Origin of the sequence: Marihabitans asiaticum (genome assembly GCF_007828725.1) — a bacterium.
Classification (GTDB): domain Bacteria; phylum Actinomycetota; class Actinomycetes; order Actinomycetales; family Dermatophilaceae; genus Marihabitans; species Marihabitans asiaticum.
This window is the reverse complement of sequence record NZ_VIUW01000002.1, coordinates 567,849-679,412: the sequence shown is the minus strand read 5'-3', so window position 1 is coordinate 679,412 and position 111,564 is coordinate 567,849. Positions and strand designations below refer to the sequence as shown.

Annotated in this window: 109 protein-coding genes, 1 pseudogene and 2 riboswitches (2 of these 112 running past the window's edge); of the genes and pseudogenes, 64 read left to right on the top strand and 46 right to left on the bottom strand. The window is 71.7% G+C overall.

From position 1 onward, the window contains the following. A protein-coding gene (locus tag FB557_RS07765) for a trans-sulfuration enzyme family protein (RefSeq protein ID WP_144857017.1) crosses the window boundary here: on the top strand, positions 1–329 show its 3' end. It extends 871 nt beyond the left edge of the window; the window shows 329 of its 1,200 coding nt (coding positions 872–1,200); the start codon falls outside the window, past its left edge; the stop codon is at positions 327–329. Positions 330–344: 15 nt separating this feature from the next. Here FB557_RS07765 and FB557_RS07760 read toward each other — a convergent pair whose 3' ends face one another. Then, positions 345–1,130, bottom strand: a complete 786-nt coding sequence (locus tag FB557_RS07760; RefSeq protein ID WP_246074562.1) for a PIG-L deacetylase family protein — start codon at positions 1,128–1,130, stop codon at positions 345–347. 410 nt (positions 1,131–1,540) lie between these two features. Next, complete coding sequence (locus tag FB557_RS07755; RefSeq protein ID WP_144857016.1) at positions 1,541–2,710, bottom strand: sterol desaturase family protein; 1,170 nt, start codon at positions 2,708–2,710, stop codon at positions 1,541–1,543. Between the two features lie 127 nt (positions 2,711–2,837). Here FB557_RS07755 and FB557_RS14560 point away from each other — a divergent pair, with 127 nt between their 5' ends. From FB557_RS14560 to FB557_RS07740, 3 genes are read left to right on the top strand one after another with little or no spacing between them, the layout of a single operon-like run. Continuing rightward, entirely contained in the window at positions 2,838–3,437 is a 600-nt protein-coding gene (locus FB557_RS14560; protein ID WP_246074560.1) for a TetR/AcrR family transcriptional regulator, read from the top strand. 25 nt (positions 3,438–3,462) lie between these two features. Next, entirely contained in the window at positions 3,463–4,056 is a 594-nt protein-coding gene (locus FB557_RS07745; RefSeq protein WP_246074558.1) for an LOG family protein, read from the top strand. Between the two features lie 20 nt (positions 4,057–4,076). Beyond that, positions 4,077–4,718 carry a DUF5701 family protein gene (locus FB557_RS07740; RefSeq protein ID WP_144857013.1) on the top strand — a complete coding sequence of 214 codons (642 nt, stop codon included), beginning with the start codon at positions 4,077–4,079 and terminating at the stop codon, positions 4,716–4,718. A gap of 549 nt (positions 4,719–5,267) precedes the next feature. Here the strand turns inward: FB557_RS07740 and FB557_RS07735 are convergent. Next, entirely contained in the window at positions 5,268–5,771 is a 504-nt protein-coding gene (locus tag FB557_RS07735) for a metallophosphoesterase family protein (protein WP_144857012.1), read from the bottom strand. Between the two features lie 411 nt (positions 5,772–6,182). On the opposite strand from FB557_RS07735, the gene fumC reads away from it, so the two are divergent. Next, the gene (fumC, locus tag FB557_RS07730) at positions 6,183–7,586 is read left to right on the top strand and encodes a class II fumarate hydratase (RefSeq protein WP_144857011.1); all 1,404 of its coding nucleotides are present in this window, start codon (positions 6,183–6,185) and stop codon (positions 7,584–7,586) included. A 48-nt stretch (positions 7,587–7,634) separates the two neighbouring features. Here fumC and FB557_RS14555 read toward each other — a convergent pair whose 3' ends face one another. From FB557_RS14555 to FB557_RS07715, 3 genes are all read right to left on the bottom strand, one after another. Continuing rightward, a complete protein-coding gene (locus FB557_RS14555) occupies positions 7,635–7,958 on the bottom strand; it encodes a hypothetical protein (protein WP_144857010.1) in 324 nt (107 codons plus the stop codon). Continuing rightward, positions 7,955–8,242, bottom strand: a complete 288-nt coding sequence (locus FB557_RS07720) for an ArsR/SmtB family transcription factor (RefSeq protein ID WP_211356510.1) — start codon at positions 8,240–8,242, stop codon at positions 7,955–7,957. Before FB557_RS07720 ends, FB557_RS14555 begins: the two co-directional genes overlap by 4 nt. Before the next feature lie 86 nt (positions 8,243–8,328). Beyond that, positions 8,329–8,703 carry a tetratricopeptide repeat protein gene (locus FB557_RS07715; RefSeq protein WP_144857008.1) on the bottom strand — a complete coding sequence of 125 codons (375 nt, stop codon included), beginning with the start codon at positions 8,701–8,703 and terminating at the stop codon, positions 8,329–8,331. Positions 8,704–8,894: 191 nt separating this feature from the next. On the opposite strand from FB557_RS07715, the gene FB557_RS07710 reads away from it, so the two are divergent. From FB557_RS07710 to FB557_RS07680, 7 genes are all read left to right on the top strand, one after another. Beyond that, positions 8,895–10,421, top strand: a complete 1,527-nt coding sequence (locus FB557_RS07710; protein WP_144857007.1) for an amidohydrolase — start codon at positions 8,895–8,897, stop codon at positions 10,419–10,421. A gap of 185 nt (positions 10,422–10,606) precedes the next feature. Further along, positions 10,607–11,170, top strand: coding sequence for an alkyl hydroperoxide reductase subunit C (gene ahpC, locus FB557_RS07705; protein ID WP_144857006.1), 564 nt, complete (start codon positions 10,607–10,609; stop codon positions 11,168–11,170). 244 nt (positions 11,171–11,414) lie between these two features. After that, positions 11,415–13,094 carry an alkyl hydroperoxide reductase subunit F gene (gene ahpF, locus FB557_RS07700; protein WP_144857005.1) on the top strand — a complete coding sequence of 560 codons (1,680 nt, stop codon included), beginning with the start codon at positions 11,415–11,417 and terminating at the stop codon, positions 13,092–13,094. Between the two features lie 84 nt (positions 13,095–13,178). Next, complete coding sequence (locus FB557_RS07695) at positions 13,179–13,607, top strand: cupin domain-containing protein (RefSeq protein ID WP_144857004.1); 429 nt, start codon at positions 13,179–13,181, stop codon at positions 13,605–13,607. A gap of 49 nt (positions 13,608–13,656) precedes the next feature. After that, the gene (locus FB557_RS07690; RefSeq protein ID WP_144857003.1) at positions 13,657–14,721 is read left to right on the top strand and encodes an alpha/beta hydrolase; all 1,065 of its coding nucleotides are present in this window, start codon (positions 13,657–13,659) and stop codon (positions 14,719–14,721) included. A 49-nt stretch (positions 14,722–14,770) separates the two neighbouring features. Then, complete coding sequence (locus FB557_RS07685; RefSeq protein WP_144857002.1) at positions 14,771–16,381, top strand: flavin-containing monooxygenase; 1,611 nt, start codon at positions 14,771–14,773, stop codon at positions 16,379–16,381. After that, positions 16,381–17,259: an SDR family NAD(P)-dependent oxidoreductase gene (locus FB557_RS07680; RefSeq protein WP_144857001.1), complete on the top strand. Its 879-nt coding sequence runs from the start codon at positions 16,381–16,383 to the stop codon at positions 17,257–17,259. The genes FB557_RS07685 and FB557_RS07680 overlap by 1 nt, the downstream gene beginning before the upstream one ends. Positions 17,260–17,325: 66 nt before the next feature. Here the strand turns inward: FB557_RS07680 and ehuA are convergent, their stop codons facing one another. The 4 genes from ehuA to ehuB are packed head-to-tail and all read right to left on the bottom strand — an operon-like array spanning position 17,326 to position 20,470. Beyond that, positions 17,326–18,138 (bottom strand): ectoine/hydroxyectoine ABC transporter ATP-binding protein EhuA, encoded by an 813-nt coding sequence (gene ehuA, locus FB557_RS07675; RefSeq protein ID WP_144857000.1) that lies wholly within the window; start codon positions 18,136–18,138, stop codon positions 17,326–17,328. After that, positions 18,128–18,766 (bottom strand): amino acid ABC transporter permease, encoded by a 639-nt coding sequence (locus tag FB557_RS07670; RefSeq protein WP_144856999.1) that lies wholly within the window; start codon positions 18,764–18,766, stop codon positions 18,128–18,130. Before FB557_RS07670 ends, ehuA begins: the two co-directional genes overlap by 11 nt. 14 nt (positions 18,767–18,780) lie before the next feature. Then, positions 18,781–19,524, bottom strand: coding sequence for an amino acid ABC transporter permease (locus FB557_RS07665; RefSeq protein WP_144856998.1), 744 nt, complete (start codon positions 19,522–19,524; stop codon positions 18,781–18,783). Between the two features lie 10 nt (positions 19,525–19,534). Beyond that, positions 19,535–20,470, bottom strand: coding sequence for an ectoine/hydroxyectoine ABC transporter substrate-binding protein EhuB (gene ehuB / locus FB557_RS07660; protein ID WP_246074556.1), 936 nt, complete (start codon positions 20,468–20,470; stop codon positions 19,535–19,537). 239 nt (positions 20,471–20,709) lie between these two features. On the opposite strand from ehuB, the gene FB557_RS07655 reads away from it, so the two are divergent. Together FB557_RS07655 and FB557_RS07650 are read left to right on the top strand one after the other, a co-directional pair. Further along, positions 20,710–21,549: an aldo/keto reductase gene (locus tag FB557_RS07655; protein ID WP_144856996.1), complete on the top strand. Its 840-nt coding sequence runs from the start codon at positions 20,710–20,712 to the stop codon at positions 21,547–21,549. A 13-nt stretch (positions 21,550–21,562) separates the two neighbouring features. Further along, a complete protein-coding gene (locus tag FB557_RS07650; protein WP_144856995.1) occupies positions 21,563–22,915 on the top strand; it encodes an aspartate aminotransferase family protein in 1,353 nt (450 codons plus the stop codon). On the opposite strand, the gene FB557_RS07645 is transcribed toward FB557_RS07650, so the two are convergent. Beyond that, entirely contained in the window at positions 22,903–24,201 is a 1,299-nt protein-coding gene (locus tag FB557_RS07645) for an MFS transporter (protein WP_144856994.1), read from the bottom strand. The two genes, FB557_RS07650 and FB557_RS07645, sit on opposite strands and share 13 nt — an antisense overlap. Before the next feature lie 73 nt (positions 24,202–24,274). On the opposite strand from FB557_RS07645, the gene FB557_RS07640 reads away from it, so the two are divergent. Beyond that, complete coding sequence (locus FB557_RS07640) at positions 24,275–24,568, top strand: HGxxPAAW family protein (protein ID WP_144856993.1); 294 nt, start codon at positions 24,275–24,277, stop codon at positions 24,566–24,568. Positions 24,569–24,583: 15 nt separating this feature from the next. On the opposite strand, the gene FB557_RS07635 is transcribed toward FB557_RS07640, so the two are convergent. Together FB557_RS07635 and FB557_RS07630 are read right to left on the bottom strand one after the other, a co-directional pair. Beyond that, positions 24,584–26,734, bottom strand: a complete 2,151-nt coding sequence (locus tag FB557_RS07635) for an NAD(+) synthase (RefSeq protein WP_144856992.1) — start codon at positions 26,732–26,734, stop codon at positions 24,584–24,586. A 68-nt stretch (positions 26,735–26,802) separates the two neighbouring features. Next, entirely contained in the window at positions 26,803–27,693 is an 891-nt protein-coding gene (locus tag FB557_RS07630) for a LysR family transcriptional regulator (protein WP_144856991.1), read from the bottom strand. 82 nt (positions 27,694–27,775) lie between these two features. Here FB557_RS07630 and FB557_RS07625 point away from each other — a divergent pair, with 82 nt between their 5' ends. Then, positions 27,776–28,024: a hypothetical protein gene (locus FB557_RS07625; RefSeq protein WP_144856990.1), complete on the top strand. Its 249-nt coding sequence runs from the start codon at positions 27,776–27,778 to the stop codon at positions 28,022–28,024. Positions 28,025–28,114: 90 nt separating this feature from the next. On the opposite strand, the gene ppdK is transcribed toward FB557_RS07625, so the two are convergent. The 3 genes from ppdK to FB557_RS07610 form a co-directional block, all read right to left on the bottom strand. Next, entirely contained in the window at positions 28,115–30,832 is a 2,718-nt protein-coding gene (gene ppdK / locus FB557_RS07620; RefSeq protein WP_144856989.1) for a pyruvate, phosphate dikinase, read from the bottom strand. A gap of 95 nt (positions 30,833–30,927) precedes the next feature. Further along, entirely contained in the window at positions 30,928–31,434 is a 507-nt protein-coding gene (locus FB557_RS07615; protein WP_144856988.1) for a GNAT family N-acetyltransferase, read from the bottom strand. A gap of 4 nt (positions 31,435–31,438) precedes the next feature. Continuing rightward, positions 31,439–32,626 (bottom strand): MFS transporter, encoded by a 1,188-nt coding sequence (locus tag FB557_RS07610; RefSeq protein ID WP_246074552.1) that lies wholly within the window; start codon positions 32,624–32,626, stop codon positions 31,439–31,441. Between the two features lie 75 nt (positions 32,627–32,701). On the opposite strand from FB557_RS07610, the gene FB557_RS14165 reads away from it, so the two are divergent. Further along, positions 32,702–33,481, top strand: coding sequence for a hypothetical protein (locus FB557_RS14165; protein ID WP_170236189.1), 780 nt, complete (start codon positions 32,702–32,704; stop codon positions 33,479–33,481). A gap of 13 nt (positions 33,482–33,494) precedes the next feature. On the opposite strand, the gene FB557_RS07600 is transcribed toward FB557_RS14165, so the two are convergent. Then, entirely contained in the window at positions 33,495–34,502 is a 1,008-nt protein-coding gene (locus tag FB557_RS07600; RefSeq protein WP_144856987.1) for a lactonase family protein, read from the bottom strand. 33 nt (positions 34,503–34,535) lie between these two features. Between FB557_RS07600 and FB557_RS07595 the strand changes: the two genes are divergently transcribed. Both FB557_RS07595 and FB557_RS07590 read left to right on the top strand, forming a co-directional pair. Next, complete coding sequence (locus FB557_RS07595) at positions 34,536–35,354, top strand: crotonase/enoyl-CoA hydratase family protein (RefSeq protein ID WP_144856986.1); 819 nt, start codon at positions 34,536–34,538, stop codon at positions 35,352–35,354. A gap of 155 nt (positions 35,355–35,509) precedes the next feature. Then, positions 35,510–36,592 (top strand): GNAT family N-acetyltransferase, encoded by a 1,083-nt coding sequence (locus FB557_RS07590; protein ID WP_246074550.1) that lies wholly within the window; start codon positions 35,510–35,512, stop codon positions 36,590–36,592. A 39-nt stretch (positions 36,593–36,631) separates the two neighbouring features. Here the strand turns inward: FB557_RS07590 and FB557_RS07585 are convergent, their stop codons facing one another. Next, entirely contained in the window at positions 36,632–37,918 is a 1,287-nt protein-coding gene (locus FB557_RS07585) for a saccharopine dehydrogenase family protein (RefSeq protein ID WP_144856985.1), read from the bottom strand. 208 nt (positions 37,919–38,126) lie between these two features. Here FB557_RS07585 and FB557_RS07580 point away from each other — a divergent pair, with 208 nt between their 5' ends. From FB557_RS07580 to FB557_RS07570, 3 genes are read left to right on the top strand one after another with little or no spacing between them, the layout of a single operon-like run. After that, positions 38,127–38,411 (top strand): hypothetical protein, encoded by a 285-nt coding sequence (locus FB557_RS07580; protein ID WP_170236231.1) that lies wholly within the window; start codon positions 38,127–38,129, stop codon positions 38,409–38,411. Beyond that, positions 38,408–39,652, top strand: a complete 1,245-nt coding sequence (locus FB557_RS07575; RefSeq protein ID WP_144856983.1) for a cupin domain-containing protein — start codon at positions 38,408–38,410, stop codon at positions 39,650–39,652. The genes FB557_RS07580 and FB557_RS07575 overlap by 4 nt, the downstream gene beginning before the upstream one ends. A gap of 54 nt (positions 39,653–39,706) precedes the next feature. Next, positions 39,707–40,603, top strand: coding sequence for a ferredoxin family protein (locus FB557_RS07570; protein WP_170236230.1), 897 nt, complete (start codon positions 39,707–39,709; stop codon positions 40,601–40,603). A 28-nt stretch (positions 40,604–40,631) separates the two neighbouring features. Here FB557_RS07570 and FB557_RS07565 read toward each other — a convergent pair whose 3' ends face one another. After that, the gene (locus FB557_RS07565) at positions 40,632–42,239 is read right to left on the bottom strand and encodes a metallophosphoesterase family protein (protein ID WP_170236229.1); all 1,608 of its coding nucleotides are present in this window, start codon (positions 42,237–42,239) and stop codon (positions 40,632–40,634) included. A gap of 87 nt (positions 42,240–42,326) precedes the next feature. Between FB557_RS07565 and FB557_RS07560 the strand changes: the two genes are divergently transcribed. After that, on the top strand, positions 42,327–43,988 hold the full coding sequence (locus tag FB557_RS07560; protein WP_144856980.1) for an FAD-binding dehydrogenase: 1,662 nt from the start codon (positions 42,327–42,329) through the stop codon (positions 43,986–43,988). A gap of 393 nt (positions 43,989–44,381) precedes the next feature. On the opposite strand, the gene FB557_RS07555 is transcribed toward FB557_RS07560, so the two are convergent. After that, positions 44,382–45,359 (bottom strand): NAD(P)H-quinone oxidoreductase, encoded by a 978-nt coding sequence (locus FB557_RS07555; protein WP_144856979.1) that lies wholly within the window; start codon positions 45,357–45,359, stop codon positions 44,382–44,384. Between the two features lie 7 nt (positions 45,360–45,366). After that, positions 45,367–45,651, bottom strand: a complete 285-nt coding sequence (locus FB557_RS07550) for a DUF4235 domain-containing protein (RefSeq protein ID WP_144856978.1) — start codon at positions 45,649–45,651, stop codon at positions 45,367–45,369. 73 nt (positions 45,652–45,724) lie between these two features. After that, a riboswitch (TPP riboswitch) is annotated at positions 45,725–45,828 on the top strand. On the opposite strand from FB557_RS07550, the gene FB557_RS07545 reads away from it, so the two are divergent. From FB557_RS07545 to FB557_RS07535, 3 genes are all read left to right on the top strand, one after another. Continuing rightward, positions 45,819–46,922, top strand: coding sequence for a thiamine ABC transporter substrate-binding protein (locus FB557_RS07545; protein ID WP_144856977.1), 1,104 nt, complete (start codon positions 45,819–45,821; stop codon positions 46,920–46,922). It overlaps the preceding riboswitch by 10 nt. Beyond that, positions 46,901–48,583: an ABC transporter permease gene (locus FB557_RS07540; protein ID WP_246074548.1), complete on the top strand. Its 1,683-nt coding sequence runs from the start codon at positions 46,901–46,903 to the stop codon at positions 48,581–48,583. Before FB557_RS07545 ends, FB557_RS07540 begins: the two co-directional genes overlap by 22 nt. A 101-nt stretch (positions 48,584–48,684) precedes the next feature. Beyond that, positions 48,685–49,284 carry an ABC transporter ATP-binding protein gene (locus FB557_RS07535; RefSeq protein WP_246074547.1) on the top strand — a complete coding sequence of 200 codons (600 nt, stop codon included), beginning with the start codon at positions 48,685–48,687 and terminating at the stop codon, positions 49,282–49,284. A gap of 3 nt (positions 49,285–49,287) precedes the next feature. Here the strand turns inward: FB557_RS07535 and FB557_RS14160 are convergent, their stop codons facing one another. Continuing rightward, positions 49,288–49,758, bottom strand: coding sequence for an MOSC domain-containing protein (locus tag FB557_RS14160; RefSeq protein ID WP_170236228.1), 471 nt, complete (start codon positions 49,756–49,758; stop codon positions 49,288–49,290). A 2-nt stretch (positions 49,759–49,760) separates the two neighbouring features. Then, the gene (locus FB557_RS07525; protein ID WP_170236227.1) at positions 49,761–50,180 is read right to left on the bottom strand and encodes an MOSC N-terminal beta barrel domain-containing protein; all 420 of its coding nucleotides are present in this window, start codon (positions 50,178–50,180) and stop codon (positions 49,761–49,763) included. An 82-nt stretch (positions 50,181–50,262) separates the two neighbouring features. On the opposite strand from FB557_RS07525, the gene FB557_RS07520 reads away from it, so the two are divergent. Beyond that, positions 50,263–50,751: a flavodoxin family protein gene (locus FB557_RS07520; RefSeq protein ID WP_144856973.1), complete on the top strand. Its 489-nt coding sequence runs from the start codon at positions 50,263–50,265 to the stop codon at positions 50,749–50,751. A 107-nt stretch (positions 50,752–50,858) separates the two neighbouring features. Here the strand turns inward: FB557_RS07520 and FB557_RS14330 are convergent, their stop codons facing one another. Genes FB557_RS14330 through FB557_RS07505 form a run of 3 tightly spaced genes read right to left on the bottom strand, consistent with a single transcriptional unit; the run spans position 50,859 to position 52,898 of the window. Then, complete coding sequence (locus FB557_RS14330; protein ID WP_211356509.1) at positions 50,859–51,431, bottom strand: hypothetical protein; 573 nt, start codon at positions 51,429–51,431, stop codon at positions 50,859–50,861. An 8-nt stretch (positions 51,432–51,439) separates the two neighbouring features. Continuing rightward, a complete protein-coding gene (locus FB557_RS07510; RefSeq protein WP_144856972.1) occupies positions 51,440–52,282 on the bottom strand; it encodes a hypothetical protein in 843 nt (280 codons plus the stop codon). A gap of 34 nt (positions 52,283–52,316) precedes the next feature. Beyond that, on the bottom strand, positions 52,317–52,898 hold the full coding sequence (locus FB557_RS07505; protein ID WP_144856971.1) for a DinB family protein: 582 nt from the start codon (positions 52,896–52,898) through the stop codon (positions 52,317–52,319). Between the two features lie 42 nt (positions 52,899–52,940). Here FB557_RS07505 and FB557_RS07500 point away from each other — a divergent pair, with 42 nt between their 5' ends. The 3 genes from FB557_RS07500 to FB557_RS07490 all read left to right on the top strand — a co-directional run bounded on the left by FB557_RS07500 (position 52,941) and on the right by FB557_RS07490 (position 56,852). After that, entirely contained in the window at positions 52,941–53,684 is a 744-nt protein-coding gene (locus FB557_RS07500) for a PIG-L deacetylase family protein (RefSeq protein ID WP_144856970.1), read from the top strand. Then, positions 53,681–56,374 carry a phosphoenolpyruvate carboxylase gene (ppc, locus tag FB557_RS07495; RefSeq protein ID WP_144856969.1) on the top strand — a complete coding sequence of 898 codons (2,694 nt, stop codon included), beginning with the start codon at positions 53,681–53,683 and terminating at the stop codon, positions 56,372–56,374. Before FB557_RS07500 ends, ppc begins: the two co-directional genes overlap by 4 nt. A gap of 136 nt (positions 56,375–56,510) precedes the next feature. Continuing rightward, on the top strand, positions 56,511–56,852 hold the full coding sequence (locus FB557_RS07490; RefSeq protein ID WP_246074545.1) for an SRPBCC family protein: 342 nt from the start codon (positions 56,511–56,513) through the stop codon (positions 56,850–56,852). On the opposite strand, the gene FB557_RS07485 is transcribed toward FB557_RS07490, so the two are convergent. Continuing rightward, positions 56,800–57,744: an esterase/lipase family protein gene (locus tag FB557_RS07485; protein WP_144856967.1), complete on the bottom strand. Its 945-nt coding sequence runs from the start codon at positions 57,742–57,744 to the stop codon at positions 56,800–56,802. The two genes, FB557_RS07490 and FB557_RS07485, sit on opposite strands and share 53 nt — an antisense overlap. Before the next feature lie 157 nt (positions 57,745–57,901). Beyond that, positions 57,902–58,168: a hypothetical protein gene (locus tag FB557_RS07480; RefSeq protein ID WP_144856966.1), complete on the bottom strand. Its 267-nt coding sequence runs from the start codon at positions 58,166–58,168 to the stop codon at positions 57,902–57,904. A gap of 29 nt (positions 58,169–58,197) precedes the next feature. Between FB557_RS07480 and FB557_RS07475 the strand changes: the two genes are divergently transcribed. The 7 genes from FB557_RS07475 to FB557_RS07440 all read left to right on the top strand — a co-directional run bounded on the left by FB557_RS07475 (position 58,198) and on the right by FB557_RS07440 (position 68,600). Beyond that, positions 58,198–59,739: an APC family permease gene (locus FB557_RS07475; protein ID WP_144856965.1), complete on the top strand. Its 1,542-nt coding sequence runs from the start codon at positions 58,198–58,200 to the stop codon at positions 59,737–59,739. 68 nt (positions 59,740–59,807) lie between these two features. Further along, the gene (locus FB557_RS07470; protein ID WP_246074544.1) at positions 59,808–61,037 is read left to right on the top strand and encodes an MFS transporter; all 1,230 of its coding nucleotides are present in this window, start codon (positions 59,808–59,810) and stop codon (positions 61,035–61,037) included. Between the two features lie 124 nt (positions 61,038–61,161). Then, complete coding sequence (locus FB557_RS07460) at positions 61,162–64,548, top strand: molybdopterin-dependent oxidoreductase (RefSeq protein WP_246074542.1); 3,387 nt, start codon at positions 61,162–61,164, stop codon at positions 64,546–64,548. Continuing rightward, positions 64,545–65,612 carry a 4Fe-4S dicluster domain-containing protein gene (locus tag FB557_RS07455; RefSeq protein ID WP_144856962.1) on the top strand — a complete coding sequence of 356 codons (1,068 nt, stop codon included), beginning with the start codon at positions 64,545–64,547 and terminating at the stop codon, positions 65,610–65,612. Before FB557_RS07460 ends, FB557_RS07455 begins: the two co-directional genes overlap by 4 nt. Further along, positions 65,609–66,781: an NrfD/PsrC family molybdoenzyme membrane anchor subunit gene (nrfD, locus tag FB557_RS07450; RefSeq protein ID WP_144856961.1), complete on the top strand. Its 1,173-nt coding sequence runs from the start codon at positions 65,609–65,611 to the stop codon at positions 66,779–66,781. The genes FB557_RS07455 and nrfD overlap by 4 nt, the downstream gene beginning before the upstream one ends. 174 nt (positions 66,782–66,955) lie before the next feature. Continuing rightward, on the top strand, positions 66,956–68,116 hold the full coding sequence (locus tag FB557_RS07445; RefSeq protein ID WP_144856960.1) for an NAD(P)/FAD-dependent oxidoreductase: 1,161 nt from the start codon (positions 66,956–66,958) through the stop codon (positions 68,114–68,116). Between the two features lie 16 nt (positions 68,117–68,132). Next, a complete protein-coding gene (locus FB557_RS07440; RefSeq protein ID WP_144856959.1) occupies positions 68,133–68,600 on the top strand; it encodes a hypothetical protein in 468 nt (155 codons plus the stop codon). Here FB557_RS07440 and FB557_RS07435 read toward each other — a convergent pair. Then, positions 68,578–69,186 (bottom strand): helix-turn-helix domain-containing protein, encoded by a 609-nt coding sequence (locus FB557_RS07435; protein ID WP_144856958.1) that lies wholly within the window; start codon positions 69,184–69,186, stop codon positions 68,578–68,580. The genes FB557_RS07440 and FB557_RS07435 overlap by 23 nt on opposite strands. 17 nt (positions 69,187–69,203) lie before the next feature. Between FB557_RS07435 and FB557_RS07430 the strand changes: the two genes are divergently transcribed. Together FB557_RS07430 and FB557_RS07425 are read left to right on the top strand one after the other, a co-directional pair. Next, entirely contained in the window at positions 69,204–70,001 is a 798-nt protein-coding gene (locus tag FB557_RS07430; protein ID WP_144856957.1) for an AzlC family ABC transporter permease, read from the top strand. Then, positions 69,998–70,309, top strand: a complete 312-nt coding sequence (locus FB557_RS07425) for an AzlD domain-containing protein (RefSeq protein WP_144856956.1) — start codon at positions 69,998–70,000, stop codon at positions 70,307–70,309. Before FB557_RS07430 ends, FB557_RS07425 begins: the two co-directional genes overlap by 4 nt. Positions 70,310–70,468: 159 nt before the next feature. Here the strand turns inward: FB557_RS07425 and FB557_RS07420 are convergent, their stop codons facing one another. Continuing rightward, positions 70,469–70,939, bottom strand: a complete 471-nt coding sequence (locus FB557_RS07420; RefSeq protein WP_144856955.1) for a hypothetical protein — start codon at positions 70,937–70,939, stop codon at positions 70,469–70,471. Between the two features lie 442 nt (positions 70,940–71,381). On the opposite strand from FB557_RS07420, the gene FB557_RS07415 reads away from it, so the two are divergent. The 4 genes from FB557_RS07415 to FB557_RS07400 all read left to right on the top strand — a co-directional run bounded on the left by FB557_RS07415 (position 71,382) and on the right by FB557_RS07400 (position 75,966). Then, positions 71,382–72,950, top strand: coding sequence for an HNH endonuclease signature motif containing protein (locus tag FB557_RS07415; protein ID WP_144856954.1), 1,569 nt, complete (start codon positions 71,382–71,384; stop codon positions 72,948–72,950). A gap of 137 nt (positions 72,951–73,087) precedes the next feature. Then, positions 73,088–73,702 carry a GNAT family N-acetyltransferase gene (locus FB557_RS07410; RefSeq protein ID WP_246074539.1) on the top strand — a complete coding sequence of 205 codons (615 nt, stop codon included), beginning with the start codon at positions 73,088–73,090 and terminating at the stop codon, positions 73,700–73,702. A 150-nt stretch (positions 73,703–73,852) separates the two neighbouring features. After that, entirely contained in the window at positions 73,853–74,626 is a 774-nt protein-coding gene (locus FB557_RS07405) for an SDR family NAD(P)-dependent oxidoreductase (RefSeq protein ID WP_144856953.1), read from the top strand. Between the two features lie 275 nt (positions 74,627–74,901). Next, on the top strand, positions 74,902–75,966 hold the full coding sequence (locus tag FB557_RS07400; RefSeq protein WP_342778926.1) for a TerC/Alx family metal homeostasis membrane protein: 1,065 nt from the start codon (positions 74,902–74,904) through the stop codon (positions 75,964–75,966). 424 nt (positions 75,967–76,390) lie between these two features. Here the strand turns inward: FB557_RS07400 and FB557_RS07395 are convergent, their stop codons facing one another. After that, on the bottom strand, positions 76,391–76,741 hold the full coding sequence (locus tag FB557_RS07395; RefSeq protein WP_144856952.1) for a VOC family protein: 351 nt from the start codon (positions 76,739–76,741) through the stop codon (positions 76,391–76,393). Between the two features lie 317 nt (positions 76,742–77,058). Between FB557_RS07395 and dnaK the strand changes: the two genes are divergently transcribed. The 4 genes from dnaK to FB557_RS07375 are packed head-to-tail and all read left to right on the top strand — an operon-like array spanning position 77,059 to position 81,238. Further along, on the top strand, positions 77,059–78,957 hold the full coding sequence (dnaK, locus tag FB557_RS07390) for a molecular chaperone DnaK (protein ID WP_144856951.1): 1,899 nt from the start codon (positions 77,059–77,061) through the stop codon (positions 78,955–78,957). Next, positions 78,954–79,682: a nucleotide exchange factor GrpE gene (locus FB557_RS07385; RefSeq protein WP_246074538.1), complete on the top strand. Its 729-nt coding sequence runs from the start codon at positions 78,954–78,956 to the stop codon at positions 79,680–79,682. Before dnaK ends, FB557_RS07385 begins: the two co-directional genes overlap by 4 nt. Positions 79,683–79,712: 30 nt before the next feature. After that, positions 79,713–80,783 (top strand): DnaJ C-terminal domain-containing protein, encoded by a 1,071-nt coding sequence (locus tag FB557_RS07380; RefSeq protein WP_144856950.1) that lies wholly within the window; start codon positions 79,713–79,715, stop codon positions 80,781–80,783. Between the two features lie 5 nt (positions 80,784–80,788). Beyond that, entirely contained in the window at positions 80,789–81,238 is a 450-nt protein-coding gene (locus FB557_RS07375; RefSeq protein ID WP_144856949.1) for a heat shock protein transcriptional repressor HspR, read from the top strand. A gap of 45 nt (positions 81,239–81,283) precedes the next feature. Here FB557_RS07375 and FB557_RS07370 read toward each other — a convergent pair whose 3' ends face one another. Further along, a complete protein-coding gene (locus FB557_RS07370; RefSeq protein WP_144856948.1) occupies positions 81,284–82,093 on the bottom strand; it encodes an SGNH/GDSL hydrolase family protein in 810 nt (269 codons plus the stop codon). 113 nt (positions 82,094–82,206) lie between these two features. Here FB557_RS07370 and FB557_RS07365 point away from each other — a divergent pair, with 113 nt between their 5' ends. Next, positions 82,207–82,770 (top strand): TIGR03086 family metal-binding protein, encoded by a 564-nt coding sequence (locus tag FB557_RS07365; RefSeq protein ID WP_246074535.1) that lies wholly within the window; start codon positions 82,207–82,209, stop codon positions 82,768–82,770. 3 nt (positions 82,771–82,773) lie between these two features. Here FB557_RS07365 and FB557_RS07360 read toward each other — a convergent pair whose 3' ends face one another. Continuing rightward, positions 82,774–83,235, bottom strand: coding sequence for an SRPBCC family protein (locus FB557_RS07360; protein ID WP_144856946.1), 462 nt, complete (start codon positions 83,233–83,235; stop codon positions 82,774–82,776). A gap of 91 nt (positions 83,236–83,326) precedes the next feature. On the opposite strand from FB557_RS07360, the gene FB557_RS07355 reads away from it, so the two are divergent. Continuing rightward, on the top strand, positions 83,327–83,611 hold the full coding sequence (locus FB557_RS07355; RefSeq protein WP_144856945.1) for a ribonuclease E inhibitor RraB: 285 nt from the start codon (positions 83,327–83,329) through the stop codon (positions 83,609–83,611). After that, positions 83,608–85,074, top strand: a complete 1,467-nt coding sequence (locus tag FB557_RS07350) for an LCP family protein (protein WP_144856944.1) — start codon at positions 83,608–83,610, stop codon at positions 85,072–85,074. The genes FB557_RS07355 and FB557_RS07350 overlap by 4 nt, the downstream gene beginning before the upstream one ends. A 35-nt stretch (positions 85,075–85,109) precedes the next feature. On the opposite strand, the gene FB557_RS07345 is transcribed toward FB557_RS07350, so the two are convergent. From FB557_RS07345 to FB557_RS07320, 6 genes are all read right to left on the bottom strand, one after another. Continuing rightward, positions 85,110–85,820 (bottom strand): class I SAM-dependent methyltransferase, encoded by a 711-nt coding sequence (locus FB557_RS07345; protein ID WP_211356508.1) that lies wholly within the window; start codon positions 85,818–85,820, stop codon positions 85,110–85,112. Beyond that, complete coding sequence (locus FB557_RS07340) at positions 85,817–86,614, bottom strand: ABC transporter ATP-binding protein (RefSeq protein WP_144856943.1); 798 nt, start codon at positions 86,612–86,614, stop codon at positions 85,817–85,819. Before FB557_RS07340 ends, FB557_RS07345 begins: the two co-directional genes overlap by 4 nt. A 3-nt stretch (positions 86,615–86,617) precedes the next feature. Then, positions 86,618–87,634 carry an ABC transporter substrate-binding protein gene (locus tag FB557_RS07335; RefSeq protein WP_144856942.1) on the bottom strand — a complete coding sequence of 339 codons (1,017 nt, stop codon included), beginning with the start codon at positions 87,632–87,634 and terminating at the stop codon, positions 86,618–86,620. 65 nt (positions 87,635–87,699) lie between these two features. Further along, a complete protein-coding gene (locus FB557_RS07330) occupies positions 87,700–88,803 on the bottom strand; it encodes a FecCD family ABC transporter permease (RefSeq protein ID WP_144856941.1) in 1,104 nt (367 codons plus the stop codon). 79 nt (positions 88,804–88,882) lie between these two features. After that, positions 88,883–89,971 carry an acyl-CoA dehydrogenase family protein gene (locus FB557_RS07325; RefSeq protein WP_144856940.1) on the bottom strand — a complete coding sequence of 363 codons (1,089 nt, stop codon included), beginning with the start codon at positions 89,969–89,971 and terminating at the stop codon, positions 88,883–88,885. 6 nt (positions 89,972–89,977) lie between these two features. Next, the gene (locus FB557_RS07320; protein ID WP_144856939.1) at positions 89,978–91,150 is read right to left on the bottom strand and encodes an acyl-CoA dehydrogenase family protein; all 1,173 of its coding nucleotides are present in this window, start codon (positions 91,148–91,150) and stop codon (positions 89,978–89,980) included. A gap of 178 nt (positions 91,151–91,328) precedes the next feature. Here FB557_RS07320 and clpB point away from each other — a divergent pair, with 178 nt between their 5' ends. The 3 genes from clpB to FB557_RS07305 are packed head-to-tail and all read left to right on the top strand — an operon-like array spanning position 91,329 to position 96,507. Continuing rightward, positions 91,329–93,902 carry an ATP-dependent chaperone ClpB gene (clpB, locus tag FB557_RS07315; protein ID WP_144856938.1) on the top strand — a complete coding sequence of 858 codons (2,574 nt, stop codon included), beginning with the start codon at positions 91,329–91,331 and terminating at the stop codon, positions 93,900–93,902. A 32-nt stretch (positions 93,903–93,934) separates the two neighbouring features. Further along, positions 93,935–94,636, top strand: a complete 702-nt coding sequence (locus FB557_RS07310; protein WP_144856937.1) for an LppX_LprAFG lipoprotein — start codon at positions 93,935–93,937, stop codon at positions 94,634–94,636. Beyond that, on the top strand, positions 94,633–96,507 hold the full coding sequence (locus tag FB557_RS07305) for an MFS transporter (RefSeq protein WP_246074532.1): 1,875 nt from the start codon (positions 94,633–94,635) through the stop codon (positions 96,505–96,507). Before FB557_RS07310 ends, FB557_RS07305 begins: the two co-directional genes overlap by 4 nt. Positions 96,508–96,614: 107 nt before the next feature. On the opposite strand, the gene FB557_RS07300 is transcribed toward FB557_RS07305, so the two are convergent. Both FB557_RS07300 and FB557_RS07295 read right to left on the bottom strand, forming a co-directional pair. Beyond that, on the bottom strand, positions 96,615–97,502 hold the full coding sequence (locus FB557_RS07300) for an alpha/beta fold hydrolase (protein ID WP_144856936.1): 888 nt from the start codon (positions 97,500–97,502) through the stop codon (positions 96,615–96,617). Positions 97,503–97,526: 24 nt separating this feature from the next. Then, positions 97,527–98,318 (bottom strand): exodeoxyribonuclease III, encoded by a 792-nt coding sequence (locus tag FB557_RS07295; RefSeq protein WP_144856935.1) that lies wholly within the window; start codon positions 98,316–98,318, stop codon positions 97,527–97,529. 46 nt (positions 98,319–98,364) lie between these two features. Here FB557_RS07295 and FB557_RS07290 point away from each other — a divergent pair, with 46 nt between their 5' ends. Both FB557_RS07290 and pyrE read left to right on the top strand, forming a co-directional pair. Next, on the top strand, positions 98,365–99,108 hold the full coding sequence (locus FB557_RS07290) for a dienelactone hydrolase family protein (protein WP_144856934.1): 744 nt from the start codon (positions 98,365–98,367) through the stop codon (positions 99,106–99,108). A gap of 15 nt (positions 99,109–99,123) precedes the next feature. Beyond that, on the top strand, positions 99,124–99,690 hold the full coding sequence (gene pyrE / locus FB557_RS07285; protein ID WP_211356507.1) for an orotate phosphoribosyltransferase: 567 nt from the start codon (positions 99,124–99,126) through the stop codon (positions 99,688–99,690). A gap of 23 nt (positions 99,691–99,713) precedes the next feature. Here pyrE and ribH read toward each other — a convergent pair whose 3' ends face one another. From ribH to ribD, 4 genes are read right to left on the bottom strand one after another with little or no spacing between them, the layout of a single operon-like run. Next, on the bottom strand, positions 99,714–100,181 hold the full coding sequence (gene ribH, locus FB557_RS07280; RefSeq protein WP_144856932.1) for a 6,7-dimethyl-8-ribityllumazine synthase: 468 nt from the start codon (positions 100,179–100,181) through the stop codon (positions 99,714–99,716). Beyond that, positions 100,178–101,407 carry a 3,4-dihydroxy-2-butanone-4-phosphate synthase gene (gene ribB, locus FB557_RS07275; RefSeq protein WP_144856931.1) on the bottom strand — a complete coding sequence of 410 codons (1,230 nt, stop codon included), beginning with the start codon at positions 101,405–101,407 and terminating at the stop codon, positions 100,178–100,180. The genes ribH and ribB overlap by 4 nt, the downstream gene beginning before the upstream one ends. Continuing rightward, positions 101,404–102,000 carry a riboflavin synthase gene (locus tag FB557_RS07270; RefSeq protein ID WP_144856930.1) on the bottom strand — a complete coding sequence of 199 codons (597 nt, stop codon included), beginning with the start codon at positions 101,998–102,000 and terminating at the stop codon, positions 101,404–101,406. Before FB557_RS07270 ends, ribB begins: the two co-directional genes overlap by 4 nt. Further along, positions 102,000–103,142: a bifunctional diaminohydroxyphosphoribosylaminopyrimidine deaminase/5-amino-6-(5-phosphoribosylamino)uracil reductase RibD gene (gene ribD, locus FB557_RS07265; protein WP_246074531.1), complete on the bottom strand. Its 1,143-nt coding sequence runs from the start codon at positions 103,140–103,142 to the stop codon at positions 102,000–102,002. The genes FB557_RS07270 and ribD overlap by 1 nt, the downstream gene beginning before the upstream one ends. Before the next feature lie 120 nt (positions 103,143–103,262). After that, a riboswitch (FMN riboswitch) is annotated at positions 103,263–103,393 on the bottom strand. Positions 103,394–103,460: 67 nt separating this feature from the next. Here ribD and FB557_RS14715 point away from each other — a divergent pair. From FB557_RS14715 to FB557_RS07250, 3 genes and pseudogenes are all read left to right on the top strand, one after another. After that, positions 103,461–103,562 (top strand): annotated as a pseudogene (locus FB557_RS14715) (siderophore-interacting protein); the annotation flags it as partial. 29 nt (positions 103,563–103,591) lie between these two features. Continuing rightward, positions 103,592–104,395 carry an HAD family hydrolase gene (locus tag FB557_RS07255; RefSeq protein ID WP_144856929.1) on the top strand — a complete coding sequence of 268 codons (804 nt, stop codon included), beginning with the start codon at positions 103,592–103,594 and terminating at the stop codon, positions 104,393–104,395. A 67-nt stretch (positions 104,396–104,462) separates the two neighbouring features. Beyond that, positions 104,463–105,293, top strand: a complete 831-nt coding sequence (locus tag FB557_RS07250; RefSeq protein ID WP_144856928.1) for a DUF1206 domain-containing protein — start codon at positions 104,463–104,465, stop codon at positions 105,291–105,293. Here the strand turns inward: FB557_RS07250 and FB557_RS07245 are convergent. Next, on the bottom strand, positions 105,238–105,987 hold the full coding sequence (locus tag FB557_RS07245; protein WP_170236226.1) for a phosphatase PAP2 family protein: 750 nt from the start codon (positions 105,985–105,987) through the stop codon (positions 105,238–105,240). The genes FB557_RS07250 and FB557_RS07245 overlap by 56 nt on opposite strands. A gap of 43 nt (positions 105,988–106,030) precedes the next feature. On the opposite strand from FB557_RS07245, the gene FB557_RS07240 reads away from it, so the two are divergent. From FB557_RS07240 to FB557_RS07215, 6 genes are all read left to right on the top strand, one after another. Next, positions 106,031–106,837: an RNA methyltransferase gene (locus FB557_RS07240; protein WP_144856926.1), complete on the top strand. Its 807-nt coding sequence runs from the start codon at positions 106,031–106,033 to the stop codon at positions 106,835–106,837. A 106-nt stretch (positions 106,838–106,943) separates the two neighbouring features. Beyond that, positions 106,944–107,579, top strand: coding sequence for a VOC family protein (locus tag FB557_RS07235; protein ID WP_144856925.1), 636 nt, complete (start codon positions 106,944–106,946; stop codon positions 107,577–107,579). 15 nt (positions 107,580–107,594) lie between these two features. Further along, positions 107,595–108,893, top strand: a complete 1,299-nt coding sequence (locus FB557_RS07230) for a sensor histidine kinase (RefSeq protein ID WP_144856924.1) — start codon at positions 107,595–107,597, stop codon at positions 108,891–108,893. After that, the gene (locus tag FB557_RS07225; RefSeq protein ID WP_144856923.1) at positions 108,886–109,617 is read left to right on the top strand and encodes a response regulator; all 732 of its coding nucleotides are present in this window, start codon (positions 108,886–108,888) and stop codon (positions 109,615–109,617) included. Before FB557_RS07230 ends, FB557_RS07225 begins: the two co-directional genes overlap by 8 nt. A gap of 129 nt (positions 109,618–109,746) precedes the next feature. After that, positions 109,747–110,685 (top strand): ABC transporter ATP-binding protein, encoded by a 939-nt coding sequence (locus FB557_RS07220; RefSeq protein ID WP_144856922.1) that lies wholly within the window; start codon positions 109,747–109,749, stop codon positions 110,683–110,685. Further along, positions 110,682–111,564 carry the 5' portion of an ABC transporter permease gene (locus tag FB557_RS07215; protein WP_144856921.1) on the top strand. Its footprint extends 344 nt past the window's final position, so 883 of the gene's 1,227 nt are visible here — the first part of the coding sequence; it begins with the start codon at positions 110,682–110,684; its stop codon lies beyond the right edge, outside the window. The genes FB557_RS07220 and FB557_RS07215 overlap by 4 nt, the downstream gene beginning before the upstream one ends.

Sequence of the window (111,564 nt, the reverse complement as noted above, 5' to 3'; positions counted from 1 at the left end):
TGCACTACCCGGGGCTGGAGGGCTCCGGCGACGGGGTCCATCCCCAGATGCAGGGTCCCGGAGCAATGATCGCCTTCATGCCGCGGGGCGGTCGTGCGGTCGCCGCGCAGGTCGCGCAGCGGTGCCGCCTGATCACTCACGCGGTCTCTCTCGGCGGGGTGGACACCCTCATCCAGCACCCCGCGTCGCTTACCCACCGCCCGGTCGCCGACGACGCCAAGCCGTCTGATCGTCTGCTGCGTCTCTCGGTCGGTCTCGAGGCGGCCGAGGACCTCGTCGCCGACCTCGACCAGGCGCTCAGGGGCGCGGCAGACGCCGGGGGCGACTGAGCCCCCCTTCGCCGGTCAGACGAACGGGTTGGCCGAGATCATCCCCGGCTCGGCTCCCGGCTCGGCGTAGTATTCGGCGCCGAAGGCGGCGGCATAGACCTCCGGGTCCATCACGAGCATGCCCTGCACGTCCTCCTGGCTGGAGTGGCACTCCAGGGTGGCGCGCTTGCGGTCGAGCACCGAGGAGACGTCGACGTGCCACCGGATGTAGGCCTCGGGCATCCCGATCGGCTCGCCGTCCTCCATCGGCTTGTCGACCTCCCAGCCAGGGTCGATGCCCGCCTCGCGGGCCTCGGCGAAGCGGCGCCGCATCTCGTCGCGGTTCATCGTCACCTCGAGGATCCGCGGCCTCGTGGCCGCCATCTGCGCGGCGCGATGAGCGACCCGGTTGACCTGCACGTGGTCGGGGTGACCGTAGCCGCCGTGCCAGTCGTAGCAGACGAGGATCGCGGCGTCCTCCTCGTCGAGGATCGCGGCCAGCCGGCGAGCGGCCTCATCCCGGTCGGCGCCGTGGAAGGACCCCTCGGCGGCGTTCTCCTCCCAGCCGTGCATGCCCGAGTCGGTGTAACCGAGCCACTCCACCCGCGCGGTCCCGGTGACCTTCGCCGACGCGAGGGCCTCGCCCCGGCGGTGCTCGGCGACCGTTCTCCCTTCGCCCAGGTCCGCAGGCCGGGTGCCGTGCTCGCCGCCGGTCGCATAGACCAGGACCACTCGCTGGCCGGCATCGCTGGCGAGGATCATCGACCCGGCCGTCTGGGTGGACTCGTCGTCGGGGTGGGCGTGGAAGAAGACTGTGGTCACCGGCCCATTGTCACCATCGGGCAGCCCGTCCGGTGCTCGGCGGTGCAGCAGTTCCCCGCCCGTGCCGCACCAGCACCTGCTACCGCCCGCAAGGGCTTGGCCAGCGCCTGACCCCCTTCGCCCCCTCGGTGCGCCTGGCCTCCCGCCCGCCGCGGGCCCGATCTCCCGCCCCTTTTCGTCCGCCGCCGGCCCGGCTCTCCCTTCGCCCGCCGTTGCTACCCGCGGGTACGACGATACAAGTCCGCGCGCCACCCTGGCGACCCCACGAGACCTCAGGGTCGCCGCGCCGAGGGGACCTACTCGTGTCGTCCGACCCGCGAGTCACCGGCTGAACACCCCGACGGGCCGGCCTGCTGCACCGCCAACGAAGTGCTGCATGCAGCAGTTTGGTCAGGCGACGACAGTGTGGGTCAGCCGGCGACCGGGGCCGAGGCTGGGGCGGGGGAGGCGAGCTCCTCCCTTCGCTCGTAGGCCCAACCCGGCCCGCGGAGGAGGAAGCCGGCCCGGTCGGCCCAGGTCGGCGCGCTCGCGACGTCGCTCGCGATGTCGCGCCACTCGTGCGTGGCGATGGTGCGCGGGTCGAAGCTGTCGATGTTGCGGGTCAGCCCGTAGCGCACCCGCTCGTCCTCGGGCTCGAAGGTGCCGAAGAGCTTGTCCCAGATGATGAGGATCGAGCCGTGGTTGATGTCGAGGTACTGCCGCTGGCTGCCGTGGTGGGCGCGGTGGTGCGACGGAGTGTTGAGCACCTTCTCCAGCCAGCCGATCGAGCGGATCACCTCGGTGTGGATCCAGAACTGATAGATGAGGTTGATCGCGCGGGCGTCCTCGATCGCGCGCGGGCTGATCCCGAGCAGCGCGAGCAGCCCGTACGGGACCGCCATGGTCAGGCCCTCGGCGACGGGCTGGCGCAGCGCGGTGGAGAGGTTGTACCGCTGGCTCGAGTGGTGCACGACGTGCACGGCCCACAGCCAGCGCGACTCGTGGCTGAGCCGGTGGTTCCAGTAGTAGATGACGTCCCAGCCGAGGACGGCGACGATCGCGGCGAGCGGGCCGGTGCGAGGGGCGAAGGGGGAGTGCCGCGCCAGCCGGGTCGCGGAGGTCTGGGTGGTCCAGAGCGTCGCGGCGGACAGGGCGGCGGCTCCGACGGCGGCGACCGCCGAGCCGGCGGTGAGCCGGCCGAGGGCGTCCACCCGGGAGCGGACGAGCTCCGGCTCGGGAGCATCCGACGGGAGCGTTCCGGCTTCCGGGAGGTAGCCGAGCTCGCGTCGGCGGCGCAGGACGTCGCCCACGGTGGTGGCCGCAGCGGCGGCGACGCCGGTGGCGATCAGGGCGGTGCCCCAGCGCCCGGTCCCTGGGGCGAGCCGGCGCAGCGCGGGGGCGGTCGCGAGCGGCACGACGAGGCTGCCCACCCCCATCGCCAGGCTCGCGAGGGTGTCCTGCAGCTCGTAGTCGCCGGGCCGGTCCACGGGGGTGCCGTCGGGCCCGAGGGGAGCCGGGTGCCTGCGCTGCCAGGCGTACTCGGCGGCCATCGCGGCGACGAAGCCGGGGATCGCGAGGACGGTGAGGTCGGGACGGGCCATGGGGGTCCTCCGAGGTCGGGGGGGGGTACGGCGTGGTGACGCTTCGGTAACTGACCATAGGGTCAGTTCGCGTCGGTGACAAGATGTGCACGCCAGGCGGTCGGCACGAGGCAGCGAGGAGACGCGGGTGGGCACGACAGGGACGAAGGGCGTGGCCCGCGCCGATCGGCGGCGCCAGCTCATCGCGGTCGCGGTCGCCGAGATCGGCCGACGCGGGTACGCCACGACCTCGATGGCCGAGATCGCGCATCGCGCCGGCGTGTCCAAGGCCATGGTGCACAACATCTTCGGCAACAAGGTCGAGCTCGCCCGGGCCTGCCTCGAGGAGGTTGGGCCCCCTCTCGTCGCCTCGGTCGCGGCGGCGCAGACGTCGACCGAGGCCGGCCGCAGGGCGCAGGAGACCTTCACCGCGATCTTCGCCGCGCTCGTCGAGCACCGGCATGCATGGGCCCTGGTCCACGACGCGACCCTGCCGCAGGGCAGCTCGGCCGAGCAGGCCGCGACCGGCTACCTCGACCAGCTGCACGCGATGGGCACCGCCGGCACCCGCGACGTCCTCGAGGCAGCGGGCCTTGAGGACCCCCTCGATCACGACCTCCTCGACCACATCTGGGAGGCGGTCGTCGCCACCAGCGTCTACTGGTGGCAGGAGCACGAGGAGCTCTCCGCCGACGCGATGGCGCAGCGGCTCACCCGGCTCCTGGCCGCCGTCACGGTCCGCGGCTGACCCCCTTCGCCCGTACTCTGTCGCGGTGAGCCTGACGAGCATCTGTGTCTTCTGCGCCTCCTCATCGGGCGAGAGCCCGACCCTGCTCGAGGCGGCGAAGGGGGTCGGCGCCGGCCTGGCCGAGCGGGGGCTGCGCGTCGTCTACGGCGGGGGCGGCAGCGGCCTGATGGGGGCCGTCGCCGAGGGCGTCATGGGCGCCGGGGGCGAGGCTATCGGGGTGATACCGGACTTCATGGTCCAGCGCGAGTGGGGGCGCGAGGACCTCACCGAGCTGCACGTCGTGCGCAGCATGCACGAGCGCAAGGCGATGATGGCCGACCTGTCCGACGCCTTCCTGGTGCTGCCGGGCGGCATCGGGACCCTCGAGGAGTTCTTCGAGGTGTGGACCTGGCGCCAGATCGGGCTCCACGGCAAGCCGGTCGGGCTGCTCGACCTGCCGACCGCGGAGGGGGGCGGGTTCTGGCAGCCGCTGATCTCCGCTCTGACCGGACTCGTCGACGCCGGCTTCGTCAGCCGGGCGAGCCTGGACGACCTCGTCATCGAGGACGACCTCGACGCGATGCTCACCGGGCTGGCCGCTCGCGGCAGCGACCCCCAGCTGCTTCGACCTGGGACCTGATCGAGGCGCACAATCGAGGCATGTTCGTCGCACAGCAGCTCGACCGGTTGCTCGAGCTCGGTCTCGAGGAGATGTCCGGCCGCTCCGAGGATGAGCTCCTCGACCTGGTCGGTGGCGAGCTCCTCTGCGGGCCGGGTCTTCTCGTCGTCCACCCCAGCGTCGTGCCCGCCGCCCGGCTCGCGCCGTTGCTCTCGCGAGCCGGCAAGCCGGGCTTCGTCGTCAGCGACATGACCGACCTGGCTGCCTTCTCCCCCATCCCCGAGGTCGAGGTGCCCGACAGCCCGCTCTACGTCGTCACCGGTGTCGAGCGCGGGGACGAGCTGGGCGACGTCAGCCCCGACGACGCGCTGCCCCGGATCGTCGCGGCGGGCCGCACCCCGCTGACCATCAGCGAGGGCATCTGCTGGCTGATTCAGCAACCACAGATGCTCGAGCCCGGGCGCTGCTTCATGACCATCGGCTCGCGCAAGGTCAAGAAGGGGCGCCTGGACAAGCGCACGCCCGCGATCTGGATCTCCGGCGGATCCGAGCGCGACGGCGGCAAGGCCGTCGACGGCGCGCCCAAGGTCGGCTGGTGCTGGTCGGGCAACCGGCATGACTGGCTTGGCATGGCCTCCGCCACCGGCCGCTGCGCACCGCAGCCGCACTCGACCGTTCGGTGAGGCCTCGCGTGTGGCCTGTCGGGTGGGCCGTGCCCGCGGCAGTCGTGGGCTCGGCGGCTCCCGCCTTCGCCGCGTCGTGTGAGAGCGCGAGGTACGCCCTGAGTGGTTCCTGCAGGACAAGCTTCGGAAGCGCCACCGGGACCTTCGTCGTCGCTGCGGAGTCGCCGATTCAGAGTGGGTCGACCTTCCAAGTTTTCGTTCGCTCGGGATCGGCATTCTTCTTCGGCGTAGATTCCGGTGCCGGATACACGGTGTCGGGCTCGTCGAGGTCGGGGTTCCTGATCACTCTCTCCGCACCCCTTCGACCAGGGGCGACCTTGACCATCCCTTGCTACATCGACACCGTCATTGTTGCGACTGTTCGCATCTCCGCCGATACGGTCAACGGCGCATCGGGCTGCCCGGGATGGCCGGTCCGGGACCAGCGGTTCGTCGACGTGCTTGGCGACGTACGGTGCAGCGGCTGAGGGCACCTGGTGGTTCGCCAAGGATAAGAGCCCCATACACATGCATCGGCGGAGATGCCGGTGCGTGGCGTGCGTCTGAGTCTCACCGCTCGACCGGCTCGATGCGGTGCTCGACGAGATCACCGCCCTCGATGCCCAGCCACCCGATCGTGTAGTCGGGCTGGCGCCGCTTGTCGGTCGGCGAGCCGGGGTTGAAGAGGTGGGCGCCGTCGTCGACGACGTCCATCGGGATGTGCGAGTGCCCGTAGACGACGAGGTCGGCGCTGGGGAAGCGGCGCCGCATCCGTCGCCCGCGCCCCGCTCGCGCGCCGGCGTCGTGGATCATCGCGACCCGCAGACCCTCGAGGTCGAGCTCGAGGGTCTCGGGCACGCCCCCGCCCCACGCCGCGACGTCGGCCCCGTCGTTGTTTCCGAGGACGGCGTGCACCGGGGCGTGGACGGCGAGCTCGTCGAGGAACCACCCGGTGCACACGTCCCCCGCGTGGAGGACGAGGTCCGCCGATTCGAGGTGAGGACGAAGGGGGTTCGGCAGGGCCTTCGCGAAGCGCGGTGCGTGGGTGTCGGAGAGGACGAGGACGCGGAGCACACCTCGACGGTACGGGTCAGGGTGGTGGCGCGCCTCACGACCCGGGACTCAGCGCCGGCGCCGTCGGGCGGTAAGGAGCAGGATCCCGGCCACGAGGGGCACGAGCACCATGCAGAGGACGCCCACGAGCGCTCCCGCGGCACCCGAGGGGTCGTTCTCCAAGCGGTTCCCGATGCCCTGGAGCGCCGGGTTCGCGAGGTTGCCGAGGCAGCACAGCAGCGACAGGGCGATGGAGACCGATCCCCAGCGCGATGTGCGAGGTGGGGGTGCGTCGACCGGAGTTCGGCTCGGGCTGGTGAGGCGGCTGCGGGGGGTGAGGAGGGGTGGCCATGGCGATTCTGTCGGACACAGGCACGCCGAAGGGGTGACCCGGGGTGACGGAGCGAGGTGTGTCGTGCAACTGTTCCCTCTATGAGCGAGCAGATGCGGACCGAGCGCGACAGCATGGGCGAGATCGAGGTGCCGGCGGAGCGGTACTGGGGGGCGCAGACCCAGCGCAGCCTCGGCAACTTCGACATCGGGCGGGACACCTTCGTCTGGGGGCGGACGATGATCCGCGCCCTCGGGGTGCTCAAGAAGTCGGCCGCGCTGGCCAACGCCGAGCTTGGCGAGCTGCCGCAGGACGTCGCCGACCTCATCACTCAGGCCGCCGACGAGGTGATCGCCGGGGATCTCGACGAGAACTTCCCGCTCGTGGTCTTCCAGACCGGGTCGGGCACGCAGTCGAACATGAACTCCAACGAGGTCATCGCCGGCCGGGCCAACGAGATCTCTGGCGGGGAGCGTGGCGGCAAGTCGCCGGTGCACCCCAACGACCACGTCAACCGCGGCCAGTCCAGCAACGACACCTTCCCCACCGCGATGCACATCGCCGTCGTGCTCGAGCTTGCCGAGACCCTCTACCCGGGTGTGCAGCAGCTGCGCGAGACCCTCGCGGGCAAGGCCGAGCAGTACGCCGACGTCGTCATGGTCGGACGCACCCACCTCCAGGACGCCACCCCGGTCACCCTCGGGCAGGTCATCGGTGGCTGGGTCGCTCAGATCGACTTCGCGCTCGAGGCCGTCCGGCACGCCGACGAGCAGGCCCGTGACCTCGCGATCGGCGGCACCGCGGTCGGCACCGGGCTCAACGCCCACCCCGACTTCGGCGCCCTGTGCGCGGCGAAGATCTCGCAGGAGGCGGGCCACGACTTCGCCCAGGCCGACAACCTCTTCGCCAACCTCTCGGCGCACGACGCCCTGGTGCAGGTCAGCGCCGCGCTGCGCACGCTCGCCGGCGCGCTGATGAAGATCGCCAACGACGTGCGCTGGTATGCCTCCGGCCCGCGCAACGGCATCGGCGAGCTCGCGATCCCCGAGAACGAGCCGGGCTCCTCAATCATGCCGGGCAAGGTCAACCCGACCCAGGCCGAGGCGATGACGATGGTCGCCACCCGCGTCTTCGGCAACGACGCAACGGTCGGCTTCGCGGGCAGCCAAGGCAACTTCCAGCTCAACGTCTACAAGCCGGTCATGGCGCACGCGGTGCTGGAGTCGGCCCGGCTGCTCGGCGACGCCTGCGTCTCCTTCGACGAGCACTGCGCCGCCGGGATCGAGCCGATCACCGAGCGGATCGAGGCCAACCTCGAGTCCAACCTCATGCTCGTCACCGCGCTGAACCGGCACATCGGCTACGACCAGGCCGCGGCGATCGCCAAGAAGGCGCACAAGGAGGGCACCTCGCTACGCGAGGCGGCGGTGGCCTCCGGTGTCGACGGCGACGACTTCGACGCTTGGGTGGTGCCGATGGAGATGACCCACCCCTCCGCCGGCTGACGCCCTCGGCGACGCCAGGGACGAAGGGGTAGAGCCCGCAGCTCTAGGTCAGGCGGCGTGCTCGCAGGTCGGGCAGGAGCAGTCGGAGCACTCGCAGCTGGAGCACTTGTCCGAGCAGTTCGCGCACTGGCAGGTGTTGTGGTTGCACGTCGAGCAGCTGCAGTCGTCGCCGCAGGTGCAGGTCGCGCAGTAGTCACCGCAGTTGCAGTCGCACTTCGTGCACTCCTCGTAGTGGTCCTCGTGCTTGTGGTGCAGGTGGCCGTCGTGGTCGTAGTCGACGTGGTCGAGGTGCGTCACCGAGGCGTGGCCGCAGTTCTCGCCGTGCTCGTGGTCGTGGTCGGGGTGGGCCGGGTGCTGGCTGTGGTCGGTCATGCGATGTCCTCCTGCGAGTGGGTGATGGCGTCGCACGCGATCCGCGCGACGTGGTCGTCGGTAACCCGGTAGGTGCGCTGCCGCCCGCCGGAGTCGGCCTCGACCAGCCCGGCCATCCGCAGCACCCGCAGGTGCTGGGAGAGCAGGGTCTGGCTGATGCCGAGCTCGTCGGCCAGCGGCTGCACTGCGCTCTCGCCGTGGGCGAGACGGTGGACGACCGCGAGGCGCACGGGCGTGGAGAGCACCTTGAAGAGCTCAGAGGCCCGCGTGATCGCGTCATCCATGCACGTAAACATACATGCGCACTCGTTCATGTGTCAGGGCGGGCGTGATGCAGCCGCGGCCCGGTGGGACCGGTCCGAGGGTGTGGTCAGCTCTCGTAGCCGCCGAGGAGCTCGGCCAGGCGAAGGGGGCCCCGCGCCTCGTCTGCTCGGCCCGCCCTGGTGAGCGTGCGGCCGAGAAGCAGGTGGGCGTAGGCGTCTTGCGGGTCCTCGGCGATGACGTCGCGCGCCGCGCGCTCGGCTCTGCCCAGCTGTGCCGAGTGGTAGTAGGCGCGGGCCAGCAGTAGTCGGGCCTCGCTCAGGCCGTGACCGGCGACGTCACGGGTGGACGTGTCGTCGTCCTCGCTCAGCTCGGCGAGGTCGGTGAAGAGCTCTTCGAGCTCGCGGGCTGCGTCGAGGTAGGCCTCGTCGGCGAAGTAGTCCTGCGCCCGCTGGTAGTGCTCGTACCCGTACACCGCCTCCATGTCCGCTCGAACGTTTCCGAAGTGCCAGGGCATTCCCCCCTTCGCCGTTGGTCTGAGGTTCCCCGGGGATCTGCGAAGGGGAGGGGTGGCCGTTGGTCTGAGGTTCCCCGGGGATCTGCGAAGGTGAGGGGTGGCCGTTGGTCTGAGGTTCCCCGGGGATCTGCGAAGGGGAGGGGTCTTAGGGTGCGGGCATGACCCATCGCATCCTCGTCACCGGCGCCCGGCCGGTTGCCGCGCTCGGGGCTCGCGTGGGGGAGGAGCCGGTCGACCTGCTCATCGAAGGCGGGCGGATCACGAGGGTCGCGCCAGGCCTCCGGGTGCCGGGCGCCGAGGTGATCGACGCCGGTGGAGCCTTCGCGATCCCGGGCCTGTGGGACGGGCACGTGCACATGAGCCAGTGGGCAGCGGTGCACCGCCGGATCGACCTGGCCGACACGAGCGGGCCCGAGGACGTTCTGGCCCGGGTGGCCGAGCACCTCGCGTCCGAGGGCGAGGGGGGAGACCGGGCCACCCTGGTCGAGGGCTTCGGCTGGCGCCTGGCCGGCTGGTCGAGGTTGCCGGGGACGGCCGCGCTGGACGGGGTGTGCGGCGACCGACCCGTCGTGCTCATCAGCGGCGACTGCCACGGCGGCTGGCTCAGCTCGGCTGCCTACCGGGCACTTGGTGTGCCGGTCCGCGAGGGGCACGTCGACGAGGACGACTGGTTCGAGCTGTGGGCGCGGCTGGACGAGATCCCGCAGGACGAGGACGCGATCAGCGGCAGCATGCGCCGGGCGATGACCGGCGCCGCGGCGAAGGGGGTGATCGGGCTCGTCGACTTCGAGATCAGCGACGGCCGCCTGGAGTGGCCGGCCCGAGTCGCCCGCGGCCTGGACCTGCTCCGGGTGCGCACCGCCGTGTACACGCCCGAGCTCGACGGGGCGCTCGCCGCGGGCGTGCGGACCGGGGACGTGCTGGACGAGCTGGGTCTGATCACGATGGGCCCGCTCAAGGTCATCTCCGACGGCTCGCTCAACACGCGCACCGCCTACTGCTGCGACCCCTTCGTCTCCGAGGACGACCTCGCCGAGCCGCGGGGGAAGTCCAACATCGCCCCCGAGGAGCTGGCCCCGCTGCTCCGGCGGGCGCAGGACGCGGGCCTGGAGGTCGCGGTGCACGCCATCGGCGACGCGGCCCTGGCCGACGCGCTCACGGCGATCGAGTCCTCCGGGGCGCGCGGCTCGATCGAGCACGTGCAGCTGGCTCGGCCCGCCGAGGTCAGCCGGATGGCCGCCCTCGGCCTCGTCGCCAGCGTCCAGCCGGCGCACCTGCTCGACGACCGCGAGATCTCCGAGGCGCTCTGGTCGGACCGGCTGGAGCGGTGCTTCCCCTTCGGCGAGCTGCGCGACGCCGGGATCACGCTGCGCCTCGGCTCGGACGCCCCCGTCGCCCCGCTCGACCCGTGGCTGGCGATGGCCGCCGCGGTGCACCGCAGCGCCGACCAGCGCCCGCCGTGGTCCCCGGCGCACGCGCTCACCCCCGCCCAGGCGCTGCTGGCCTCCACCGACGGGCAACGGCTCCGCCCCGGCGACCGGGGAGACGTCGTGCTGCTGGACGGCGACCCCTTCGCCGACATCGACATCTCCGACGCGGCGGCGACCGCCGACGTGGCCGCGCGCCTGAGCGAGACGAGGGTCCAGGCCACCGTGCTCGACGGGCGGATCACCTTCGGCGGTTGACCACGCGCCGCAGCTAGTTCTCCCCAGCGGAACGCCGATTTGGTCGAGGCACACCGACCCGGTAATCTGGAACTGTTCCAAAGAAGGAACGCTCCCGGATCCGCTGAGTCCGGCCAGACGCCTCGAGCGTGGCCGCCGCCCGGGAGGCACGTCCCAGACAAATACGACGTCAGGAGCACGCACGCATGTCGCTGATCAACACGCAGGTCAAGCCCTTTACCGCCACCGGTTTCGTCGGTGGTGACTTCAAGGACTTCTCCGAGACCGACATCGCCGGCAAGTGGGCGATCTTCTTCTTCTACCCGGCTGACTTCACCTTCGTCTGCCCCACCGAGCTCGGTGACCTCGCCGACTACTACGACGAGCTCAAGGGACTCGGCGTCGAGGTCTTCGGTGTCTCCACCGACACCCACTTCACCCACAAGGCGTGGCACGAGACCTCCGAGACCATCGGCAAGATCGGCTACCCGATGCTCGGCGACCCGACCGGTCAGATCTCGCGCAACTTCGAGATCCTCCGCGAGGACGAGGGCCTGGCCAACCGCGGCACCTTCCTCATCGACCCGGACGGCGTCATCCAGTTCACCGAGGTGACCGCCGAGGGCATCGGCCGCAACGCCAGCGAGCTGGTCCGCAAGGTCAAGGCCGCGCAGTACGTGCGCAACAACCCCGGTGAGGTCTGCCCCGCCAAGTGGGAAGAGGGCGAGGACACCCTCACCCCGGGTCTGGACCTCGTCGGCAAGATCTGAGCCACCCACCCTGAGAGGGCGAAGGGGGATGAGTCCCCCTTCCCCCGCGGGAGCCAGCGGCAGAGCCGCCCTCGGAGCTGAGGTCCTCGGGCGCTGAGCGCCCTTGCGGTCCTCTTGATGCTCCTTCGGTCGGCCCTGCCGCCGCCTCCCGTCAATCTCTCCCGCCCCCTTCGGCCGCACGAGCCAAGGTTCGTACGGACGAACAGCCGCCGCCCGCCCGACTCATCGCGTTAGGACTGATCCCATGGCTCTGGACGCCGCCCTCGCCAACCAGCTGAGGACTCTGCTCGACAACCTCAAGAAGCCGGTCGAGCTGATCGCCGCCTACGACGAGCGGCCGAAGTCGAGCGAGCTGCGCGAGCTGCTCACCGAGATCGCCGGCATGCACGACCTCGTCTCCCTGCGCGAGGCCGACGGCGACGAGATCGGTCAGCGTCGGCCCGCCTTCCGCATCCAGCGCGTTGGCGCGCCCGAGGTCGCGGTGACCTTCGCCGGCATCCCGCTCGGGCACGAGTTCTCCTCCCTCGTCCTCGCCCTGCTCCAGGTCGGCGGCCATCCTGTCAAGGAGGACGAGGCGACCCTCGCCGCCGCTCGCGGCATCACCGGTGAGCACCACTTCACGACCTACATGTCGCTCACCTGCCAGAACTGCCCGACCGTGGTCCAGGCCCTCAACGCCCTCGCCGTGCTCAACCCCGGAGTGACCCACACCGTGGTCGAGGGCTCGCTCTTCCAGGACGAGGTCGAGCGCGAGAACGTCATGGCCGTCCCGACGATGAAGCTGGGCGAGGAGAGCTTCGGCTCCGGCCGGATGGAGCTCTCCGAGATCATCGCCACCCTCGACGAGCGCACCGGCGGCAGCGGCGCCGAGGTCGCTGCCGCGGCCCTGAGCGACCGTGCACCCTACGACGTGCTCGTGCTCGGCGGCGGCCCCGCCGGAGCCTCGGCCGCGATCTACGCCGCCCGCAAGGGCATCCGCACCGGGCTGGTCACCGAGCGCTTCGGCGGCCAGGTCAACGACACGATGGCGATCGAGAACCTCGTCTCCATCCCGCACACCGACGGCCCGCACCTCGCTGCGGACCTCGAGCGGCACGTCCTCGAGTACGAGGTCGACATGATCAAGGGCCAGTCCGCCGCGGGCATCACCCCGGCCGGCGACGACGGCCTCGTCACCGTCCCGCTCACCTCCGGCGCCACCCTGCGCGCCCGCTCGGTGATCATCGCGACCGGGGCGAGCTGGCGCACCATGGGCGTCCCCGGCGAGGACGAGTACCGCAACAAGGGCGTCACCTTCTGCCCGCACTGCGACGGTCCGCTCTTCAAGGGCAAGCGCGTCGCGGTCATCGGCGGAGGCAACTCCGGCGTCGAGGCCGCCATCGACCTCGCCGGCATCGTCGGCCACGTCGACGTCGTCGAGTTCCTCGACGAGATGCGCGCCGACGAGGTGCTCCAGCGCAAGCTGCGCTCGCTCGACAACGTCGACATCCACCTCGGGCGCCGCACCACCGAGGTCGCCGGCGACGGCGCGAAGGTCACCGGCCTGGTCCACGAGCCGCGCGACGGCGGCGAGCAGGTGACCACCGACGTCGAGGGCGTCTTCGTCCAGATCGGACTGCTGCCGCGCACCGACTGGCTGCGCGAGAGTGACATCGAGCTCTCCGAGCGCGGCGAGATCGTCGTCGACGAGCGGGGCGCGACCAACCTCCCCGGCGTCTTCGCCGCGGGGGACGCGACGATCACCCCGTACAAGCAGATCGTCGTCGCCCTCGGTGGTGGCTCGACCGCGGCCCTGTCCGCCTTCGACCACCTCATCCGCACCAGCGCCCCGGAGGGTGCCGACACCACGGCCGAGACCAAGGTCGCCGACGGCGACCCGGTCGAGTCCGACCCGATCGACGTCCCCGACGTCGCTAGGGTCTGATGGCGAAGGGGGCGCAGCGCCCCGTTCGCGCAGGTCGACCTCGACCCGCGACACCACCTCGACCCACGACACCAGGAGGTAGGAATGACCGTTTCGTCCGAGCCCACCGACCAGGGCCCCAAGCCGTACGTCGTCGACATCGAGAAGGCGACCCTGGACAACTCCAACTACCGGACCACGCTGTGGACCGGGACCAACCTCCAGCTGACCGTCATGGCGATCGCGCCTGGCGATGACATCGGCCTGGAGGTCCACGACGACCACGACCAGTTCATCCGGGTCGAGTCCGGCGAGGGCAAGGCCCAGATGGGGCCGGCCAAGGACGACCTCAGCTTCGAGCGGATGGTCGGCGACGACGACGTGATCATGGTGCCGGCCGGGTCCTGGCACAACGTGACCAACACCGGGACCGAGCCGCTGAAGGTCTACTCCCTCTACGGCCCGCCCGAGCACGTTCACGGCACCGTGCACCCCACCAAGGCTGACGAGGCGGCCGACCCGACCGAGCACTGAGCGAGTACTGAGGCGCGAACAGCGGAGGCTCGGCTGGCAGCATGACGCCATGAGCCACGACCCCACCACCGCCGAGAAGGTCGAGCGCGCCGCGTTCCGCGCCCTGCTCGCCCTGCCCCGCTCCCTTCGCGGCGCCGCGTCCGGACCGGCGAAGGTCGTCGACGGGCAGCGCCTCGACCCCGACCTCAAGGTCGGCCTCGCGGTGATGAACCGGCTCCCGCAGCGCGAGCTCGACGAGATGAGCGTGCCGGACGCCCGGGCCGCCCTGGCGGCGGAGTCCTGGGTGTTCGCCGGCGAGGCGCCCCAGGTCGCCGAGACCCGTGAGCTGCGGATCGCGGACCGGTTCGGCGCCCGGCTGTACCTGTCGGAGGGGCCGGCCCGGGAGCGAGGGGCGAAGGGGGAGCGGCCGCTGGCGGCCCTGGTCTACCTGCACGGAGGTGGCTGGGTGCTCGGCGACGTCGACACCCACGACGTGGTCTGCCGCCGCATCTGCGCGGGCGCCGAGATCGCGGTGCTGAACGTCGACTACCGGCTCGCGCCCGAGCACCCCTTCCCGGCCGCGGTGGAGGACTCCGTCGCGGCGTTCCGCTGGCTGCACGAGCACGCGAGCGAGCTCGGCATCGACCCGGACCGGATCGCGGTCGGCGGCGACTCCGCTGGCGGCAACCTCTCGGCCGTGCTCTGCCAGGTCACCCGCGACGAGGGCACCCCGATGCCCGCCTTCCAGGCCCTCATCGTTCCGGCCACCGACTTCACGAAGGACTACCCCTCGGCGGAGACCTTCGCGCGGGGCTACTTCCTCACCAAGGCCAACATGGACTGGTACGAGGCCCACTACCTCGGAGACCACGACCGCTCCGACCCGCGAGCATCCCCCCTTCGCGCCGAGTCCCTGGCCGGTCTGCCGCCGGCGTACGTCGCGGTCGCCGGCTGGGACCCGCTGCGCGACGAAGGCATCGCCTACGCCCAGGCACTGCGGGCCGCCGGGGTCCCGGTCACGCTGCGGGTGCACGAGGACGCGGTGCACCCCTTCATCAACATCGGTGCGGTGGACCTGGGCCGGCGCTGCCAGGCCGAGCTGATCGGCGCGCTCCGGGTGGGTCTGGGCGTCTGATCACTCACACCCCGGCGACGTTACCGACCGGTTGGGGCAGAGTAGGCGCATGACGCATGGATGGGACGCCCCCGACGTCGCGACCAAGGGACTGACCGACCTGCCCGAGCGGGTCGACGTGCTCGTCATCGGCGCCGGGCTCTCCGGGATCGGCGCCGCCTACCGGATCGCCGAGCTCAACCCCGAGGTCAGCTACGTGGTCCTCGAGGGCCGCGAGGCCACGGGCGGCACCTGGGACCTCTTCCGCTACCCGGGCGTGCGCTCGGACTCGGACATGTACACCCTCTCCCTGCCGTTCTACCCGTGGACCGACGAGAGCTCGATCGCCGACGGTGACCGGATCCGGGACTACCTGCGCCGCGCCGCGCGGGACACCGGCGTCGCGGAGCGGATCCACACCGGGTGCCCCGTGGTCGCGATGTCGTGGTCGACCGACGAGCAGGTCTGGACCCTGCGGATCGAGGGCGAAGGGGGGACGCGCGAGCTGCGGGCCCGGTGGGTCCACGTCGGGGCCGGCTACTACGACTACGACGAGCCGCACAACGCTGGCTTCGTCGGCGTCGAGGACTTCGCCGGGCAGGTGGTCCACCCCCAGCACTGGCCGGACGACCTCTCGCTCGCAGGCAAGAGGGTCCTCGTCATCGGGTCGGGAGCGACCGCGGTGAGCCTCGTGCCAGCTGCGGCGCAGGAGGCCGCGTCGGTGACCATGCTCCAACGCACGCCGAGCTACGTCTTCGGGGTGCCGGGCCGGGACGCCCTCGTGGACCGGCTGCGGGGGCTGGGCCTGTCCGCGTGGCGTGCGGGTCGGGTCGGGACGGCGAAGAACGTCGCGATGCAGGGCTTCCTCTACCGGCTCTCGCGGGTCCGTCCGGCCGCCGCGAAGAAGGTGATCCTCGGCGGGCTGCGACGGGAGCTGCCCGAGGCGGTGATCCAGGAGCACTTCACCCCTCCCTACGACGTGTGGGACCAGCGGCTGTGCGCGGTGCGTGACGGCGACCTCTTCGAGGCGATCTGTACCGGGGCGGTCGAGATCGTCACCGGCCACGTCGACCGGTTCGAGGCGAAGGGGGTGCGCCTCACCGACGGCCGTCTGCTCGAGGCCGACGTGATCGTCACCGCGACCGGGTTGCGCCTCAAGGCGCTCGGCGGCATCGCGGTCTCGGTGGATGGTGAGGAGCAGGACCTCGCGAGGACCTTCGCCTACCGCGGGGTGATGCTCAGCGGGGTGCCCAACCTGTCGATGACCGTCGGCTACATCAACGCGTCCTGGACGCTGCGGGCCGACCTCGTCTCGCGCTATGTCGCCCGGATGCTGCGCCACCTGCGCGGGCACGGCTACGGGGTCGCGGTGCCCGTTGCGCCGCCGGGGATGCGTGCGGGGCCGGTGCTCGACGTCACCTCCGGGTACGTCCAGCGCGCGGTCGGGTCCTTCCCCAAGGTCGGGGACCGTGAGCCGTGGACGATCGCGCAGAGCTACACCCGCGAGCGGTGGTCCTTCGGCCGGGCCGACCTCAGCGCGGACATGACCTTCATCCCGACCGGCCAGTCCGGGGCCAGCCTGCCGAGCGGTGCCTCCGCGCCGGCGACGCTGGACCTGCCAGGGTCGTCGAGCAACACCGACGGCTCGCTCGGTGACCAGGTCGTGGAGGTGACCGCGTGATGGGGATCGGTGACCTGGTCGGCCGCGTCACCGGCCGTGGGGGGCCGGCGCTCGACGTGGCCGGGGCGACCGTGGTCGTGACCGGCGCGGCCGGCGGGATGGGTGAGCACATCGCGAAGGGGTTCGCCCGCCGCGGCGCCGACCTCGCCGTCGTCGACCGGGACGAGGAAGGCCTGGCCCGGGTCGTCGGCGAGATCGAGGCCGAGACCCAGGTCCGGGTCACCTCCTACGTGGTGGACCTCGCCGACCGGGAGGCGGTGACCGACCTGGCCGCGCGGCTGCGCGACGGGCACCCCCCGGTGCGGGTGCTGGTCAACAACGCGGGGGTCGCCCTGGGCGGACGGTTCACCGAGATCACCGAGGACGAGTTCGACTGGCTGCTCGAGGTCAACCTGCACACCCCGATCCGCCTGACCCGGGCGCTGCTGCCGATCATGCTCGAGAACGGCGAGGGTCAGGTCGTCAACCTGTCCTCGCTCTTCGGCATCCTCGGCGTACCCGGTCAGACCGCCTACTCGACGAGCAAGTTCGGGCTGCGCGGCTTCAACGAGGCGTTGCGCAACGAGCTCTCGGCCGAGGACTGCAGCGTCGGGGTGACCTCGGTGCACCCGGGCGGCATCGCGACCAACATCGCCAAGAACGCGCGCACCGGCAGCGGCGTCGACCCCGCCGAGGCCGAGCAGGGCAAGCGTAAGTTCGACAAGGTGCTGCGCTACCCCGCCGCCAAGGCCGGTGAGGAGATCGTCCAGGCGGCCCTCGCCCGCCGTTCCCGGCTCCTCATCGGGATGGACGCCCGCGCGCTCGACGCGCTGGTGCGGGCCACCCCTTCGTCGTACTGGTCCTACCTGGGTCCGGTCATGGACCGCGCCGGCCGCTAACGCCGCTGCCGCCATCCCCCCTTCGCCCCCTCCCAAAATGCTGCTAGCAGCATCTTGGGTGCGCCCCTAGATGATCGCCTCGAGGAACTTCTGCGTGCGCTCGTTCTTCGGGCGGGTGAACATCTCCTCGGGCGGGGCCTCCTCGACGATCTGACCGCCGTCGAACATCATCACCCGCTGCGAGACGTCGCGGGCGAACTGCATCTCGTGGGTGACGATGAGCATGGTGATGTCGGTGGTCTCCGCGACGTCCTCGAGGACGCCGAGCACGTCGCCGACGAGCTCGGGGTCCAGGGCCGAGGTGACCTCGTCCAGGAGCAGGATCTCGGGGTCCATCGCCAGGGCGCGGGCGATCGCGACCCGCTGCTGCTGACCGCCGGAGAGCTGGGTGGGGTGCGCGTCGGCGCGGTTGCGCAGCCCGACGCGGTCGAGCAGCGTCAGCGCGTTCTCCTTCGCCTCGTCCTTGGACTGGCCGAGGACGTGGATCGGCGCCTCGGTGATGTTGTCGAGCACCGACATGTTGGGGAAGAGGTTGAACTGCTGGAAGACCATGCCGATGCGCTTGCGCACCTGGGCGATCTGCTTGGGCTTGAGCTCGACCCGCTTGCCGTCCCTGCGGTCGTGGGTGAGCGGGTCGCCGTCGACCCAGATGTAGCCGTCGGTGAGGTCCTCCAGGGTCATCAGCAGACGCAGGATCGTGGTCTTGCCGGACCCGGACGGCCCGATCAGGGTGACCCGCTCGCCGCGACCGATGGTGAAGTTGAGGTCCTTGAGGACCGTCGTCTTGCCGAACTTCTTCTCGACGTCCTCGAACTCGATCCGAGGCGCCGGGTCGGTGGAGGTCGCGGCCTCGGTGGTGGGGGTGCTGTCAGTAGGCAAGCTTCTTCTCCAGCTTCTGCATCAGGACCGCGGTCGGGTAGCTCGCCAGGAGGAAGAGCAGGCCGGCCACGGTCATCGCCTCGATGTAGGAGAAGTTACGGCCGCCGAACACGCGAGCGGCGGTCACCATCTCCGGCACCGAGATGAAGATCAGGAACGGCGTGTCCTTGAACATCGCGATCGCCCAGTTGCCCAGCGAGGGGAGGGTGTTGCGGATCGCCTGGGGGAGGATCACCGCGCGCCAGGTGCGGCTGCGGGGCAACGACAGCGCCGTCGCGGCCTCCCACTGGCCCGAGCGGATCGAGTCGATGCCCGAGCGGTAGGACTCGGCCATGTACGTCGAGTAGTGGATCCCGATGACGAGGATCCCGACGGTCTTCGGACTGATCTGGGTGAAGGCGTAGTACACGACGAGCAGGTGCACCGGCAACGGCGTCATCCGGATGAAGTCCAGCACCCACCGCAGTGGACGTCCGATCGCCGCAGGCAGCTCGCGTAGGGCGATCGCCCACACCAGGCCGAGGACGGCGGCGAGGAGCGAGCCGAGGACGGTGACGACGAGGGTCACCTCGACGAAGGCCTTGAGGAGGACCGGGAGGGCCTCGAGGAAGAGCTCTGAGTCGAACATCAGCAGGTCACCTCCTACGCCACGCCCGCGTGCGCGGGTGCGGCGTCGTCGGTCTCGTCGTCGGTGCGGCGCTCCTTCTGCGACCCGAAGTCGCCCAGGCCGAGCCGGCGCTGAGCCCGTCGCTCCAGCACTCGCAGCACGCCGGAGACGACGAGCGCGATGAGGAAGTAGATGATCAGCGCGGCGAGGAAGGCCGGCCAGGTGCCGACCTCACGGCGCACCTGCTCGGACTCGAAGGTGAGGTCGTTGAGCAGGACCAGGCCGACGACGGCGGTTCCCTTGACGAGCATCACGAGCAGGTTGTTGAAGCCGGGCAGCATGAGCGCCCACGCCTGCGGCCAGATGATCCGCCGGATCTTCGTCGCCCAGGGCATCGACAGGGCGGTTGCGGTCTCCCACTGCCCCTTCGGGACCGCGGCCAACGAGCCGCGCACCACCTCGGCGCCGTATGCGCCGTAGTTCAGCCCCAGGGCGAGGATCGCGGTCCACATCGAACCGAGGTCGACCCCGGTGAGGGTCGGCAGGGCGTAGAAGAGGAAGAAGAGCTGGACCACCAACGAGGTGCCCCGGAAGAACTCGACGATGGCACGGCTGATCCCGCGCAGCCAGATCGGCCCCTGGTGCGTCGCCAGGCCGAGCAGGACGGCGACGAGGACCATGAGCACGGCCCCGCCGAGGAAGGAGAGGAGGGTGTCACGCAACCCCTCCTCGACCAGCCGGGGCAGGGCCGTGCCGAGATCGGTGAAGAACTCGCTCACGGGCGGGTGCCTACTCCTTGGACTCCATGGCCTTGTTGGCGGCCTCGAGGTCGTCGTCGCAGAGCATCTGAGCGGTCAGGTCCTCCGGCGGACGCTCGTCGTCGGTGAAGCCGAACTCGCCGACCAGCTCCTCGAACTTCGCCTGGTCGCCGACGATCTTCTCCAGCTCTTCGTTGTAGGCCTCGCGCAGCTCGGAGTCCTCGGGGCGGAAGACGGTCGAGCCGGCGCTCACCTGCGCGGTGCCGTCGACCTCGGCGACGAACCCGCCGACGGTCTCGACCCCGGCGTCGGCGTTCTTCTCGGCCATCTGCTTCAGGGTGATGTTGGTCAGCGCGAAGGCGTCGGCGCGGCCGCTGGAGACCGCGTCCATCCCGTCCTGGGCGGAGTTGACCGTCATCGTGTCCTGGATGCCGATCTCCTCGGCGTAGCCCTGCTCGATGGCTCCGGACTGGAGGGCGAGCTTGGCGTCGGAGCCCTCGAAGCTGGAGAAGTCGTTCAGCCCCTTGGGGTTGCCCTCCTTCACCATGAGGGTGCTGGTGTACATGATCGTCGGCTCGGCGAAGGCGCCGCGCTCGCACCGGTCGGGCAGGATCGACATGCCCGCGGAGACGGCGTCGTACTCACCCTTGGTCAGGCCGGGGATCAGGGCGTCCCACTCGACCATCTGGCCCTCGACGTTGTCGATGCCGAGGTTCTTGTAGATCTCGCGGTCGATGGCGATGGTGGCGCCGGTCAGCTCGCCGTCCTCCTCGTAGGAGTAGGGGATCTCGCCGGCAAAGGCGACCTTGATGGTGCCCTCTTCCTTGAGCTTCTCCAGGGTCGAGCCGCCGCTGTCACCCCCTTCGCCTCCGGAACCGCTGTCGGCGTCGTCGCTGCCGCAGGCGGCGACCAGGCCCAGCGAGGTGGCGCACAGCGCCGCAAGCACGGACGTACGGATCTTGCTCACTTGAATCAGTCCTTCGGTGTCGACGAGGCACATGCCTCCCACAACTCGGCCTGCTGCCGCAGGGACACGTCGCCCCGATGGAGATTCGGTCAGGTGTGCTCTTCAACGTACGGAGGCGAAGGGGGAGCCTCAAGTGGTCCGTCGCCCGCGGCCGATCCTGTGAAGGGATCGTTATATGCCGCCGGTCGTCCGTGGTCCGCTCGCGACGGATTGTCTGCGTCGGTCGCTACGGTGAGGTGATGACGACCACACCCACCCGTCCCTTGCCCTCCGACCAGCAGGTCCAGATGCCGGTCATCGGCTTCGGCACCTACCCCCTTCGCGGTGACGAAGGGGTCAGCGCCATCGCCTCGGCGATCGAGGCGGGGTACCGCTTCCTCGACACGGCGGTGAACTACCGCAACGAGCGCGAGGTGGCTCAGGCCGTGCGCGAGAGCGGCATCGAGCGGGACGACGTCTGGGTCCAGACCAAGGTCCCCGGGCGCGACCACGGCGGGTCCCGCAAGAGCGTCGAGACCAGCCTGTCGGTGATGGACCTCGACCACCTCGACTCGGTGCTCATCCACTGGCCCAACCCGAGCCGCGACGAGTACCTCACCGCCTGGGAGGGACTGATCGAGGCGCGTGAGGCCGGGCTGGTGCGCCACATCGGGGTCTCCAACTTCACCGCCGCCCACCTCGACCGGATCGTCGAGGCCACGGGGGTCACCCCCTTCGCCAACCAGGTCGAGCTGCACCCGCTCTTCATCCAGGAGGAGATGCGCGCCGTCCACGACCGGCGGGGCATCCTCACCCAGGCGTGGTCGCCGCTGGGCAAGGCGCAGGCGCAGTACGACGCCGAGCCGGTCGCCGCAGCCGCGCGGGCCCACGACTGCACCCCGGGGCAGGTCATCCTCGCCTGGCATCTCGCGCTGGGGTCGATGCCGCTGCCGAAGTCGGCCGACCCGGGGCGGCAGCGGGAGAACCTCGCCGCAGTCGACATCGAGCTGACCGAGGCGGAGGTCGCGGCCATCAGCGGCCTGTCGCGTCCAGACGGCAGACTCTTCGGGGGCGACCCGGACCATCACGAGGAGATGTGACTAGGGTCGGTCCATGAGCGATCTGCCCCAGCTGTCCGGTGAGCAGGTCCACGAGCTGGACCGCGCCCACGTCTTCCACTCCTGGTCCGCGCAGGACCTCATCGACCCGCTCCCGATCGAGTCGGCGAAGGGGGTGCGGTTCACCGACTACGCCGGCACCGAGTACCTCGACTTCTCCAGCCAGCTGGTCAACGTCAACATCGGCTACCAGCACCCGCGCCTCGTCGCCGCGATCCAGGAGCAGGCCGGCCGGATGGCTACTCTCGCACCGGGTTTCGCCAACGACATGCGCTCCGAGGCCGCGCGGATGATCGCCGAGAAGGCGCCGGGCGACCTCGAGCACGTCTTCTTCACCAACGGTGGCGCCGAGGCCAACGAGAACGCGCTGCGGATGGCCCGGATCCACACCGGGCGGCACAAGATCCTCTCCGCCTACCGCAGCTACCACGGCGCGACCGCCGGCTCGATCGCGCTGACCGGCGACCCGCGGCGCTGGGCGAGCGAGCCCGGGATGCCTGGGGTCGTGCGCTACTGGGGGCCGTACCTCTACCGCAGCGCCTTCTACGCCACGAGCGAGGAGGAGGAGCGCGACCGCGCGCTGCAGCACCTGCGCGACACCATCGCCGTCGAGGGTCCGCAGACGATCGCGGCGATCATCCTCGAGACCGTCGTCGGCACCAACGGCATCCTCGTGCCGCCGGACGGCTACCTCGCCGGGGTGCGCGAGATCTGCGACGAGCACGGCATCGTGATGATCGCCGACGAGGTGATGGCCGGATTCGCCCGGTGCGGTGAGTGGTTTGCGATCGACCACTGGGGGGTGACCCCGGACATCATCACCTTCGCGAAGGGGGTGAACTCCGGCTACGTCCCGATCGGCGGGACGATCGTCAGCGGGGCGATCCGGGAGACCTTCGGACCCAAGCCCTACCCGGGTGGCCTGACCTACCAGGGCCATCCGCTGGCGTGCGCCTCCGCGGTCGCCTCGATGCGGATCTTCGAGGACGAAGGGGTGGTCGAGCACTCCCGTCGGATGGGGGAGGAGGTCATCGGGCCGCGCCTGGCCGAGATCGAGGCCAAGCACCCCAGCGTCGGTGAGGTGCGCGGGCTGGGCACCTTCTGGGCGCTGGAGCTGGTCAAGGACCCGCAGACCCGTGAGCCGCTCGTGCCGTACAACGCCAGCGGTGAGGCGGCGGCACCGATGGGCGCCTTCGCGGCGGCCTGCAAGGAGCGGGGGCTGTGGCCCTTCGTCCACTTCAACCGCACCCACGTCGTGCCGCCGTGCGTCATCGAGGAGGACGACCTGCGCGCCGGCCTGGACATCCTCGACGAGGCCCTCGAGGTCGCCGACGGCTACGTCGGCTGAGCTGCTCCGGGCCTCCGGGGGATCGACCAGCAGATCGCGGCGGCGATGAAGCAGAGCACCGCCGCGATGACCCACGCTGTCGCGTACGTGCCGGTCGAGGTGCGGATCCAGCCCGCGACGGACGCGCCGAGCCCGGCGCCGACCATGTGCGAGGCGAAGACCCACCCGAAGACCACTCCGGAGGCTTCGAGACCGAAGTGCTGCCGGCACAGCGCGATCGTCGGCGGCACGGTCGCCACCCAGTCCAGGCCGTAGAAGATGATGAAGACCCACATGCCCGGCTGGACGTGCGGCGCGAGGAGCGCGTCGATGGTCAGCAGGCTCAGGCCGCGGAGGGCGTAGTACGCGAAGAGCAGCAGTCGGGCGTCGACCTTGTCGGTGAGCCAGCCCGAGGCGATCGTGCCGGCGACGTCGAAGATCCCGACGAGCGCGAGCAGCCAGGCGGCGGTGGTCGCGGGCATCCCGTGGTCGTGGGCGGCCGGCACGAAGTGGGTCTGGATCAACCCGTTGGTCGACCAGCCGCAGACCCAGAACGTGAGCATGAGCGCCCAGAAGGTCCACCGCCGCGAGGACCGCAGCAGCACCTCGACCGCGACCACGGCGGGGTTGCGCCCTCCGCCGTAGACTCCGGGACCGTCGTCGATGGCATAGCCCTCGGCGACGCCGTAGGGCAGCAGGCCGCGATCGCTCGGCCGGTCGGTGAAGAAGACGGCGACGAGCACGCCGACGAGCAGCGAGAGGGCGCCGACGATCCCGGCCGCCCAGCGCCAGGACAGCTCGGTCGTCGTCCAGGCGATCACCGGGAGGAAGAGCAGCTGCCCGGTGGCGTTGGCCGCGGAGAATACGCCGGTGATCAGGCCGCGTCGGGCGACGAACCACCGGTTGGCGACGATGGCGCCGAAGACGAGCGCCATCGCCCCTGTGCCGAGACCGATGATCAGACCCCAGAGCAGCCACAGCTGCCAGGGCGCGGTCATCACCGTCGTGGCCAGGCTGGCGAGCCCGACGAGGACGAGGGCCGCAGTGACCACCCGCCTGATCCCGAGCCGCTCCATGATCGCCGCGGCGAAGGGGGCGGCGAGCCCGTAGAGCACGAGGTTCAGGCTCACCGCGCCCGAGGTCGTCGCTCGGTCCCACCCGAACTCGCGCTCGATGGGCTCCATGAGCACCCCGGTGCTGGAGCGGAAGGTCGCCGCAGCGACGAGGGCCAGCAGCGTGATCGCGGCGACCACCCACGCCGGGTGGAGGCGCCTTCGGGTCCCCGTCGACACGGGCACGCTCGTCATCGCGCCATGATGCACCGCGCGGCCGGTCACCGCGCCCACCCGACGCCGTCGTGGACATGCGAGAATCGCCCCCATGAGCACGAAGAAGCTGTCTGGTCCCCCCACCGGTCCTCACGCCGTAGAGGACCTCGGTCACGGGTACAGCGTCGCGATGTGGGCCGCCGTGGGTGTCGCGTTCGTCGGCTTCCTCGTCGGGACGATCGCGGTGATGATGCTCAACTGGCCGCTGCTCTACATCTCCTTCGGCATCCTCGTGCTCTCGCTCGTCGTCGGCCGGGTGCTCTCGATGATGGGCTTCGGGTCCTACACCAACGAGGCCATCGACGCCCCCGCGGGCAAGGACGGCCAGACCCTCGGCGTCAAGTAGGCGGGGGTCCGCAGGTCACGCCTCGGGGACGTGCTCCTCGATGTCGGCCAGCCACCGGGCGGCGTTGCTGTCACTGGGCATCCGCCAGTCGCCGCGTGGCGAGAGCGTCCCGCCGGGCACCACCTTCGGGCCGTTCGGCAGGGCGGAGCGCTTGAACTGGTTGGCGAAGAACCGCTCGACGAAGACCACCAGCCACCGCCGGATCGTCGCCAGGTCGTAGGCTACCCGGTCTGGCTGCGGCACCGAGCTCGGCCAGTCACCCCGCTCGGCATCGGCCCAGGCCTGCTCGGCGAGGAAGGCGATCGTGCTCGGGGCATAGCCGCGCCGCAGCACGTGGTACAGCGTGAAGTCCTGCAGCGCGTAGGGGCCGATCCGGTCCTGGGTCGACTGCGGCCCGTCGTCCGCGCTGGACGGCACGAGCTCGGGGCTGATCTCGGTCTCGAGCACCGAGATCAGGGTCTGCGAGGCCTCACCGTCGAGCTGCCCGGACTCGGCGACCCACCGCACGAGGTGCTGCATGAGGGTCTTCGGGACCCCGGCGTTGACCCCGTAGTGACTCATCTGGTCACCCACGCCGTAGGTGCACCAGCCCAGCGCCAGCTCAGACAGGTCACCGGTGCCGAGGACGAGCCCGCCGCGCTGGTTGGCGATCCGGAAGAGGTAGTCGGTGCGCAACCCGGCCTGGACGTTCTCGAAGGTGACGTCGAAGACCGAGGGGTCCATGTCCTCGATGGCGGTCCCGCCCTGCGCGGCGGCACCGAAGGGGTGACCCATGTCGGCGAGCATCTGGGTCGCCGCGGATCGGATGTCCAGCTCCTCCCAGGTGATCCCGAGCGAGGTCATCAGCGCGATCGCGTTGGTCTTGGTCCGGTCCGAGGTCGCGAAGCCGGGCATGGTCAGCCCGATGATGTCGGTGCGTGGCCGCTCCAGCCGGTCCATCGCCTTCGCCGCGACGATGAGGGCGTGGGTGGAGTCCAGCCCGCCCGAGACGCCGATGACGACCTTGGGCTGCCAGCTCTCGGTGGCGATGGCCCGAAGCCGCTGCTCGAGGGCGCTCACCTGGATGTTGTAGGCCTCGTAGCAGTCCTGGGCGAGCCGCGCCTCGTCATCGGGGACGAAGGGGTAGCGGTCGACGTGGCGACGCAGGCCGAGGTCGCCGGTCGGCGGGTCGAGGGTGATGACGACCTCGCGGAAGCCTCGCCCGCCGTCACCGCCGGCGGTCGGGCCGAGCCCGAGGGAGACGGCGTTGTCGTCGAAGCTGCCCTGGCGCAGCCGCTCCTGGCGCAGCCGGCCCAGGTCGATGTCGACGACGGTGCGCCGGGGTCCGGCGGGGAAGCGCTCGGACTGCCCCAGCAGGTCACCCATCTCGTAGACCATCGTCTGCCCGTCCCAGGCGAGGTCGGTGCTGGACTCCCCTTCGCTCGCGGCCGCGTAGAGGTAGGCGGCGTTGCAGCGCATCGACGCCGACCGGGCGAGCAGGTGACGGTCCTCGGCCCGGGCCACGGTGATCGGGCTGGCCGAGAGGTTGAGCAGCACGCTCGCCCCGGCCAGTGCCGCCGCGTGGCTCGGTGGGACCGGCACCCACAGGTCCTCGCACACCTCGGCGTGGACCATCAGGCCCGGCACGTCCTCGACCTCGACGAGGAGGTCGGTGCCGAACGGCACCCCCTCCAGCACACCCCCTTCGCCGCCGGTGAAGGTCGGGTGGAACCACTCGCCGGCGATGCCGGCACCCTCGGCGAAGTGCCGCTTCTCGTAGAACTCGCGGTAGTTCGGCAGGTAGGACTTGGGCGCGATGCCGACGATCCCGCCGCCCTGGATGAGCACGGCGCAGTTGTAGAGACGGTTGCGGTGGCGAAGGGGGGCGCCGACCGCGATGAGGGGGCGCAGCTCGGCGGTGGCGGCGGCGAGGTCGACCAGGGCCCGCTCGGTATCGCGCAGGAGGACGTCCTGGAGGAGGAGGTCGTCGATGGCGTATCCGGTCAGGCCGAGCTCGGGGAAGACGGCGACGGCAACTCCGTCGTCGTGGAGCTCGCGGGTGATCGCTGCCGTCGCCGCCGCATTGGCGAAGGGGTCCGCCTGGGTGACCGGGAGCGTGCAGGCGGCGACCCGGGCGAAGCCGTGTCGGTAGAGGTTGCGGAAGTCTCGGGTCTCGCTCGCCGTCATGGCTTCACCCTATGGACCCGTCGACCCGTCGACCCGTCGACCCGTCGAGGTTCGAAGGGGAGGCGAGTTCACGCCTTAGCGACGATCTCTCGCAGGATCTCCACGGCCCGCCCGGCCGCGGGATTGGTGCGCGCCACGGGAGCGGTGAGGACGACGATGTCGCGCTTGGGGTTGGGGTTGGTCAGCCGCAGGCGGCGGGTGCTCTTCGGGGCCCGGCGTGCGGCGAGGGCGGGCAGCACGGTCACCCCGACGCCCGCGGCGACGAAGGCGATCGCGGTGTGGTGGTCCTGCGCCTCGACCCGGTAGCGAGGGCGGAAGCCGGCGGCGCGGCAGGCTCGGTCGATGAGCGACTGGGTGACCCCGGCGGAGATGTCGTTGCTGATCCACGTCTCGTCGGCCAGCTCGGCCATGTCGATCCGCCGGCGGCCGCTCAGGCGATGATCTGCCGGGACGAGAGCGACGAAGGGGTCGGTGGTCAGGGGCGTCACGGTGTGGCCGGGCCGGATCGAGAAGCTCGGGTCGTCAGGGACGACGTCGAGGTCGACGACCGGTGACTCCCCGGGTGGGTAGCCCTCGGTGAGCACCATCTCGAGGGTGAGGTCGGGTTGCTCGGTGAGCATGCGCTTGGCCAGCCGCGGCATCCAGAGCGCGCCGGCGGAGCTGAAGTAGCCGATCGACAGCGACCCGACGTGACCCTCGCGCAGGTCCGCGATGACGGAGTCGACGCGCCGCAGCTCGCCGAGCAGGCGCTCGGACTCCTCCGCGAGGGCCAGCGCCGCCGGGGTTGGGGAGATGCCGCGCCCGACGCGCTCGAAGAGTGTGAGCTCTGTCTCATCTTGCAGGCGGGCGATCTGCTGGCTCACCGCGGACGGAGTCATGCCGAGGTGATCCGCGGCGGCGCTGATGCTGCCTGCAGCAAGCACCGCGCTGAAGGTACGGAGCCTCTGCGCGTCGACCACTCCTCGATAATACAGAGATGCTTGATGATCAGTAAGTACCCGTGAGTTGTCCTGGACAGTCCCCGCGAGGACCCTGGATGTCATGACGAACTGGCTCAACACCGTGATCACCCGCCGCAACCGCTCCTCCCGCCACGTCGGCGCTGGCCTGGACTCCGACATGCTGCGCATGGCGCACGAGCTTTCCCTCATGGAGCAGGGCTCGAGCAAGCACGCCCGCACTCGCGCGCCGCGCACCGCCGGCCCGGGACGCGACCGTTCCTTCCGCACCTACCCCGACCACGTGGAGCGGATGGCCGACCGCTCGCAGCACATCCTCTCCACGCGCTGAGCTGATCCCCCTTCGCCAGTCTCGCCCTCAGGGCAGAAACGGCGGGCGTGTCACGCGACACGCCCGCCATTTCTGACTCCAGGGCAGGGCTCAGGCCGTAGAGGACTCCCCGGTCATGACCACCGCGCGCCCGGCCTCGAGCCGGGCGACGGGTACCCGGAAGGGTGAGCAACTGACGTAGTCCAGGCCGACCTCGTGGAAGAAGTGGATCGACTCGGGGTCTCCGCCGTGCTCCCCGCATACCCCGGCCTTGAGGTCGGGGGTGGTCGAGCGGCCGTTCGCGACTCCCTGGCGCACCAGCTCTCCGACGCCGAGCCCGTCGAGGGTCTCGAAGGGGGAGATCGTCAGCACGCCGTTGTCGAGGTACTGGGGGAAGAACTCGGTCTCGACGTCGTCGCGGGAGAAGCCCCAGGTCGTCTGGGTCAGGTCGTTGGTGCCGAAGGAGAAGAAGTCGGCCTCGTGGGCGATCCGGTTCGCCGTCAGCGCCGCCCGGGGCAGCTCGATCATGCACCCGATCGGCAGGTCAAGGGCCTGGCCGGAGGACTCGGCGACCTCCGCGAGGATCTGCTCGGCCTGCTCCCGCACGAGGTGCAGCTCTCGCCGTGACCCGATGAGCGGGACCATGATCTCCGGCTGGGGATCCTTGCCCTGCCCGCGCAGCTCGACGACGGCCTCGGCGATCGCCCGGATCTGCAGGCCGAACAGCGCCGGGTACTTCAGCCCCAGGCGCACCCCGCGCAGACCGAGCATCGGGTTCTGCTCGTGGGTGGAGCGCACCGCGTCGAGCAGCACCCGGTCGCGCTCGACCCCTTCGCCGCTCTCGCCGCGCTCCTGGGCCAGCGCGACCCGCACCGCGAGCTCGGTCTCGTTCGGCAGGAACTCGTGCAGCGGCGGGTCGAGGAGGCGGATCGTCGTCGGCAGGCCGTCCATGGCCTCCAGCAGCTCGACGAAGTCGGCCCGCTGCACCGGCAGCAGCTCCATGATCGCGGCCTCGCGCGTCTCGGCGGAGTCGGCGAGGATCACCCGCTCGATGTACTCGCGCCGCTCGCCGAGGAACTGGTGCTCGGTGCGGCACAGGCCAATACCCTCGGCGCCCCGGTCCCGGGCCCGCTCGGCGTCCTCGCCGGTGTCGGCGTTGGCCCGCACCCGCAGCCGGCGCCGGTCGTCGGCGTGCTGCAGCAGGCGGTCCACGGCCTCGATGAGCTCACGGGTGTCGTCGTCCTCGGCCTTGGCCCGGGCGCTCTCGAGTCCCTCGGAGATGTAGGTCATGACGGGCGAGTCGATGACATCGACCGCCCCGAGGTAGATCTCGCCGGTCTTGCCGTCGATCGCGATGGTGTCGCCCTCGCTGACGATGGTGTCACCGACGGTGATCGTCCGCTCCGCCACCGAGATCGCCAGGTCCTCGGCCCCGACCACGGCGCACATGCCCATGCCCCGGGCGACGACCGCGGCGTGCGAGGTCTTGCCGCCCCGCGCGGTGAGCACGCCGACCGCGGCGATCATCCCCGGCAGGTCCTCCGGCGAGGTCTCTCGCCGGACGAGGATGACGTCGACCCCTTCGGCCTTCTTGGCCTCGGCGGAGGCGTTGTCGAAGACGACTGCCCCGACCGCGGCGCCGGGGGAGGCACCCATGCCGGTGGCGAGCAGGCTGCGCTTGGCCTCCTTGTCGAACTGCGGGAAGAGCAGCTGACCGAGCTGCTCGCCGGTGACCCGCTCCAGCGCCTCGTCCATCGTGATGAGCTGCTCGTCGACGAGCTGGGTGGCGACCCGGAAGGCCGCGGCGGCGGTGCGCTTGCCGACCCGCGTCTGCAGCATCCACAGGTGCCCGCGCTCGATCGTGAACTCGATGTCGCACAGGTCGCGGTAGTGGGTCTCGAGCCGGCGCATCGCCGTGCGCAGCTCGCGGTAGGCGGCCTCGTCGATCTCCTTGAGCTCGGCCAGGGCCAGGGTGTTGCGGATGCCGGCGACGACGTCCTCGCCCTGGGCGTTGGGCAGGTAGTCGCCGTAGACGCCGGAGTGCCCGGAGGAGGGGTCGCGGGTGAAGCACACACCCGTGCCGGAGGTCTCGCCGAGGTTACCGAAGACCATCGCCTGGACGTTCACGGCCGTGCCGAGGTCGTCCGGGATGCGCTCGCGGCGGCGGTAGAGCGTCGCCCGCTCGGTGTTCCAGCTGCGGAAGACCGCCTCGATCGCCATGTCGAGCTGCTTGCGCGGGGTCTGCGGGAAGGGCCGCCCCGTCTCGCGCTCGATGATCTCCTTGTAGTCCTTGACCAGGCCGCGCAGCTGCTCGGCGTCGAGGTCGACGTCGGTGCTCACGCCGGCGGCGTCCTTGCGCGCCTCGAGCGCGTCGGAGAAGAGCTCGGAGTCCAGGTCGAGCACCGTCTTGCCGAACATCTGGATCAGCCGCCGGTAGGAGTCCCAGGCGAAGCGCTCGTCGTTGGCGAAGTCGGCGAGCGACTGCACGGTGTCGTCGTTGAGCCCGACGTTGAGCACCGTCTCCATCATCCCGGGCATCGAGAACTTCGCCCCGGAGCGCACCGAGAGCAGCAGCGGCTCCTCGGAGTCGCCGAGGGTGCGTCCGATCTGGTCCTCGACGTCGCGCAGGCTGCGGGTCACCTCGACCCGGACCTCCGGGGGCACCTTGCCCTCGCTGAGGAAGGCGCGGCAGGCGTCGGTCGAGATGGTGAAGCCCGGCGGCACCGGCAGCCCCAGCTTGACCATCTCGGCGAGGTTCGCGCCCTTGCCGCCGAGCAGGTCCTTCTGGTCGCGGTCGCCCTCGCTGAACATGTACACGTACTGGCTCATCGCTCTCCTCCGCTGCCAGGCGCGCCGTCGCGCCGGGATTGGTATGGAGCCATCTTGGCACCCGGTGCGAAGGGGGGAGCAGCCCGGTTCCTCGGTCAGGGATGGGCGAAGCTGCTCAGGGCCTCGCCGGTGAGCCGTTGCGTCGTCCACGCAGACATCGGGGTCGCGCCAACGGCGCGGTAGAAGGCGATCGCGGGCTCGTTCCAATCCAGCACCGTCCACTCGAACCGCGGGTAGCCGCGATCGACGCAGACCCGGGCGAGGGTGCGCAGCAGCTCCACCCCGAGACCGGAGCCGCGGTGAGCCTCCTCGACGTACAGGTCCTCCAGCCACATCCCGGGCCGCCCGGTCCAGGTCGAGAAGGTGAGGAACCACAGGGCCATCCCGACGACCCGGCGGGTCCCCCCTTCGCCCTCCTGCGGTCCGCCCTCGGCGACATGGCAGAAGGCGACCGGCGCACCGTCGGCTGGGAAAAGGGCCTGGCGAAGGGAGTCTGCCGTCGCCTCGACGGCGTCCGGCTCACGCTCGTAGGTCGCCAGCTCGTGGATCAGGCGGAGGATGTGGGGGATGTCGGCCTCGGTGGCCTCACGGACGCGGGTCATGGGCTCAGCCTGCCCTGCGGTGCACCGCGACGGACACCCCGAGGACGACGAGCCCGGCCAGCGCCAGCCCGGCTCCGACCGCCGCAGGCGCGCGCCAGCCCCAGCCGAGGTCGAGGACCACCCCGCCGAGCCAGGCGCCGAAGGCGTTGGCGAGGTTCAGGCTCGCGTGGTTGCCGGCCGCGCCGAGGGAGCGGGCCTGTCCGGCCACCGACATCAGCCGCAGCTGCAGGGCGACTACGAAGACCGACGTGGTCGAGCAGGTGAGGAAGAGCGCGATGCCGATGAGCACCGGTGACCCGGCGACGAGGGTGAAGAGGACGAGCCCGGCGATCATCGCCAGGGCCGACCCGACGAGGCTGCGCAGCACGGAGATGTCGACCAGCCGGCCGGCGACGAGGGTCCCGGCCAGCGCGCCGAGGCCGAAGATCGCGAGGTACACCGGGACGACAGAGGCGGAGACCCCGGTCTCGTTCTGGAGGGTGGGCGAGATGTAGCTGAACATCGAGAACATCCCGCCGAAGCCGACCGCCCCGACGAGCAGGGTGAGCCAGAACTGCAGGTTGCCCAGGGCGCCGAGCTCGGCCCGCGCGCCCGCGCTGTCGTCGCTCGGGATCCTCGGGACGGCGACGAGGAGGGCGAGGACCGTCACGACACCGACGACCGCGACGCTCCAGTACGCGGCCCGCCAGCCCCAGGTCTGGCCGAGCCAGGTGGCGATGGGCACGCCCGCGACGTTGGCGATGGGGATGCCGAGCATCACCCGGCTGACCGCGGTGCCGCCGCGGCCGGGGGCGGCCAGGTCGTAGGCGACGATCGAGGCGACCCCGAAGAACGCGCCGTGCGGCAGCCCCGCGAGGAGCCGGGCGACGAAGAGCAGGCCGTAGCTGCCGGCCAGCGCGCTCGCGGCGTTGCCGACGACGAAGAGCACCATGAGCGCGATGAGCAGGCCACGGCGGGGGATGCGGCTCCCGAGGACGGCGATGACCGGTGCGCCGATCACGACGCCGAGGGCGTACGCCGAGATGGTGTGCCCGGCCTGGGGGATCGAGACGTCGATGCCCTCGGCGATCTCGGGGAGGAGGCCCATCGTGACGAACTCGGTGGTGCCGATGCCCACCCCGCCGATGACCAGGGCGGTCAGCGCCGCGGCGATCCGCCGGGTGCTGACGTCTGGTGCGGGGGCGGCGGTCACCGGCTGATTCTGCCCCGGTGAGCGCCGTTCGGCAGAACCGACGCCGATGTCGGGGGTTCGTGCCACGATGGTCACATGTCCCACGCCGGTGGTCCCTATGGTTCCGACGCCCCACCGCCGCCCCCGCCCGGCCAGGGCGCCGGCGGCGGGTACGGCGGCTACCCAGGCCCCGCTGGTGGGCCCGGCGAGGCGGGGTACGGCCCTCCGGGCGACGGCGGATACGGCCCGCCGGGTGGTGGCTACCCCCCGCACGTCGACGGGTATGGCGAGCAGCCGCCGAAGAAGCGCAACACGCTGCTCATCGGCGCGCTCATCGGTGGGGCGCTCCTGCTCCTCCTCTGCTGCGGCGGCGTGGTTGCTCTCGGGATGATGGGTTCGTCGGGATTCGACGAGGCGCCCGGGGAGACCACCTCCGCGACGTCCGAGCCGAGCGAGAGCCCGACCAGCTCCGAGACGCCCACGCAGTCCGAGACGCCGACCAGCTCGGCGTCGCCGAGCGAGTCCGAAGGATCGGCGAGCGAGGGTGAGGACCTCGGCTTCCCGGACGAGTTCGACGGGTGGCAGCGCAGCGACCAGCAGGCCAGTGCCCCGCAGGGCTCCCAGGGTGCGATCTATACCAAGGACGACAAGGCGATCGTCGTCGTCGCCACCGACGACGCCCCGGGCGCCATGGACGGCTTCAAGATGGTGTGGAGCGACGACAAGGACGTCGACGGCGGGGTGTGCGGCAAGATCGTCTCGCAGACCCAGTGCGCGGCGACCGACGACGGGACGATCTTCATCCTCAACGACACCGACGGTGGCGACTTCGAGCAGGTCATGGGCACCCTCCAGGCCTTCCTCGACGCGCGCTGACCCGCGCTTCGCGCTACCCCAGGACCACCGCGGTCGGTGACCCGGTGGCGATGCGCTCCCCGAGCCTCCCGGCCCCGGGGCCGCGCCAGCGCACCCGCGTCACGGCGTGGCCGCGCTCGCAGGCCACCCACACGTCGTCGCCGTCGACCACGAGGTCCCGCGGCCACGCGCCGTGGGCCGGGACGTCGCGCACCGCGGTGAGCGAGCCGGCCCCCCGGTCCAGGGCGAAGACGCTGACCCGGTCGGCGCCCCGGTTGCCCACGAGCACGTGGTCGTCGTCGGTCAGCCGCACCGCCGAGGGCAGGTTGGCGCCGCCTTCGTCGCTCGACTCATCGGGCGCCACCGGCTCGACCAGGCTGGGTCGCTGACCGAGTTGCTGCCACCCCTTCGCCTCGTCCCACCGACCCAGCCAGAGCTCGCTGCTCAGCTCGCCGACGACGAGGAGGAGGTCACCGGCGAGCATCAGGTGCCGCGGGCCGAAGCCTGGTGGCACCTCGATGACGTCGCCGCCGCGGGTGAGCCGGCCCTCGCGCAGCGCGAGCCGGTGCACGACGTCCGCGCCGAGGTCGGGGACGAGCACCTCGCCCCGCGTCTCGTCGAGGACCACCTGGTGCGGGTGCGAGCCGTCCTGCCGGTCGGCCCGCGGACCGAGCGGCAGCCCGCCGAGGTCGACCTCGTCGACGACCCTCCCGGGCGCACCGTCGGTCAGCTCGACGGTGGTGACCCGACCGGTGCCGTAGTGCGCGACCGCCAGGAGCGAAGGGGTGAGCCGCGCCGCGTGGCAGGGCCACCCGGCGCCGGTGCGGCCCGCGGCGAGAGATCCATTCGGTCCGAGGAGGGTCAGCTCACCCCCTTCGGACTCGCTGACGGCCAGGACCCCGTCGCCTACCGGCACGAGCCAGCTCGGCGATGGCACACCTCCGGTGACCACGCGCTGCCGTCCGGTCGAGAGATCGACCCGGGTCACCCCTTCGCCCTCGCCCATCTCGCCGGTGTAGCAGCCGATCCACATCGCCGTCATCGCACCGACCCTAGGGCGCCGTAGGCTGCGAGCATGGCCAACCGCTGCGAGCACATCACGACCACCATCGACGCGGGAGTGGCGACGGTGCGCCTCGACCGGCCGGAGAAGCTCAACGCGCTGACCCTGCCGATGCTCGACGCGCTCGCGAGCACCGCCCACGAGCTCGCCGACGACCGTACGCTGCGGGCGGTCGTGCTGACCGGTGCGGGCGAGTCGTTCTGCGCCGGGCTCGACTTCGCGACCGTGATGAAGGACCAGGCCGGCATCGCCAAGACCTTCGTGCCGCGGCCGTGGCGAGGCACCAACACCTTCCAGGAGGCGTGCTGGGGGTTCCGGCGCATCCCCGTGCCGGTCATCGCGGCGGTGCAGGGCAACTGCCTCGGCGGTGGGCTGCAGATCGCGATGGGCGCCGACTTCCGCATCACCGCGCCCGACGCGCGCTGGTCGGTGCTCGAGTCGCGGTGGGGGATTATCCCGGACATGAGCGGGGTGCAGTCGCTCTCCGAGCAGGTGCGCCTCGACGTGGCGAAGCGGCTCGCGATGACCGGGGAGATGCTCGACGGCGAGGAGGCCGTGCGACTCGGGGTGGCGACCGAGACCTCGATCGACCCGCTCGGACGGGCCCGCGAGCTCGTCGAGCAGCTGCTCACCCATAGCCCCGACCAGCTGGCCGCGGCGAAGCGGGTCTTTGACGACACCTGGCACCGCAGCGCCCGGCGCACCTTCGCCCGGGAGCGGATGGAGCAGCTCGGTCTGCTCCTTGCCGACAACACCCGCCGGGCGCAGCAGGCTGCCTTCGGCCGGACGACGGCCGACTACGCCGAGCGCAAGCGGGGCCTGCTGCGCTGACCGGCCGTCCACCTTCGCGCCCACGACGGTTGATCCCGCACCTGCCTTGGCAGGTGCGGGCTTGGTCGGGTACGTGCCTTGGCAGGTGGGGCCCACCTGGGTACGTGCCTTGGCAGGTGCGGACGGGGGTCGGGGCGATTTGGGATGATGAGGGTGTGAGCGAGCACCCGCACAGCCCGTTGATGCCCGAGCTGCCCCACGACTGGATCGCCTCTCCACCGACGGAGTCCGACACCGAGGACATCGCGCGGATGGCCACCGCGGCCAAGCAGCGCGCCACCGGGTCCGGCTCGGTGAGCGCCGACGAGGTCGGCATGGAGGTCTGGGGGCTGGGGTCATGGACCCGGCGCCAGCTGGTGGTCCGTGACGGCGAAGGGGGAGATGCTCGCCTCCTCGCGTGGGTCCGGGTGCACGACCGGGCCGCGGGCCGCACGAACATCGATCTCACCCTCGCGCCCGAGGCCACCGACCGCGACGAGCTGGCCTCAGCGCTGCTCGCGTGGTGCGAGGAGATCGCCGCCCGGATCGCCGTCGAGCGCGGCCTGGGCGGCACCCTCATCGACGTGAGCGTGCACAGCGCCGACAAGGAGTACCAGCGCTTCCTCGAGGCCGCCGGATTCGACCTCACCCGGAGCTGGCTGCAGATGAGCCGGCCGGTGACCCCCACCGACCGCGACCTGCCCGCCCCCCGGGAGGGGACGCGGGTGCGGCGGGTGGCCGAGCATGACGACGGGACCCCGGTCGCCGCGGACATCCAGACCGTGCATCTCATGCTCGAGGAGTCCTTCGCCGACCACTTCAACTCCTACCGCGAGTCCTTCCCGGAGTTCCTCCACCGGCAGCGAGAGGTTCCCGGCCACCGGTGGGACCACTGGTGGATCTCCGAGGTCGAGGAGGACGGCACCTGGTTGCCCGGCGGAGCGGTCGTCTCCTCCGTGCTGCCCGCAGACGACTCAGGGGTCGAGGGCAGCTACCTCGACTACATCGGGGTGCACCGCCTGGCCCGTGGCCGGGGTGTCGCCAAGGCGCTGATCCACGCGGTCATCCGGGACGCCGCCGAGCTGGGGCGCAACCGGGTCACCCTCGAGGTCGACGCCGACAGCCCGACCGGCGCCGACGGGCTGTACCAGGCGATGGGGTGGAGCACGTCCTACCGCACCCAGTCGTGGCACAAGACGGTCGACGTCGACGGGGTCGATGCCCCCATCCCCGAGGCCCGGGCCTACGACGAGGGCTGACCTCGGCAGGCTCCCGCCGACTCCCGATACCCGCCGGGGTCAGGAGTCGGCAGTGGTGTCAACGACGGCGTCGAAGGTGAAGTCGAAGCCGCGCAGCCGCTCGATGAGCGGCTCGGCCATCGCGACCGCGGTGGTGAGCACGCCCCCTTCGCCACGCGCCTCGTCGGCCGCGAGGCACAGGGCCGACTGGCCGAGCATGATCGCCGTGCCGTTGTAGCCCGGGTCGTACGGCGCGGCGACCGTGGTGCGCACGGTCTGACCGGACGTCGTCTCGGCGACGATCTCGAGCCGGAAGCGGCCCTTGGCCCGGCTGTCCTCGTCCGGGCCCTCGCCCGGCGCGGGCAGCGCCTTGTCGAGCAGGGCACGGGTGGGGCCGAACGCCATGCCGCCGAGCATCCCGAGCAGGCCGACGCTCATCCCGGTGGCCATCATCGGCGAGGTGACCTTCGTGCCGAAGTCGGTCACCTCGGCGTAGCGGAAGTCGCGCCCGTACGCCCAGTCGAGCAGGGCGTTGCTGCGGCGCACGACCCGCGTGTTGTAGGCGGCCATGACGAAGGGGCCGGTCCAGCGCCCGTCCTCCGTGCGCCGCACCGGGAGCGAGCCGGTGATCTTGTCCAGGACCCGCGCCGGGGTGCTCTGGTCGCTGCTTCGGCGAGTCCGCCGCGAGCTGGGCTCGGCTGCCCGGTCGGGGCTGAGCGCGTACGGGTCGGCGGCGGTGCGGCGGGCCACCTTGTCCGAGCTGTCGATGGCCTGCTGGCGCATCGAGTCGATCGTCCCGCCGCTCAGCCCCCCGCGCAGCGAGCGCACGAAGAGCACGGTCCGGGTCAGCTCGCCGAGGCCGCGCTCCCGGGCCTCCTGAGCGGTGAGCCAGACGCCGAGGTCGGAGGGGATGGAGTCGAATCCGCAGGACGGGACGATCCGCGCTCCCGTGCTCGCGGCCAGCTCGTGGAAGGCGTCGGCGACGTCGCGGACGAAGAGCACCTCGCCGGTGAGGTCGCAGTAGTCGGTGCCCGCCTCGGCGCAGGCCCGGACGACCTCCTTGCCATAGCGCACGTACGGGCCGACGGTCGTCGCGACAACCCGGGTGCGGGCGGCGAGGGCGTCGCAGCCGGCGCTGTCGGAGGTGTCGAGGACGATCTGCTCCCAGGTGTGGGCCGCGCCTCCGAGCCGCTCGACGAGGGCCGCGAGCTTGGCGCGGGAGCGACCGGCGATGCCGATGCGAAGGTCGGCGGGAGCGTGGTCGCGCAGGTGCGCGGCCGTCAGCTCGCCGACGAAGCCGGTCGCTCCGAGGAGGACGAGGTCGAGGTCTCGAGTGGTCTTGGCCATGGAGGCACGATACGGACTGCGGCGAAGGGGGAGTGCCCCCTGGCCGAAACCCCCGCTGGTCTTCCGGGAGGGGCAGGATGGTGAGACGCCCGCGGCACGGGTGCCGCGGGCCCGATCCGAAGGAGGCAGAGGATGACTCAGCCAGGCGACGAGGAGATCAAGCCCGGTCACGGCCCCGCCGACGGCGGCGCTGGTGACGGTGGCGCCGATGGTGGCGCGGACGGCGGCGCCGGTGACGGTGGCGCTGACGGCGGTGCTGGTGACGGCGCTGCTGGTGACGGTGGCGCCGATGGCGGTGCTGGTGACGGCGCTGCTGGTGACGGTGGCGCCGATGGCGGTGCTGACGGCGGTGCTGGTGACGGCGCTGCTGGTGACGGTGGCGCCGATGGCGCTGCTGGTGACGGCGCTGCTGGTGACGGTGGCGCCGATGGCGGTGCTGGTGACGGTGGTGCCGACGGCAGCGCGTCCCCGGTCGAGCGTGGCCTCTGAGTGAGCGCCACGACTCCCGTCAGTGAACAGGCGGGCCGGCCCGGTGCTCCCACCGGTCTGGCCCGCCTCGTCGCGATCGACCGCGACGAGTTCGCCGATCAGCACTGGGGTACCCAGCCCCTGCTCTCCCGCGCCGGTGAGCTGCCCGCCCCCTTCGCCGACCTCCTCTCCAACGACGCGGTCGACGAGCTGCTCTCCCGCCGGGGGCTGCGCACCCCCTTCGTCCGGGTCGCCAAGGGCGGGCGCACCATGGCCGAGCGTGACTTCACCCGGCCGGGCGGCACCGGAGCGATGGTCGCCGACCAGGTCAGCGACACCGATCTCACCCGGCTCTTCGCCGACGGCCACACCATCGTGCTTCAGGGGCTGCACCGGACCTGGGGGCCGCTGACCGACTTCGTCCATGACCTCGCCGATGACCTCGGGCACCCGGTGCAGGCCAACGCCTACATCACACCGCCGCAGAGCACCGGGTTCTCCGCCCACTACGACGTGCACGACGTCTTCGTCATGCAGGTCAGCGGCGAGAAGACCTGGCGCATCCACGAGCCCGTCTTGCGCGACCCGCTGCGCACCGAGCCGTGGGGCGAGCGCTCCGACGCCGTCGGGCGGCAGGCCGAGGGTGAGCCCTACCTCGAGGCGACGCTCCAGCCCGGTGACTGCCTCTACCTGCCGCGGGGGTGGCTGCACTCCGCGACCGCACTCGGCGGGGTGAGCAACCACATCACGCTCGGCGTGCACACCTGGCAGGGCGGGCACGTCCTCGACGCCGTCGTCGCCGAGGCACGGATGCTCATCGCCGACGACCCCGAGCTGCGCGCCTCCCTCGACCTCGGGGTCGACGTCGCGGATGCCGCGACCTATGGGGAGGAGATCGAGGCTGCCCGCGACGCGCTCGGCGCGGCGATGGGCCGGGTCGACCCGGCCCGGGTGGCGGCCCGGGTCGCCGCCCAGCGGCGGGGGACCGCTCGACCGTCGCCGACGAACCCGGTGCGCACCACCGAGCAGCTGGGGCAGATGCGCGCCGCTCCCGACCGGTGGCGGCTGCGTCTGCGCGAGCACCTCGACGCTCGTCTGCTCGACGGGGTGCTGCTCTCGCGGGCGGGTCGGCTGCGGATCGCCGAGGAGCACGAGGACGCGATCACCCGTCTGCTGCGCTCGGGTGCGCTCGCCGTCGACGACGTCGGCGCCGAGGTCGCGGCCCGGCTGGTCACCGCCGGTGTCGCCGTGCTCGAGCCGGCCTGACCACCGCCCGGTGCCGACTCCCACCGCCCAGGTCCGCCGCGTAGGGTCGGGTCGATGACCGACCTGCCGCCCAGCGCCGCCGACCCCGCGGCTCCCGCGGCGCGGCGGTGGCGCTGCTCGTTGGCGGCGCTCGAGCGTGGCGACCAGCGGGTGGGGACGGCGGTCCCCGCCCCACGGTGGATGCTCGTCGGCCATCGCGGGCCGTGGACCGACAAGGCCGCGACGACCCCGCCGATCCCCGACGTCCGGGGCGCCCTGGTCCGACGGCTCGACCTCGTCGGCGCCCGGCTGCAGCTCGTCCGCCGGCACGGTCGGGCGCTTGAGCAGGGCGCGGACCAGCCGGTGATCCTCGTCGACTCGGTGCGGGGCCGGGTGCTGCGCACGACCTGGCGCGATCCCGGCGACCTCGTGACGATCGCCGAGGCGTTCCAGGACGGGCTGCCTGATGTCTGCGCCGACCCGATCGTCCTCGTATGCACCCATGGCAAGAAGGACGTCTGCTGCGCCATCGAGGGCCGCCTCGTGGCGCGCGTCCTCGACGACGTCCTGCCCGGCTCGGTGTGGGAGACGACCCACCTCGGCGGCGACCGCTTCGCCGGCAACGTCGCGATCCTCCCCGACGGGTCGATGTACGGCGGGGTGGATGGCAGCACCGCTCCGGACGTCGTCATCGGTCACCTCGACGGGCGCGTCGACCTCGACCGATGGCGCGGGCGGACGGTGTGGACGGCGCCGGAGCAGGTCGCGGTGCTCGACCTCCTGCGCGAAGGGGTGAGCCTGGCCGACGTCGTCGGCGTGCGGTCCAGCCAGCTGGAGCAGCACCGCTTCGAGGTCGAGGTGCAGACCGTCAGCGGGCCGCGCTGGCGGCTCGTGGCTCGCGGATTCACCGAGCCTCACCGGCTGACCTGCAGCGGTGGTCCCGCGGTCGCCGCCCGTTGGACGGTCCTCTAAGCCTGCGGTGACGGGTCGAGCGGCCGGGTCATTCCCCCTTCGCCGAGGGGCTCTCCTCGCCCGAGTCGTTCTGCGACGAGCCGTCCTGCGACGAAGCCTGCTCCGCCGACGAGCCGAGCGGACGGGTGCTCACCCCCCGCTCCCAGCTGCACCGGCGGCCCGGCTCGGGCTCGGTCATGCTTCGTGAGGCATTGAGCACCGAGACCTCGTCGAAGTCGGGCCGGCCCTCGATGACGGCGCGGTACCGGTACCGGGTCAGGGTCTTGGCGCGGCACTCGTCATCGAGCGTCAGCACGTCGAAGGCGCTGGGCTGGCCGACGAGCTCGGCGTCCGGCCCGGTCGGCTGGAAGTACTTCAACGCCCCGCCGCCGGTGAAGCTGCCGACCTCGAGGTGGTTCCCGTCGAGGCGGGGGGTGTGGCCATGACCGTTGACGAGCAGCCGCCCGGGCACGTCGTCGAGGGCGGGACGCTCATGGCTGATGACGATGTCGGGCGCGGTGGCCTCACCGAGCGCCTCGAGCCAGGCGTCGCGGGCGGAGTGCTGCTCACCGACCTCACCGCTGTCGGAGTCGCCGTAGTAGCGCGGGTCGTTGAAGCCGCCGATGCGCAGGCCGCGTACCGAGACCTCGTGATAGCTGCCGTCGCCGGGGTCGGGCAGGACGACGCCCTCGACCTCGGCGAGCTCGCGCAGCAGGCGGGTGTCGGACGGCGAGGTCGCGTCGTGGTTGCCCCGGACGAAGACGTAGGGCACCCCGAGCGACTCGATGCCCCGGGTGATGCCCGCGATCTTGGCCTCCTCGACCGTGCCGAGGTTGATGATGTCGCCGGTGTCGACGACGACGTCGACGTCGCGCTCCTCGACGATCGTGCGCATCAGCTCGTACTGGTTGGTGCCGTGGATGTCGGAGACGAAGAGCACCGTGAGCGCCGGCGGCGTCCCCAGGGTCGACGGGGTGTACTCGTTGCTCACCGCCGCCGAGAGCGCCAGCAGGTTGCGCAGGTACGGGGTCGCCTGCGCGGACCGGGTCTCGAGATCGGTGAGCAGGTCGGAGCTGGCGGCGGCGATCTGCAGCAGGCCGGTGCTGCGGACGGCCGCGAAGTGCTCCGGCCGGTAGGTCTGGCGAGCGGTCCAGCCCACCAGCCCCGTGGTGAGCGCCCAGGCGATGGCCGTCGCGACGACCTGGGCCGCGGAGGGGCGACTCCTCCGGATCAACCAGTTCAGACCGAGCGCCGCGAGCGAGGTGCCCAGCCCCCCGAGGGCGAAGCGCACCGCGACCCCCTGCACGGCTGCGCCGATGGCCTCGCTGCGTTCCGCCTCGGTGACCATGAGCGAGGCCTGGTCGACGCGGCCTCCTGCGACGAGGTCGCCGATCTCGGGGCGCACCCGCGGCTCGACGACCACCCCGAGGGCATGCCCGGTGAACTCGGCGGCGATCGTTCCGACCACGGTGTCCGCGTGGATCGAGCTGGAGTCCGCCGGGTGCGCCGACAGCGACACGTCGGCGGCGTAGTACGAGGTGCGGACCGTCGTCGGGAAGAGCACGGTGGCTGTGATCCCGCCGTAGAGCGCCACGACCGCGACGAGGATCGCGAGGGCAGCCCGGCGCACCCCGGTGTTGCGGATCAGTGCTGGCACGGGCACACGATAGAGGCCCTGGCTGACCCTCCTTCGCTCCTCGTCGGTACCTCCCGCCATCGCACTACCCGCGGGTAGGATCGGGTCATGGACGCAGATGTCATCGTCGTCGGCCACGGCCTCGCCGGCCTGGTCGCCACCGCCGAGCTGGCCGACGCGGGCCGCACGGTCCTCCTCGTCGACCAGGAGTCCGAGGCCAACCTCGGGGGGCAGGCGCACTGGTCGTTCGGTGGGCTGTTCTTCGTCGACAGCCCGGAGCAGCGGCGGATGGGGATCAAGGACACCCCGGAGCTGGCGATGCGCGACTGGATGGGCACGGCCGGCTTCGACCGCGAGGAGGATCACTGGCCGCGCCGGTGGGCCCACGCCTACCTCGACTTCGCCGCGGGGGAGAAGCGCTCCTGGCTGCACCAGCAGGGGATGCGCTGGTTCCCGATCGTCGGCTGGGCCGAGCGCGGCGACGGGACGGCTACCGGTCACGGCAACTCGGTGCCCCGCTTCCACATCACCTGGGGGACCGGGCCGGGGGTCGTCGAGCCCTTCGCACGACGGGTGCAGGAGGCGCGCGAGGCCGGGCTGGTCACCTTCGCCCACCGGCACCGGGTCGACCGTCTGGTCGTCGAAGGGGGTGCCGTCACCGGTGTGGCGGGAGCCGTGCTCGCCGACGACGCCTCGCCGCGGGGTGAGGAGACCAACCGTGATGAGGTGGGCGAGTTCACCTTCGCGGCCGACGCCCTGCTCGTCGCCAGCGGCGGGATCGGGGGCAACCACGACCTGGTCCGCGCGGCCTGGCCGGAGCGCCTCGGGGAGCCGCCGCGGCGGATGATCACCGGGGTACCGGCGCACGTCGACGGCCGGATGATCGAGATCACCGAGGCGGCCGGCGGCCGGCTGATCAACCGCGACCGGATGTGGCACTACGTCGAAGGGGTACGCAACTGGGACCCGATCTGGCCGGGCCACGCGATCCGGATCCTGCCTGGACCGAGCTCGATGTGGTTCGACGCGACCGGGCAGCGCCTGCCGGCGCCGCTCTTCCCCGGGTACGACACCCTCGGCACGCTCGCCTACCTGCGACGCTCGGGCCACGACCACTCGTGGTTCATCACCAACACGACGATCGCCGGCAAGGAGTTCGCGCTCTCGGGGTCGGAGCAGAACCGCGACCTCACCGAGCGCTCGCTCGCCCAGGTCGCGCGGCGCCCGGTCACCCCCGTGTACCCGTCGGTGCAGGCCTTCCTCGACAAGGGCGTCGACTTCGTCCAGGCGGACACCGTCGAGGAGCTCGTCGCGAAGATGAACCTGCTGCGCGAGGACGGCGACCCCGAGCTCGACGCGGCCGAGATCGCCGCGCAGATCGAGGCGCGCGACGACCAGGTCGACAACCCGTTCAGCAAGGACGCGCAGCTCGCCGCGATGGAGGTGGCCAGCCGCTACCGGGGGGACAAGATCTCCAAGCGCACCTTCCCGCGCCACCGGATCACCGACCCCAAGCGGGGGCCGCTCGTCGGGGTCAAGCTGCACATCCTCTCGCGCAAGACCCTCGGCGGCTTCGAGACCGACCTGTCGGCGCGGGTGCTCGGCCACGACGGCGAGCCGATCCGCGGCCTGTACGCCGCGGGCGAGGCGGCCGGCTTCGGCGGCGGTGGCGTGCACGGCTACCGGGCGCTCGAGGGCACCTTCCTCGGCGGTTGCATCTTCTCCGGCCGCACGGCCGGCCGGGCGATGGCCGGCGAGCTCGCCGACTGACCCCCCTTCGCCCCCTTCGCCACCTTCGCCACCCCACCCCAGATCCGAATTTCCCTAGGTTCCTGTCAGACGCCGAGGAACTTTCTAGGGCGCCTTGTCAGAACCCTGGGCGCCTGATGTCCGGATCCACCCACGTCCGGGCCGCCGCAGCGAGATCCGCCCTGCGCGCCATCGGTGACGCCCGCGAAGGGGTGCCCCGCCCCCCGCGCCATCAGGCGCCCGGGATGCTGACAACTCGCCCGTGAACTTTCCCAGGGACCTGACAGGAACCTAGGGAAATTCGGATCTTGGGGGCGGGGCGGGGGGCGAAGGGGGGTGAGCAGCGCCCCATAAGAGGGGCGCTCGCACCTGAAGCAGCGTGGGCGCGGAGTTGTACCTCGGCCGGCTTGGGCCCTACGTCGTGAGTAGGAGCTTGCCGATGTGGCCGCTGTCCTCGAGGTCGCGGTGGGCCTGGGCGGCGTCCTCGAGGGGGTAGCGCTGGTGGACCACCGGGCGCACCTGACCGCTCTCGACCAGGGGCCAGACGTGCTCGCCGGCGGCGGCGACGATCGCGGCCTTCTCGTCCAGCGGGCGGGCCCGCAGCGAGGTCGCGATGACCGCGGCCCGCTTGGTGAGCAGCGCCGCGAGGTCGAGCTCGCCGGTGCGCCCACCCATGAGCCCGATGATCACGAGACGCCCCGACGTGGCGAGGGCCTCGACGTTGCGCGGCAGGTACTTCGCCCCGATGTTGTCGAGGATGACGTCGGCGCCGTGCCCGTCCGTGGCGTCCTTGACCCGCTCGACGAAGTCCTCGTCCTTGTAGTTGATGAGGATGTCGGCGCCGAGCTCGCGGCAGGCGTCGAGCTTGGCCTGCGAGCCTGCGGTCACCGCGACCCGGGCACCGACCGCCGAGGCCAGCTGGATAGCCATCGTCCCGATCCCCGAGGACCCGCCGTGCAGCAGGACGGTCTCACCCTGTTGCAGACCCGCGGTCATGAAGACGTTGCTCCACACCGTGCACACGACCTCCGGGAGGGCCGCCGCGTCGACCAGGGACACCCCCTTCGGCACCGGGAGCACCTGGGTGGCGGGCACGGCCACCGCCTCGGCGTAGCCGCCGCCGTCGAGGAGGGCGCAGACCTCGTCGCCGACGGCCAGCCCGCTCACCCCTTCGCCCACCTCGGCGATGGTGCCGCTGACCTCGAGACCGGGCAGCTCCGACGCCCCCTTCGGCGGCGGGTAAAGGCCCTTGCGCTGCATCACGTCCGCCCGGTTGACGCCCGCAGCGGCGACGTCGATGACGACCTCACCCGCTCCCGGCGTCGGTCGTGACGCATCGATGAGGGTGAGGACGTCGGCGTCCCCGGCCGTGGAGATCGAGATCGCGCGCATGCCCGCCTCAGTCGTTGAGGCGCTCCCTGCGCATCTCGTCGGGCAGCTGCCCGGCCGAGCGGGCATAGACCTGCGCGGCCTTGCGGGTCGCCATCGTGCGGGCGATACCCATCGCCAGACCGATCGCGGCGGCGTAGATCAGCGCCTCGATGATCGGGCTGTCGGGGTCGGTCGGGTCGATGCTCGAGTCACCACCGGCCTTGTCCCACACCGCGTCGACGACCTTGTTCGCGATCATCCCGGCGAGGATCGCCCCACCGGTGCCCATGACCTTCCAGACTGCGTTGCCCATGACTGCTCACCTTTCGCTTCTGCGATGTCTGTACCCACTCCGAACTCTGCCACAGGAGTCGACTAACATCGCTGGAGTCCGACAGGGGAGCGCAGAGCGCTGAGAGTGCGGGAGAGCCCGCAGACCCTCCAACCTGATCCGGTTCGTACCGGCGTAGGGAGTCATCCATGACGCGTACCACCACCTCCGTCCTGACCGCCGCGGTTGCCGCCGCCGCCCTGACCGGCTGCTCGCTCGGCTCGGGTGGGTCGAGCCAAGAGACGAGCGAGGGGTCGAGCTCGGCGAGCGCGTCCGCAGCAGAGAAGTCCTGCACCGGCGACGGCGAGCTCACCCTCATCACCCACGAGTCGTTCTCGCTGCCCGAGGAGCTCGTCGCCGACTTCGAGAAGAGTTCGGGCTGCACCTTGAAGACCGTGACCTCCGGCGACGCCGGGCTGCTCACCAACAAGCTCGTCCTGACCAAGGACAGCCCGGTCGCCGACGTCGTCTTCGGCATCGACAACACCTTCGCCTCCCGCGCGGTGGGCGAAGGGGTCCTCGCCGCCTACGAGCCGGAGCTGCCCGAGGGCGCGCAGGAGCACGCGCTCGCCGAGGGCGGCGACCGGCTCACCCCGGTCGACTTCGGCGATGTCTGCGTCAACATCGACGACGCGTGGTTCGAGCGCGAAGGGGTGACCCCGCCGACCACCCTCGACGACCTCACCAAGAGCGAGTACCAGGACCTCTTCGTCACCCCGGGCGCCTCGTCCTCCAGCCCTGGCCTGGCCTTCCTCCTCGCGACGATCGGGGCGAAGGGGGAGGACGGCTGGGAGGAGTACTGGCGCGAGCTCGTCGACAACGGCGCGAAGATCACCTCGGGCTGGTCCGACGCCTACGGCGTCGACTTCAGCGCCGGAGAGGGCGAGGGGGACCGGCCGATCGTCCTCTCCTACGCCTCGAGCCCGCCCTTCACCATCCCCGAGGGCAAGGACGAGCCGACCACCTCGGCGCTGCTCGACACCTGCTTCCGCCAGGTCGAGTACGCGGGGGTGATCGAGGGGACCGACCAGGCCGGCGGAGCGCAGGCCTTCGTCGACTTCATGCTCAGCGACGAGGTGCAGGCGGCCTTCCCCGAGACGATGTACATGTACCCGGTCTCCTCCTCGGTCGAGCTGCCCGAGGCCTGGGCGAAGCACGCGAAGACCGCCGACGACCCGCACCAGGTCGACCCGCAGACCATCGACGAGAAGCGGGAGAGCTGGATCCGTACGTGGACGGACATCACCAGCTGATCGGGCACGTCCGGCGCGGGCCGAGGCCCGGACCGACGGTCGCGGCGCTGCTGCTCGCGGTCGTGCCGCTGGCCTTCCTCGGGGTCTTCTTCCTCCTGCCGCTGGGCGGGATGCTCACCCGCGGCTTCGTCCCCGACGGCCAGCTGGACCTCGGCGCGGTGGGGGACGTCCTGGGCCGATCCCGCACCGCCCGGGTGGTCGGCTTCACCCTCGGGATCTCGACCTTGGCGACCGCGGTGACCCTCGCGCTCGGGCTGCCGACCGCCTTCGCCCTGCACCGGCTCGCCATCCCCGGAGCCGACGCGCTGCGAGCGCTGGTCATCATGCCCTTCGTCATGCCCGCGGTCGTCGTCGGTGTGCTCTGGCGCGGGCTGCTGGCCAGCTCCGGACCCCTCGGCTGGCTCGGCCTCGACGGGTCGTGGGTGGCGATCCTTCTCGCCATGGTCTTCTTCAACGTCGCGGTCGTCGTGCGCACCGTCGGCGCTGCGTGGGACGGGCTCGATCCGCGCACCGCTGAGGCGGCGGCCGCCCTCGGGGCGCCGCCGCTGCACGTGCTGCGTACGGTCCTCCTGCCGGCGCTGCGGCCGGCGATCCTCTCTGCGGCGAGCGTGGTCTTCCTCTTCTGCTCCACCGCCTTCGGGGTCGTCCTCACCCTCGGCGGGCTGCGCTACGCCACGATCGAGACCGAGATCTACTTCCTCACCACCTCACTGCTCGACCTGCAGGGCGCCGCGGTCCTCTCGGTGCTCCAGCTCGTCGCCGTCGTCGCTCTGCTCTGGGTGACCGAACGAGCCCGCCGGGCCGGCCGCGGGGTGCGACGGCGCGGGCGAAGGGAGAGCCGCAGGCTCCCCCTTCGCCGTCACCACCTGCCGGCCCTGGCCGTCCTCGGCGCCGTGATCGCGCTCATCCTCGCGCCGCTGCTCGGTGGCCTGGCCCGCTCGCTGCGGCGCGGCGGGGAGTGGACGCTGGCGAACTACGCCGATCTCGCGCTCGCCCAGCCCGGGGTCGGGGTGAGCGGCTGGCAGGCGCTCGGCACGTCGTGGCGGATCGCGGTCGACGCGGCGCTGCTGTCGGTGGTGCTCGGGCTGCTCGTCTCGCTCGCGGTGACCCGGCGACCGAGGTCGCGGACGGGGCGGTCGCTGCTCGCGGGCCTCGACGCGGCGTTCATGCTGCCGCTCGGGGTGTCCGCGGTGACGATCGGATTCGGCTTCCTCATCACCCTCGACCGACCGCCGCTGGACCTGCGGTCCTCACCGGTGCTCATCCCGATCGCGCAGGCGATGGTGGCGCTGCCGCTCGTGGTCCGCACGATCGCCCCCGTGCTGCGGCATGTCGATCCGCGGCAGGGGGAGGCGGCGGCCACCCTCGGGGCGGGTCCGCTGCGGCGCTGGGTGACCGTCGAGCTGCCCGTGCTGTGGCGGCCCCTGCTCGCGGCGGTCGGCTTCGCGCTCGCGGTCTCGCTCGGGGAGTTCGGGGCCACGTCGTTCCTCATCCGCCCCGACGACCCGACGATGCCCGTGCTCGTGTACCGGCTCATCGGCCGGCCCGGGGCAGCGGAGCAGGGGACGGCGATGGCGGCAGCGGTCGTGCTCGCGGCGGTTACCGTCGCGGTCATGGCGCTGGTGGAGCGGTTGCGGATCAGCTCGGTGGGGGCGTTCTGATGGGTGGGGTCCCTTCGAGGCTCGCTGGCGCTCGCACCTCAGGGAGCGGGAAGGGTCTGCGCTGCGAGGACGTCTCGGTCACCTTCGGGGAGCTGCGGGCGGTGGACCACGTCGACCTGGCCGTCGCGCCGGGGGAGGTGGTCGCGGTGCTCGGTCCGTCGGGGTGCGGCAAGTCGACGCTGCTGCGGGCAGTCGCCGGGCTGGAGCCGCTCGCGAGCGGGCGGGTGCTCTGGCACGGTGAGGACCTCGCCGGGACGGCGACCCATCGGCGTGGCTTCGCGATGATGTTCCAGGACGGGCAGCTCTTCGGGCACCTGAGCGTCGCGCGCAACGTCGGCTACGGGGCGCGGCTTCGGGGTCTGCGTGGATCGGCGCTCGATGCGGAGGTCGCGCGGCTGCTTGACCTCGTCGGGCTCTCCGGGCGTGGGGAGGACGATCCGCTCACCCTCAGCGGCGGGCAGCAGCAGCGGGTGGCGCTGGCTCGCTCGCTCGGTGCCGGGCCGCGGCTCATCCTGCTCGACGAGCCACTCTCGGCGCTGGACCGTGAGCTGCGCGAGCGTCTCGCGGCGGACCTTCGCTCGGTGCTGGCCGACTCCGGCACGAGCGCGATCCTCGTCACCCACGACCACGGTGAGGCCGAGGTGATCGCCGACCGGGTGGTGCAGATGGAGGCCGGTCGGCTCGCGAGCACGGCGCCGTAGGCATCAGGGTCTCGGTCGACTCCGCTGTTGCCCCAGATGCTGGGGCAACGGCGAAGCGTCCCGACCTGGCCCGTCGGCTCGCCGCGGCTGCACCTCGTCGCCGATGCACAGCCAGCCCGGGCCCTCCGGGACGAGCCGCAGGCCGAACCACGTCGCTGCATCCCATCGCCGCCGGACGGACAGGGTGCGCAACGGCTCCGGACCCGCCTCGCCCGTGACCGGGTCGACCGAGGTGACGGCGCACCGGTCGCACAGCGCGCTCACCCGGTAGGTCACCTCACCCAGGCGCACCCGCTGCCACTGGTCCTCGGCGAAGGGGAGGTCCCCGTCGATCACGACGTTCGGCCGAAAGCGACCCATGGCCAGGTCCTCGCCAGCGGGGTCCCCCCTTCGCTTGGCCTCCTCGTTGGCCCAGTCCTGCAGCTGCCGCAGCGACGCCCGACTGGTCAGGACGAGCGGGGAGGACCACGACAAGGTCAGGCAGTCCCCGTCCTGACCGCCGAGGGCGGCGGGATCGGGCGGCTCGCCGGATCGGGCTGCCAGAACAGGCGAAGGGGGCGACCCACCCCTTCGCTGATCCAGTCGTCGACGTCTCCGCCGGCCGGGATACCGCTCGCTCCCGGTGCGCCCCCGATCGGCACGGGACGGCCCGTCGGCGGGGTCACCGTGCGGGTTCGGCTGCCCGCCCGGATCGTCACCGCACCCGATGCGTCGTCGCTCGTCGCCGCGAGCCGAAGGAGCCTGCGGTCGAGGAGGGCCGTCATCTTGTGGCCGCCCGGGTCGACCAGGCCCCACCGGCGGTCGCCGGCCAGCCCCCACGGCTCGACCCGCGCCCGGGTCGCGGCCTGACCGGCGAGGGACTTGACCGGGTAGACCCAGATGTCGGTGACCTGCACGGGTCCATCGTCGAGGATGACCGTTCGTCTGATGTTCCCCGGGGATCTGCGACGGGGCGGGGCTCTGGCACGATCGAGGGGCATGAGCCGTCTACTCCTCGTCCATCACAGCCCCACCCGGTCGATGCAGGCGCTGCTTGAGTCGGTGCTCGCCGGTGCCCGGGACGACCAGATCGAGGGCGTCGAGGTCGTGAAGCGTCCCGCGCTCGAGGCGACGGCCGAGGATGTGCTTGCGGCCGATGGATACCTGCTCGGGACGCCGGCGAACTTCGGGTACATGTCGGGTGCGCTGAAGCACTTTTTCGACAGCACCTTCTTGCACGTCGGCGGGGCGCTGGGGGAGGACGGTCAGGGTTCCGGGGACGGCGGCCAGGTCAAGAAGCCCTTCGGCCTCTATGTCCACGGGCGCTACGACACGACCGGCGCGGTGCGCTCGGTGCACGGCATCGTCTCCGCGCTCGGATGGCGCCAGGCCTTCGACGACGTCGAGGTGATGGGCGAGGTCGACGATGCGGCGCGCGGCCGAGTCCAGGAGCTCGGGGCGACACTCGCCGCGCTGCTCAGTCCGTAGCTGGTCGGTGCATCGCTGGTCGGTCTGCGCAGGAGCGCGGACGGGTCAGGAGTCGCGGGCGCAGGAGCGCGACCGGGTCCAGCGGTCGCGGGCGGGGCGTAGACGCGTCAGGCGTGGCGCGGGGTGTAGCGGCTGTGCCGCGGGGCATGCTGCCGGTTCGCGATGGACCGCGCGGTCATCAGCGAGCAGACGATGAGGGCGTAGCCGCCTAGCCAGGCCCAGCCACCGATCAGCCCGATCACCGCGCCGAGCAGGACGATCGCGCTGATCATGACCGCCAGAGCGATGAGGTTGCGCCGCACGGCGTCGGCGGACGCGGCGCTGGCGTGGCGGCTGCGCCCCCGGGCCCGACCCGCCGGCGTGGACGCTGCGGGTGCCGCGGTGGGCTCCGGTGCTGCGGTGGGCGCCGGTGCCGCGGTCGGCACGGGTGCGGCTGCTGCGGGTTCGGGCATGGGCCTCGCCTGGAGGTGATCGAGCGTGACCGGTACGAGGACGGCGCCGCCGGTGGCCAGTCGCGGGATGATGGCGGTGTCGACGTCGTCCTCGTCACCGGCGAACCACTCGTCGAGCATCTCGACCTCGACCTGGTCGACGGCCCGGTCGACCTGAGAGTCGGACCACGACTTAGGCGCCTGCTCGCGTGGTGCCGTCTGCTGTCCGACTCGGGTCCGCTGCGCCATGCGGGCCATCATGACGGGTCATCACCCTCCCGGGCGAGGGCGGCACGCCGGAGGGCGGAGACGTTCTGCTGTTGTGCATCTCGCGTTCGCCGGCGCCGACCCAGCTCGGCCCGTGCGGCGTCGGCGCGCTCCCGTGCCACGCGGAGTGCCTCCTGGGCGCGAGCGAGCTCTGCCTGGGCCTCGTCGAGCGCCTCTTGAGCAGGGACGATGTCGGCCTCGGCGGTCTGGAGGCGCACGACCGCCGCTGCCAGCTCGTCCTGCGCCCGCTCGTCCTGCGCCGCCTCCGATGAGCCCGCCTCAGACGAGCAGGGGTCAGCCGACTCACCGCCCCCGTCGGCCGGGACGAGCCGCAGGTGCGCCCGCGTCGCGACCGCGTCGTCCAGATCCACCTCACCGAAGCCCGAGTAGCTCAGCGACCGGACGAGCATCCCCGAGGCCAGCGCGGCCGCGCTGCCCGCGTCGGCGAGCGCGGCGATGACGGTGGCGCTCACCTCGTCGACCCCGCTCGCCGGCAGCGGTCGCTCACGCTCTCGCGCGACGCCCTCCACCCCGGCGACCACGCGGGTGAGCAGCTCCTCCCGCTCCTGCCGCAGCTCACGCAGGGCGCGGGCATCCCCCTTCGCCTGCAGGCTGCGCATCGCCGACCCCAGTCGCTGCACGTCAGCGATCAGCCCGGGGTCCTCGCGGACGAGCTGGTTGAGCAGCCACGCCGAGACCGTTGGCTTGCGCAGCCGCCGGACCTGCGCCGCCTCGTCGGTATCGGCGACGAGACGGGCGACCCGGGTGCGGGTCGGCACGAAGTCGGCCAGCTCGCAGCCGTACAGCTCGGTCACCGCCTCGTCGAGATCCACGCGTCGATCCTGCCCGACCTGCCCGATCCCGCGCTCAGCAGCCGTCGGCGATCCGCTGCAGCCGCTCCCGGTAGTCCGCCCACCACTGCTCGTCGTGCTCGGGGACGTTGCTCATCCCCGGCCGCAGACCGACGTCCCCGTCGAGCTGCTCGCGCAGGATGTCGGCGTGCCCGGCATGCCGGGCGACATCGGCCGAGACGTGCGCGATGAGCCGTCGCAGGGTGGGGTGACGCCGGTCTTCGGGCCACCACGGCACGGTCGCCGTCGCGTCCAGGTCGGTGCTCGCGAAGGTCTCGTCCGCCTGCGCCCAGGCGGTCCGGGCGAGCGCGACGATGTCGGCCGCGGACTCCCCTTCGCCGGCGTACATATCGAGGTTGTCGTCGATGTCGCTCTCGTCCTGCGCCCACGGGTACGGCACCGGGCTGGGCCGGTCGAAGCAGTCGCCGAAGTACCCCAGCTCGACGAAGGCGCAGTGCTTGACCAGGCCGAGGAGGTTGGTGCCGGTCCGGGTGAGCGGGCGGCGCTGGTCGCGCTCGGAGAGTCCCTCCAGCTTGAGCAGCAGGGCTGCCCGGGACGTGCGAAGGGGGATGAGCAGCTCCTCCGTCTCAGGTGTCATGACGCCTCCTCCGTGCGCGCTCATCGCGGATAGCGTGAGGCTATGCCCCTGGAGCCCCTGCCGGACCGTGACCTGCGCCGCGTGCTGTGCGTCGTCGCCCACCCCGACGACATGGAGTACGGCACCTCCGCCGCGATCTCCGCCTGGACCAGGCGAGGCGTCGAGGTGACCTACCTGCTGCTCACCAGCGGCGAGGCCGGTATGCAGGTCCCGCCGGATGAGGTCGGTCCGGTCCGAGCACGGGAGCAGGCCGCCGCGTGCGAGCAGGTGGGGGTCTCGAACCTGCGCATCCTCGACCACCCGGACGGGATGCTCGTCTACGGCCTCGAGCTGCGCCGCGACGTCGCCCGGGTGATCCGAGAGGTGCGGCCGGACGCGGTCGTCACGACGAACTTCGACGTCGAGGCATACGGCGGGCTGAACCAGGCCGACCACCGGGTCGCCGGCCTGGTGACCGTCGACGCGATCCGCGACGCGGACAACACCTGGGTCTTCCGTGAGCTGGCCGACGAGGAGGGCCTGGCGAAGTGGGGGACAGGCTGGCTGCTCGTCGCGGGCCACCCCGAGCCCACGCACGGGGTCGAGGTCCAGGCGCGGGACGTCGAGTCGAGCGTCGCCTCGCTCTCCTGCCACGAGGCCTACCTCGCCGCGCTGCCCGGCCATCCGGCGCCGGAGGAGTTCATCCCGGAGATCCTCCGCCAGGGTGGTGAGGCACTGGGTGTCGAGCGCGCGGTGACCTTCCGCGCCTACCGGATGGGCGGGATCGCCCAGGAGGAGGAGAAGTGAACGCTGCACCCGAGAGCGCGCTGCGCCGCGACATCCGGCTCGTCACCTCCCTGCTCGGTGAGACCCTCGTCCGCGCGGAAGGGCAGGAGCTGCTCGACCGGGTCGAGGAGGTCCGGGCCCAGGCCAAGCAGGGCTCGCTCGCGTCGATGCCGGGGCTGCCTGAGGGAGCCGACGGAGACCTGGAGCAGGCGGCACGGGTCGCGCGGGCCTTCACCTCCTACTTCTTCCTCGCCAACGTCACCGAGCAGGTGCATCGCGGCCGGGCGCTGCGTCGTCACGTCGAGGGCGAAGGGGGATGGATCGAGCAGACCGTGCAACGCATCGTCGACGCCGGGGTGGCCGCCGACCAGCTCACCGACGAGCTGGAGGCGCTCTGCGTGCGACCGGTCTTCACCGCTCACCCGACCGAGGTGACCCGGCGTTCGACCCTGGACAAGCTGCGCCGCATCGCCCGGCTCCTCGACGAGGAGGACTCGCCTCGTCGGACGCGCCGGCTGGCGGAGAGCATCGACCTGCTGTGGGCGACCGACGACATCCGGGTCGAGGCGCCGGACCCGACCGACGAGGCCCGCAACGGCGTCTACTACCTCGAGGGACTCAACCGGGCCGCGGTCCCCGACGTCGTCGAGGAGCTGCGCGACCGGGTCGCCGCGGCCGGGGCCGAGCTGCCGCTGGCCGCTGTCCCCCTTCGCTTCGGCACGTGGATGGGCGGGGATCGCGACGGCAACCCCAATGTCACCCCCGCGACCACCCGCGAGGTCCTCACCCTCCAGGCGGTGCACGGCATCCGGCTGCTCATCTCCCGGGTCGACGTGCTGCGCCGCGACCTGTCGGTGAGCAGCCGACTCTCGCAGATCTCGGGCGAGCTGACCGAGCGGCTCGAGGAGATGCTCGACGGCCTTCCCGGGATCGCCGGGCGCTACCGGCGGCTGAACTCCGAGGAGCCCTACCGGCTCTTCCTCACTGCCGTCACGGCTCGGCTGCGGCTCACCGAGGAGCGCGTCGCCGCCGGGGCCGAGCACGTGCCGGGGAGCGACTACGCCGACGACGCCGAGCTGCTCGAGGACCTTCTGCTGCTGCACCGCTCGGTCACGGCCCACCAGGGGGAGCTCGTCGCCTCCGGAGAGCTGGAGCGGCTCATCCGCACGGTGCGGGCGACCGGCCTGACCCTGGCCACCCTCGACGTGCGCGAGCACTCCCAGAAGCACCACGACGCGGTCGGGGCACTCCTCGACCAGCTCGGCGACCTCGACCGCCGGTACGCCGATCTCGACCAGCCGGAGCGGATGCGGGTGCTCGCCGCCGAGCTGGCCGGCCGTCGCCCGCTGGCTCGCCAGCCGCTCCCGCTGGACGAAGGGGGAGCGCTGACCGCCGAGACGTTTGCGGCCGTGAAGTGGGCGCTGAGCTCCTTCGGGCCGCGCACCGTCGAGAGCTACATCGTCTCGATGACCCGGCACGCCGATGACATCCTCGCGGCGGTCCTCCTCGCCCGCGAGGCGGGTCTGGTCGACATTCACCGCGGGGTCGCCCGGGTCGGCTTCGTCCCCCTGCTGGAGACGGTCGAGGAGCTCGGCAAGGCCGAGGAGATCATCGACGCGCTGCTCAGCGACCCCTCGTACCGCGAGGTGGTCCGCGCCCGCGGCGAGGTCCAGGAGGTGATGCTCGGCTACTCCGACTCGAACAAGTCCGGCGGCATCGCGGCGTCGCAGTGGCAGATCCAGCGGGCACAGCGGGTGATCACCGACCTCGGGGCGCGCCACGGGGTGCGGATGACCTTCTTCCACGGTCGGGGCGGGTCCGTCGGCCGCGGTGGCGGGCCGACCTACGAGGCGATCATGGCGCTGCCGGCCGGCACCGTCGCCGGCGAGGTGAAGATCACCGAGCAGGGTGAGGTGATCAGCGACAAGTACGCCCTGCCCGTGCTCGCCCGGTACAACCTCGAGCTCATGGTCGCCGCCACCCTCGAGGCGTCGGTGCTGCACCGCGAGCACCGACGCAGCGCCGAGCAGGCCAGCGCCTGGGACGCCCTGATGGACCGGGTCGCCTCGGGCGCCGAGTCGCGCTACCTCGACCTGGTGCGTCGGCCCGGGCTCGCGTCGTACTTCGTCGACTCCACCCCGGTCGACCTGCTCGGCGCGCTGCGGATCGGGTCGCGGCCCTCGCGCCGCCCCGGGGCCGACGCCGGGCTGGACGACCTGCGCGCGATCCCCTGGGTCTTCGGGTGGACCCAGTCCCGGCAGATCGTGCCCGGCTGGTACGGCGTGGGGTCGGGGTTGGCGGCAGCGGCGGACGACCTCGACACCCTGCGCGAGATGTACCGGTCCTGGCCGTTCTTCACCAGCTTCGTCGACAACGTCTCGATGACCCTGGCCAAGACCGACCTGGCGATCGCGCGGGAGTACGTGAGGACCCTCGCGCCGGACGGGCTGGACACGCTGGCGGAGATCGAGGACGAGTACCGGCGCACCACCGAGCAGGTGCTGCTCGTCACCGGCGCCGACCGTCTGCTCGACGACGACCCGGTGCTGCGGACCACCCTGGAGATCCGTGACACCTACCTGCTGCCCCTGCACCACCTGCAGGTGCAGCTGCTGCGACGTCGCCGCGACGGCGGTGACGACCCGGCGCTGGAGCGGGCCCTGCTGCACACCGTCAGCGGGATCGCCGCGGGAATGCGCAACACCGGGTAGCCGTAGGCCGGCTCGGGGCATACTGACCGCGAGCAGCTGACCCCCCTGGCACCTGCCGAACTGGTACCGAGAGGCACTCGGCAGGGGCACCTTCGCCATCTCCCGAGAGATCACGATCGACGCGCCGCGCGAGCGGGTGTACCGACTCGTCGACACCCTGCGCGAGTGGGAGCACTGGTCGCCGTGGGAGGACGCCGACCCGAACATGGAGCACACCTACACCGGCCCGGAGCGCGGCGTCGGCTGCACCCAGGCCTGGTCGGGTAACAAGGAGGCCGGCGAAGGCGCGATGGAGATCACCTCCTCCAGCGAGGACGGGGTAACCATCGACCTACGCTTCGTCAAGCCGTTCAAGGCGCACAACCAGGTGCGGATCGACCTCGACGAGGTCGCCTCCACCACCGCCGGCGGGGCGGCGCGAGGCGTCAGAGGATGGGGGCGTTCGGTGCGCAGCGCACGAAGGTCCACCGCGAGCTGAGCGCTCGATTGGTCAGGTCGATCGCGCGCGGTGAGTAGACCATCGAGAGGTGGTCGCTCAGGTCGATCGCGCAGCCACGCTGCAGGGTGATGTTGTCGACCTCCGAGCCGGACCCCTCCTCGAGGAAGGTCGCCTGATAGGGAGTGGAGACCTCGTCGTAGCGAGTCCCGATGACGGTGTAGTCGACGCCCGGCACCGTGTCGGGGGTCGAGGTGAGGTCCTGCATGTAGGCCGACCCACGGATCTGGTCCACGGCCGCCTGCCCGAGGCTCGCGCCGATCGGCTCCTCGCCGGCGACCTCGCGGGCGAAGGTGCCCAGCCCGCTCAAGGTGGTGCCGTGATGGGTCGCGCCGAGGGTGACGACGTGGTCGACGCCGTTCCCTCCCTCCTCCTTGAGCACGTCGGAGATGATCGTCCCGCCCTGGGACCAGCCGACGAGGTCGAGGGTGTCGGAGCCGGTGCGCTGGCGGACGGTGGCCATGAAGGCAGACAGCTCGCCGGCGTTGCTCTCCAGCCCGGTCGTGCCGTAGACCCCCGGGAGCTGCGCGATGAGCGACGAGCCGTCGGTCCCGTAGTTGAAGGAGTACAGGCAGTGGCCGGCGGCCTTGAGCGCCGGCGCCATCCGGGCGAAGGAGGTGTAGTGGTTCGAGAAGGTCCCGTGGACGAGCACCACGGGGTCGGGGTTGACCGAGGTGGTGCGGCAGGACCAGTCGTTGACCCCGAGCGGGAGGGCGTCAGGGGCGCCCGTGGAGTAGGCCAGGGCCCCGGTGAAGTTCAGCTGGTAGGGGCCGTACCTCTCGGGGGCGGCGCTTGCGGGTGAGGCTGCCAAGCCGAGGACGAAGGGGGTGGCCGCCACGGCGGCCAGGGCGGTGCGGGCTGACGTCATTGTCATCGTGGTTCTCCTGCTGTGGCGGTCACGAGGTCACCTCGCGTCCGGGGCGGCGTTGCCTCGGCGTCGACAACCTAGGGCGGCGGTCGGCTCCTGCGGCGGGCGCTGTGGCCATATTCACAAGCGAACGAGCAGGAGGTGAGGTGTTCGTCGCGTGCGGTCACGCACGTACCGCCAGCGTCGCCGCGGCGACGAGCACGAGCACCGTGACCAGCCCGATGGTCGGCACAAGGGCGCCGACGGCTGCCGGCGAGAGGATCGAGGTGATCGCTCCGACGACGAGCAACCCGTGGGCCCCAGGCCCTACCCACCCTTCGACGATCGACCTGCCGCCCAGCCTGCGGGTGCTTGCACGAGCACACGTGGGTACGGGGTCGTAGGTCTCGATCTGGTCACGCTCTGCCTGCGACGGGGTGAGGTCGGTCATCCTGACCTTGAGGAGACGGGGAGGTCGCGATGAACGAAGATCCAGGCGCAGGCGACGGGCCGGTGACGGTCGATGACGCGCGGCCGGGCAAGGGCCTCAAGGCCGGCGCGGTCGGCTTCTGGGACGGGGTCGCGATCGGCGTCGACTCGACCGCCCCCGCCTACACCATCGCCGCGGTGCTGGGGTCGATCGCGCTCGTCGCCGGGACCAAGGCGCCGGCCGTGCTCATCGTCAGCTTCGTCCCGATGCTCTTCATCGCCGGAGCGTTCTACTACATGAACCGCGCCGACCCGGACTGCGGCACCACCTTCTCCTGGGTGACTCGAGCGATGGGTCCGTGGTTGGGGTGGATCGGCGGCTGGGCGATCTTCTCCACCGGCGTGCTCGTCATCGGGGCGCAGGCGGACGTCGCGGCGAAGTACACCTTCGTCGTCCTCGGCCTGGACTCCCTCGCCGAAAACAGGGTCGCCGTCGTCGTCTTCGCCTGCCTCATGGTGCTCGCGCTGACCTGGCTGTGCGTGCGCGGCACGGAGATGTCCGCCCGCTTCCAGCGGATCATGGTCGGCTTGCAGGTCGGGGCGCTGCTCCTCTTCGTCGTCGTCGCGATCTACCGGATGGCCACCGGCGACAACGGCGAAGGGGGTGCCGGGTTCAGCCTCGACTGGTTCAACCCGGTCGGCCTGTCGGCCAGCGCGCTCATCAGCGGGATGCTCCTCGGCGTCTTCTGCTACTGGGGGTGGGAGTCCGCGGTCAACCTCAACGAGGAGTCCGAGGACACCCTGGATGCCCCGGGCCGGGCCGGCGTGGTCTCGACGATCATCCTGCTCTTCGTCTATCTCGGCTCGGCGGTCGCGATCCTCGGGATGCTCAGCCTGGACACCCTCGGCGAGTACGACGACGACGAGGCGCTCTTCGGCCTCGTCGGCGAGATCGTCCTCGGCCCGCTGGACTGGTTGCTGCTGCTCTCGATCATCGTCTCCGGCCTGGCCTCGACCCAGACGACGATCCTGCCCGCCTCGCGCGGGTCGCTCTCGATGGCCGTCGCCGGCGCCTTCCCGGCGAAGTTCAAGGAGGTGCACGCCGACTACGGCACCCCCGCCTTCGGCACCTGGGTGATCGGCGCGGCCGCGATCGTCTGGTACGTCGTCGGCTCGATGATCTCCCAGAACTTCCTCTTCGACAGCCTCTCGGCGCTCTCGATCGTCGTCGCCTTCTACTACGGCCTGACCGGCATCGCGTGCGCGATCTACTGGCGCAAGGAGCTGAGCCGCTCGGTCAAGGGCTTCCTCGTCGTCGGGCTCGCCCCCGTGATCGGCGCGATCACCCTCTTCGTCCTGCTCGTGGCGGCGATGCGGGAGTACGCCGACCCGGAGGCGTCCTACACCGAGACCGCGATCCTCGGCGTGGGTGCCCCGCTCTTCATGGCCCTGCTCATCTTCGTCGTTGGACTCGTCTTCATGGTGGTCTCGCGGATGACGTTCGCGCAGCGCTACTTCGAGCGGGACGGCTTCGAGGAGGTCTCGGACGAGGTGGCCCGGGCCGCGCTCGGGCCGGCCGGACCCGGCCAGTAGGGACCCGCGCAGGAGGGATGAACGCGCGAGGGATCGGTGCCCTGGAGCGGGCGACGTAGGCTGCCCGGGTGAGCGAAGGGAGGGCAGTGCCGGAGTCAGGACCGGGGCGCCCGCCCATCCCGAAGCAGATCTGGGTGCTCATCGCCGCGGCCTTCACCATCGCCGTCGGCTTCGGCCTGATCACCCCGGTGCTGCCGGCGTACGCGCGCAGCTTCGACGTCGGGGTCGCCGCGGCGTCGGTCGTGGTCTCGGCCTTCGCCTTCTTCCGCCTCGTCTTCGCCCCGGCCGGCGGCTCGTTGGTCAGCCGGCTTGGCGAGCGGCCGGTCTACCTCGCCGGTCTGGTGATCGTCGCGCTGTCCTCCTTCGCCACCGCCTTCGCGAGCTCCTACACCGAGCTGTTGGTCTACCGCGGTCTCGGAGGGCTCGGATCGACGATGTTCACCGTCTCGGCGATGTCGCTGCTCGTCCGGCTCGCCCCGCCCCGCATCCGCGGCCGGGTCTCCTCGGCCTACGCGAGCTCCTTCCTCGTCGGGGGGATGATCGGCCCGGTCCTCGGCGGCTTCCTCGCCGAGCTCGGGTACCGCGTCCCCTTCATCCTCTACGGCATCGCGATCCTCGTCGCGGCGGCGTTGGTCGCGTGGTTCTTGCGGGGTGCGCGGCTGCGCACGGTGGCGAAGGGGGACCAGCAGCCCCCGATGCGGTTCCAGGAGGCGCTGGGGTCCTCCACCTACCGGGCGGCGCTCGGCTCGGCCTTCGCCAACGGCTGGGCGAACTTCGGGGTACGGGTCGCGATCCTGCCCCAGTTCGCGGTCGCGATCCACGGCGCGACCTGGGTCGCCGGCGCGGCGCTGGCGCTCGGCGCGGTCGGCACCGCCGCCTCGCTCCAGGTGGCCTCGCGCCTGACCGACTCGTGGGGCCGGCGCCCGACGGTGCTCGCCGGGCTGGCGGTCACCGCGCTCGGCCTCGGGTTGATCGGGACCAGCCACAGCCTCGCGGTGCTCCTCGCCCTCTGCGTCCTCTCCGGGGTCGGTGCGGGCCTGGTCAACCCGGCGCAGCAGTCGGCGGTCGCCGATGTCGTCGGGCAGGACCGCTCCGGCGGCAAGGTGCTCGCGTCCTTCCAGATGTGCCAGGACGCGGGGGCGATCCTCGGCCCGGTCCTCATCGGCGTGGTCGCCGACCAGCTCGGCTGGTGGCAGGCCTTCGCCGCGACGGCGGTGATCAGCCTGATCGCGATCGGCCCGTGGCTGCGCGCAGAGGAGACCGCCCCCGACGCCCTCGACCGCGCAGCCGCCCGATAGCCCTCAGCCTCGGCTCGCCGCGCTCAGATCGCCCGCGCTCAGATCGCCCACCCTCGGACCACCCGGCAGCTGACCCCCCTTCGCCACCTCCCACCGGCCGAGCCCGGCCGATACGCTCACGAGGGTGAGCCCGATCTCCCCGCTCGAGTGGCCCGTCCTGCGCCAGCTGCGCGGCCGGGACGCGCTCGGCCGCGGGCCCGCCGTCACCTCGGCCACAACGCGCGAGCTCACCTCCCGCAACGCCCGTGCCGACCGGGTCGTGCAGAGCGTCTGCCCGTACTGCGCGGTGGGATGCGGGCAGCGGGTCTACGTCACCGACGAGCGAGTCACCCAGATCGAGGGCGACCCGGACTCGCCGATCTCCCGCGGGCGGCTGTGTCCGAAGGGATCGGCGAGCGAGCAGCTCGTCAATGCTCCCGGTCGGCAGACCCAGGTGCTCTACCGCGCCCCGCGCTCGACCCGGTGGCAGCCGCTGGAGCGCGACACCGCGATCGACATGATCGCGCGGCGTTTCGTGCAGAGCCGCCGTCGGACCTGGCAGGACACCGACGAGCAGGGGCGGCCCCTGCGCCGGACCATGGGGATCGCCTCGTTGGGCGGAGCGACGCTCGACAACGAGGAGAACTACCTCATCAAGAAGCTCTTCACCGCCGCCGGGGCGATCCAGATCGAGAACCAGGCGCGTATTTGACACTCCGCCACGGTCCCCGGTCTGGGGGCCTCGTACGGGCGCGGCGGCGCCACGAACACGCTGCAGGACATGGCCAACTCCGACTGCATCGTCCTGCAGGGCGGCAACATGGCCGAGGCGCACCCGGTCGGCTTCCAGTGGGTCGCCGAGGCCAAGGCGCGCGGGGCGACGGTGATCCACATCGACCCGCGCTTCACCCGCACCTCTGCGGTCGCGGACCGGCACATCCCGATCCGCGCCGGCTCGGACATCGTGCTGCTCGGGGCACTGATCAACCACGTCATCACCCATGACCTCTGGTTCCACGAGTACGTGATCGCCTACACCAACGCGGCGACGATCGTCACCGAGGACTTCGCCGACACCGACGACCTCGACGGGCTCTTCTCCGGCTTCGACCCCGAGAGCGGGACGTACGACTCGGACACCTGGGAGTACGCGCAGGCCGGTGGCGGGGAGGTCGAGGACGCCGGGGGCGAGAAGGGCGAGCAGTCGAGCACCGAGGGCGACCACGGTCCGGGGGACCAGCTGGGCAGCGGCGGCGCCCCGCTGGAGAACGCGCAGGTCGAGCGGGACGAGACCCTGCAGCACCCGCGCACCGTCTTCCAGCTCCTGCGCCGGCACTACTCCCGGTACACCCCGGCGATGGTGCAGGAGATGTGCGGCATCGATGCGGAGACCTTCGCCGCGCTCGCCGAGACCATCACGAGCAGCTCGGGGCGTGACCGGACGACGATGTGGGGCTACGCGACGGGGTGGACCCAGCACACCTCGGGCGCCCAGTTCATCCGGGCCGCCGCGGTGCTGCAGCTGCTGCTCGGCAACGTCGGTCGACCCGGCGGCGGGATCATGGCGCTGCGCGGGCACGCGAGTATCCAGGGCTCGACCGACATCCCGACGCTCTTCAACCTGCTCCCCGGCTACCTGCCGATGCCCGTCGCCGGCCTCCACGACACCCTGGCCGACTACCTCGACGTCGTCTCGGGGCCGGGGCAGAAGGGCTTCTGGGGCAACGCCGACGCCTACACGGTGAGCCTGCTCAAGGCGTACTTCGGTGAGCACGCGAGCGCCGAGAACGACTGGTGCTTCGACCACCTGCCCCGACTGACCGGCCCGCACGGCACGTACCAGACGATGATGGAGATGCTCGACGGTGGCGTCGAGGGGTACTTCGTCGTCGGGCAGAACCCCGCCGTCGGGTCGGCGAACAGCCGAGCGCAGCGGCTCGCGCTCGCGCAGCTGAAGTGGCTCGTCGTGCGCGACCTCTCCCTCATCGAGACTGCCACCTGGTGGAAGGACAGTCCCGAGGTGGCCTCCGGGGAGCTGCGCACCGAGGACATCGAGACCGAGGTCTTCTTCCTCCCCGCCGCCACGCACGTGGAGAAGGCCGGGAGCTTCACCCAGACCCAGCGGCTGCTCCAGTGGCGGCACAAGGCACTCGACGCGCCGGGCGACTGCCAGAGCGAGCTCGACTTCTACTACCACCTCGGGGTCCGCATCCGTGAGCTGCTCGCGGGGTCCGCCGACGAGCGTGACCGGCCCCTGCTGGAGATGACCTGGGACTACGCCCTCGACGAGCACGGCGACCCCGAGCCGGAGTCGGTGCTCAAGGAGATCAACGGCTACGAGGTGGTCCCGGCCAGCGGCGAAGGGGGCGACCGGACGGCTGGCGAGGGGCCTGGCGAAGCGGGCGACGAAGGGGGAGGCTCCGCCGGATCAGAGGCGAGGGAGGGCGTCGGGCGCGCGCTCTCCGGCTACGCCGAGCTGGCCGCCGACGGCTCGACGGCCTGCGGTTGCTGGATCTACTCCGGGGTCTACGCCGAGGAGACCAACCAGGCGGCACGCCGCACCCCGCACGGAGGCGATGGCCCGGCCCAGGCGAAGTGGGGGTGGGCCTGGCCCGCGGACCGCCGGATCCTCTACAACCGCGCCTCGGCCGACCCCGACGGGCGGCCGTGGAGCGAGCGCAAGAAGTGGGTCTGGTGGGACGAGGAGGCCGGGCGGTGGACCGGCTCGGACGTGCCCGACTTCCCCGCCGAGCTGCACCCGCACCACCGGCCCGAGCCCGGGACCGGTGGCGTCGACGGGCTGGCCGGCGATGACCCCTTCGTCATGCAGTCCGACGGCAAGGGATGGCTCTACGCCCCGAAGGGGCTCGTCGACGGTCCCTTCCCCACGCACTACGAGGCCGCGGAGTCCCCGGTGCGCAACGCGCTGTACACCCAGCAGCAGAACCCGACGCGCATGCTCTACCCGCGCGGGTACAACCTCGACGCGCCGAGCGCGGGCGAGGCCGGTGTCGAGGTCTACCCCTATGTCTTCACCACCTACCGGCTCACCGAGCACCACACCGCCGGCGGGATGAGCCGCTGGCTGCCCTACCTCTCCGAGCTGCAGCCCGAGATGTTCTGCGAGGTCTCCCCGGCCCTGGCCGCCGAGCGGGGACTGACCCACAACGACTGGGCGACGATCGTCTCCCCGCGCGCGGTGATCGAAGCCCGGGTCATGGTCACCGACCGGATGCGTCCGCTGCGGGTCGACGGGCGCGAGGTCCACCAGGTCGGGCTGCCCTACCACTGGGGGGTGGGCGAGGAGGCGATCGTCACCGGGGACGCCGCGAACGACCTGCTCGGGGTCTCCCTCGACGCCAACACCCAGATCCAGGAGTCCAAGGTCGCCTCCTGCGACGTCCGGCCCGGCCGCCGCCCGCGCGGGGCCGCCGCCGAGGAGCTCGTCGCCGACTACAACCGGCGGGCCGGGGTGACCCCGCAGACCGGGAACCAGCGCCTCACCGACCCCGAGCAGGAGGGACGAGGATGACCAGCAGCCCGCAGCGCCACAGCACCGGAGACCTCCTCGGGCACCAGCTGCACGGCCCGACCGACCCGATCCGCGACGTCGGGTGGGATGGCACGCACGCGCGGAAGGGCTTCTTCACCGACACCTCGATCTGCATCGGCTGCAAGGCCTGCGAGGTCGCCTGCAAGGAGTGGAACCGCAACCCCCGCGACGGCGACCTGGAGATCACCGGGTGGTCCTACGACAACAGTCAGAGCCTCGGCGCGAGCACCTGGCGACATGTCGCCTTCGTCGAGCAGGACCGAGAGGCGATCGAGGCGGCCCGCGAGTCCGGTCGACGCCTCGTGAGCCTGGGGATGCCGACGGTGCGCGACGGGGGGGCCGGGAGCGAAGGGGGAGGCGCCACCCCTTCGCCAGACACCCCGCTGCCTCCCACGTCTCCGCCGGACACCCCCGAGTTCCGCTGGCTCATGGCCTCCGACGTGTGCAAGCACTGCACCCACGCCGGGTGCCTCGACGTGTGCCCGACCGGGGCGCTGATGCGCACCGAGTTCGGCACGGTCGTTGTCCAGGACGACGTGTGCAACGGGTGCGGCACGTGCGTGGCGGGTTGTCCCTTCGGGGTGGTCGAGCGGCGCAGCGACGGGACCGCGGCGCCGACGACCCGCCGTGGTGAGCGCAAGGGAGAGCAGCCCGCGGTGCCCAAGGAGGGCGTCGCCCAGAAGTGCACGCTCTGCTACGACCGGCTGCGCGACGAGGAGACCCCGGCGTGCGCCAAGACCTGCCCGACGACCTCGATCCGCTTCGGCGACCACGACGAGCTGGTCACCTCGGCGCGGGCGCGGGTCGCCGAGCTGCACGCGAAGGGGATGACCGAGGCTCGTCTCTACGGTGCGAACGAGCTCGACGGGGTCGGCGGTACCGGGTCGGTCTTCCTCCTCCTCGACGAGCCGGAGGTGTATGGCTTGCCGCCGGACCCTCGGGTGCCCACGGCCGACCTCGGGGTGATGTTCGACCGGGCCGGGATCGCGGCGCTCGGGATGATCGGTGCCGCAGTTGCCGCCTTCGTCGGGGCGCGCCGATGACCACCTCGGCCTTCGACAGCTACCGGCCGCCGGAGCCCGAGCGGCGACGCCGGCGGCGCGGTGGGCGTGGCGCCCAGGACGGCGATCGACGCCGTGGGCGGTCCGGGTGGCCCGGTCGGCCTGGTTGGCAGGGTGGGCGCAGTGGGCGCAGCGATGGCTCGGCCGAGATGCTCATGGTCCCGGACGTCGAGGCGGAGGACTTCGCCAGCTACTACGGGCGGGCGGTGGTCAAGCCGCCGCCGTGGGGGCACGAGGTCGCCGCCTACCTCTTCCTCGGCGGGGTCGCCGGCGGGTCCGGGCTCATCGCGCTCGGGGCCCAGCTCACCGGCCGAGATGCGTTGCGGCGCAACGCTCGCCTGGGGGGTCTGGCCTCGGTGGCGCTCGGCGGGGCGGCGCTGGTGAAGGACCTCGGTCGGCCCGAGCGCTTCTACAACATGCTGCGCACGATCAAGCTGACCTCGCCGATGAGCATCGGGTCGTGGGTCCTCACCGCGTACAGCGCCGGCATCGGGGTGGCGGCGGTGGCCGAGGTCGACCGCCTCGGCAGCCGGGGTAGCTCCCGCGGTCTGTTGCCGCTCGGCCCGTTGCGCCCGGTGCTGCAGGCGGTCGAGCCGTGGGCGGGCTGGGAGGCGGCGGCCTTCTCCCCGCCGTTGGCGGCCTACACCGCGGTCCTGCTCTCGGACACCGCCAACCCGACGTGGAACGCGATGCACCGCGACCTCCCCTTCGTCTTCGTCAGCTCGGCCACCCTCGCCGCGGCGGGGCTGGCGATGGTGACCACCCCGACCCGGGAGACCGCTCCGGTGCGCGCGCTCGCGGTCATCGGGGTCGTCGGTGACGTCGTCGCGATGCGCCTGACCGAGGCGAGGATGGACCCGGTCGCGGCGGAGCCGCTGCACCAGGGACACCCGGGCCAGCTGATGCGCTGGGCCGAGCGGCTCGCCGTCGGCGGCGGGCTCGGGGCTCTGCTGCTCGGCAGCAACCGGGCCGGGGCGATCCTCACGGGCCTCGCGCTGCTCGGGGCTTCTGCGGCCACCCGCGTCGGTGTCTTCGAGGCGGGGATCGCCTCGGCCAAGGACCCTCGCTACACCGTGCTCCCCCAGCGCCGCCGCCTCGAGGCGCGCCGCGCCGCCGGCGTCACCGACGACTCCATCACCACCGCCGGCTGACCAACCCCTTCGCAGATCCCCGGGGAACCTCAGACGAACGGTCACCCCCGCCCGCTGTTCTGCGCCCACCCCTTCGCAGATCCCCGGGCAACCTCAGACGAACGGTCATCCGGCTGCTCTCCTCCCAGCCACCCCGGCCGAACAGCCCGAACCATCCCCGCCAAGATAGAGGGCATGGAACCCACTGCACCCGACGTCGTCGTCATCGGGGCGGGAGCGGTCGGAGCGACCGTTGCCCTCGAGCTGAGCCGGGCCGGCAAGCGCGTGCTCGTCCTCGATGCCGGAGAAGGCCCGGGTGCGGGGTGCTCCTATGCCAACGCCGGGCTGCTCTCCCCCAGCCACGTCCAGCCGATGACCACCCCCGCCAACGTCCGCGAGGGCCTGACCAACCTGCTCGACCCGTCCGGCCCGTTCCGGCTGACCCCGCGACCGACGCTGCTGCCGTGGCTGCTGTCCTTCGCCCGGCACTCGACGCCGCGACGGACTCGCGCGCTGACCGAGCGGCTCCAGGCGATGGCGCGCCGCAGCCTGGCGCTCCACCTCGCCTACCCGCGGGAGGGGATCGAGACCAGCTGCGTCCAGACCGGTGCCGTCGACGTCATCGGTGATCGCCGGGTCGTGCACGAGGAGGACGCGACGTGCAACACGCTCACCTACGTACGGGCCGTGCTCGACGCCGCCACGGCGAAGGGGGCGAGCGTGCGCTGGGGAGCCCGGGTCGAGGGCCTGCGCCGACGTGATCCGGGCAGTGCGGCGGGAGTCGGTGCGGGCGTCGACGTCCTCCTCGACGGGCGCTGGATCTCGCCCGAGCACGTCGTCGTCGCGGCCGGGATGGGTTCGCCGGCCCTGCTCGCCGAGCTGGGTCTGCGGCTGCCGATGCAGGGTGCGACGGGTTATGTCATCGACCTCGAACGCAACGACGCGGCCCCCGACCGGCCGACGACCTTCGTCGACCACCGGGTGGTGGTCACCCCCTTCGCCGACCGCGTGCGCCTGGCCGGCACCCTCGACCTCGGGGCGCGGACGGGTCAGGTGCAGCCCCACCGGGTGGACGCGATCCGCGCCGCCGGGCGAAGGGCGTACCCGGACCTGGCGTGGGAGCGGGAGATCGAGGTGTGGCGCGGTGATCGCCCTACGACGAGCGACGGGGTGCCGGTGATCGGGGAGAGCGCGCGGGTGCCGGGTCTGGTCGTGGCGACCGGGCACGGCATGTGGGGTCTCGTGCTCGCGCCGATCACCGCCGAGTGGGTGCGGCGCGGCCTCGTCGAGGGCGACGTGACCCTGACCGACCCGACCTTCTCGCCGGACCGGTTCACCCGGCGGCGGGCCGCGTGATCGAGGCGGTGCGGCGGTGAGCGCCGCGCGGGTCCTCGTCGTCGACGCGGCCAACGTCATCGGCTCGGTGCCCGACGGGTGGTGGCGCGACCGGGCAGGCGCGGCCGCCCGGCTGCACGCTCATCTCGTGGGAGCCGTGGACGGGGGCGCGCTGCCGTACGACGAGGTGGTCCTCGTGCTTGAGGGGCAGGGGCGAAGGGGGGTGACCGCCGGCTCGGTCGACGCCGGCTCGGACCACGACGCCGGCTCGGACGACGCCGGTGCAGACCAGGGGGTGGTCGTGACCGTGCACGCGGCCGGGGAGGGGGATGACGAGGTGGTGAGCCAGTGCCGGCGTGCCGTGAAAGCCGGCGACGTGGTGTCGGTGGCCACCGCGGACCGCGGCCTGCTCGCACGGCTAGACGGCCTGGGCGTGGTGGTGGTCGGCCCACGCAGCGTGCGGATGTCCCCTTCGTCCTCGGTCAGCGCTGCTCGGAGGCCATGAGAGCCATCGTCCCGGGCTCCAGTGCCTCGAAGACATGCTCGACGTCCCCGGCATAGCGCAGGTAGTCCCCGGGTAGGAGCTCGACTGTGTCGTCCGCCGTGCCGACCCGGGCCCGCCCCCGGACGAGGACGACGTGCTCGATCGTCCCGGCCGCGTGGCCGTCGGAGCGCTTGGGCCCGGTCGGCTCGGCCTCGATCCGGTACAGGTCGCGGCGGACCCCCGGTGGGCTGTGCGAGAGCACGAGCGCGGTGTACTCCGCCGTGTCCGAGCGGGTCGGGTCGCCCTCGTCGGCTCGGATCAGGGCGCTCTCGGCCTGCGGGGGGTCGATGAGGGCGGCGAAGGGGACGCCGAGCGCGGTCGCGAGGGCCCAGACCGTCTCGACGCCGGGGTTGCCCTGACCGGCTTCGAGCTGGGAGAGGCTGGACTTGGCCATACTGGCCCGGCGGGCCAGCTCGGAGAGACTGAGGCCCTTGCGCTCGCGCTCGACCCGGACGGCGGCAGCGATGCGGGAGACGGCCCCGCCGTGCGGGCTCGAGCCTCGTTCGGTAGAGCGGTCGATGTGTTCGGCTTGACGAACGATGCCCATGCCTGCACCCTAGCCGCATGACATCGCGTCCGGCATCTCGCGGACCCGACGACGTGCCCGGGAGCCCGTCCGAGGCGCCGCCCCAGCCCGAGGTCGCGTGGAGGTCTCTGCTCTCGACCGTCCGCGCCAGCCCCGCGCTGCAGGCCGGGCTGTCCATCGCGATCGCCATCGGACCGCTGGGGATCTCCTTCGGCGCGCTCGGCACTGCGACCGGGCTGAGCATGCTCGAGGTGTGCGCGCTCAGCCTGCTCACCTTCTCGGGCGGCTCGCAGTTCGCCTTCATCGGCGTGCTGGCAGGAGGAGGCAGCCCGGCCTCGGCGCTCGGTGCCTCAACCCTGCTCGGGCTGCGCAACGGTGTCTACGGGATGCAGATCAACACCCTGCTCCACCCCCAGGGGTGGCGCCGCCTCGCCGCGGCCCAGGTCACCATCGACGAGTCGACCGCCACCGCGCTCGCGCAGGAGGAGCGGGTCGAGCAGGCGCGCGGCTTCTGGAGCGCGGGTCTGGGGATCTTCGTCATGTGGAACGCGACAACGCTCGTCGGAGCGGTCGTGGGTGAGGCGCTCGGCGATGCCCGGCAGTGGGGTCTGGACGGTGCGGCCGCCGCTGCCTTCCTCGGCCTGCTGTGGCCGCGGCTGCGGGCGGGTGAGCCGATGGCGATCGCTGCCTGCTGCGCGGTCGTCACCGCAGTGAGCGTCCCGCTGCTGCCGCCGGGAGTGCCGATCCTCGTCGCGGCTGCGGTGGCGGCGCTCATCGGCTGGTCGCGGCTTCGCCGGGACAGTGCCGAGGCGGCCGCAGGGCGGAGCCTTCGATGACGGTGCTGCTGTGGATCGTGGCCGCCTCGACCCTGGCCTACCTGACCAAGCTGAGCGGCTATCTCGTACCGCACCGCCTGCTGGAGACCCCTGCGGTGGTGCGGATCTCGGCGTGCATGACCGTCGGTCTGCTCTCGTCCCTCGTCGTGCTGAACACCGTCGCCGACGGCCAGCAGCTCACTCCCGACGCGCGCTTCCTTGCTCTCGGGGCGGCTGCCCTTGCACTGCTGCTGCGCGCGCCCTTCATCGTCGTCGTGCTCGTCGGTGCCCTCGCGGCGGCTCTGGGGCGGCTCGGGGGTCTGCCGTAACCGTGCGCGGGTGATCGGGTCGGGTCACCCCTTCGTTCCTCGGGTGGGGAACGAGCGGATCGGGTCGAGTCACCCCTTCGTTCCTCGCGTGGGGAACGAGCGGATCGGGTCGGGTCACCCCTTCGTTCCTCGCGTGGGGAACGAGCGGATCGGGTCGGGTCACCCCTTCGTTCCTCGGGTGGGGAACGAGCGAATCCGGTAGCGCCTGCGCCCATAGCCGGCGACTGCAGCCAGCGTCAGCGGCCCCCACAGCAGCATCGGCGCGTAGCAGGCGACCATCATCACCAGGGCCCCGGCGTGGACGGTGCCCTGGTCAGGGCGAACTCCGGAGAGCAGCGCGATCGGCAGGTCGATCGTGAAGAGCCAGGTGAGGGCCAGCCCACCGACCCCGGCGACGACAATGGGGAACCAGCGCGGGACAGCGACACCGAGCAGTTGCTCGCCCCAGGGCCTCACGAGGCCGATGGTGAGCACGCCGACCGCTACCTGCACGGCGCTCAGACCGATGACGTAGCCCGGCTCGTCGGCGTAGATGGTCCGCAGGTCGGCCGTGCCTGGCATCCAGCCGGTGAGCATCGCAAGGCGCCAGAGCGCCGAGGGGAGCGTGCACAGGAGCGCTCCCCAGGCCACCGCCTGTTCCCATTGACGAGGCGGGCGCTCGCTCCAGCGCGACGACGTGAGGCTTGGTGGCATGTCCCCAACCTGTCGTGGGGAGGAGCTGGAGTCCCTAGGGGTGTCCGCCGAGTGGGAGTGGGGGTTGCCCGATGGTGGCGAAGGGGGTGTGCCACAAGGCCCGGTCCTAGGGGCGTGAGTTGAGCCGCTCCCCACCTCGTTCCTCGCGTGGGGAACGAGCGGATCGGGTCGGGTCACCCCTTCGTTCCTCGCGTGGGGAACGAGCGGATCGGGTCGGGTCACCCCTTCGTTCCTCCGGTGGGGAGCGAGCGAATCCGGTTGCCCCGTTCGCTGGACGAGGAAGTGACGCTCACCCCCTTCGTTCCCGCGCGCGGGAACATGCCCGCTCCGGCCCCGGCCACGATGAGCGCTGTCAGACCCCCACCCTAGAGTCGAACACATGTTCGACGACGTGCTGACGCTGTGTACCAAGGTTCGCCACGGGATGGAGGCGGCCGCCCTCACCGTGAGCGTGCTCGCGCCGAGCGCGAGCGTGGAGGTCCTTACCAGGGTGCTCGTGGCGATCGAGTCGGTCTGCCGGTCCGCGGATGCTGCCCAGCTGGTGGTGATCGCCGAGCTCGCCCGGCGCCACCTGGCGAAGGGGGAGGACGGGCTCTACGCGGAGGTGCGGACCGATCCCGGGGTGGTGGCGGAGATGGCGCCCGACGAGATCGAGATGGCGATCGCCTGCACCGCGCGCGAGGCGCACGAGCGATGTCGGCTCGCGGTCCGGCTCGCCGACGACCTCGACCCGCTCGTCGTGCCGTTGCTCGAGGGGCGCACCACCGAGCGGGCCCTGCGGCTCGTGGCGGAAGAGACCGAGGACGCCTCCTCCGAGGCGGTCGAGGCGGTGGTCAAGCACGTCCTCGAAGCCAAGCGCGGGACTGATGAGCCGCGGATCGTCGCTCTCGACCGGCATGACCTGGCGCAGGCCTGCCGCCGGGTGCTTGACCGGGTCGACGTCGGGTGGCGGCAGCGACGGGCCGAGACCAACCGGCGGGATCGGACCGACGTGCGGATCGAGCCCGGGCCGATTGGCACGAGCTATCTCACCGCGTGTCTGCCGAGCGAGCTCGGTCTGGTGCTCTGGCGGGCGGTCGACGAGCTGGCGACGACCCGCCGTCGTGAGCAGCCGGGCCTGACCGCGGGGATGGCGCGGGCGGCCGCCCTCACCGATCTGGCGCTTCGCGGCGTCGAGGTGTCGCCGCATGTGGTCATCGGGATGCCGGTCGTCCGGTCCGGGTGGAGGCTCGCGGGGGCCGGCGAAGGGGGAGTGTCGGGTGCCGCGGCTGACGACGACATCCGGGGTGAGCAACACGCAGACGGTGCCGGTGCCGGTGCCGGCGCTGGTGACGAACCGTGGCTGACGGGGGTCGAGGTGCCTCGCGTCGGATGGATCCCGCCCGATGTCGTGCAGACCCTCACCGAACGTCTGGACACCCGGGTCTCCCGAGCTCTGCTCGACGCGGAGACCGGCGTGGTCGCCGAGACCTCGACCACGGGCTACGTGCCACCGCCTGCGATGCGGCGGCACGTCCAGCTGCGCGACCGGACCTGCAGGATGTGGGGGTGCGACCGTCCGGCGATCGAGACCGACCTCGATCACGCCGAGCCGTGGCCCGCGGGCGCGACCTCCCCGACCAACCTCTCTGGCCTCTGTCGGCACCACCACCGGGTCAAGCACGCCCCAGGGTGGAGGCACGTGCTGCGTGAGGACGGGGTGACCGAGTGGGTCTCGCCCGGTGGGGTGAACCGGGTGAGCTTGCCGGCGGACCACCTAGCGGTCGAAGGAACGGCGGCCGAGGGAACGGTGGTTGAGCAAGGGACAGGCACGCGCACGGAGACCGATCCGACCGATAGGGGCCACGGGGTTGGTGGCGAGGACGCACCTGCCATGGCAGGTACCCAGGTGCAGGCCACCAGTGGTGCGGTCGCCGCCGGAGCGGACATCGGTTCGCCGCCCTTCTGAGTGCGTCCGGCCGTGGTCGTGGTCGTGGCCGTGGTTCGTGGACTGCGGCGTGGGTCGTGGCGTGGGCGAAATCTCCCTCGAGTGCCGTAGACGGCTCTGTCACGATCAGGCGTGTGACGCCATTACTGCCCCACCAGATGCCGACCCTGCGTGCGTCACTCGCCCCGCGTGGCGCGGCCTCGCCGGAGACCATGACGCTCGGCCCGGATGAGCTCGCCTGCTCGGTGGTCCTGAGGGAGTGGTCGATCGATGACGTGAACTGCGTGCTCGAGGCAGGTCAGGACCCGCTCATCCCGCTCATCACGACCGTGCCGACCGACGGGGGGCGCGATTCGGCGCTGGCCTTCGTCGAGCGCCAGCGAGACCGGCTCACGAGCGGGGAGGGGTACTCGTTCGCCATTGCCAGCTCGGACGGACTCGGCTCGGGCGAGGCGGTGGGCCAGATCGGGCTCTGGCTACGGGATCTGGCCCAGGGGCGAGCCAGCGTCGGCTACTGGGTCCGTCCTGGCTGCCGGTCGAAAGGGTACGCCCGCGCCGCCCTGAGCGCCCTCAGCGACTGGGCGCTCCGCCACGACGAGGTCCACCGGCTCGAGCTGTACGTCGAACCGTGGAACGAGCCGTCGTGGCGTACCGCAGCGTCGTGCGGGTACCGGCACGAGGGGCTGCTCCGATCGTGGCAGCAGGTGGGCGACGCCCGGCGGGACATGTACATGTACTCCCGCCTCGCTGACGACAACCTCGTCGAGGGGTGATCCGGGGCGCCACGGTGGCAAGCACTGGGTGGTAGGCCTTGTTCCCTGCGGACGGAACAAGGCCTCGTTTGGGGCCACCCTCCGGCTACCTGGCGGTGCCGTGAGCGTAGATGGGACGCTGCCACCTCGCCCAGCTCGTACGGTGGGGTGGTGCGACAGCTTGCCCTCGTGACCGGCGCGTCGGCCGGTATCGGACGTTCTATCGCCGCCGACCTGGCTTCCCGCGGTTACGACATCGTTGGGGTCGGGTCCAGTGCGAAGGTCGAGGACCTGGCCAGCGAGCTGACCCAGACCGTCGTCCACCCGGTCCGGGCCGACCTGAGCACCCGGGAGGGTGTTGACCAGGTCTGGCGAGAGGTCGAGGCCCTCGACCGTCCGCTCGAAGTCGCGGCGCTGAACGCGGGGCGCAGTCTCGGTGGGGGCTTCCTCGACACCGACATCGAGGAGGAGCTGGTGATGATCGCGCTCAACATCACCTCTCAGGTCCTGCTGGCCAAGCACGTCACCCGGCGCATGTCTGAGCAGGGCCACGGCGGGATCCTCATCACCTCCTCGCTGTCGGCACTCACACCCACCCCGTACGAATCGATCTACGGCCCGACCCGGGCCTTCATGCTCAGCTTCGCCGAGGGGCTGCGCGAGGAGATGAAGGAGCATGGGGTCACCGTGACTGCTCTGCTCCCTGGTGCCACGGCCACGGACTTTCACCACAGCGCCGGGATGGACAACACGGTCTTCGGCAACAACGACTGGAAGAACGACCCCGGGCTGGTCGCTCGCCAGGGCGTCGACGCGCTCATGGCTGGCAAGGACCACGTCGTCGGCGGCGACGCCAAGACCCGCCGCTCTGCCCTGCTCAACCGCGTGCTGCCCGACTCGGTGAAAGCGCGCCGCTTCGCGAAGAGCTCACGGCCGACGCCGTGACCAGACGCCATCGACAACCCACTTCCGATGCCCTGAGAGCGTCATGGTCTCGCGGGCACTCTTACGTGAGGCACCGAGCGTGTTTCGTGGGCAACTTTTCGTGAGTCTCGTCGTCGGCTTGACACCAAGGACCCGCGCTTCTTATCTTCTTCGCCACCGAGGGGAGTACTTCCCGAAGCCGTCGCCGGTCACTGCGCGGAGCCCATGCTCCGTCCGGCACGCGCCCCGTACGGGGTGAAGGAGACCTCGCACCGCGATCAGGATGCGAGAACTCCGTGACCCTGCTTGGCCCCCCTTCGCTCTCTCCCGCCGCTGCTCCGACGACGGCCACCGCGCCCACGGCCGGCGGGTCGCCGACCGACGTCAGCTCGATCGCCGACCCGACACTCTGGGCGGTCACCCTCGGCGCGGTTCTCGCGTTGCTCGCCCTGGACTTCGTCATCACCCGCAAGCCGCACGAGGTCTCGATGCGCGAGGCGATCGGGTGGTCCGCCTTCTACATCGCCCTGCCGCTGACCTTCGGCCTGTGGGTGTGGTCGGCGCACGGATCACAGATCGGGCTCGAGTACTACACCGGGTACCTCCTCGAGAAGACGCTCTCGATCGACAACCTCTTCATCTTCATCCTCATCCTCACCTCCTTCGCCGTACCGCGGGTGCTTCAGCAGCGAGTGCTTCTCATCGGCATCGTCGGGGCGCTGATCATGCGAGGCATCTTCATCGCCCTCGGCGCGGCGCTCATCGCGCGCTTCTCCATCGTCTTCCTCGTCTTCGGCGCCATCCTGCTCCTCACCGCGTGGGGAGTGCTGCGTGACGCTCGCTCGGGCGGCCACGCGATCGAGGTTGAGGACCTCAAGATCGTCCGAGTGGCTCGCCGCTTCTTCCCCGTCACCGACGACTACCGAGGCAGCCGGCTGAGCGTCATGGAGGGCGGACGTCGCGCGCTGACCCCGCTCGCCCTGGTGGTGCTCGCGATCCTCGGGACGGACCTCGTCTTCGCCATCGACTCGGTCCCTGCCGTCTACGGCATCACCGGGGACCCCTACCTCGTCTTCGTCACCAACGCCTTCGCCCTCCTCGGGCTGCGAGCGCTCTACTTCGTGCTCGAGGGTGCGCTCGGCACGCTGCGCCACCTCGGCTACGGGCTTGCGGCGATCCTCGCCTTCATCGGCGTCAAGCTCGCCCTGCACTGGGCACACGGGGTGTGGCCGGGTGTCCCGACCGTCCCGACGCTCGCCTCCCTCGCCGTCATCGTCGGCGTGCTCGCGATCGTGACCACCACGAGCGTGCTGGCCAACCGGCGCGATCGGCAGGCGAAGCAGTCGGCCGACGTGGGGTGACGGCCGAGCCGGCCCAAGAGCGGGTCAGTTCTTCGCGGGTCGAAGCGCGGCGCCACCAGCAGTGTCCCTGCGGGTCGCGGCGCACGGTGCGTGGCGTCGGGATCCCGGCGCGGACCCTCTCCCCGGGGCCGCAGGGTCCTCGATCATGCGTCGATGTTCCGGTGGGAGCCCGTGGCCCGCGAGAGTCCGTCAACGGGTCGGGTGTAGGTTCCGGCTCTTCTTGTCCGAGGCCCATGCCTCTGACCTGCGGCGGGACAAGAAGCCGAGACGGCGTTCGTCTCACTATCTTGTCCGTTTCCTCGGTACAGCCGTCCGTCGGCTACTCGTCTGGCGACCGCTAACCACGCCACCCGAGGACTGTCGCCAACCCGGACACTGGATGCTTGGCGAAAGGGACCCACGGCAGCAGCCACGCAGAGGACTGTCACTCTCGGTGCTGGAGGATGTTGAGCACGTGCCCGTCAGGATCTCGGACGAAGAAGCGCCGTACTCCCCATTGTTCGTTCGTGAGTGGGTACACGATGTCCACCCCACGGCGAGTTGCCTCGGCGTACGCCTCGTCCACATCCTCAACCGCTATCGACACCTCGGGAGCCGCAGGAGCGCCTGCGTCATGGGTGAGGACCTGCAGGTTGGCTCCGGACGGCGCGTAGTACCGGGTCACCCAGTCGAGTCCGAGGTCCTCGCGGGAAAGGCCAAGGAAGTCACCATAGAAGGTGGCGGTCACGTTGATGTCAGCAACAGCCAAGTCGGGGATGATCCGTACGACTCTCATGTGCTCATGATCGGTCCAATCAGCCGACTTGGCCACACCCGCGGCCACGAAAGTGAGACTCGGCCAACGTAGACGAGAACCTACACGTTCGGGTCGGCGCGCTCGGCGCGGGGAACAAATCCCCGGGGCGCGTAGTTGAGCCAGATGTACTCAACTTTTCGGCATCGAACTTGCGCAGCCCCGACGGGCTTCCGTAACTTGAGCCGGGACAACTCAACCCCGGGACAACTCAACCCCGAGCGAAGGGGGCGTGCGCCCCCTTCGCCCCCAGCAGCAGTCCACAACCGGACAACCCGAACCAGAAGGAGAACCCCACCATGGGCCGTGCAGTCGGTATCGACCTCGGAACCACCAACTCCGCCGTCGCCTTCCTCGACGGTGGCGAGCCGGAGATCATCGCGAACGCCGAAGGCGGTCGCACCACCCCGTCCGTCGTCGCCTTCTCCAAGGGCGGCGAGGTCCTCGTCGGCGAGATCGCCAAGCGTCAGGCCGTGACCAACGCCGATCGCACCATCCGCTCGGTCAAGCGCCACATGGGCACCGACTGGAAGTCCGAGGACATCGACGGCAAGCAGTACACCGCCCAGGAGATCAGCGCCCGCACGCTGCAGAAGCTCAAGCGCGACGCAGAGGCCTACCTCGGTGAGGACGTCACCGACGCGGTCATCACCGTGCCCGCGTACTTCGACGACCACGAGCGCCAGGCCACCAAGGAGGCCGGCGAGATCGCGGGCCTGAACGTCCTGCGCATCGTCAACGAGCCCACCGCGGCCGCCCTGGCCTACGGGCTGGACAAGGGCAAGGAGGACGAGCTGATCCTCGTCTTCGACCTCGGTGGCGGCACCTTCGACGTCTCCCTCCTCGAGGTGGGCAAGGACGCCGAGGACGGCTTCGCCACGATCCAGGTGCGCGCGACCTCCGGTGACAACCAGCTCGGTGGTGACGACTGGGACGAGCGCGTCGTCGAGCACCTGCTGACCCAGGTCAAGAACAACACCGGCGTCGACCTCTCCGGCGACAAGATCGCGATGCAGCGTCTGCGTGACGCCGCCGAGCAGGCGAAGAAGGAGCTCTCGTCCTCGAGCAGCACCTCGATCAACCTGCAGTACCTCTCGATGGGCGAGAACGGCCCGATCCACCTCGACGAGACGCTCACCCGCGCCCAGTTCGAGAAGATGACCCAGGACCTGCTCGACCGCACCAAGCAGCCCTTCGAGAACGTCATCAAGGACGCCGGCGTCTCCGTCGACCAGATCGACCACGTCGTCCTCGTCGGCGGCTCGACCCGCATGCCCGCCGTCACCGAGCTGGTCAAGAAGCTCACCGGCGGCAAGGAGCCCAACAAGGGCGTCAACCCCGACGAGGTCGTCGCCCTCGGCGCCGCCCTCCAGGCCGGTGTGCTCAAGGGTGACCGCAAGGACGTCCTGCTCATCGACGTCACCCCGCTCTCCCTCGGCATCGAGACCAAGGGCGGCCTCTTCACCAAGCTCATCGAGCGCAACACCGCGATCCCGACCAAGCGCTCGGAGGTCTTCTCCACCGCGGAGGACAACCAGCCGAGCGTGCTCATCCAGGTCTTCCAGGGAGAGCGCGAGATCGCGCAGCAGAACAAGCCGCTGGGCACCTTCGAGCTCTCCGGCATCGCCCCTGCCCCGCGTGGCGTGCCGCAGATCGAGGTCACCTTCGACATCGACGCCAACGGCATCGTCAACGTCTCCGCCAAGGACCGCGGCACCGGCCAGGAGCAGAAGATCACCATCTCCGGCGGCAGCGCGCTGTCGAAGGAGGAGATCGAGCGCATGGTCAAGGAGGCCGAGGCCCACGCGGAGGAGGACAAGGCGCGTCGCGAGGAGACCGAGACCCGCAACACCGCGGAGAACCTCGTCTACTCGACCGAGAAGTTCCTCTCCGAGAGCGGCGAGAAGCTGACCGACGAGCAGCGTAAGCCCGTCGACGACGCCCTCGCCGACCTCAAGGAGGCGCTCAAGCCGGAGAACGAGACCCCGGTCGCCGACATCTCCGCCAAGGTCGACACCCTCAACGAGGAGTCGCAGAAGATGGGCGCCGCCCTCTACGCCGCTCAGGGCGCCGAGGGTGCCGAGGGCGCAGGTGCCGGTGACCCCGGTGCCGACGCTCAGGGCTCCGCCACCGAGGGCGACGACAGTGATGTTGTCGACGCCGAGGTCGTCGAGGACGACGACGAGGAGAAGAAGTGACCGACCAGACGAGCAACCCGGAGCCCGAGGACGTCATCCACGACGCCGACGGCGACCAGGTCAACGTCGAGGCCGTGAACGACGGCGAGGCGACCCCGGGCACCCAGCCCGGGGCCGCCTCCCCGGCGGGCGAAGGGAGGAACCCCCCTTCGCCGCAGGCTGGCGAGTCCTCGGCCGAGGACACCCCGTCGAGGGAGTCTTCGCCCCGCGAGTCCGAGAGCCCCGACGCCGAGTCTGTCGCGGCTGACGCGGCTGACCCGGCCGGCGAGGACGTCCACCCGGACACCGCGCTCGCCGCCCAGCGGCTCGAGGACTACCAGCGCCTGCAGGCGGACTACGTCAACTACCGTCGCCGCGCCGACCGCGACCGGGCCGAGACCCAGATCCGGGCCACGCACGACGTCATCGAGTCGATGCTGCCGGTGCTGGACGAGATCCACCTCGCGCGCGAGCACGGCGACCTCGACGACGGCCCCTTCAAGGCCATCGCCGAGAAGCTCGAGCAGGCGCTGCAGCGCTACGGCGTGACCCGGATCGGCGCGAAGGGCGAAGCCTTCGACCCGACCCTGCACGAGGCGCTCATGCACGCCGAGTGGGACAGCACCGACCCCGAGCTGCCCGCAGACGCGACGTCCACGACGATCGTCACGCTGCTCCAGCCCGGCTACCAGGTCGGTGACCGGGTGCTCCGCGCCGCCCGCGTGGCCGTCGCCGACCCGCAGTAACGCACCCAGCACGAAGGAGAGGAGGAGAGCATGGCGAGTCAGGACTGGTTCGAGAAGGACTTCTACGCCATCCTCGGCGTCGGCCAGGACGCCGACGCGGACGAGATCAAGAAGGCCTACCGCAAGCTGGCCAAGCAGTACCACCCGGACCGCAACCCGGGCGACACCGCCGCGGAGCAGCGCTTCAAGGACGTCGGTGAGGCCAACGCCGTGCTCTCCGACCCCGAGCAGCGCAAGGAGTACGACGCGATCCGCCAGATGGCCCGCGGAGGCGCCCGCTTCACCGCGGGCGCCGGCGGGCCCGGGGGCGGCGCCGGCTTCGAGGACGTCTTCAGCTCGATGTTCGGCGGGGGCGCCGGTGGCACCCGCGTGCGCTACTCCACCGGCGGGTACCCCGGTGGCGGGTACCCCGGTGGCGGGTTCCCCGGCGGCGGTGCCGGGGGCGCCGAGCCGGACCTGGAGGACATCCTCGCGATGTTCGGCCAGGGCGGCGGAGGGTCCCCCTTCGGTGGTGGCGCAGGTGCTGGCTACGGAGGTTTTCAGGCTCCCCAGGGCCCGCAGAAGGGGGCCGACCTCACGGCGCGGGCGACGCTGTCCTTCCGCGACGCCGTGACCGGATCGACCGTCCAGCTCTCCGCGGGCGGGGAGACGATCACCGCGAAGATCCCCGCCGGGGTCAAGGACGGGCAGAAGATCCGCCTGCGCGGCAAGGGCGCCGAGTCCCGGACCGGCGGCGAGCGGGGTGACCTCATCCTGACGGTGACCGTAGAGAAGCACCCGGTCTTCGGCCGGGACGGGGACAACCTCACCCTCGACCTGCCGGTCACCTTCGCCGAGGCCACCCTCGGCGCGACCGTCGAGGTGCCCACCCTCGAGGGCAAGAACGTCAAGGTGAAGGTCGCGCCCGGCACCCCGAGCGGGCGCACCCTGCGGATCAAGGGACGCGGAGTGCAGGCGAAGGGGGGAGCCGGCGACCTCCTCGCGACCGTCGAGGTGGTCGTGCCCGAGCACCTGACCGACGAGCAGCGGGCCGCCGTGGAGACCCTTGCCGAGGGCGCGGGCGACCCGCGGGCTGACCTGATGGCCCTGGCAGGGCGCTGAACGTCATGGCTCGCGTGTCCGGCTTCAGCCCCGACGACGAGACCCCGGTCTTCGTCATCTCGGTCGCGGCCGAGCTCGCCGGCATGCACGCCCAGACCCTGCGGCAGTACGACCGGATCGGCCTGGTCACCCCGTCGCGCACCCGGGGTGGGGGTCGCCGGTACTCCGCCGCCGACGTCGCCCGCCTCCGCGAGGTGCAGCGCCTCTCCCAGGACGAAGGGGTTTCCCTCGCCGCCATGGCGCGGATCTTCGAGCTCGAGCACCAGGTCGACGCCTTGCGCGACCGGGTGGCCGAGCTCAGCGACGAGCTCGACTCCGCCCGCGCCGCGCTAGGGCAGGGGTCCCGCTTCTTCGCCGTCGGCTCCGGTGGCGACATCGTCGCCCTTCGCCACGGCCAGCGACCCCGCCCGCGCAGCGCCTCCCAGGCGATCGTCCTCTGGGAGCCGCGGGGCTGAGCGCCTGGGCGATTCGAGGTAGATCCGACCCGTCAGGGCGGTCGTTCATACATCGACCCGTGCAGAGACTCGCCTCGCCGCGAGCCGTTTCATCCCCTCCGCCGGGTGGATCGGCTCCGGCCACTTCGGGCGGATCGTGTCCCCCTCGTAGGTGCCACGCAGGCGTCGCCGCACGAGCGGCACCACCTCGGCCCGGACGAACCGCGCCTCGACCCGTGCCGCCTCCCGCCAGTCGCGGGGCTCGTGCGGCACGAGATCGCGCAGCCTGAGCGTGTGCGGCACGCCGATCGTGTCGGCGACGAGCGCGGCCATCCGCTTGTGCCCGGGCCGCGACATGTGGATCCGGTCCGGCGCCCACAGGGCGGGGTGCTCGAACTCGCGGATCGATGCATGATCGACCAGCGTCGCCCCGTGCTTCCCGGCGAGCTCACGGACCCCCACGTTGTAGGCCTGCACCCGCCGCACGAGGGGGTCGAGCAGCCGGGTCGTGCGGATGTCGAAGGCGGTGAAGACGATCACCCGCGCCCCCGTCCCGGCGAGCCGGGCAAGGGCATCCTCGTAGCGCTGCAGCAGCCCATCGAGGTCGGTGCGCAGCGAGAGCAGGTCGTTACCGCCCGCGAAGAACGAGATGTGCGTCGGCTCGAGCGCGATCGCGTGGTCGAGCTGGTCGGTCACCACCTGGTCGAGGAACTTGCTGCGGATCGCGAGGTTGGCGTAGCGCCAGGACGGGTCGTGCCGCCCCAGCTGACGCGCGAGCCGGTCGGCCCAACCGCGGACGGCGTTGGGGTAGTGCAGGTGGGGGTCACCCACGCCCTCGGTGAAGGAGTCGCCGACGGCGACGAGCAGCCTGGACATGTCGGGTCCACTCTTGGCGTGGCGCGAGGCGTGGATCAAGCCGGCGAAGGGGGGTCAGCCAAGTCTTCGCGCAGGGTTCACCTCCGGGCGAGGTGATGGGCGAGGATGGGGCCATGGCCATCCCGCAGGACCCCGCGTCCAGGTTCGACCGACTCGCCTCACCGTTGACCCGCCTCGTCGACAACGTCCCGGCGGCGGCGTGGTCCGAGCCCTCCCCGTGCGAGGGCTGGACGGCCGCAGACGTGCTCGAGCACCTCATCGACACCGAGCGGACCTTCCTGCTCACCAGCGGGGGTGACCTGCCCGAGCTGCCGCCGAAGGTGGCCGACGGGCCGGCCCTCGCATGGCGCACCCACGCCGAGGCGGCGGCCCGAACCCTTATCGATCCCAGGGTGGGGGAGAAGGCGTACGACACCCCCTTCGGCCCCTCCACCGTCGGTGATGTCTTCATCGACTTCTACGGCTTCGACCTCATCGTCCACCGCTGGGACATCGCCCGGGCGGCGGGCATTGACGCCCGGCTCACCGACGCCGAGCTCGACAGGATCTCGGCAGCGGCCGACGGGTGGGGCGAGCGGCTGTACGGCGACGGGATCTGCGCGCAGCCGGTCGAGGTCCCCGCCGACGCACCGCGCGAGGTGCAGGTCCTGGCGCGCTTCGGGCGCGACGCCCGCTGACGATCAGCCGGTGACGGCTGCGGCGAGGTTGTTCAGGCTCTCCTCGAGCTGGCTCTCGCTGACCAGCGGGAAGGAGACCTTGCGCAGGATCGCCTCGTCGGTGACCTTGTCCCAGTCGTAGGTCAGGGTGACGACGGTGGAGTCCGAGCCCTCCGGCTCCAGCTCCCAGAGCCACTCCCACCCCTTCGGCTCGGTGCCGGCGGGCGCGGTCTGCCAGCCGACCATCTTGTTCTCGGCGTAGGCGGTGACGTGGTTGTCGGTCTGGTACTCCCCGCCCATGTGGTCGCCCTCCATGTTCATGGTGAAGACCTGCCCGACGGACTGGATCCGGTCGGCCTGGTCGACCGAGCGGACGAAGCCCGAGCCGTCCAGCTGGGCGTGCTTCTCGGGGTTGGTCAGCACCTCGAAGAGGTCCTTGGCGGAGGCGTCGATGGTGCGCTGCACGACGATCTGGTTCTCAGTCATGCCTCGACTCTGCCGCCCGGCGGCGCCGATGTCCACCCGGCGTTCAGGCTCCCGTGAGGTCGCACCGACGCCACGGTGCCATGATGCGTCCATGACCGAGCACCTCATCGTCCTGCCGGACCGCGACGACGCCGAGCGGGTGGCCGACGAGCTGCGCGACGAGGGGTTCACCGAGGTCCGGGTAGTCCGCGAGGCGCTGGCCGGCGAGGACGACGCCGAGGACCACGAGTGGGCCATCTACGTGCGCGAGGAGATGGTCGGCGACGAGACCGGGCCGGTCGCCGAGGGCCTGCGCGAGCGCTTCACCGCGATCGCCGAGGAGCACGACGGCTGGTACGACGACCCCGACGGCGGCGCGAGCAGGCGACGGGGGTGAGGCCCGCCGGCTCGGCCCGTCACGCGCGCCAGATCGCGCGGGACCTCGACGACCGCCGGCGCCGTCGCTTCTACGTGCTGGTCGCGGCGAGCACGCTCGTCCCCGGCCTCGGCCTGACCTGGTCGCGGCGCCGCACGGGTCTGGCGATCCTCGGCACCCTCCTCGTCCTCCTCCTCGGGGTGGGCGGCTACACGATCGCGAAGGGGGTGACCGGCTCGGTCCTCGAGGTCGGCCTGAGCCGGTCGGCCCTGGCCGTGGTGGTGCCGGCGGTGCTTCTCGTGGCCGCCGGGTGGATCTACGGCATCGTCATGACGGCCGGTGACAACCTGCCGCCGCCGACAGCCGGCCGGTCCCGGGCGCCGATGCTCATCGCGTCCGGTGTCGCCGTGCTGCTCGTCCTGCTTCCCACGCTCCAGGTGGCGCGATACGCGGTGATCCAGCGCTCGCTCCTCGGCGACGTCTTCGCCTCGATCCGTCCCGACGGTGCGGCCGGACCGGGGGAGGGTGAGGACCCGTGGGCCGGCACCGAGCGGGTCAACGTGCTGCTCATCGGCTCCGACGCCGGCAAGGGGCGGGTCGGGACCCGGCCGGACGCCACGATGGTGGCCAGCATCGACACCCAGACCGGCAGAACGGTCCTCTTCGGCGTCCCACGAAACCTCGAGAACGTCCCCTTCAGCCCGGACTCCCCCCTTCGCCAGGTCTACCCGGACGGCTACAGCTGCGGTGACGGCTGCCTCTTCGAGTACGTCTGGACCCTCGGCACGCAGAACGCCGAGCTCTTCCCCGGCGACCCCAACCCAGGGCTGACCGTCACCAAGGACGCGGCCGGGCAGGTGCTCGGGCTGGACGTCGACTACACCGCGGTCGTGAACCTGCAGGGCTTCACCCAGCTCGTCGACGCGATGGGTGGGGTGCGCATCGACGTCAAGGAGCGGGTGTGCATCGGCTGCAAGATCGAGGGCGGGCAGGTGGTCGGGACGACCGGCTACATCGAGCCCGGCGTGCAGACCCTCGACGGCTTCCACGCCCTCTGGTACTCGCGCTCGCGGGCGGACTCCGAGGACGGCGACTTCTCCCGGATGCGCCGCCAGCGCTGCATGGTCGGGGCGCTGCTCACCCAGGTCGACCCGGTCCTCATGCTGCGTCGCTACCCCGACCTCGCCGCCGTGCTCACGAACAACGTCACCGTCGACATCCCGCAGCAGGACCTCGAGGCCTGGGCCGGGCTCGTGCAGAAGATCCAGGACGGTGCCGAGATCTCCTCCCTGCCGCTGACCAACGAGGCGATCGACGTCACCGACCCGGACTACGCGAGGATCCACGCCATGGTGCAGCGGGCGATCGACCCGCCGCCCGCGAAGGGCTCTTCGTCGCCGTCGTCGAGCACGGACGGGAGCACCCCGTCGAGCACCTCCGAGCCGCCCGCGAAGGGGGCCGAGGACCTCGCGGCGACCTGCTGACCCCCCTTCGCCCTGCGGACTGGAGGGCAGGCGGCTCAGGCCCGGGCGGTGACCAGGTGCTGCAGCCGCGGCCGGTGGCCGGGGGCTGCTCCGGTGCGCCGATCCGCCTCGAGCACCTCGTGCAGCGGCCGGCTCACGACCTGCTCGAACCCCGCGGCACGCACCGCCTCGAGGGTCGGGTCGATCGACCTCGCCTCGGCCAGGGGCAGCGAGGAGAGCACCGGGCCGTAGGTGTCGACGAAGGACTCGGGAGACTCGTCGTGCCCGCCCGCGAACCAGGTGCTGTCGACCAGCGCGAGCACCCCGCCCGGGCGGAGCAGCCCACGCCATGCGCGCAGCGCAGTGACCGGGTCGCGCAGGGTCCACATGAGGTAGCGGCACACGACGGCGTCCTGGCTGCCCGGCGCCACCGGTGGGGCGTGGGCGTCGCCGAGCAGCAGGTGGGGTCGACGGCCGGACTCCGTGGCGAGGGTGCCCGCATGCCGCGCCGCGACGTCGAGCATCCCGGCCGAGCTGTCGACCCCGGTGACCCGGTAGCCGGCCTCGGCCAGCATGAGGGCGACGTGCCCGGTGCCGGTCCCGACGTCGAGGACCGCCGCCGGCGGTGAGGGCAGGACATCTCGCCAGATCTCGGTCCACATCTCCCGGTCGAGGTCCCACCGCTGCACTCGCCGCTGCCCCGAGTCGTAGGCGTCCGCCCGTTCGCTCCAGTAGGCGTCGAGACGGCTCTGGTCCACCTCCTTCACGAGAGGTCCCCGGCGGTCGAAGCGGCGCCGACGGAACGGAAGAGCAGGTGCAGCTCGCCGTCGCGGTCGAGCCGCTCGGTGGCGATGCCGTACACGCGCTGCACGACGGCCGGGTCGAGGACCTCGTCGACCGTTCCCTGGGCGACCATCCGGCCCTGCTCGAGCAGCACCAGGTCGTCGCAGTAGGCCGCGGCGAGGTTGAGGTCGTGCAGCACGACGACGACGGCGGCGCCGAGGTCGCCCGCGAGGCCGCGAAGCAGCGCGAGCACCTCGTGCTGGTACCGGATGTCGAGGTGGTTGGTCGGCTCGTCGAGGAGGAGGTACGAGGTGCCCTGGGCGAGCGCGCGGGCGATGAGCACCCGCTGCTTCTCACCCCCGGAGAGCTCGGCCAGGGGGCGCTGCGCCAGGTGCGTCGCCCCGACCCGCTCCAACGCCTCGGCCGCCGCCTCGTGATCGGCCGCCGTGGTGGACCGGAAGCCGCTCAGCCGCACGGTGCGCCCGAGGAGCACCATCTCGGCGACGTCCAGGGTGGACTCGCCCACGTTCTCCTGCACGACCACGGCGAGGAGGCGGGCGATGTCACGGGCAGAGAGGCTGCTCAGCGGGCGCCCCTCGATGCTCACCTCCCCGCTGTCGGGGGTGAGGCCGTGGAAGAGGCAGCGCAGCACCGTCGACTTGCCGGACCCGTTCGGCCCGATGACCCCGAGCACCCGGCCGGGTCGGGCGGTGAGGTCGACCCGGTCGACGGCCAGCATGCTGCCGTAGGAGTAGCTGATGGCGCTCGCGCGGAGCATGACTCACTCGCTCCCGAAGCGCTCGACGAGCTGCTCCAGCCCGTCGACCGCGATGGGGGAGGCCGGCTCGGAGAAGTTGAAGAGCTGGGTGAGGATCTCGCCGTCCTGCACCGCGGCGAGACGGTCGGCGCCCGGCAGCTCGGTGACGGCGTCCTCGACCTTGCTCGGGTCGCCCTCGGAGTAGAGCAGCACGAGCACGTCGGGGTTCTCCTCCAGCAGACTCTCGGGGGTGATCTCGAAGACGCGCTTGTCGACGTCACCGTAGACATTGGTCAGGCCGGCTGCCTCGCTCTGCACGTGCGGCATCGACCGGCTGCCGTAGGCGTAGGTGGTGCCGCCGCCGACGGTGGGGTAGAGGATCGCGACGCTCTTGTCCTCGCCGTCCGTGTCGCCACCGGCGCCGGCCTGCTCGGTCGCGGACCCGACCCGCTCGCGCAGCTCCTCGACCGCGGCGGCCGCCTCGTCCTCCCGGTTGAAGACGGCGCCGTAGTCCTCGATCTCGCCGTACAGCTGCTCGAAGGAGGGGTCTGGCTGCCCCTCGCTGCACAGTCCCTGCACCTCGAGCAGCGGCACGCCGACCTCACCCATCGAGGCGGCGTCGAGGCCCTCGGTGTGCCCGAGCACGAGGTCGGGCTCGCGCTCGAGGACGGCCTCCTTGGAGATGATGAGGTGGCCCGAGGAGTCGACCCGATCGGTGAGCACCTCGATCTGCTCGACCTGCGCCGTGGTCTCCTCGTCGTAGTAGCCCTCCGGGTAGGCGCCCGCCTTGGCGGTGACGTGATCCAGCACTCCCAGCGGGCTGAGGAAGGGAACCCAGGCGCTCTTGAGCATGACGACGTCCTGCGGCTCGGACTCGAAGGTCATCTCCTCGCCGCAGCTGGTGATCGTCACCGGGTAGTGGCCGTCGTCGGAGGCGGTACTCGCCTCACCCGAGGAGTCGGCTCCGCTGCCGCAGGCGGCAAGGGTGAGTGCGGCGAGGGCGCCGGTACCGGTGGTCAGAGCGGTGCGAAGGGGGGACATCGGACTCCTTGGGTCGGGGCGGGTTGGCGGCGGTGCGGCGGCCGTGGGCAGGGTCGGTGTGGGGGTCAGGTCGAGGAGACCTGCATCCGTCGGATGAGTACGAGGAGGAAGGGTGCTCCGACGAGCGAGGTGAGGATGCCGAGGGGGATCTCCTGCGGTGCCAGCAGGGTCCGGGCGACGACGTCGGCCCAGACGAGGAAGATCGCCCCCATCACTGCCGCGACGGGGATCGCGATGCGGTGCGCGGACCCGACGACCCGGCGGGCGACGTGCGGGATGACCAGCCCGACGAAGCCGATGCTGCCGGCCGCGGCCACGGCGACCCCGATGCAGAGCGCGACGACGACGAGCAGCCAGACGCGCAGCCGGTTCGGGTCGACCCCCATCGTCAGGGCGGTCTCGTCGCCCAGGGCGAGCGCGTCGAGCTGCCGCCCGGAGTGTGCCAGGAGAGCGACCGTCGCGGCGACGATCACCGCGACCACGGCGAGCGGAGCGCCCCACGAGCCGAGGCTGAGCGTGCCGAGCAGCCAGAAGAGCACCGATCGGGAGCCTTCCGCGGAGTCCGAGGCGAAGATGAGGAAGCTGGTCAGCGCGTAGAGGGCGTACCCGACCGCCACGCCGGCGAGCAGCAGCCGGATCGAGGTGACCCGACCGCCGGTGCGGGCGATGAGCAGCACGAGCACAGATGCAGCGAGCGCCCCGACGAAGGCGCTGGCCTGCAGCGCGTGCTCACCGAGCCCGGCGCCGATCCCGAAGAGGATCGACGCGGCGGCTCCGCTGCTCGCACCGGAGTTGATGCCGAGCAGATAAGGGTCGGCGAGCACGTTGCGCACCATCGCCTGCAGCGCCATGCCGCAGACCGCCAGCCCCGAGCCCACGCAGACCCCGAGCAGCACGCGCGGGGTGCGCACGTCCCAGATGATCGCCTCTCGCGCAGCCGGCCAGTCGGGGGTGCCGACGCCGAGCAGCTGGTGCAGGACGATCCGGCCCGTAGCCATCGGGGAGACCTGCGCCGCCCCGACACCCACTGCGACGAGGACGGAGAGGACGAGCAGCGCGACGAGCGCGACCAGCCAGGCGAGGGAACGCCGTCGACGTGCCGCGATGCCGAGTGCGTCGGCGCGCACCACGAGCTCGGTCGAGCGCGGCGTCGTGACCCGCGTGGCCATCCCGTCCTCCCATTGCTGCAACTAGGTCGCAGCAACGGTACGGGACAGCTCCTCCGGAGCCCGAGGCGGGTCCCCGCCGTCAGCCGAGCAGCGAGATGCTCTCGTGGCCGCCGACGGCAGCGGCCAGCTCGCCGACCCGGTCGTCGGGGGTGCCCCACGTGCGCGCGATCTGGGTCAGCCGAGCGGTGAGGTGCCCGACCGCGTACTCCGCGGTGACGCCGACGCCGCCGTGCATCTGGATCGCCTCTTCGCCGACGAGCTTGCCCGCCCGGTCGACGACGCTGCGGCAGCGGGCGATCGCGTCGACGTCGACGGGGTCGTCGTCGGCGACCATGGCCGCGAAGAGCGCGGCGCTGCGCGCGAGCTCCAGCTCGGCGTACATGTCGGCAGCCCGGTGGGTCAGGGCCTGGAAGGCGGCCAGCGGCATCCCGAACTGCTTGCGGGTGCGCAGGTACTCGGTGGTGCGGCCGAGTGCCTCCTCCATCGCGCCGAGCGCCTCGCCGCAGAGCACGGCACCGCCGAGCGCGAGCGCCTCGGCAAGCGCCTGCTCGGCCTGCTCGCCGTCGGCGAGCAGGGTCGCCGACGTGCCCTCGAAGGTGAGTGACTCCCCCTTCGCCTGGACGTCGGTGACGAGGAAGAGGCCGGTGCCGCTCCCGGTGTCCGCCGAGACGACGACGTGCGTGGCGTCCTGCGCGAAGCGCACGGGCGCCTTGGTGCCGGTCAGGGTCCAGCTCTCGCCGCTCCCTTCGGCCCGCACGGTGGGCGCGGTCGGCGACCAGGCGCGCATCGGCTCGTCGAGAGCGGGGACGGGCAGCGCCGAGCCCTCCGCCAGGGCGCCGATCAGCTCCCGGCGCAGCGAGTCGGGGGCCGTCCGGGTGATGATCGCGCCGGCGACGACGGTCTCGGCCAGCGGGAGGTGGATCCGGCTCTTGCCGACCTCGGCGGCGGCGACGGTCAGCTCGGCGAAGCCGGCACCGACGCCCCCGTCCTCCTCCGACCACGGCAGGGCGGGGACGCCGACCTCGACGAGGGCCTCCCAGACCTTCGGGTCGTGGGCCGCCGGCTCGGCCGAGACGCCGGAGTTCGACGCGGGGTTGCCGTGGCGTGCGAGGACGCCGCTGACGGCTTCGGTGAGCGCCTTCTGCTCATCGGTGATGTTGAGATCCATGCGGGGTCAGCCCTTCAGTCCGAGGATGCCGGTGGCGATGATGCTGCGCTGGACCTCGCTGGACCCGCCGTAGATCGTCGCCTTGCGGAAGTTGAGGTACGTCGGGACGGCGTCGGCGGCCCACTGCGGCACCACCGAGTCGTCCCACGAGGCGGCCATCGGCCCGGCGACGTCGATCGCGAGCTCGAGCACGTCCTGCTGCAGCTCGGAGCCGCGCAGCTTCAGGATCGAGCTGGCCGGGTCCGGCTTGCCGTCCTTGGACCCCCCGCTGACCCGGATGACGGTGAGCTCGAGGGCCATGAGGTCGGCCTCGAGCCGGGCGAAGCGGGCCGCGACCTGCGGGTCGTCGAGCAGCGTGCCGTCGCCGCGGGTGACCTCGCGGGCGTGCGCCTTGACGTCGGCGAGGGTCTTCTTCACCAGGCCGACGTTGGCGACGCCGACGCGCTCGTTGCCGAGGAGGAACTTCGCGTAGTCCCAGCCCTTGTTCTCCTCGCCGACGAGCTGGTCGGCGGGGACGCGCACGTCCTCGAAGAAGACCTCGTTGACCTCGACGTCGCCGTCGAGAGTCTTGATCGGCCGGACCGTGATCCCTTCGCTCTTCATGTCAATGAGAAGGAAGGAGATGCCGCGCTGCTTCTTCTCGGCGTTCGGGTCGGTGCGCACGAGCGCAAAGATCCAGTCCGCGTGCTGGGCGAGGGTGGTCCAGATCTTCTGGCCGTTGACGACGTAGTGGTCACCGTCCTTGACCGCGGTGGTGCGCAGCGAGGCGAGGTCGGAGCCGGCGTCGGGCTCGGAGAAGCCCTGGCACCACCAGATCTCGCAGGAGAGCGTCTTGGGCAGGAAGCGCTCCTTGAGCTCCTCGCTGCCGAAGGCGGCGATGACCGGCCCGACCATCGAGGTGTTGAAGGGCAGGGGCGGCGGCACCCCGGCCGCGCGCATCTCGCTGTCCCAGATGAACTTCTGCAGGCTCGTCCAGTCCTGCCCGCCCCACTGCACCGGCCAGCCGGGCGCGGCCAGGCCGGCCTCGGCCAGGGTCGCCTGGGAGCGGCGGATGTCCTGCGGGTCGAGGTCGTTGCGGTTGGTCCCCTTCTCCTTGAGCTCGGCAGGGAACTCGTCGGTGAAGTAGGTCCGCATCTTCTGCTGGAAGGCGGCGTCTTCCTCGCTCAGGCGTCGTTGCATGGAGTCGAATCTACATTCAAGTTCGCCTGGTGACCAGGGGTGGGCGACGGGTTCGGGCGAAGGGGGTGACAGCGCAAGTTGAGCGGAATACGCTCAACTTTGAGGTCGTTGGACCAGGTGAACCGACACCCCCTTCGTCACACCCCTTCGTGACCACCGAGCCAAAGGAGCACCCCGCATGGAGCTGAAGCCGACCACCAAGGTCGCCGAGGCGCTCGCGCTCGCGCAGCGCTCCGCGCAGACCGAGGGTCACGCCGAGATCACCCCCGACCACCTCACCAGCGCCCTCGTGCGCGTCGACACCGCCCAGGCCGACCGGCTGCTGCAGGCCGCCGGCACCGGCGCCCAGCACGTCCTCGGTCAGGCCGACGCGGCGATCGCCGCGCTGCCTCGGGCCGCCGGCTCCTCAGCCCAGGCCCCCACCTTCGGGCGGGCCGCGCTGGCCGTGCTGCAGCAGGCCGACACCCTCATGAAGGCCAAGGGCGACAGCTATCTCGCCCTCGACCTCCTGCTCCTGGCGCTGGCCGAGACCGGTCACCTCGCCGCCGTCGAGAAGCGCGGGGCGGCCGACATGGAGGCCGCGATCGAGCAGCTGCGCGGTGGCCGCACGGTCACCTCGGAGACGCCCGCCGAGGGCGGGGAGGCCCTCGCCGAGTACGGCACCGACCTCACCCAGGTGGCGCGCGACGGCAAGCTCGACCCCGTGATCGGCCGCGACGCGGAGATCCGCCGGGTCGTCCAGGTCCTCTCCCGTCGCACGAAGAACAACCCCGTCCTCATCGGCGAGCCCGGCGTCGGCAAGACCGCCGTCGTCGAGGGCCTGGCCCAGCGCATCGTCGACGGCGACGTCCCCGAGTCCCTGCGCGACAAGCGGCTCATCGCCCTCGACCTCGGCGCGATGGTCGCCGGCGCGAAGTACCGCGGCGAGTTCGAGGAGCGGCTCAAGTCCGTCCTCGAGGAGATCAAGGCCAGCGACGGCGAGATCATCACATTCATCGACGAGATCCACACCGTCGTCGGGGCCGGTGCCTCCGGCGACAGCTCGATGGACGCCGGCAACATGCTCAAGCCGATGCTCGCCCGCGGCGAGCTGCGCCTCGTCGGCGCGACGACGCTCGACGAGTTCCGCACGAACATCGAGAAGGACCCGGCGCTGGAGCGCCGATTCCAGCAGGTCTTCGTCGGTGAGCCGAGCGTGCCCGACACCATCGCGATCCTCCGCGGCCTCAAGGAGCGCTACGAGGCGCACCACAAGGTCGAGATCGAGGACTCCGCGCTCGTCGCCGCCGCCTCGCTCTCCGACCGCTACATCACCGGGCGCCAGCTGCCGGACAAGGCGATCGACCTCGTCGACGAGGCGGCCTCTCGCCTGCGCATGGAGATCGACTCCAGCCCGGTCGAGATCGACGAGCTGCAGCGCGCGGTCGACCGGATGGAGATGGAGAAGCTCCACCTCGCCAAGGAGACCGACGACGCGAGCCGCGACCGGCTCGAGCGGCTCGAGGCCGAGCTCGCCGAGCGCAAGGAGGAGCTCGCTGGGCTCACCGCGCGCTGGGAGCAGGAAAAGGCCGGCCTGAACAAGATCGGTGAGCTGCGCGCGCGCCTGGACGACCTGCGCACCCAGGCCGAGCGGCTGCAGCGCGAGGGTGACTACGAGGGCGCCTCGCGGGTGCGCTACGGCGAGATCCCGGCGCTGGAGGCCGAGCTCGCCCGCGCCGACGAGGCGGAGATCGCCCGGTCCACGGGCGATGAGGACCTCATGGTCAAGGAGCGGGTCGGACCCGACGACATCGCCGAGGTGATCTCGGCCTGGACCGGCATCCCCGCCGGCCGGCTGCTGCAGGGCGAGACCGAGAAGCTGCTCTCGATGGAGTCGCTCATCGGCGCCCGCCTCATCGGGCAGTCCGCCGCGGTCCAGGCGGTCTCTGACGCGGTCCGCCGGGCCCGCTCCGGCATCGCCGACCCGGACCGTCCGACGGGCAGCTTCCTCTTCCTCGGCCCGACCGGCGTCGGCAAGACCGAGCTGGCGAAGTCGCTCGCGGACTTCCTCTTCGACGACGAGCGGGCGATGATCCGCATCGACATGTCGGAGTACTCCGAGCGGCATGCGGTGGCCCGGCTCATCGGTGCCCCTCCGGGGTACGTCGGCTACGACGAAGGGGGTCAGCTCACCGAGGCGGTGCGCCGTCGCCCCTACTCGGTGGTCCTCCTCGACGAGGTGGAGAAGGCGCACCCGGAGACCTTCGACATCCTGCTCCAGGTGCTCGACGACGGACGCCTCACCGATGGCCAGGGACGCACGGTCGACTTCCGCAACGTCATCCTCGTGATGACGAGCAACCTCGGCAGTCAGTTCCTCGTCGACCCGGCGCTGGACGACGAGGCGAAGCGGGAGTCGGTGATGGCCACCGTGCGCTCCAGCTTCAAGCCCGAGTTCCTCAACCGGCTGGACGAGGTCGTGATCTTCGACCCGCTCAGCCAGGCCGAGCTGAGCGAGATCGTCGAGCTGCAGGTTCGGGAGCTCGGGGCCCGTCTCGCCGACCGGCGGATCACCCTCGAGGTGACCGACGCGGCCCGGCAGTGGCTCGCCGACAAGGGGTACGACCCGGCCTACGGGGCTCGCCCCCTTCGCCGGTTGGTGCAGAAGGAGATCGGCGACCGCCTCGCGACGGCCCTGCTCGCCGGCGACGTGCGCGACGGGCAGCAGGTCACGGTCGACGCCGGTGACGACGGGCTGGTGCTGACCACCTGACCCGTCCGGCGCGGCCCGGATACCTTGACCCCATGCGTCGTCGCGTCGTGCTGGCCCTCGTCCCCGCGCTGCTCGTGCTGCCTGCCTGTTCCGGGGGCGAGGACAGCCCGCCGGAAGAGACCCAGGCGCCCGAGCAGGTCCTGCAGGCTGCCCGGGAGAGGTTCGAGGCGGCAGGGGGGCTGCACATCGAGCTGACCAGCTCGACGATCCCCGAGGGGCGGGACGGGGTGAGCCGGGCGGTCGGCGACGGGATCGTGGACGCCGAGCGGCCGGCCTTCACCGGTGAGATCACCGGGAGGATCCAGGGCAACCCGGCCGGGGTCGAGCTCATCGCCATCGACGAGGAGACCTGGATGTCGTTCTTCACCGAGGACTTCAACCCGGTCGACATGGCCGACCTCGGCGCGCCCAACCCGGCCGAGCTGTTCCGCTCCGAGACCGGCGTCGGGCGCCTCCTGGCCGAGACCACCCAGGTGCAGGCGGGGGAGAAGAGCCGCGACGGCAAGGACGTGCTGCAGACCTACTCCGGCACCCTGCCGGCCGGACCGGTGCAGGACCTCTTCGCCCTCGGTGAGGCCGCGCAGAGCTTCGACGTCACCTACAGCATCGAGCCGACGTCGGGTGAGCTCCGGGCGGCGAAGATCAGCGGCGAGTTCTACGAGGGGTCGACCACGAGCTACAGCGTCAACCTCTCCGAGTACGGCAAGTCGGTCACCGTCGACGAGCCCGCGTGAGCGACGCCGACACCGACACCGGCGCCGGACCGGTGCCGCGTGCGGTCAACGCCCGTGCGCTCCTCGCGCTGGCCTCGACCGCGGTGGCGCTCGCGGCCGCCGACACCTACGTGGTCGTCCTCGCGCTGACCGACATGATGGCCGGGGTCGGGCTGACCCTGGACAGCCTGCAGCGGGCCACCCCGATCATCTCCGGCTTCCTCCTCGGCTACATCGCGGTCCTGCCGCTCATCGGACGTCTGGCCGATCTCGTGGCCCGGAGCCGGATCCTCCTGGCCTGCCTCGCCCTCTTCGTCCTCGGCTCTGGGGTCACCGCGCTCGCGGTCGACCTCGACGTGCTCGTCGCCGGACGCGTCGTCCAGGGGATCGGTGGGGGAGGTCTGGTGCCGGCGACCCTCGCCATCGTCGCGGACCTGTGGCCGGTGGGCCGGCGCGGCGTCCCGCTCGGTGTCGTCGGCGGCGTGCAGGAGCTGGGGTCGGTCCTCGGCCCGGTCCTCGGCGCGGCCGTCCTCGCGGTCGCCGACTGGCGGGCGATCTTCTGGCTCAACGTCGTGCTCGGCGGGCTGCTCGCGGCGGCCATCTGGTGGGTGGCCCGCGACCGTTCGTCTGAGGTTCCCCGGGGATCTGCGAAGGGGAGAGCCGACCGTTCGTCTGAGGTTCCCCGGGGATCTGCGAAGGGGAGAGCCGACCGTTCGTCTGAGGTTCCCCGGGGATCTGCGAAGGGGGCGGGGGTGTCTGGGCGGGTCGGGCGGCGGTTCGCGGGGTGGTTGGGGATGGGGGGCTGGCTGGGGGTGGCGTCGGTCGGGCTGCTGTGGCTCGCGCTCGCCGCTCCGGCACGGCTCGTCACCGACGTGACCCTCGGCCTGCCGTTCGTGCCGTTCGGCGATCACGACCACCGCCTGCTCACGCCCGTGGGCGTGCTCGCGCTCGTCGTGGGAGCCGCCGCCCTGGCCCTGAGCGCAAGCGCCTGGTGGCCGGTGCTGCGCCAGGGGGACCTGCCCGGGGCCCTGCTGCTCGGCAGCGCGCTGGGCTGCGTCGTGCTCACCTTCGCCGCGGCCGACCCGGAGACCGAGGTGGTCGGGCCCCTCGGGTTCGCGCTGCTGCCGGTCGCCGTCGTCGCGGCTGCTGCGTACGTGTGGCGCCACCGCACGGCAGCTCACCCCCTCGTGCCCCGCGGGACCTACGCGGGTCGCACCCCGTGGGCGCTCGTGGTCAGCCTGCTCGCCGGGGTCGCGCTCGTCTCGGTCGTCGTCGACGTCCCGCTCCTGGCCCGGCTCACGCTGCCGGGCGGCCAGACCGAGGCCGCGCTGGTCCTGGTGCGCTTCCTCGTCGCGGTCCCGGTGGGTGCGCTGCTCGGCGGTGCGCTGCTGCGGCGGCTCGGTGCGGGCGTCGTCGCCGGCGGCGGGCTGGCCCTGATGTCCGCCGGGCTGCTCGTGATGTCGAGCTGGGGGCCGGACTCGCTGGAACAGACGCTCATGTCGACCGCGGTCCTCGCGCTCGTGGGTCTCGGCGCCGGCCTCGCGCTCGCCCCGGTCAACGACGCCGCCCTGGCCGACGCGCCGCAGAGCGCCCACGGCACGGCGAGCTCGCTGGTCGTCGTCTCTCGGATGATCGGGATGGTCGTCGGGCTCGCCCTGCTCACCGGGATCGGTCTGCACCGCTACTACGAGGCGGTGAGCGCTCTGCCTGCCGGGCAGCGCACCGACGGCCAGGCCCTGCTCGAGACCGCCCTGGTCCAGGTCGAGACGGTCTTCCTCGGCGCGGCGGTGGCAGCCGGCCTGGGCGCCCTCGTCGCGCTGCTGACCCTGGGCCGCCGCCCGGAATCACTCCCCGCCGACAGCATGGGCGCCAGGTCGCGCCGCGACCGCTAGCCGGGCCGCCGGGCGAAGGGGGTAGGTGTCATCTCCCTTCGCGACCTGCCGCCCATCGTGCTGCGGTGAGTCGCGTCGTCCAGACGGGCTGTCCAGGCGCGCCGGGGTCAGCGTGCGCCGGTGACCAGGCGGTGCAGGTGGTCGACGACCCGGTCGGTCGCCTCCCACATGAGCATGTGGCCGGCGCCGTCGATCACGTCGAGCTCTGCGCCGGGGATCCGCTCGTGGTACATCCGGCTCCACTTGGCCGGGGTGAGCGGGTCGCGCGACCCCGCCATGACCACGGTCGGGATCCCCGCAAGGTTGGCCAGCGAGGCGATCTCGTCATGCCCGAGGAGGGCCTTGAAGTACTGGCCGGTCGTCCGGGCGCGGGTGCCGTTGATGATCCGACGCGCCTCGGCGACGTCGGCCGGCGAGGCGTCCGCGCCGAAGATCCCGCGCACCATCCGCTCGGGCATGGGCAGCGCGGGAGCCGCGAAGGGGAGGAGGGACTGGATGCCCATCACCACCCCTTCGCCCCGGATGCGCTTGCGCAGGCTGGCCAGCTCCGGGGTCGTCGCGACGAGGAGCACCCCCTTCGCCCTCTCGCGCAGCGAGACGGGGTGCGCCCCGGCGTACGCCATGAGGGTCATCCCGCCCATGGAGTGGCCGCCGAGCACCAGGGGGCCGGTCGGGCACATCTCGCGGACCACGACGTCCAGGGTGTCGGCGAGGCCCCGCACGGTCGCGGGCTCATCGCCCAGGGTCGAGCGGCCGTGGCCGGGCTGGTCGTAGGTTACGACCCGGACGGGCACCCGCTGCCGCAGCGCGAGCACCACCTTGTCCCACGTCGAGTGGTCCATCGTCCACCCGTGGGCGAGGACCACCGTGGGCAGTCCCTCGTCGGCCCCGGCATCCGGGGTGTGGTCGACGACGTGCAGCCGAGAGCCGTCCGGCGCCTCGATCGTGCGGGTCGTGACGAGGCTGCCCTCGGGGTGGGGCTCGTGTCGCAGCATCTTCGGCTCTCTTCTCGGTCGTGCTCAGTCGGCCAGCTCGACGACCACCGGGGCGTGGTCGCTGGCGCCCTTGCCCTTGCGCTCCTCGCGGTCGATCGCCGCGCCCTGGACGCGGTCGGCGAAGGGGGGAGTGCCCAGGACGAAGTCGATGCGCATCCCCTGACGCTTGGGGAAGCGCAGCTGCTGGTAGTCCCAGTAGGTGTAGACACCCGGCCCGGGGGTGTGCGGGCGGACGACATCGACCAGCCCGTCGTCGAGGAAGCCCTGGAAGGCGGCGCGCTCCGGCGGGGAGACGTGGGTCCTGCCCTCGAAGAACCCCATCGACCACACGTCCTCGTCCTGCGGGGCGATGTTGAAGTCACCGGCGAGGGCCATTGGCAGGTCCGGCTCAGCGGCGCGCCACGCGTTGGTCTGGTCCCTCAAGGTCTGCAGCCAGCGCAGCTTGTAGTCCAGGTGAGGGTCGTCCAGCGTCCGGCCGTTGGGGACGTAGAGGCTCCACAGCCGCACCCCGGCGCAGGTGGCCCCGATCGCCCGCGCCTCGGGTGCCGGAGGCTCGCCCCAGCCGGGCACGTCGGGGAAGCCGACCGAGACATCCTCGATCCCCACCCGGGAGACCACGGCCACGCCGTTCCACTGGTTCAGGCCGTGGTGGGCCACCTCGTACCCGATGTCGCGGAAGCGGTCGTGGGGGAACTGGTCCTCCTTGGCCTTGGTCTCCTGCATGAGCAGGACGTCGACGTCGGTGCGACCCAGCCAGTCGACGACACGGTCGACACGGGAGCGGATGGAGTTGACGTTCCAGGTCGCGATGCGCACCCGGCCACCCTAGCCAGGGCGGCCACGCCTTCGTATCGTCGAGGTCATGCGACCGCTCTTCGAGATCTGCGCCGCCGACGGCATCGCCGAGGCGGTCATCGCCCGACCCGATGCCGGCACCCACCCGGGAGTGCTGCTCTTCATGGACGCGATCGGCCTGCGCCCTCAGATCGAGGAGATGGCCGACCGGATCGCGTCGTGGGGCTACGTCGTCCTCGCGCCGAACACCTTCTACCGCTCCGGCCGGGCGGAGGAGACCACCCCGAGCGCCGACCTGCGCGACCCGGACGAGCGCGCCGCCTACGCCAAGGTCTCGGCCGAGTACCTCGCCGAGCTCACCGGCGAGCGGATGGAGGCCGACCTGCCGCACTACGTCGAGGCGCTGCGTGGGCTCGACGGGGTGGACGACGGGCCGATCGGGGTGACGGGGTACTGCATGGGAGCGCGCTTCGCGACCCGGGCAGCCGGGCTCGAACCGACCGTCGCTGCGTGCGGCGGCTTCCATGGCGCGGAGGTCGCGACCGAGGAGGAGGACAGCCCGCACACCCGGGTAGCGCGGTCGACTGCGGCCTTCGTCTACGGCCACGCCGATCAGGACAAGCTCAACCCGCCCGAGGCGATCGCCCGGCTCGACGAAGCGCTGGAGGCGGCCGGCGTGGACCACGTGACCTCGGTGTACCCCGACGCGCCGCACGGGTTCACGATGGCCGACACGAGCAGCTATCAGCAGGCCGGGGCCGAGCGGCACTTCGAGGAGCTGCGAGCGCTGCTGGAGCGTGCGCTCGGGTGAGCCGACGTCCGTACGATGGCCGGCGTGACTGACATCGCCGCCGACCGTGCCCGCCTGCTGGAGATCATCAAGGAGCAGGCGATCGTCCACGGCCGGGTGACCCTCTCCTCCGGCAAGGAGGCCGACTACTACGTCGACCTGCGCCGGATCTCGTTGCACGGCGAGGCCGCTCCGCTCGTCGGCCGGGTGATGCGCGACCTCACCGCCGACCTCGCCTTCGACGCCGTCGGTGGGTTGACCCTCGGCGCCGACCCGGTCGCCACCTCGATGCTGCACGCTGCCGCCGCTGCCGGTGACCGGCTCGACGCCTTCGTCGTGCGCAAGCAGGGCAAGGCGCACGGGCTGCAGCAGCGCATCGAGGGCCCTTCGGTGCAGGGGCGCCGGGTCCTCGTCGTCGAGGACACGACGACGACCGGCAGCTCGCCGCTGGAGGCGGTCGCCGCCTGCCGCGAGGCCGGCGCCGAGGTGGTCGCCGTCGCAACCATCGCGGACCGGGCGACCGGCGCGGGAGAGCGGATCGAGGCCGAGGCCGGGGTGCCCTATCGCTTCGCCTACTCGCTCGAGGACCTCGGGCTCGCCTGACCGTTGCCCTCGCGGGAGCCGGGTCAGCCCCGCGCGGCGAGGGTGACCGCGGTGGCCAGCGCCGCCGTCGCCGCCTCGTAGCCCTTGTCCTCGCTGGAGCCGGGCAGGCCGGACCGGTCCAGCGCCTGCGCCTCGTCGTCGCAGGTGAGCACCCCGAAGCCGACGGGCACGCCGGTGCGCACCGACACCTCGGTCAGACCGACCGTTGCCGCCTGGCAGACGTAGTCGAAGTGCGGGGTTCCCCCGCGGATCACGACACCCAGGGCGATGACCGCGTCGTGGTCTGGGGCCAGGCGGGCGGCGGCGACCGGCAGCTCGAAGGTGCCCGGCACGCGCACCACCGTGATGTCGTCGATGCCGCAGGCACCCGCCCCACGCCGCGCGCCGTCGACGAGACCGTCCATGACCTCGGTGTGCCAGCTGGCGGCGACGACGACGGCCCGCAGGCCGCGGGCGTCGCAGGTGGTGGTGGGTGCTCCGTGGCCGCTCATGCGGGCCTCCTCGTGCTCTCGGGGTGCTCGGTCGTCTCGTTCGGGGTGATCGGGTGGTCGTGCCCCAGGCGCTCGCGTTTGGTCGCGAGGTAGCGGGCGTTGTCCGGGCCCTCGCCGACGTGGATCGGGTGCGGGCGAAGGGAGATCCCGCCGGCTTCCAGCGTGGCCACCTTGGCGGGGTTGTTCGTCATGAGGTCGACATCGGTGAGACCGAGGTCGTGCAGGATCGCGACCGCGGCGCCGTACTCCCGGTCGTCGACCGGCAGCCCGAGCGCGAGCTGGGCGTCGACGGTGTCGGCCCCGGCGTCCTGCTCGGCGTAGGCGCGCAGCTTGTCCAGCAATCCCACGCCTCGCCCCTCGTGCCCTCGGAGGTAGAGCACGGCGCCGCCGTGGCTGGCCACCTGGGCGATCGCCGCGTCGAGCTGTGGCCCGCAGTCGCAGCGAGTCGAGCCGAGGGCGTCGCCGGTGAGGCACTCGGAGTGCACCCGCACCCACGACCCCCCGGGGCGGGTGAGGGCCAGGTGCTCGGCACCGGTGCGTCGGTCGCGGTAGCCGTGCACGGTGAGGCGGCCGTGCGTGGTGGGCAGGGTCGTCGTCGTGACCCGCTCCACCCGGTCATGCACCTCGCGCCAGGCGACGAGGTCGGCGATGGTGACCACGGGCAGGTCGTGGTCGGCGCCGAGGGCGAGCACGTCGGGCGTGCGCAGCATCTCGCCGTCGTCGGCGACGAGCTCGCCGATGGCGCCGACCGGTTCCAGCCCGGCGAGGCGACACAGGTCGACGGTGGCCTCGGTGTGGCCGCGCCGGGTGAGCACGCCCCCTTCGCGCGCTCGAAGGGGGACGACGTGCCCCGGTCGAACGAGGTCACCGGCTCCGGAGGTCGGGTCCGCCAGCACCCGCAGGGTGCGGGCTCGGTCGGCGGCGCTGATGCCGGTGCTCACGCCCGCGGCCGCGTCGACGGTGATGGTGTACGCGGTCTGCAGCGAGTCCTCGTTGCGGGCGACCATGAGGGGCAGGTCGAGCCGGTCCGCGATCTCGTCGGGCATCGGGGCGCACAGGTAGCCGGAGGTGTGCCGGATCGTCCAGGCCAGCCACTGCGGTGAGGCGCTCTGCGCGGCGAGGACCACGTCGCCCTCGTTCTCCCGGTCGGCGTCGTCGAGGACGAGCACCGGCCGGCCGGCGCGCAGGGCGGCGAGAGCCTCCTCGATCGGGGACGTGGTGCTCATCGGGGTGCTCCGCTCGCGGCGAGGAGGCGCTCGACGTACTTCGCCAGGACGTCGGTCTCAAGGTTGACGCGATCGCCGGGTCGCAGCCGACCGAGCGTCGTCGCGGCAAGGGTCTCGGGGATCAGCGACACCTCGAAGCCGTCCTCGGTCACCGCGCTCACGGTGAGCGAGGTGCCGTCGAGGGTGACCGCTCCCTTGCGGGCCAGGTGTCCACGCAGCGACTCGGGGGCGGTCAGGGTGAGCACCTCCCACCGGTCGTGCGCGACACGGTCGGTGACCTGGGCGACCCCGTCGACATGACCTTGGACCACGTGACCGTCCAGGCGTCCGTCGACGCGCACCGCGCGCTCGAGGTTGACCTGGTCGCCGGTGGTGAGGGCGCCGAGGGTGGTCCAGCGCAGCGTCTCGCCCATGACGTCGGCGACGAAGCCCCCGCTGTCGTGCTCGACGACGGTGAGGCAGACCCCGGCGACGGCGATGGAGCAGCCGTGCCGGATGTCGCCGAGCACGGTGCGTGCTGCGACCGAGAGGCGTGCACGCCCTGGTGACAGGTCGCGGACGGTGCCGATCTCTTCGATGATGCCGGTGAACATCAGGGGGCCTCCTTGATTGGGTCGGTCGGCCCCCTACGGCGTTGCCCCAGATGCTGGGGCAACGCCGTAGGGGCGTGAGCAGGGGGTACTCGCAGGTCGAGCCGGACGTCGTCGCCGACCTGGTGGACGGCGCGCAGCGCGAGCCGGTGGGCTCCGGTGATGGTCGTGATGCCGAGGTCCGCGATCGGGGACGGGCCGGCGCCGAGCAGCGCCGGCGCGACGTACGCGACGACGTCGTCGACGCACCCCGCTCGCCAGAACGCGGCTGCCAGGGTGGGGCCGCACTCGAGCCAGACCGATCGGACCTCTCGGGCGTGCAGCTCGGTCAGGGCGGCGTTGATGTCGCGGGTAGTGAGACGAAGGGAGGCCGCCGCCTCGTCCGTGACCCGGGCGTGCGAGGGGAGTGGGCGCTCGCCGAGGACGACCCGGAGCGGCTGAGGCGTCAGCAGCGTGCCCTCGCCGTCTCGGGCGGTGAAATGCGGGTCGTCGGCGAGGACCGTTCCCGTCCCGGTGAGCACGGCGCCGTGCCGGGAGCGCTCGCGACCGACATCGGCGCGAGCGGCCGGGCCGGTGATCCACTGGCTCGTGCCGTCCGTCGCAGCGAGGCGGCCGTCGAGGGTGGCCGCGTACTTCCACGTGACGCGCGGGCGGCCGAGGAGGGTGGCGACCCGCCAGTCGCGGACCAGCTCGTCGGCCTGATCGACGAGCAGACCCTGCTCGACGTCGACACCTGCGCCGCGGAGGCGGTCGGCGCCCCCGCCCGAGGCGACCCCGGGATCGGCGCTGGCGTGGACCACCCGGGCGACCCCGGCCGCGATGAGCCGGTCGGCGCAGGGCCCGGTCCGGCCGGTATGGCTGCACGGCTCGAGGGTGACGTAGGCGGTGGCGCCGCGCGCCCTTCCCCCGGCGGCGTCGAGCGCCATCGCCTCGGCGTGCCGGGTGCCGGCCCCCTCGTGCCAGCCCTCGCCCACGACGACCCCGACGGCACCCCCTTCGCCCGGCGTCCCCCCTTCGCCGTGCTCGCCCCCGTCGCCAGGCGCGACGAGGACGCATCCCACCCGGGGGTTGGGGTCGACGGCGGGGCCGCGCTCGGCGAGCGCCAGCGCGCGCCGCATCCACGGCTCGTCGAGGGTGAGTCTCACGCGTGCCTCCCGGTCCGGTCTCGGCCTGGCTCCGGGGTATCGCGAGAGATCGCCGGCGGGTGTCTGCGTGCCGTGGCGTTGATCGACGTCGGCCGACCAGTCGCCGGGGACACACCCGCCGCTCGTGCTGCCTCCCATCCGGACTCTCACCGTCGGTCGAGGAGTTCCACCTCGTCAACCGCTCGCTGGCTGCGAGCGGGTCGCGGACTGTCACCGCCGGCTCGGAATTGCACCGACCCCGGAGCACGATCTGGTCCAGGCTATCCCGCGGCGGGCCTGCGCGGACCATGACGTCAGCCACATCGCGCGGAGTCCGCTCTCGCGACCGGCCTGCTGCGACACCTCGTCAAGGAGGTCGGCATGGACCGGCGCCAGATCCTCTTCTCCGGGTACTGGAAGCTCGGCGCCGCGCGGGGGTGAGCGCCGGGCGAGCGGCTAGCGTGCCAGGGGTGGAGCCCCACCTCATCTGCCTCGACATCGACGGCACGACCATCACCCACGCGGGGGAGCTGCGCCCCGCGGTGCATCGAGCGGTCGGTGACGTCGTCGCAGCCGGCCACCACGTCGTCATCGCCACCGGTCGCAGTGTGGTGGCGACAATGCCGATCCTGGAGCGGCTGGGCCTGAGCAGCGGGTGGGCGGTCTGCTCCAACGGTGCGGTGACCATCGCCCTGGACCCGGCCGCGCCCGGTGGCTGGTCCGCCGACGACGAGGACATCGTCACCTTCGATCCGGCGCCGGTCCTTACCCGGCTGCGGGCCGTGGTCCCGGACGCGCTCGTCGCGGTGGAGGAGCTCGGTGTCGGGCATCGGCTGAGCGCCCCGTACCCCGAGGACGAGCTGCAGGGCCAGCAGACGGTGCAGTCCTGGGACGAGCTGATGGCCCGTCGCACCACCCGTGTCACCTTCCGCATGCCCGAGGCGACGAGCGAGGAGTTCGCCGAGGTCGTCGAGCGGGCCGGGCTGCACGGGGTGAGCTACGCGATCGGCTTCACCTCCTGGCTGGACATCAACCCCGAGGGCGTCTCGAAGGGGTCGGCCCTGGAGATCGTGCGCCGCCGCCTGCACGTCGAGCCCGGGCACACCGTGGCCGTCGGCGACCAGCGCAACGACCTCGAGATGCTGCGCTGGGCGGCCCGCGGGGTCGCCATGGGCAACGCCCCCGAGGAGGTCAAGGCGGTCGCCGACGAGGTGACCGGGCACGTCGACGACGACGGCCTCGCCGACGTGCTCCGCCCGCTGGCAAGGGCCTAGCGCCGACGCGGTGGCGCCGGTGCGAGGGACGAGCCCTCGAAATCGACCCGCCACCTACCCTGTCGCCATGAGCGAGCGGGAGTGGGACGACAAGGCCGAGGACACGGCACGATCTGCGCAGCGCACGGCCGACGACCTGGGGTCGCACCCCGTGGTCACCACCCTGGCGCGGGTGGGCTTCGTCGTCGTCGGCGTGCTCCATGCGCTCATCGCTCTCATCGCGCTGCGCGTCGCGTGGGGCAGCGCGGGCGATGAGCAGGCGGACCAGTCCGGCGCGCTCGCCGCGATCGCCGGCCAGCCCTTCGGGGTGGCGCTGCTCTGGGTGGTCGTCGTCGGCTCCGCGATGCTCGCGCTCTGGTACCTCACCGAGCTGCTCGCGCCTGGCCAGGAGGCCGTCGACCGGGTCAAGGGACTGGCCAAGGCGGGGATCTACGCCGCGATCGCGTGGTCGGCCGGGCGTTTCGCCGCCGGGGGAGCGTCGAAGGGCTCTAGCGAGGACCAGACCCAGGACGTCACCCAGCGACTCATGGGCGTGCCCGCCGGCCAGTGGCTGGTCGCCGGAGTGGGTCTGGCGGTCGTCGCGGTCGGTGGGTTCTACGCCTACAAGGGGGCCACCGCTGGCTTCGAGAACGACCTGGAGAAGGACCCCGGCCCCTTTGCCTGCTGGATCGGCCGGGTCGGTTACCTGGCGAAGGGGGTGGCGCTGGCCCTCGTCGGGGTCTTCTTCCTCGTCGCAGCCTGGCAGCAGGAACCGGACAAGGCCCAGGGCCTCGACGGCGCGTTGAAGAGCCTGAAGGGGCAGCCCTACGGGCCCTACCTGCTCACCGTGGTGGCCGGCGGGCTCATCGCCTTCGCGCTGTACTGCCTGATCCGGGCGCGCCACGCCCGCCTGGAGTGAGCACCGCGCCTGCGGGTGACGCGCTGCCACGCGGCCGGAGCACGAGCAGCAGGGCCGCCGTGGTCATCGCCGAGCCGACGACGACGCCGGCGACGACGTCGCTGAGGTAGTGGACGCCGAGGAAGACCCGGTCGGCGCAGGTCAGCAGGACGACGGTGACGGCGGTAGCGACAAGCAGCACCCGCGAGGCGACCGAGCGCGCCAGCGGCCAGATCAGCACGCAGGTAAGGATCATCGCGATCGTGCTGCCCGTCGCGTGCCCCGAGGGGTAGGAGAAGCCCCCGGCCGTGGTGATCGCCTCCGGCGGTGTCGGACGCGGCCGGGCGACGATGTACTTGCACCCGATCGCCAGCCCCCAGCCCGCCAGACCCATCGGGGTGACCCACAGTGCGCGCCGCCGCACCAGACCCCGCCAGAACAACAGCCCGGAGGCGATCGCCAGCACGGTGAAGAGCAGCCAGGGCTCGGTGAGATGGGACCACACCAGCAGCGCGTCCACGAGCCAGGGACGCGCCAGCGCCGTGGCGGTGGTGCGCTCGACCAGGTCGGCGTCCCATCGCATGATGCGGTCGCTCGCGAGCACCACCTGGCGTCCCACCGCGGCCGTGAGGACCATCGCGGTCGCCATGAGCGCGAGTGCCGCGAGGACGCGCGCCACGCTGGGTCGACGAGGCTCGAGGGGCGGCGCGGGCATCGCCCCAGTGTGCGCCATGGGCGTGGGGCATGCTGGGCAGGTCATGACCGACCTGCACATCACCTCACCGGCCAACCCGCGGCTCAAGGAGCTGCTCGGTCTGCGCCGCCGCCGGACCCGCGAGCAGACCGGCACCACGGTGCTCGAGGGCACCGAAGAGCTCCGCCTCGCGATCGAGGCGGGGGTCACCCCCTTCGCCGTCTATCACTGCCCAGAGCTGATGCACGAGGCTGGACCGCAGGCGGTCGACGCGGCTCGCGCCGTCGGCGCCGAGGTCATCTCGCTCTCCCGGGAGGCCTTCGCCAAGGTCTCCTACCGCGAGGGCCCCGACGGGGTCCTCGCGACGGTGCCCGCCCCCGGACGGCCGTGGGACGAGATCGAGCTGCCGGCGCACCCCTTCGTCCTCGTCGTCGAAGGGGTGGAGAAGCCGGGGAACCTCGGCGCCATGCTCCGCACCGCTGACGCCGTCGGGGCCGACCTCGTCATCGCCGCCGACTGCGTCACCGACTGGGGCAACCCCAATGTCATCCGCTCGAGCAAGGGCACCGTCTTCGCGGTCCCTGTCGTCTCCGGGACGCGGGAGCAGGCCTGGACCTGGCTGGCCGAGCGCGGGGTCATGGTCGTGGCGACCACCCCGGACACCGACCGGCTGCACACCGACGTCGACTACCGCAGCGGGGTCGCCGTCGCGGTCGGGTCGGAGAAGTACGGGCTGACCCAGGAGGCGCTGGCCGGCGCCGCGGAGCGGGTACGCATCCCCATGGTGGGCCGGGTCAACAGCCTCAACGTCGCGACCTCTGCCGCGGTGGTGCTGTACGAGGCGGTGCGTCAGCGCTCCGCCCAGCGCTGAGCGGGACCGCTCGACGCGCCGCCCGGGCGTCGCAGCCGGCCTGACCAGGCGTTGTGCTATTGGAGTCGGATTAGGAGCAGGGTGAGGCGCGTGCCACGATGCCCCTATGCGTGTTGACCATGTCTCCTTCGCCGCCGGCTCCGACGGGGCGCGCGCCACAGCAGCGAAGCTGGGAGAGAAGATCGGCGTCGAGCCGGTGGACGGGGGCGTGCACCCGCGCTTCGGTACTCGCAGCATGATCCTGCCGCTGGCGCACGAGCGCTACATCGAGGTCGTCGAGGTGCTCGACCACCCCAGCGCCGACAAGGCGCCCTTCGGCCAGGCTGTTCGCGCCCGCTCCGAGACGGGCGGCGGTTGGATGGGCTGGGTCGTCTCCGTCGACGACCTGCTGCCGGTCGAGGAGCACCTCGAGCGCGAGTCCGTGCCCGGCGCGCGTCGCCTGCCCGACGGCCGCGAGTTCCGGTGGCGCCAGATCGGCGTCAAGGGCCTCATCGCCGACCCGCAGCTGCCGTTCTTCGTCAAGTGGGACGACGAGAGCGACCACCCGAGCGACGACGCGAGCACCGAGGTGACCATCGAGTCGCTGCAGATCGCCGGGGACCCCGACCGGGTGCGAAGCTGGCTCGGCCTGCCCGCCGATGCCACCTCGACGGTCATCACCTTCGACTTCGTCGCCCCCAACGGCACCCCTGGCCTGATGTCGGTCACCCTCAACACGCCGCAGGGGCCGGTCACCATCTAGAGCGAGGCCGAGCGCGTGCGCCGGATACGCGAGTTCTTCGCCCTCGACGACGACTGGGATCGCCCCGGGCGGGGGTTGCGCCGCCGCGACGTCCTCCTCGCGCTCGGTGTCGGCGTCCTCTCCCTGCTCGTCCTCGAACTCATCCGTCCCCTCGGCACGCTCGAGGCGGTCACCGCCCCGATCTGGGTGCAATGGCTCGTCGTCGCCGCCAGCGCCCTGCCGCTGCTCACGCGGCGGCTGTGGCCGCTGGCCAGTCTCATCGCGGCCTCGGTCGGCTTCTTCGCCCTCAGCACGCGGGAGCCGACGCTCGGCGGCCTGCTCTCGGTGCTCGTCTGCTACTTCATCGTCGTGCTCGGCGGGGTGGCGTGGGCGCGGAACCGGCGCGAGATGCTCCTCGTCGTCTCGGCGACCATGCTCCTCATGCTGCTCTGGCTCGTGTGGGGCTTCGCCGTCGGCAACGCCCTCTCGGACTACCCGACCGAGTACCAGGACGACAGCGTCGTGCCGGTGTGGTTCGCGGCGGTCGGGCTGACCTTCGTCATCAACGCGCTGTACTTCGCCGGTGCAGTTCTCGGCGGCCAGGTGCTGTGGCGTAACGCGCGCCAGCGCACCGAGCTCGAGCAGCAGGCCGCGACCATCGAGGAGCAGTCCGTCGAGCTGCGCGAGCAAGCGGTCACCGAGGAGCGGCTGCGCATCGCGCGAGAGCTGCACGACGTCGTGGCGCACCACATCTCAGCCATCGGGGTGCAGGCCGCGGCGGCGCGGCGGGTCATGGACCGCGACCCGCAGCGGGCCGGCTCGGCGCTGGAGCAGATCGAGGGCAGCAGCCGGGAGGCGGTCGGGCAGATGCGCGCGCTGCTCGGGACCCTGCGCTCTGGGCAGTCGGCCGGATCGACGACGCCCCAGCCGGGTCTCGCCCAGCTGGGAGAGCTCGTGACGGCGCACGAGGGCGGTCCGCTGGAGGTGTCCCTCGACGTGATCGAGGACGCTCCCGACCAGCGCGACCGGGTGCCGGTGCCGGTCGGGCAGTCGGTCTACCGCGTCGTGCAGGAGGCGCTGACCAACGTGACTCGCCACAGCACCGCGCAGCGCGCCCGGGTGGTGCTGCGGGTCGCCCGCGCCCGCGTCGAGGTCGAGGTGACCGACGACGGGCGCGCGCGAGGGGGTACAGAGGGCACCAGCCTGGGACATCTCGGGATCGAGGAGCGCGCCGCCCTGCACGGCGGCGGGGCGGAGATCGGACCTCGCGCCACCGATGGCTACCGGGTGCGGTGGTGGGCACCGCTGAGCGACGAAGGGGATCGACATGAGTGAGCAGAGTGGCCAGGAGGAGCAGGCGGTCGGCCACGGGTCGGGCGAAGGGAGGGTGCGGGTCCTCCTCGTCGACGACCAGCCGGTGATCCGGTCCGGCTTCGCGATGATCCTCTCGGTCGAGGAGACGATCGAGGTCGTCGGTGAGGCAGCGACCGGTCGTGAGGCGGTCGAGATCGCTGCGCGGGAGCGCCCGGACGTCATCGTCATGGACGTCCAGATGCCCGAGATGGACGGCATCGAGGCGACCCGAGAGATCGTCCGGCGTGACCTGGGCAAGGTCATCATCCTCACGACGTTCGACCGGGACGACTACCTCTTCGCGGCTCTCGAAGCCGGCGCCAGCGGGTTCCTGCTCAAGAACGCCGAGGCTGAGCAGCTCGTCGCCGCGATCGAGGCGGTGGGTCGGGGTGACGCCCTGCTCGCGCCCGAGGTCACCTCGCGGGTGATCGCCCGGATGACGAGCGGCGCGCCGGCGGAGCGAAGCGATGCCGAGCGTCCGCACGCCGACCTCATCGCGCAGCTCACCGAGCGCGAGCTCGAGGTGCTCTCGCTCGTCGCCGCGGGCATGTCCAACCAGGAGATCGCCGGGCACCTCTTCATCGGCGAGGCGACGGTCAAGACCCACGTCTCCAACCTCTTCGCCAAGCTCGGTGCCCGCGACCGGGTGCGGGTCGTCGTCATCGCCCACGAGGCCGGCATCGTCGAGGGTCCCGGCACAGACTGACCGGGGTAACTCCCCCTTCGGGCGGATGGAGCCACCCCCTCGAGGGGGACCCGCCGACCCCTTCGCCGAGCGCAAGACCCGCCAGGGGAGGGACGCGGCGGCGTCCTCTGGCTCAGTACGGTCGAGGCCATGAGCACTGGACACACTCCTCCGACAGCGATCCACGTCGAGGAGCTCACCCGCCGGTACGGCGACCTCGTCGCCGTGGACCAGGTGAGTTTCACCGTCCCCGGCGGGCAGATGACCGGATTCGTCGGCGGCAACGGCGCGGGCAAGACGACGACGATGCGGATGATCATGGGTGTCCTCGGCATCCACGGCGGGAGAGTCCGCTGGGGGGACCGGGAGATCACCACCACCGATCGGCGCGGCACCGGCTACATGCCCGAGGAGCGCGGCCTCTACCCGAAGCAGAAGGTCCGCGAGCAGCTGATCTACCTCGCCCAGCTCAAGGGGATGAGTGCCTCGGAGGCGAAGGGGGAGGTCACCGAGTACCTTGAGCGCCTCGGCCTGGCCGAGCGCATGGACGACACCGTCGAGTCGCTCTCGCTCGGCAACCAGCAGCGGGTGCAGATCACCGCGGCCCTGGTCGACCAGCCCTCGGCGCTGATCCTCGACGAGCCGTTCAGCGGGCTGGACCCGGCGGCAGTGGACTCCATGGCCGACCTGCTGCGGGAGCACACCGCCCGAGGCGTCCCGGTGCTCTTCTCCAGCCACCAGCTCGACCTCGTCGACCGGCTGTGCGACCGGCTGGTGATCCTCGCCGGCGGGCAGGTGCGGGCCGAGGGAACTCCGGACGAGCTGCGCCAGGGGACGGCACTGCGCTACCGGGTGGTCGGCGTGAGCGACGTGGGTTGGGTGCGCGACGTCCTGCCGGACGGGGGCGGCGGAGGGCGGGTGCTCGACGTCGACGGGTCGACGGCGGTCGTCGAGCTCGCCGGCGATCCCGGCGCCGACCAGCAGGTCCTCGACCGGCTCGTGAGCGAGGCGAGCCGACGCGGCGGCCTGCGCGAGCTCGCCCCGATCATCACCCCGCTGTCCGAGATCTACCGGGAGGCCACGGCATGAGCAGCACGACCGAGCAGAGCACCCAGCGGCGCGATGCGTCGGCGCACGACCGCCGGCAGTCCGGCGCGGTCTGGCCCCTCGTCGCCAAGCGCGAGATCATGGTCAAGCTGCGTGACAAGGCCTTCATCGGCGGCACCCTGTTCTCGCTGGCGATCATCGTCGGTGTGTTCGGGTTCCAGGCCTGGAACGCCGAGCGCGACCGCACCTACGACATCGCGGTGACGAGCGAGTCGACGCAGATGGGACAGACCGTCCGTGAGGCCGCGCCCACCATCGACGACGCCGTGACCGTCGAGCTGGTCCAGGTGAGTGACGATGCCGCTGCTCGGGCCGCGCTCGACGAGGGGGAGGCCGACGCCTGGCTGCACCCTGGTGACGCCGGATGGGTGCTCGCCTCGACCTCGCAGGTCAGCTCGCAGCTGCTCGCGGTGGTCCAGCCGACCGTGACCCAGAGCGTGCTGGAGAGCAACGCCGAGGCCGCGGGCACGGACGTCGCTGCCCTGCAGCAGGGGTCCGAGGTGACCACGGAGCTGCTCGAGGGCGACGAGGACCGGCGCGGCCTCGCCCAGGCCGCGGGCATCGTCATGGCGATCCTCTTCTACATGTCGGCGATGCTCTTCGGCATGACGCTCGCGAGCAGCGTCGTCGAGGAGAAGCAGTCGCGCATCGCCGAGATCATCGCCGCCTCGATCCCGACCCGCCAGCTGCTCATCGGCAAGCTCGTCGGCAACGTCGCGCTCGCACTCGGCCAGCTGGCGATCTACGTCGCGGTCGGGCTGATCGGCCTGAGCTTCACCGATCTCGGCGGTCTGCTCCCTTCGCTCTCCGCAGGCCTGCTGTGGTTCCTCGTCTACTTCCTCGTCGGCTTCACCTGCGTCG

Excerpts from the sequence above, each read along its gene's own strand:
- FB557_RS07755 (WP_144857016.1), bottom strand. The coding sequence starts at position 2,710 with ATGGCCCGTCCCGACCTCACCGTCCTCGCGATCCCCGGCTTCGTCGCC.
- FB557_RS07740 (WP_144857013.1), top strand. The coding sequence starts at position 4,077 with ATGTTCGTCGCACAGCAGCTCGACCGGTTGCTCGAGCTCGGTCTCGAG.
- fumC (WP_144857011.1), top strand. The coding sequence starts at position 6,183 with ATGAGCGAGCAGATGCGGACCGAGCGCGACAGCATGGGCGAGATCGAG.
- FB557_RS14555 (WP_144857010.1), bottom strand. The coding sequence starts at position 7,958 with ATGACCGACCACAGCCAGCACCCGGCCCACCCCGACCACGACCACGAG.
- FB557_RS07720 (WP_211356510.1), bottom strand. The coding sequence starts at position 8,242 with ATGGATGACGCGATCACGCGGGCCTCTGAGCTCTTCAAGGTGCTCTCC.
- FB557_RS07715 (WP_144857008.1), bottom strand. The coding sequence starts at position 8,703 with ATGGAGGCGGTGTACGGGTACGAGCACTACCAGCGGGCGCAGGACTAC.
- FB557_RS07710 (WP_144857007.1), top strand. The coding sequence starts at position 8,895 with ATGACCCATCGCATCCTCGTCACCGGCGCCCGGCCGGTTGCCGCGCTC.
- ahpC (WP_144857006.1), top strand. The coding sequence starts at position 10,607 with ATGTCGCTGATCAACACGCAGGTCAAGCCCTTTACCGCCACCGGTTTC.
- ahpF (WP_144857005.1), top strand. The coding sequence starts at position 11,415 with ATGGCTCTGGACGCCGCCCTCGCCAACCAGCTGAGGACTCTGCTCGAC.
- FB557_RS07695 (WP_144857004.1), top strand. The coding sequence starts at position 13,179 with ATGACCGTTTCGTCCGAGCCCACCGACCAGGGCCCCAAGCCGTACGTC.
- FB557_RS07690 (WP_144857003.1), top strand. The coding sequence starts at position 13,657 with ATGAGCCACGACCCCACCACCGCCGAGAAGGTCGAGCGCGCCGCGTTC.
- FB557_RS07685 (WP_144857002.1), top strand. The coding sequence starts at position 14,771 with ATGACGCATGGATGGGACGCCCCCGACGTCGCGACCAAGGGACTGACC.
- FB557_RS07680 (WP_144857001.1), top strand. The coding sequence starts at position 16,381 with ATGGGGATCGGTGACCTGGTCGGCCGCGTCACCGGCCGTGGGGGGCCG.
- FB557_RS07670 (WP_144856999.1), bottom strand. The coding sequence starts at position 18,766 with ATGTTCGACTCAGAGCTCTTCCTCGAGGCCCTCCCGGTCCTCCTCAAG.
- FB557_RS07655 (WP_144856996.1), top strand. The coding sequence starts at position 20,710 with ATGACGACCACACCCACCCGTCCCTTGCCCTCCGACCAGCAGGTCCAG.
- FB557_RS07650 (WP_144856995.1), top strand. The coding sequence starts at position 21,563 with ATGAGCGATCTGCCCCAGCTGTCCGGTGAGCAGGTCCACGAGCTGGAC.
- FB557_RS07645 (WP_144856994.1), bottom strand. The coding sequence starts at position 24,201 with ATGACGAGCGTGCCCGTGTCGACGGGGACCCGAAGGCGCCTCCACCCG.
- FB557_RS07640 (WP_144856993.1), top strand. The coding sequence starts at position 24,275 with ATGAGCACGAAGAAGCTGTCTGGTCCCCCCACCGGTCCTCACGCCGTA.
- FB557_RS07635 (WP_144856992.1), bottom strand. The coding sequence starts at position 26,734 with ATGACGGCGAGCGAGACCCGAGACTTCCGCAACCTCTACCGACACGGC.
- FB557_RS07625 (WP_144856990.1), top strand. The coding sequence starts at position 27,776 with ATGACGAACTGGCTCAACACCGTGATCACCCGCCGCAACCGCTCCTCC.
- ppdK (WP_144856989.1), bottom strand. The coding sequence starts at position 30,832 with ATGAGCCAGTACGTGTACATGTTCAGCGAGGGCGACCGCGACCAGAAG.
- FB557_RS07615 (WP_144856988.1), bottom strand. The coding sequence starts at position 31,434 with ATGACCCGCGTCCGTGAGGCCACCGAGGCCGACATCCCCCACATCCTC.
- FB557_RS14165 (WP_170236189.1), top strand. The coding sequence starts at position 32,702 with ATGTCCCACGCCGGTGGTCCCTATGGTTCCGACGCCCCACCGCCGCCC.
- FB557_RS07600 (WP_144856987.1), bottom strand. The coding sequence starts at position 34,502 with ATGACGGCGATGTGGATCGGCTGCTACACCGGCGAGATGGGCGAGGGC.
- FB557_RS07595 (WP_144856986.1), top strand. The coding sequence starts at position 34,536 with ATGGCCAACCGCTGCGAGCACATCACGACCACCATCGACGCGGGAGTG.
- FB557_RS07585 (WP_144856985.1), bottom strand. The coding sequence starts at position 37,918 with ATGGCCAAGACCACTCGAGACCTCGACCTCGTCCTCCTCGGAGCGACC.
- FB557_RS07580 (WP_170236231.1), top strand. The coding sequence starts at position 38,127 with ATGGTGGCGCGGACGGCGGCGCCGGTGACGGTGGCGCTGACGGCGGTG.
- FB557_RS07570 (WP_170236230.1), top strand. The coding sequence starts at position 39,707 with ATGACCGACCTGCCGCCCAGCGCCGCCGACCCCGCGGCTCCCGCGGCG.
- FB557_RS07560 (WP_144856980.1), top strand. The coding sequence starts at position 42,327 with ATGGACGCAGATGTCATCGTCGTCGGCCACGGCCTCGCCGGCCTGGTC.
- FB557_RS07555 (WP_144856979.1), bottom strand. The coding sequence starts at position 45,359 with ATGCGCGCGATCTCGATCTCCACGGCCGGGGACGCCGACGTCCTCACC.
- FB557_RS07550 (WP_144856978.1), bottom strand. The coding sequence starts at position 45,651 with ATGGGCAACGCAGTCTGGAAGGTCATGGGCACCGGTGGGGCGATCCTC.
- FB557_RS07545 (WP_144856977.1), top strand. The coding sequence starts at position 45,819 with ATGACGCGTACCACCACCTCCGTCCTGACCGCCGCGGTTGCCGCCGCC.
- FB557_RS07520 (WP_144856973.1), top strand. The coding sequence starts at position 50,263 with ATGAGCCGTCTACTCCTCGTCCATCACAGCCCCACCCGGTCGATGCAG.
- FB557_RS14330 (WP_211356509.1), bottom strand. The coding sequence starts at position 51,431 with ATGGCGCAGCGGACCCGAGTCGGACAGCAGACGGCACCACGCGAGCAG.
- FB557_RS07505 (WP_144856971.1), bottom strand. The coding sequence starts at position 52,898 with ATGACACCTGAGACGGAGGAGCTGCTCATCCCCCTTCGCACGTCCCGG.
- FB557_RS07500 (WP_144856970.1), top strand. The coding sequence starts at position 52,941 with ATGCCCCTGGAGCCCCTGCCGGACCGTGACCTGCGCCGCGTGCTGTGC.
- FB557_RS07485 (WP_144856967.1), bottom strand. The coding sequence starts at position 57,744 with ATGACAATGACGTCAGCCCGCACCGCCCTGGCCGCCGTGGCGGCCACC.
- FB557_RS07480 (WP_144856966.1), bottom strand. The coding sequence starts at position 58,168 with ATGACCGACCTCACCCCGTCGCAGGCAGAGCGTGACCAGATCGAGACC.
- FB557_RS07475 (WP_144856965.1), top strand. The coding sequence starts at position 58,198 with ATGAACGAAGATCCAGGCGCAGGCGACGGGCCGGTGACGGTCGATGAC.
- FB557_RS07455 (WP_144856962.1), top strand. The coding sequence starts at position 64,545 with ATGACCAGCAGCCCGCAGCGCCACAGCACCGGAGACCTCCTCGGGCAC.
- nrfD (WP_144856961.1), top strand. The coding sequence starts at position 65,609 with ATGACCACCTCGGCCTTCGACAGCTACCGGCCGCCGGAGCCCGAGCGG.
- FB557_RS07445 (WP_144856960.1), top strand. The coding sequence starts at position 66,956 with ATGGAACCCACTGCACCCGACGTCGTCGTCATCGGGGCGGGAGCGGTC.
- FB557_RS07435 (WP_144856958.1), bottom strand. The coding sequence starts at position 69,186 with ATGGGCATCGTTCGTCAAGCCGAACACATCGACCGCTCTACCGAACGA.
- FB557_RS07430 (WP_144856957.1), top strand. The coding sequence starts at position 69,204 with ATGACATCGCGTCCGGCATCTCGCGGACCCGACGACGTGCCCGGGAGC.
- FB557_RS07425 (WP_144856956.1), top strand. The coding sequence starts at position 69,998 with ATGACGGTGCTGCTGTGGATCGTGGCCGCCTCGACCCTGGCCTACCTG.
- FB557_RS07415 (WP_144856954.1), top strand. The coding sequence starts at position 71,382 with ATGTTCGACGACGTGCTGACGCTGTGTACCAAGGTTCGCCACGGGATG.
- FB557_RS07410 (WP_246074539.1), top strand. The coding sequence starts at position 73,088 with ATGCCGACCCTGCGTGCGTCACTCGCCCCGCGTGGCGCGGCCTCGCCG.
- FB557_RS07395 (WP_144856952.1), bottom strand. The coding sequence starts at position 76,741 with ATGAGAGTCGTACGGATCATCCCCGACTTGGCTGTTGCTGACATCAAC.
- dnaK (WP_144856951.1), top strand. The coding sequence starts at position 77,059 with ATGGGCCGTGCAGTCGGTATCGACCTCGGAACCACCAACTCCGCCGTC.
- FB557_RS07380 (WP_144856950.1), top strand. The coding sequence starts at position 79,713 with ATGGCGAGTCAGGACTGGTTCGAGAAGGACTTCTACGCCATCCTCGGC.
- FB557_RS07375 (WP_144856949.1), top strand. The coding sequence starts at position 80,789 with ATGGCTCGCGTGTCCGGCTTCAGCCCCGACGACGAGACCCCGGTCTTC.
- FB557_RS07370 (WP_144856948.1), bottom strand. The coding sequence starts at position 82,093 with ATGTCCAGGCTGCTCGTCGCCGTCGGCGACTCCTTCACCGAGGGCGTG.
- FB557_RS07365 (WP_246074535.1), top strand. The coding sequence starts at position 82,207 with ATGGCCATCCCGCAGGACCCCGCGTCCAGGTTCGACCGACTCGCCTCA.
- FB557_RS07360 (WP_144856946.1), bottom strand. The coding sequence starts at position 83,235 with ATGACTGAGAACCAGATCGTCGTGCAGCGCACCATCGACGCCTCCGCC.
- FB557_RS07355 (WP_144856945.1), top strand. The coding sequence starts at position 83,327 with ATGACCGAGCACCTCATCGTCCTGCCGGACCGCGACGACGCCGAGCGG.
- FB557_RS07340 (WP_144856943.1), bottom strand. The coding sequence starts at position 86,614 with ATGCTCCGCGCGAGCGCCATCAGCTACTCCTACGGCAGCATGCTGGCC.
- FB557_RS07335 (WP_144856942.1), bottom strand. The coding sequence starts at position 87,634 with ATGTCCCCCCTTCGCACCGCTCTGACCACCGGTACCGGCGCCCTCGCC.
- FB557_RS07330 (WP_144856941.1), bottom strand. The coding sequence starts at position 88,803 with ATGGCCACGCGGGTCACGACGCCGCGCTCGACCGAGCTCGTGGTGCGC.
- FB557_RS07325 (WP_144856940.1), bottom strand. The coding sequence starts at position 89,971 with ATGGATCTCAACATCACCGATGAGCAGAAGGCGCTCACCGAAGCCGTC.
- FB557_RS07320 (WP_144856939.1), bottom strand. The coding sequence starts at position 91,150 with ATGCAACGACGCCTGAGCGAGGAAGACGCCGCCTTCCAGCAGAAGATG.
- clpB (WP_144856938.1), top strand. The coding sequence starts at position 91,329 with ATGGAGCTGAAGCCGACCACCAAGGTCGCCGAGGCGCTCGCGCTCGCG.
- FB557_RS07310 (WP_144856937.1), top strand. The coding sequence starts at position 93,935 with ATGCGTCGTCGCGTCGTGCTGGCCCTCGTCCCCGCGCTGCTCGTGCTG.
- FB557_RS07300 (WP_144856936.1), bottom strand. The coding sequence starts at position 97,502 with ATGCTGCGACACGAGCCCCACCCCGAGGGCAGCCTCGTCACGACCCGC.
- FB557_RS07290 (WP_144856934.1), top strand. The coding sequence starts at position 98,365 with ATGCGACCGCTCTTCGAGATCTGCGCCGCCGACGGCATCGCCGAGGCG.
- pyrE (WP_211356507.1), top strand. The coding sequence starts at position 99,124 with ATGGCCGGCGTGACTGACATCGCCGCCGACCGTGCCCGCCTGCTGGAG.
- ribH (WP_144856932.1), bottom strand. The coding sequence starts at position 100,181 with ATGAGCGGCCACGGAGCACCCACCACCACCTGCGACGCCCGCGGCCTG.
- ribB (WP_144856931.1), bottom strand. The coding sequence starts at position 101,407 with ATGAGCACCACGTCCCCGATCGAGGAGGCTCTCGCCGCCCTGCGCGCC.
- FB557_RS07270 (WP_144856930.1), bottom strand. The coding sequence starts at position 102,000 with ATGTTCACCGGCATCATCGAAGAGATCGGCACCGTCCGCGACCTGTCA.
- FB557_RS07250 (WP_144856928.1), top strand. The coding sequence starts at position 104,463 with ATGAGCGAGCGGGAGTGGGACGACAAGGCCGAGGACACGGCACGATCT.
- FB557_RS07245 (WP_170236226.1), bottom strand. The coding sequence starts at position 105,987 with ATGCCCGCGCCGCCCCTCGAGCCTCGTCGACCCAGCGTGGCGCGCGTC.
- FB557_RS07240 (WP_144856926.1), top strand. The coding sequence starts at position 106,031 with ATGACCGACCTGCACATCACCTCACCGGCCAACCCGCGGCTCAAGGAG.
- FB557_RS07235 (WP_144856925.1), top strand. The coding sequence starts at position 106,944 with ATGCGTGTTGACCATGTCTCCTTCGCCGCCGGCTCCGACGGGGCGCGC.
- FB557_RS07225 (WP_144856923.1), top strand. The coding sequence starts at position 108,886 with ATGAGTGAGCAGAGTGGCCAGGAGGAGCAGGCGGTCGGCCACGGGTCG.
- FB557_RS07220 (WP_144856922.1), top strand. The coding sequence starts at position 109,747 with ATGAGCACTGGACACACTCCTCCGACAGCGATCCACGTCGAGGAGCTC.